Source organism: Photobacterium sp. SKA34 (genome assembly GCF_000153325.1).
Classification (GTDB): Bacteria; Pseudomonadota; Gammaproteobacteria; order Enterobacterales; family Vibrionaceae; genus Photobacterium.
Window position 1 is genome coordinate 126,979 of record NZ_CH724143.1, and the last position, 115,343, is coordinate 242,321.

The window sequence follows — 115,343 nt, forward strand, 5'->3', positions numbered from 1 at the left end:
CCCAAAGAGTAACGGAGGAGCACGAAGGTGGGCTAATCACGGTCGGACATCGTGAGGTTAGTGCAATGGCATAAGCCCGCTTGACTGCGAGAATGACAATTCGAGCAGGTGCGAAAGCAGGTCATAGTGATCCGGTGGTTCTGAATGGAAGGGCCATCGCTCAACGGATAAAAGGTACTCCGGGGATAACAGGCTGATACCGCCCAAGAGTTCATATCGACGGCGGTGTTTGGCACCTCGATGTCGGCTCATCACATCCTGGGGCTGAAGTCGGTCCCAAGGGTATGGCTGTTCGCCATTTAAAGTGGTACGCGAGCTGGGTTTAGAACGTCGTGAGACAGTTCGGTCCCTATCTGCCGTGGGCGTTGGATGATTGAGAGGGGCTGCTCCTAGTACGAGAGGACCGGAGTGGACGAACCGCTGGTGTTCGGGTTGTGTCGCCAGACGCATTGCCCGGTAGCTAAGTTCGGAATCGATAACCGCTGAAAGCATCTAAGCGGGAAGCGAGCCTCAAGATGAGTCATCCCTAGACCTTTAAGGTCTCTAAAGGGTTGTTGAAGACTACAACGTTGATAGGTCAGGTGTGTAAGTGCTGCGAGGCATTGAGCTAACTGATACTAATTGCCCGTGAGGCTTAACCATACAACACCCAAGGGGTTTTTATACGGACTCCAAGTACACTTGAACGTGTAGAGAACAACTAGTTAGATTTTCCCAGATTGCTATTTATTGTCGATGACAATAAATAAACCCGAATTTGCTTGGCGACCATAGCGTTATGGACCCACCTGATCCCATGCCGAACTCAGTAGTGAAACGTAATAGCGCCGATGGTAGTGTGGGGTCTCCCCATGTGAGAGTAGGACATCGCCAGGCTTTAAATTTTAGTTTTTGTTGTTATAACAAGAACGGTAAAGAATTTACTTAGCAACCATAGCGCAGCAGTACCACCTGATCCCATGCCGAACTCAGAAGTGAAATGTTGTAGCGCCGATGGTAGTGTGGGGCCTCCCCATGTGAGAGTAGGACATTGCTAAGTTCTCAATTGCATTATGCTGAATAGACACGCTGCGGAGCGGTAGTTCAGTTGGTTAGAATACCGGCCTGTCACGCCGGGGGTCGCGGGTTCGAGTCCCGTCCGCTCCGCCAATTCTTAGAAGCCTCGCTAATCATAGCGGGGCTTTTTTTCGTCTATGGTAAATATTAATTGTCTATTAATGAAAAAGCCCTGCTTGAAGTCACAGGGCTTTGGTTCTGTTTTAGTTGTCATTGAAAATAGTTAAGATGATGTGTGATACCTCCTTTCCTACTTTATCTGAGCTTTAATAAGTAAAGCTCTGAGCTTTGGTAATGTTATCGTTGTTGGTTATGTTTACCTCCTTGCTCTTATTTCAATGTTATAACTTAAACTTGTTCATAGAGACCTGTATGTAATATCTCCTTTTGTTGACTATCACTACGATCACGACGATATGCACGGTAACGTGATGCTAGGTAGGTAATGAGAGCTGAAAAAACAGTATAAGCAACTAAGAAAGTGATTGGTGAATGAATAACGTTGTTAGAAAAGACCCAAATAACGCCACTGATAGTGATAGCTAATTTTGTGAATACAGCAAGTACAAGGTAACTCATGACATATTGAGGCTGGCGAATTGCTTGATAAGCAATGAAATAACTTATTCCAACCGCGATAATGGCAAGGCTAAAACCTACTGTAAATGAGTGGAAATGTTCGGTGAAAAATATGGCTAAAAGAATAGCTATGATACTAAAGATGATCTTTTTCATACCGATTTCCTTGAGTGCGATAAATTTAACGCCTATTAATAATGGACTAAAAATCGCTATTTTTGTGTGATTGAGCTATTTATATTTATTTCTAGATGGGCTTATTACTATAAATGGGCTGGATGTCAAATTTTCATATGGAGGGAAATGGAGTGAAAGAAGATAAAAGAAAAGGGTAACTGAATGGTTACCCTCTAGCAAAGATCAGCGGTGTGATCTGCTAAAACAACAGCTATGATTGTTTAAACAGCAAGGAATGCTTTAAATTGAGCAAGTACGGCCTCTGCTTGCGTTTGATCTTCCATTTCTATGAATAAGCGCAGTAACGGTTCTGTGCCTGAGAAGCGTGCAATCGCCCATCCGCCATTTTTAAAGTAGACTTTCGCACCATCAGCGTAACTGACTTTTTCAATCTCGTAGTTGAAATCAGGTAGTGATTTTTCAATGTAGATTTTGTTATATAGACGCTCACGATCAGCAGCTTTAAAGGTGCAGTCACCTTCTGCTGTGTAGGCATAGCCAAAGCGACCATAAATTTCATAAAGTAATTCAGATAACTTCTTACCTGTTGAGCTGATCATTTCGACCAGTAAGCTTGATGCGAAAACACCATCTTTACCTTTGATATGACCACGGATTGTTAGGCCACCAGAGCTTTCGCCACCAATAAGAGAATCATCTGCTTCCATTTGTGAGCTAATATGCTTAAAGCCTACAGGTACTTCAAATGATTTCTCGCCATAAGCTTCTGCAACTTTATCTAAAAGGTGGGTAGTTGCGATATTACGTACTACCGATCCTTTCCAGCCCTTATACTCAAGCATGTAGTAATACAGCAGTAGTAGTACTTCATTCGGGTGAATAAAGTTACCTTTCTCATCAATAATACCTAAACGATCGGCATCACCATCAGTACCAATACCGATGTCATAACCTTCGTGAGCGACAAGATGCTTTAAACGGTAAAGCGTTGCAGCACTCGGAGATGGCATTAAACCACCAAACCCTGGATTTTCACTATCGTTGATCACGTCAACATCACAGCGAGCACTGATCAGTACAGTTTGTAGTGCATTTTTTGCCACTCCAAACATAGGATCGATAAGAACGCGAAGGTTTGCTTTTTTTATCGCTTCCATGTCGATGAAATCGATAATTGAGTCAACGAACTCGTTCATTGGATTAATGATTTCAACTAACTTATCGTTTTGTGCTTGTTCAAAATCAACAAGTTTAACATCTGCATCGGTTAACACTGCGATTTGTTGTTCAATCTTTTGAGTAATGATTTCATCAGCATCACGACCGCCTTCAATGAAGACTTTGATGCCGTTGTAATCTGCGGGATTGTGAGACGCAGTAATACAAGCTGAATATGTCGCACCTGTTTGTTTGGCTTTAAACATCACCACAGGGGTTGGTACGAATTTATTGATAAAGCTACATTTAATGTTGTTACCCGCTAAAACTTCAGCAAACCAGATTGCGGCTTTATCGGATAGAAAACGACGGTCGTAACCAATAATGAAACCATTTTCAGTCACTGATTCTTTGATCATGATGTTAGCAAGGCCTTGAGCTACTAAGCGAACATTTGCTTGAGTAAACTCTTCACCAATGAAGGCACGCCATCCACCTGTTCCAAACTGAATCATGGAGGAACTCCTATTTCTCTCTCAAATAAAAAGAGGGAGGTGAATTCACCTCCCTAACCGTTTTAGCCCATTACTACTGTAACAGTATTGGTTGTGCCTTCAGCTTGCGGAGCAATTGCGCCTTCGACTGTTTCACCGTTTAGCGTAATAAATTTAACGCCTTTACTTACCCCATTTGGGTTTTCAACTTTAATGTTGTAAGTCGCGCCACGCCATTCACGAGTCACTTCAAAACCAGGCCAGCTTGTTGGAATACAAGGGTTAACAGTTAGACCTGCAAAGCCTGTTTGTACACCTAGGATAAAGTTAGTCACGGCAAAATATGCCCAACCAGATGTACCTGTTAACCATGGGTGGTTTGCACGACCGTGATCTTGGTGATCACGTCCCATGATGAACTGAACGTATGAGTAAGGTTCTGCAATACGTTTCTCAATGATGTCGTTTTGGTTGTACGGGTTAAGTGCATCGTAGAACTTCATTGCGCGATCACCACGACCTAGTTTCGCTTCAGCTACCCATGCCCATGGGTTTGGATGCGAGAAGATAGCACCGTTTTCTTTCACGCCTTGATATACGCGCGTAACGAAACCGATATCATCATTAGGGGTTGCGAATGATGGTGCATTTAGGTGTAGACCGTATTCAGAGAATAGGTTTTCATCAACAGCATCCATTGCTTTCTCACCACGATCTTGTGATGCCATACCTGAAAGCACTGCTAGAGTATTTGACTCTAAGTGAATACGACCTTCAGTTTGTTGCGCCGTACCGATCTTGTCACCGTCTTTAGTTAGACCACGGATGTACCAGCCACCTTCGTCATCCCAGAGGTGTTTTTCGCACGCTTCACGTACGTTTGCTGCCATTTCAGTGTATTTAGCAACATCTGCGTCTTTACCTTGATGCTTAGCAAGCTCGATGAATTCTTGTAGTGCCCAGAAGTGAAGGAATGACACCATTGCTGACTCACCGCCACCAAGGTTTAGACAGTCATTCCAGTCTGCACGAAGACCTTTACAGATACCGGTACGACCTACATATTCTGCTGAGAAATCGAGTGCGGCTTTCATGTGATCATAAACAGATGCATGACCACCATCAGCGTATGGGATCACTTCGTCAATGAAGCTCTCTTCACCTGTTTCTGTTACGTACTTACAGATTGTTGGTACTATCCATAGGTGGTCATCAGAACAGGTATCTTCGATACCGTGGATCTTATCTGCATCACTTGGGGTTGGAACAACTGTTGGTGATTTTGATGGCTCAACATCAGCCATGTCTGGATCAAACCAATCAGGATCAAATAGGTGTAGGCCGTAACCTGCTTTAACTTGGCCACGTAGTAAGTCAACAAGACGCTTACGTGTCATATCTGGATTTGAATGAGGAACCGAGATTGCATCTTGTGCAGTATCACGGTAACCAAGACCTGTACGGCCGCCAACTTCAATAAATGATGCGAAGCGTGACCAAACAACACATGTTTCAGCTTGGTATAGTGTCCATGCGTTGATCATCGCATCTAGACCTTCGTTCGGTGATGTCACCTTGAACTTGTTACAACGGCTGTTCCAGTGTTCTTTAATTTCAGCAAATGCAGCATCGACCGCAGCAGCATCTTGGTATTTTTGACGTAGGCGTTGACCTTCGTTTTTACCGACACCTAGGATGTAGCTAAAGCGAACTTCTTCACCCGGTTGGATAGTAAATTGCTTGTGTAGGGAACCACACTGGTTGTAACAGGTTTGTACGTGGTTAGAACAACGCCCTTTTTCAACTGCTATCGGGTTGGCTTCATCACGGTAAGCACCAAGGAAAGTGTCACGTTGACCATCATAGCTATCAGGATCAAAAGTAGAAGCGAGGTAGTAGAAACCTTCTTTCTCATTGGTGTTGTAGTAAAGGTCGTATTCAATCACACCGTCTTCATAAGATGTACCTGCTGAGTAAAGGCTCATCTGGTGGTTTTGGTTATCAGATTGAATGTGGCTGAAAGAGAACTCAACAAATGAGAAGGCACTAATAGTGCGTACTTCATCTGTGGTGTTTTTAATTACAACATCCCAAACTTCAGCATCTTCACCTTTTGGTACGAATAATGTCTTGGTTGCTTCAATGCCATTGTAGGCACACTTAAACTTAGAGTAAGAGAGGCCATGACGCACTTCATACGATGCTTCATCTAGGCTTTTTGCTACTGGCTGCCATGAGATTGACCAGTAATCACCCGTCGCATCATCACGAAGGTATACGTAGTGTCCTGGGCGATCAAATGTCGCATTTGGACGGAATTTAGTGACGCGATTATATTCTGGAGATTTGTAGAATGAGTAACCACCTGCGTTTTGTGAAATTACTGTACAGAATTTCTCTGTACCTAAGTAATTTGTCCATGGTGCTGGAACATCAGGACGAGTGATAACATATTCTCTGTTGTCGTTGTCAAAATAACCGTATTTCATTGCTTTTTAATCCTTAAAAAATTTCACTCTACTGTGCGTGGTTATTCACAGTGGCGGTAATTAATACCCGCCTTGTCCAGGTAGCTAAGTTGACCTTTTAAACGTGCTTTGAAGTCATCCCAGTTACGATGTTTTGGGTCGCTCCAGCAAATCTCCGAGACTGCCAGTAAGCGGGGGTAAATCATATATTCAAATCGGCTTTGGTTATTTACTAATTCTGACCAAAGGGCGGTTTGAATGCCTAAAATGTGCTGCCGCTCAGAATTTTCCTTGGATAGATCACTGAGTGGGTAATAATTGTAAACTTTATCGAGGGGTAACTTTCCAGCCCAGTCAAAACCTGCCTCATCAGCGGAATAGCCTTGAGCTAAATCTAAGTAAGTCGCTTGCGCTGGTTGCATCACAATGTCGTAGCCTTTTTGGATACATTCCAATCCAGCCTGTTCACTTTGCCATGAGAAGATGATGGTATTTTTACTGACCTTCTCACCATGGGTTGCTTCTTCCCAACCCATCATGCGCTTACCTTTACCTTCTAGTACTTCTTCGGCAAAACGTAATAGGTGTCCTTGTAGCTCTTTGGGATCGTGATAGTCATGCTCAGCCATGAATTTTTGGCAAGCGGGACTATCAGTCCAAACACCAACAGGGACTTCATCTGCACCAATATGAACGAAAGGTGCGGGGAATAGATAGCAAATCTCAGAAAGTACATTGCTAATAAAGCTGTAAGTGCCTTTTAGTGCAGGAGATAAGATGTTGTCGTTATAGTTTTGAATGCTGCGATAAACAGATTTATCATCTGGATCAATCAACAAATCAGGGAGTGATAAAATAGCAGCACGACAGTGGCCTGGGATATCAATCTCAGGAATAATCATGATCCCACGATCAGTGGCATATGCAATGACGTCACGAATTTCTTGTTTTGAATAAAATCCACCATAGCGCTGAGCAATATGGCTAAACTGAGGAGCGATCACTTCATTTGGACCACGCCAAGCACCGATACGAGTGAGTTCAGGGTATGCATCAATTTCAACGCGCCAGCCTTCATCATCGGTTAAATGCCAATGAAAAGTATTAAATTTGTAGCGCGCTAGTTGATCAATAAGGTGCTTTATACGCTCAACAGGGTGAAAGTGGCGACCACAATCGAGCATCATACCGCGATAGCCAAAATGCGGTTTATCATTAATATCTACCATTGGGAGCTGGTAGGTGCTATCAGCTTGATGCGAGGGTTTACTTGGTATTAATTGAAGTAAGCTTGAAGTCGCATAGACAAAACCAGATGCTGAATTGGCTTGGATCCAGACGTTATCGTTTTCAATTAGTAAGCGATAGCCTTCATCTACAAGGTCTTTATTTACAGCATAATGAATATTACCTTGCTGATTAATTGATACGTTTTCATTCAATAAGGTATTGAGCTCTGCTTGTAACCAATTTACTGCACCTTGCGCTAATGTGGGTGGTGTTGAAATTGCAGTATGTTGGTTTATATGAAAAGAGCCCTGTAATTGCGTTATTTTGTTAGGTTTAGGGATCAAAGCAATATCAGCCGCTTCGACTGGTAGCGGTGTGTTATAGCGTTCAACAGCAGGTTGATCGAGATTGATAGTACTGATGTCGACTTTTAATGGCTTAATGTATTCAGCGGTCGATGCTAATGAGATAAATGCATCTAAAATACCGTCGTCATAAAGTGTAAATGGTGCAGTACCGACCGTGAATTCGGTATAAAAAAGACCATTTGCAGGCAAATTGTCCGTTGCTGTTAATGTACAGTAACTCCCCGTTTGGCTGATAGTACCTTTGCTTAACGTCTCGGCTCTAACGAAACGATTAAACAAAAAGTGTAATGACCAATTTTGTAGTGGAGTATCGGTTAAATTATGTAAGCTTAATGCAAAACGAGATTCGTTTTCTTTTTTATCGATTACAGTTAAATCAAGGCGGTAACTCATTATTCCCCCTTAAAGCTTATATAAATCGTGATTACTACGTGCCATAGCAATCGCGCCATCCATAGCATCACCTTGCGGTGTTGCTATACGTTGCTGCATAGGTGGTACTAACCATGCGTGAATACGTTCTGCAATGCTGCCCATGAGGCAAATTTTGTCAGCGCCACGCATAACTAATGCATTCATCCACATTTCTATATCGCGCGCTGTTTGCGATAGCATATCTATCGCGAGTTTATCGCCTTGTGCAGCATGGGCAAAAATGCTCGGTGAAAATTGAGCATAATCACAAGGACGCGCTGCTTTTGACCACAATACGACATTGTCGATATCATGATTAAAATATTCGAGTACTGAACGAGCAAGTGGTGTTTGTTCAACAATACCATCAACACTTAATAGTACTTGTTGAATCAAGCGCAGCCCCATAACAGCACCGCCACCTTGATCTGAAATTGGGAATTCACGACCGCCAACCACATGCTGTTGACCATCTTTTAATAAGATCCCACAAGAGCCTGTACCGGCAATTAAAATTGCGCCATCTTTACCGCCCCAAGCTCCTAAACAAGCGCCATACGCATCGGTATTTAATGTCATAGCACCGTAAGGGTTGGGGTGATTCATGAAGTTATACCAAGCTTCTTGTTGTTCAGCGCCTGCGAGTGCTAGGCCTACTGACATATAACGAAAATCGCTATTATTAAGGTTTGCCTGGCTGGCCGCTGTTGCTATCGCATCATTGAGCGACGCCATAGCAACGCTACTGCCTAATAGAATATTCGCACTACCCGTTTTTGCTTCACCTAAAGTATTACCATCGAGATCACAGATGCGTGCACGGCAAGATGTACCGCCGCCGTCAACGCCAACTAAGTAACGAATATCAGCCATGGCAACGCTCCTTAAACTGCATCGTAATTGCAAGTAAGTACCAGCCACCATGTGGGATCCATTGTTCACCCCAGCGCCAGTTTTGGAGCATGTCATCCTTTTGGCCTTCTGGATTGAATGCGATGTCGTCTTCGTTTTCAAAGCCTGAAGTGATGCCGTTACAAACGCCGCCTTTTGCGTTACTGAACCCTAAGTGAGGTAAGTAATCTGGGTTGTTATGACCATGACCATCTAACATACACATGTCATACGGGTTTAAACCGACTATCCAGTCAAGAGAGCGTTGACCAAATTGCATTAATCCTTGGCGTAATGTTGGGTCTTGAACATAGTCTTGTGCCATAAAAGCCATGGTTGCTAATGACGCGAGACGTGCATTTTCACCTTGCCACCAGTAACCTGACTCATTGTTATGAGAAACAAAGAAAGCCGTTTTCTTTTCACCATCTATTGCTTTGGTGTATTGGCGAGGGTAGTGAAATGGGTTATTTACTTCTTTTGTAATCGCTAACTCAAAATTCAGTGCATTACATAGCACTTGTTCAATTGGCTGTTTGAAATTGGAGTCTGTTTCTGCACTTAAATATTGCATTAGAGCAATGGCTGGAAGACCTGCTTCAGCTGCATGGAAATAAGGACGTTCACCGTTTTCAGTCGCAGACCAGAAATATTTAATATTCTCATCTGACATTTGGCGCTTAGCCAAACGTGCAGCCCACTCTCGCATTTCTACTAAATAGCGATCTTGGTGAGTACTACGGAATAACTCAACGGCGGCTAATAAGGCACAATATTCATCAATAATATTTTCCGTACTATCGTTTAAGTATCCAATATTGTGTTGTTTTAAATGCCAATAGCCAAGTTCAGCCGCTTGAAGGTAACGCTCGGTATCGATGCCAGTGAAAGTGCCTAAGCGAGTGCTTGATTCTAGTTTAGCAATACGAGAGAGCGTAGCTAATGCTGCAATGGTAACCCCACCACCTTGACGGAAGCCGGCTTGATAATCGTCTGACTTGATGCCTTCTTGAGTTGAATAAGCACAGATATCACGCTGTTGTGGGGATTTGCTCCATTTGTCGAATACCGTCATATAGAAATAGCCCTGCGCGTGTTGCATGCGCAGTAAGAAATCGGCACCGAAAGTGGCTTCTTCAAGTAAACGTACACGAGTAAAGTCTGCAATATCGTCTTGATTATCTAACTCGTCATAGGCTTTTAGCATGTTCCACACAATCATTGGGGTTTGTTGTGGATTTAAAAAATTACTAAAAGATAAGTGGCTTAGATACTTACTCACATCGCCTGATGCATCGTACCAACCTCCGTGAACATCTACGGTTTCATCTGAATTGAGTACAACAGCATTTTTATCTGCTTGATTAAAAATACCGCTACAACGTTGAGATTTAAAGTAGTGCAGAACATCACTAAAGGTTTGTTGCATTAACACACCTTCAGCAATGGCAAAAACAGTTGATTCGCTGTTTGCGTAGCGAATACGGAACTCACCAAGTTGTTGGCAAGAAGAGAAGTCAATAAGGTAAATATTACCAGTATGCCATTGCGCTATGTTGTCATAGGCATGTAATGGCAGCTGCATGATAGTGGTGTTCGTCTGGTTACACACAAGCTCAGCAGTACCGGTTAAAGTCTGAGAGTTAGTTTGTAATAAAGCGTGTTTTACGTTGAAACGCTCATAGCCCAGATGGTTAGTTAACAGCTGCATGGATCCTCCTAATGTCGCCAAATAAAGGTGGTTTCAGCATTGTGAAACCACCATTTAACAGCTGAGGCGACCAATAACGCAGATAGTCGTTTTTAGTAACGAGCTATTATTAATTTTCGTATAAGTAACAACGTACAAAGTGGTTATCAGATAACTGAGTCACCCCCGGTAGTTTTTCACGGCACTTATCGGTAACGTGAGTACAGCGACCTGCAAATGGGCAACCAGCGCTTTCTGGTGTCCATAACGGGATTTCGCCTTTGTTACCTTTTAATTTTTCATGAATAGACTTACTTGGATCTGGCACTGCTGATACAAGTAACTGGGTATACGGGTGTTGTGGATCGTGAATGATCTCTTCCGTATCGCCCCATTCAACCATGTGCCCAACGTACATGACGGCGAGATCTTCAGCAATGTAACGTGCTGTTGCGATATCGTGGGTGATGTAGAGCAGTGCCATTTCACGCTCAAATTTCATTTCTTCCATCAGGTTTAGTACACCTGCACGGATAGAAACATCGAGCATTGATGTTGGTTCATCAGCAAGTACGACTTCAGCACCCACAGCAATGTTACGCGCTAAGTTAACACGTTGACGTTGACCGCCAGACAGCTGGTGGGGGAATTTCGCAGCGGTCTCTTTAGGCGGGATCAAGCCAACTTGTTCAAGTAAGTTGTAAACCGTCTCTTCTAACTCTTTTTTATTGCCTGACTTCACTTTGTTGTGGATCAGTAACGGACGAGCAATATGGTGGAAAATAGTATGAGTAGGGTTTAAAGAACCGAATGGGTCTTGCCATACCATTTGCACACCTTGGCGATACTTCATTAAGTCATCATGTTTAGTGATTGACTGGATATCACGACCAAAATATTCAATTGTGCCATCTGTTGGCGCGTACATTTTTGCAATCATTTTCGCAGTCGTTGATTTACCAGAACCTGATTCACCAACAACTGAAAGACCACGACTTTTGTACATTTTGAAAGACACGTCGTTGATTGCACGCATCTTTGATTTCTTTAATGAATTACTGTTAACGGAAAAATCTTTAATTAGATTTTTACCTTCAATAATTGGATTTCCGACAGGTTTGCTCATAATGCCTCCTAAATACTGCCTATTATTTTATTAACCACGTTTAGTGAATAGGTGGCAGTTTGATAAACGTCCTGGTTCAATTTGTGTCAATTGGGTTGGTGTTTTAAAACAAGCATCGGTTGTTTTGCTACAGCGTGCTTGGAAACGACAACCTTGTGGTACTTCTAGTAAGTTCAATGGGTTACCAGGAATACCTGTTAACTTTGTTTTTGGACCAGTTAGAGGAGGAAATGAGCTACCCAAGCCCTCTGTATATGGGTGAAACGGTGTTTCTAGAATTTGCTTAGAAGGGGCAACTTCAATTAATTCACCTGAATACATAATGCCGATACGGTCAGAGAACTCGACCATTAATGACAAGTCATGGGTGATGAATAGGATTGAGAAACCAAATTCTTCTTTTAATGCATAAATCTTTTGTAGAATTTCACGTTGAACCACAACATCAAGAGCTGTTGTTGGCTCATCCATGATGATCATCTTAGGGTTTAGCGCAAGAGCAATCGCGATAACCAAACGTTGACGCATACCACCAGAGAACTGATGAGGGTAATCGCGTAAACGGCTAGGGTGGATATCAACGATTTCTAATAGTCCTTCAGCACGGCGAACCGCTTGCTGACGAGACATATTGGTGTGGCGCATGATTACGTCACAAAATTGATCTTCCATGGTTAAAACAGGGTTCAAAGCATTCATTGCGCTTTGGAACACCATCGACATTTCGCTCCAACGGAAAGCGGACATTGCCGCATCCGATTTCTTTAAAATGTCACCGTGCCCTTCAAAAATCACTTCACCACCGGTAATAAATGCTGGCGGCTTATGCAGACGCATTAGTGAGAAGGCAACTGTGGACTTGCCACAGCCTGATTCTCCTGCAAGGCCGAAAATTTCACCTTTACCAATATCAAAGCTAACATTATTGACAGCGCGAACATCACCTGCATCTGTAATGTAATCAACACACAAGTTACGAATTGAGATTTGTGGATTGGTCATTATTTATCTCCCCCTTGTAGGGCTGGCTGAGGAGCGTCCACAGCGTTTTCTTCTTTGGCATTCTTAGCATTTTCTTTTGCTAAGTTTTTCCAGCGGCGCATGCCTTTGTGAGAACGTAACTGCGGGTTAGCAATTTCATCTACAGCAAAGTTAAGCATTGCAAGACCAACAGCAATCAGTGTTAGTGCAATACATGGTGCTAATAGCTCCCACCAAGCGCCAACTAGCATTGAAGATGATGTTTGTACGTTGTACAGCATCACACCCCAGCTTACTGAATTTGGATCGCCTAAGCCTAAGAATGACAGTGTTGCTTCAGTCATGATGGCAAGCATTACCGAGCCAATGAAACTTGCACCAACAATTGAGATTAGGTTTGGTAGAATTTCAACAAAGATAATACGCCATGATGATTCACCTAATACTTCTGCCGCTTTTACAAATTCTTTTTCACGTAGCGATAAGGTCTGCGCTCGAACAACACGTGCGCCCCATGCCCAGGAGGTCATGGCGATAACCACCGCAATCGTTAGCGGACCAGCTTGTCCAATAAAGGCCGCGATAACAAACAGTAAGGGTAGTTGTGGCATAACCAGCATGATATTCATTGCCGCGGTTAATATTTCATCAACTTTACCGCCAAAGTAACCTGCTGAGATACCGATGATGGTTGCTAAGAAACACACCATGAAACCTGCACCAAAACCTACTGCAAGTGAAGTACGCGCGCCATATACTAGTTGAGACCAGATATCACGACCCATACGTGATGTGCCTAATACGTGCTCTGCATCTTTTGACATCAACAGACGACGCTTGTTATCAGCTAAGTTTTCAGCTACCCAACCATCTGGATTATCCTGTGCCGCTTTTACTACAAACGAAGGGTACTCGTGAGGTTTACCTGTTCGTTTGTCTGGTGAGTACTGGGTAATAAGTGGAGCAAAAATAGCACCTAGAACAAATATAGTGATGATGCCTAGGCCAAACATTGCCTTAGGATTACCTGATAATAATTTAAATAAGGCTTTCATAATTATTTGCCTCCTTTACGTAGGCGAGGGTCTAGCACAACGATCAGGATGTCGGCCATGAAGTTAAAGAACAGCATGAACATAGTCATAATAAGTAACTGACCTTGCAGAACTTGGTAGTCACGAGAGTGAATAGCATTAAGCATTACCGTACCAAGACCCGGGTAGTTAAAGATGATTTCAACAATTAGCTGACCACCGATAGCCATACCCAGTGCCATAGAAAGTGCAGTCACACTTGGTAGCATTGCGTTACGTGCTGCATAGTTAAAGACAACACGGTTTTCGCTTAAGCCCTTACCTTTTGCCATTGTGATGTAATCTTCGTTTAGCAGGTTGATCATATTATTACGCATATTGATCAAGAAGCCGCCAATTTGGATTACTGTGGCACAAAATAGTGGCAGAGCTGCGTGATAAAGCACATCTTTATAGAATGCCCAGCTAGACCAGTCAGGTATAATACCTGGAGTGTATGCATTACCAGTTGGGAACCAACGCAAGCCGAGGGCAAAGGTAAACATCACAAGCATTGCGATTACAACCGGTGGAACCGCTTGAATAACCAACATACCGGGGGAAATGAATGCATCATAAGTACTGCCGCGTTTCCATGCCGCGAAAATACCTAAAACAGAACCAATACAGAAAGAAATGATTACTGCAGAGCCGGCTAAAAATAGCGACCAACCTACAGCGCCACCTAGCAATTCATTAACTGATAGAGGATAAAATTTGATTGATGTACCTAGATTCCACGTAAATACGTTAGCTAGGTAGGTAAAATATTGCTCATACCAAGGGCCATCAACAAAGCCTAATAGCTTTTGCATTGCAGCAATACGCTCAGGTGTTACCTGTGCAGTTGCGTTTGCGAACATCATGGTAACTGGGTCACCTGGCATCGCACGCGGAAGAATAAAGTTTAGCGTTGCCGCGAAAATCAGCGCGATAAAATAAAACGATAAACGACGTAGAAAAAATCCCATAACTCACACCTTACACATCCAGCTTGCCTTCCTGAGCTGAATTCAGGACGTAAAACCCCCTGACGCAAGGCGCCATACCTTCTATAGAAGAAAGGATTGAGGGGAAGAGGCGGTGCACAAGGCATGCACCGCAAATATTAAGCAGATATTATGCTTTTGGTTTTAGATCCAGTACTTGAAGTAGACGCTCAGGAACACCAGCCCATACCATTGGACGGCCTTGAGGGTTCTTCTCATTCCACCAACCAGTGAAGCGAGATTCGTTGTATTGGAAGTTGCTTGCACCAGACATTACTGGAATCGTAATTTGATTTTCAGCGATGATTTTCTGGATGCCGTGAGCGATCTTCAACTGCTCATCTTTGTTAGCTGTTTTGTAGAAGCTGTCTAGTAGCGTGTCTAGCTCTGCATTCTTGAAGTAGTGCATAGCAAAACGAGGCATACCTTCACCAGATTGTAGGCGTGAGTTGTACGCGCTATCCCAGTATAGGTGTGGATCAGCACCGTGGAAGTAGTTTGTGTAAGCTACATCGTAAGTACCGTTTAGCATCGCTTCGTTGTAAACAGCGAAGTCAGGTGTACTTGCTTTCGCGTTAATACCTGCTTCTTGAAGCTGCTCTACACCTAGCTGTACAGTGTTGTTGAAGTCAGTCCAACCGTTTGGAGATTGAACTGTAAGTTCGATCTTCTTACCTGTTGGTGATTCTACAAAACCGTCGCCATCAGTATCTTTAAAGCCCGCTTTCGCTAGAAGCTCTTTAGCACCTTTCACATTGTATGTGTTAAATGCTTTGTACTTGTTGTGTACAGCTTCATCTGACCAAGTTTTGAAACCATCACCTAGACCTGACGCATAATCGTTAGGACTACCCGCACCGTAGAATGCGATATCGATAATTGTTTGACGGTCGATAGCCATTGAGAACGCACGACGGAAATCAACATTGTTGATTGCTTCTTTGTTACCCTCTTTTGGCGACTTGAAGTTCAACATGAATGATTGAGTACCCGCTGCTGGGTACCAGTATTTGTGATTTGGGTTTGCTGCAGCGTAAGTGCTGTCGATGTCAGGAATGAACGATGAAGTCCAATCTAGCTCAGAGTTAATGATTTTTGTTAGCAACTGATCGTTGTTCGCGATCTGAGGAACTCGTAGACAGTCAACGTCTAGGTTGTCGTTATCCCAGTAGTTAGGGTTACGACATTGAACGTATAGCTGAGGAGTAAATGTATCAATCTCAGTAAACGGACCTGTACCTACTGGGTTTTCGTTTGTGAAAGTTGTTGGGTTTTCAACTTTGCTCCAGATGTGCTTAGGCACTACTGGTACGAAAGAAATTTCGAAAGGTACGTTTGAATTTGCTTCAGAAAGGTTGAAGATAACTTTGTTACCATCTTGCTTAACTGATTTAACCCACTTGTTGATACCACGTTGGTCTAGCTCTGGATTACTCTTAAGTAAATCAAAAGAATAAACTACATCATCAGCAGAGAACGCTTTACCATCAGACCACTTTACGCCGTCACGAATTTCGAACGTTACTTGCATTAGGTCATCAGACATGTAGTAGTCTTTCGCCAAACGCATTACTGGCTTGTTACCTTTCATTTGGTTGAAAACAACCAATGGCTCGTAAACGAATTCAGTCGTAGTACGAAGATTTGTAGCTAGGAATGGGTTAAAGTTACGTACCATTGTAGGGTAAAAATCTGGTACGACTGTTAGCTGGCTTTTTTCCGCTGCAGATACTACTGGTGCTGTAAAAGCGGTTGCTGCTGCAACAACGGCAAGTGCTAACTTAGTTTTGTTAATATTGGCAAGCATAGCTGTTCCTTACTCTTAGCTCTGTTTCACTTAATGGAAATTAAAATTGCTCCATCATTGGAGCCCTTGAACTTACTTCATCGGAACTGAGTAACGCTGAACCGGTGAATGGCCTTGTAAGCTCTCAGTGGGTTAAATATTCGCTGTAATGGATAAATCGTCAATCAAGCTTCCCGTCAAAAACGTTAAAATAAACAATAACAACGTCAAAAACGTTAATTTCAGGTTTTGTTGTTATCGATAGGTAGATGTTAACTGTGTATTACATCACATTTTTCTCTGTCATTAACGAAATCACACCATGAATTAGTATGCGGTTAAGTGCTTGTTTTTTTTATTTATTTTTATTTTTTATTTTTCTATGGGGGCGTGTTTTTATAGTCGTTATTTCTGTGTGTAAAATTTATCGTCAATGTTTGTTGTGATTCGCTTCTCATAAACAAAAACTTATTACCTCTTCTATCGTTATGAACCTAAATTAGCTGAAGTTGCTTTAAAAATAGTCAAAAAATAGAGTGTGACCCATGTCATTTTTATGGTTTTAAATGCGATATTTTCTTATTAAAAAAAACAATTTCATCAGGTGAATAATAATAAATGTTCGTACGAAAGGGCATATAACTATGGTGTTAAATGAAGACTCCTCTCACGTAATTATTCGCTTATGATGTAATGTTAAAGAGGTAGGGAGAGGTTTCATGTTTGTATATTACAGGCATAAAAAAGCTCCCGTAAGAGCCTTAATATATTTAGTATTCAACAATACCTAATCAGCTATGTAGTGGCATAGTGAATTTGGTCACTTAGTTAGAGGTGATATCATCACTTCATACGTTAACAGGTGACACTATGACAAATCGTACAAGACGACTATTCAGCGCAGAATTCAAGCTCGAGGCTTCACAGTTAGTGATTGATCAAAATTACTCAGTGGCAGAAGCCGCCCAAGCCATGAATGTGGGTAAATCCACGATGGATAAATGGGTTCGTCAGCTTAAACAAGAACGACAAGGCAAAACGCCAAAAGCTTCGCCTATGACCCCTGAGCAAATAGAAATTCGGGAATTAAAAAAGAAGTTAGCTCGTCTTGAAGAGCATAATGAAATATTAAAAAAAGCCACGGCTCTGTTGATGTCGGACTCACTGAACAATTCTTGATGATCAAGAAACTCAAGCAGAGCTATAGCGTAAAAACATTATGCGAAGTCTTCAATGTTCATCGAAGTAGTTATAACTATTGGCTAAAGCGTCCAACAGCGATTAGGGCGGAAACAGTCAAACTTCGCAGCTTAGTTAGTGAGGCCCACGCAGCAAGCAACGCCTCTGCGGGAGCGAGGACTATTGCAGATATAGTCACAAATCAGGGTTTAAAACTGAGCCGATACCGAGCAACAAAACTCATGAGAGAGCTTGGTTTAGTCAGTTGCCAACAGCCAAAGCATCGATACAGAAAGGCTTCTCAAGAACATGTTGAGGTTCCAAATCACTTGGGCCGACAGTTTGCTGTTACCGCCCCAAATGAAGTTTGGGTTGGTGATGTTACGTATATTTGGACAGGAAATCGCTGGATGTATTTAGCGGTTGTTATTGATCTTTTTGCCCGCAAAGTGATTGGTTGGTCGATGTCTTTATCACCTGATTCCAGTCTGACAGGCAAAGCTCTTTCAATGGCTTATGAGTCGCGTGGTAAGCCGAAAGGCGTCATGTTCCACAGCGATCAAGGTAGCCACTATACAAGTCGAAAGTACCGTCAATTACTGTGGCGTTTTAAGATAAAACAGAGTTTATCTCGCCGAGGAAATTGCTGGGATAATGCACCAATGGAGCGTTTCTTTAGAAGCTTAAAGACCGAATGGGTGCCAACAGTGGGTTATCGTAGTTTTGCTGAAGCTCAACAAGAGATCATCCGCTACATTATCGGGTATTACTGTCAACTCAGGCCGCATCAATATAATGGCGGCCTAACTCCCAACGAATCAGAACGATTATATTGGGAAAACTCTAAAACCGTGGCCAATTTTAGTTGACCACTACACTAGTACTTATTGTATGGTGTAGCTTGTCTCGCATTGCTACAACATGTTGACGCTCTACTGTTGTTTGAGTACATCGATCTAGGACGTAATCCATGGTGTTGATCACTGTTCGCCAGCGTGGTGTTTTGGGTAACGTATCGATATGTAGATATTTATCAAAGGTACGTGTTTGTAAGGTGCTGCGATCAAGATACACTCGCCATAACCCACTTTCCTCTGCTAATTCAAATTTGGTTTTCTTGGCGTCATTTTCCCATAATGAAAGAGTCATCGTCATTGACTCAACCATAAGTTGACGAATAAGATCCCCTTTATTTTGTCGACTACCATCAAGCTTATCAGCCAAGCGTGTGAATTCACCACCAAGCTCTCTGAGTTGCTGTAAGTTATTCTTGTCGCCGTTAAAAGCAAACTCTGACAACATATCAACAGCATTTTCTAGTAAGTTAATACGATGATCTGCCGAAGGACCTTGGTTATCAAAAACAAACATTTGTTTAAGTCCTGATTCTTCAGGAAGGTTAATAATATCGGTTGATAATGTCTGGATCTCATCATTAATAAGGAAGCTCAATTTTCCATTGTAATGGTGGCTATCGTTAGTACCTATCGGTAGCTCAGTGGCGATAATATCCGAAATGGTATGGCGCTCTAGTTGCTCTGGTGGACGTTTAAATAGCTTACCAGCGGCACTGTTAACATAGCGAATACGACCTTCATTTTGTATACAGATAATCGCTTCACTGGTGGAGTCAAGGAGTCCGAGTAAGCGGCTTTGTGCCTCTATCAAGCTGACTTCTACTTGCTCTCTACGATGAATCTCTTGTTGTAGAGTGACGTTTCTTTGCTTCTCTTGTTCGGTTTTACTGGCTTGTAAGTAAGCTTGTATACGGGCAATTAACTCTTCTTTATTAAAAGGTTTAGTTAAGTAGTCATTAGCCCCACACTCAAAGCCTTTAATGCGATCTTGAATTTGCCCTAATGCTGACAACATCATTATTGGTAATTCAAAAATCGAGTATTGCTTTCTTAATAGGGTACAGACTTCGTAGCCACTCATTTCGGGCATCATAATATCGAGTAAGATCAGATCTGGGCGTTGTTGCTGGACAATATCTATTGCTTGATGGCCACTCTCCGCTGTTTTTACTCGATAGCCAGCAAGTCGAAGAAAATTATTTAAAATTTGCAGGTTAACGGGCTCATCGTCAACCACGAGAATAAGATCACCTTCAGGATTTTCAGGTAAATTGGTGCTTTCACAACTTCTGGAATCTAATGCCGGTACTTTGAAGTGCTTAAGTATTGAGTCATTCGAGATCGCTTTGATTTGCTCATTGGTTGCAAGGTTTAAGGTAAAGCTAAAAGTTGTGCCAATCATAGGCTGACTGCTTACATATAAGCGTCCACCCATTAATTCAATAAGTTGACGACTAATCGATAAACCTAGACCTGCCCCTTGTCGGTAGTTTGCCGAATTTGAGTTTGCTTGGATGAGAGGCTCAAAAATATGCTCTAACTGCTCACTTGGAATACCTTGCCCCGTATCGACGACTTGTACACGTAATTGCTGCTCTAACACTGTGGCAGAAATAATTATTTTTCCTTCAGATGTGTATTTAATCGCGTTACCGACAAGGTTATAAAGTACTTGTTCTAAACGTTGCTCATCGGCATCAACGAGGGGCAAATTTGCAGGAATTTGATTAATGATCCTTACCGGTTTATTACCAAGCAAGTGACTAGAAAGCTCCAGTACTAATCTCACAGCTGCAGAGAGATCAATCGCATGGCGATGAATATCTAAATCCCCATAACGCATTTTGTGGTAATCCAGCAGATCATCGACAAGGTTAGTTAAACGCTGTCCACTATTAATGATCATTTCTAATTGACGACGTTGAGAATCTTTTACTGGTCCATTTGCTCCAGCAAGTAAAGATTCTGCAATACCTACCATGCCATGAAGTGGGGTGCGTAATTCATGGGATGTGGTTGCAAGGAATTCATCTTTAAGTTTATCAGCTGTTTGTAGCTCATTATTTTTTTGCTTGATAATCTTAAGGCTTTGCTCTAATTCGTCATTTTGAGTTTTTATTAAACCTATTTTTTCACGAATAGATCGCTGCATACGTGAAAAGCTTATCGCAAGACGACCAATTTCATCACTACGTTCAGTGCCTTCGATGACTTGGTCTAAATCGCCACCAGAAGCTTTTTCTGCCGCCCAAGTTAACCGTAATAATGGAGCTGTAATTGAATTAGATAATAAGTGAGAGGTAAAGATCACCAAAATAATAGCGGTGACCATTGCCACACCGAATATTTTTTCTAGTTCAGTAATACGAGCAAAGGCTTCTTTTTCTGGTAGTTCAACGATTAATGCCCATTTATTGTTAAGGATATCGAGTGGTGAAAAGGCACTAAGTACTGAGATGTTATCGTAGTTTTTAAAACTACCCACGCCGGATTTACCAGCAAGTGCTTCACTGATACTTTTACTTTTTAATGTTGTAGGCACCCCTGTTTCTGCAGAGAAGCGCAGTTTGTGATCTTGACCAATTAATAAGGTTTGGACGTAGTTCGCATTATTACCAACATCTTGAATAAGATCAGAAATAGCCTTGTTACTTAACTCCATAAATACATAACTGTGTAAATAGCCTTGCTGAATTATCGGTGCGGCGAACCATGCGGTTGTGTCGTCTGTGTTAGCAGGTTGACTAAAATCGGTAAAAGTAACCGGTACTTGATCAGGTTTAGTCTGACTTTGTTTGGTTTTTTCTTTAATCGTTTCAAAGGTCTGTTTTAATGCAGGCGATGCTTGTGTGTTCGTAAGTAAATTGACGCCAAATAATTGGTGATTGTGAACGGAGTAAACTACGTTCCCTGAACGATCAACTAACATGATATCTTTGAAGTCAGAGCGTTTTAAATACTCTTTATAAACCGCGTTGTAGCGCTTATACATTAAACGGTAACGTTCATGCCCTACATAAGTTGTCTTATTATGGGACTCATTTTTTTTTGTAAGAGTTTGCGAGAAATAATTAGCATGTCCTTGAGATGTCAGTTGCTGCTCTATGTCACCCAATTGATGGTAAGCACCTACTAAGCCATAAAAACGACCGCCACTGTTATTCGATAATTCAGAGCGAGCAAAACTCTTCACCTCGGATTCTTTCGCAGCGAAAAAACTATAAAGTTGCTTTTGCTTATTATCACGTAAAGAAGCTAAGTGATTGATGCTTTGTTCAGCAAGGTCTTTGGTATGAGAGTTAAGAAAATATAAGGCAGATAAAACCAAAGGGGTGATGCTAAGCACAATAAAGGCCAACATTAACGTATGTTGGAGACGTTTAAATCGTTTGGTATTCTGCATTCCGGTGCCTGAATAAAATGATTATCGTTTGGTTTAGATTGGTTCAGAGACTAATTTATAAATTATAAAATATTTTAAAAGTGACGTTTTTAACAATTTTTCCGTTCGTTAGAAATCACTAAGTCCATATATACTAATATAATACTGCTTATACTGACTTATTTAAAGTGATCAAGTACAGCGATAATGAAGCGTGTCATAAAACACAAAATTAACGTTTTTGACGGAGTTTTGATTATAAAAAAGGGACAATAATGTCCCTACTTTAGATAAATGTTCCGTTAAATAAATTAACGCTTATTTGGTTGCGGCGTAAATATTAAATTTGTTTGTTTTAGCCGTAATATTGCACTCACCAAGGCTTGCTTCAATTAATGGTGGATATTGTAAAAAACTGTTGGCTACAATGACAAGTTGACCGTTATGTCTAAGGTATCGTGGGGCATCATTGATAAATAGCTCTGTTGCGGCATAAAACGTTTTTAACCCAGCATGAAATGGTGGATTGCTGATCAAAAACTGGTATGGACCCGTTAATGTTTTATATACATCGGTTGCCGTGAATTTGCTTGCGTCAAGGTTATTAACCTTAAATGTTTCTTTTGCAGATTCAATGGCTAGCGCACTGATATCACATAGTTCTAAATCAATAGTGGGATATTTGGCTTTCATCACCGCGCCAATTACACCGGCACCACAGCCAAAATCTAATACTTTCCCGTGTAATTTAGGCAGATTGTTAAGCAGTAATTCTGAGCCTTTATCAAATTCACCGTGGCTAAATACGCCAGGTAATGAGCGAACAGTGAGTTGAACGCCTGCAATATCGATAGGATAACTACGGAACCAATCTGATAAATTAAAGGCTTTTGGCGTGTTATCACAACGCCCCCAGTAAAAACTGCAGCGACGTGCAGAATCATACTTAGTAATCGGGCCATATTCTGCAAATAGCTTTTCAGCACTACGCACGCCCGAGCGATTTTCACCGACGATACAAATTTCTACGCCAGTGCCAAATTTATTCAGTAGCATAGTTAACAAGTAATCTGCTTCTGCTTTTGCTTTAGGCCAGTATAGTAGGATTATATCGATATCTAATGTTTCTGTTAATTCAGCACCGAAGTAACTACTTACATTTTTAAAACGTTCGATATCTGAGTAGAAGCCATAGTTTGTGGTAAATACCGATACCGTTTTAGCAGTTTGACACAGCTCTGATGCGAAGGTATCACTTAATTCGCCAGCGATAAGGACTTTACGGTTTTCAAAAAACTCAGATTGACGAGCAACAACCTGGCTCGCGGCGCAATAAGACATGTAACTGGCCTCAATGTAGACATCATAAATTTGGGAGCGAATTGTTCCATAATTATGTGCAGTTGAAAAGAAATCAGCAGTAAAGAGGAAGATTGAATAGAAGAAAAATGCCGCTCTAGAATAGAGGCGGCATTGTAATGACGGATTAGTGAGAATCTTGTTGTTCTAAGAAGTCTTTAAATTCAACTTCATACATTTTAAATAACACGAGTGTTACGCCAAAAATGATTGGACCGTAAATCATACCTATCAAACCAAATAATTGGATACCTCCAATGATTGAGAAGAAGATCAGTAAGGTATTCATACTTGAACTGCCTTGCATTAGCAGTGGACGAACAACGTTATCGATTGAACCTACTACAATGATACCCCAACCGGCTAAGAATAATGCCCATTCCCATTGACCGACTAACAGTAAGTATAGAGATGCTGGTAGCCAAATAAGTGCGGTACCTACGACTGGGATTAATGAAGCAAAAGCCATCATTGATCCCCAGAATAGTCCTGGGAATCCGCATAGCCACATTGCAAAACCACCGGCTAAACCTTGCGCGACGGCGGTTAAAAAAGATCCAAGTACGGCAGATTTTGCGACTTGTTCAACTTCTTCCATGATCGCATCTTCTTGGCTACGAGATAGTGGGATCACATGACGGATCGCGGCAATCATCTTGTCGTTATCGCGTAGCAGGAAGAACAGGACAAAAAGCATCATCATAAAGTTAACCAATATGCTAGTGGCGTCGCCAAGAATACGTGCACTAATATTTATTGCTTGAGAGCCCACTTGAGATGCTGTGGTTGCAATTTTCTGAATGATGACTTGAGGATCAAAATCATGGAAAGGCGAGTATTTATCAATATAGAAGAGTGCTTTTTGAGCGTAAGGGTGAGCAAAGAGTTCTTTCGGCCCACCGGATGTGATCCATTGATAGCTTTCTTTAGAAACGGTTGTACCTTGATGAACAATGGATGAAAACACCACAAGCAGTGGGATCACAATAATGACGGTAAGTACAAAGCAAGATAGCATTGCAGCAGTATTTGCACGGGTTGGCATTAACGCTAATAAACGTTTATGTAACGGTGCAAAGAGTAATGAAATAATAAATGCGAGAACAATCGGCCCTAAATAAGGTTCGATGAGCTTGTAACTGGCAAATGCAGCAACAAATAAAGCAATAATAAGGAGCCAATGGCGTGGCTCTATTTTAAATGGCTGTAGCACTGTATGTATCCTTTAATTAATAAGCTTCTTCATTACTGCTGTTATTGATAAAGATTATCATTATAATCATTGTCGCTATAACTTATCGATTATACCCTTTATCGCGGAGATGGCTTATGGGATGTTGTAATTGTGGCTGTGATGACAAAAAAAAGCGCAGACCACCGATTGCACTAATTATTTTAGTCATTATGGTACTGCTTGCGTTATATTTTTGGCAATAACATAGCCTTGATCTGTGTCTGTAGTTAAATACAATTACTGTATTTTAGATACTAAAATAATGTCATAAAAAAAGGTCACTAATTGCGACCTTTTTTATTTTTATTTATTTTAGCTTTCTGAATTATTCAGGGCTGTTTTCATGTGCAAGCGTTGCAAAAGCAAAGTCAGCGGCTTCAAGTGTTGCATCAATGACTTGATCTGTGTGTGCTAGTGACGTAAAGCATGCTTCATATGCAGAAGGTGCAAGATATACACCTTTTTCTAGCATTAAATTAAAGAAACGCTTGAAACGTTCTACATCGCATTTTGTTACATTTTCGTAGCACGTTACAGTTTCTTGATCAGTAAAGAAAAAGCCAAACATCGCACCTACTTGATTAACAGCCAGTGGAACACCATGCTTATCTGCTAATGTTTTAAAGCCATCAGCAAGACGTTTAGTGGTATTCGCAAGGCGTTTTTCATTACCGTTTTCAGTTAACACACTTAAACACGCATGACCTGCCGCCATTGCAACAGGGTTGCCTGATAGCGTACCAGCTTGGTATACAGGACCTGTTGGTGCAACAAATTCCATCACTTCACGACGACCACCAAATGCACCGACTGGCATACCGCCGCCGATGATTTTACCTAGTGTTGTTAGGTCTGGTTTTATGTTGTAGTAGCCTTGAGCACCACCTTCTGACACGCGGAATCCTGTCATTACTTCATCAAGAATTAGTAGCGCGCCAAATTCATCACAGATGTCGCGTAGTCCTTCAAGGAAGCCCGGTACTGGTGGAATGCAGTTCATGTTACCCGCAACAGGCTCAACGATAATACAAGCAATCTCTTCTGGGTGAGCAGAAAACGCTTCACGGACAGAATCCAGATTGTTATAGGTTGCTGTTAGGGTATGTTTGGCAAAATCTGCAGGTACACCTGGCGAGCTTGGTTGGCCTAGGGTTAATGCGCCAGAACCGGCTTTAACGAGTAGGCAATCAGCATGGCCATGGTAACAACCTTCAAATTTTAAGATCTTATCACGACCAGTAAAACCGCGTGCTAGACGAATCGCGCTCATAGTTGCTTCAGTACCAGAGCTGACCATGCGAACCATTTCCATCGATGGCACTAGTTTTGATACAAGATCAGCCATGGTGATTTCCATAGCTGTTGGCGCACCAAAACTTAATCCTTGTTGCGCTGCATCGATCACTGCATCACGAATAGCGGCATGGTTATGACCTAAGATCATGGGACCCCAAGAGCCAACAAAATCGATGTATGCATTGCCATCAGCATCAAAAATATAAGCACCATCAGCTCGCTCAATAAAGAGTGGCGTACCACCAACACCCGCGAATGCTCTCACTGGAGAGTTAACACCACCTGGGATTTTTTGTTGTGCTTTGGCAAATAAATCAGCCGATTTGCTCGTTTTGCTCATTGTGAGATCCTATATAAAATAATCAGGTGTAGATCCAATCCACATAGTTATCTGTCCTAGGGATTGTAGGCTAGAGAAATATGTAGATTGTTATTAGTCTATTGTACCTAAAAGGATGCAATTTAGGGAGGACGATTTATTGTGGTTATTTGCGCGTATTGAACAATTAATTACAGCAATATTGTTATACAAGTCACAGTTGGAAAGCTATTTTTCAACATTAACAGTATAATAAACGCCCATCTTAGATTACTCTTTCAAATCCGATAGTTTCATTTATCCTTCCTGCATTCTAGATGCAATCTTTTACAATACGGCCGAAAAATGACTGATAAACCGCATGGAACATACATGCCTCTACATCTTCAACCGCGAGCATTGGTAAGGCAATTACTTACCCGAGACAAAACACCTGTCTCTGTTATCTTTTTATCAGCTATCGTCGGTATTCTTGCTGGGTTTGTTGGCACCATGTTTGAAATTGGTGTGGATTGGGTAACAGATCAACGGACAGAGTGGCTACGAGATGAAATAACCAGTGTTCTTCCTCTTTGGCTTGCCGCTTTTATTGTCAGTGCCTCGCTCGCTTTTGTTGGCTATTACCTTACAAGTCGTTTTGCTCCTGAAGCCGGAGGTTCTGGCATCCCTGAAATTGAAGGTGCAATGGAAGAGATGCGCCCTGTTCGCTGGTGGCGTGTGATCCCTGTTAAATTTTTCGGCGGTTTAGGTGCGCTAGGCTCAGGTATGGTACTTGGTCGAGAAGGGCCAACCGTTCAAATGGGCGGTAATATTGGTCGTATGATTTCCGATATTTTCCGATTAAAAGACAAAGAAGGTCGCCACTCTTTATTAGCCGCTGGTGCTGCAGGTGGTTTGGCCGCAGCCTTTAATGCTCCAATGGCTGGCATTATGTTTGTTTTTGAAGAGATGCGCCCGCAGTTTCGTTATAACTTAATTTCGATAAAATGTGTAATGATTTCAGCGGTGATGTCAAACATCGTATTTCGTCTTATTAGAGGACAAGAGGCGGTTATAAATATGCCGCAATATGATGCACCTGCATTGAAATCATTATGGTTATTTTTAGTCTTAGGAATGCTATTTGGTGGTTTTGGTGTCCTATTTAATCGCATGATTATTTTTGCGTTAGATGGCTTCATTAAAATCCATCGTAATGAGCGTAAGCGTTACTTAATCACAGGTGCTTTAATTGGTGGTTGTTTCGGTTTACTTCTGTTGTATTTCCCTGAATTAACCGGTGGCGGCATTTTCCTTATTCCTCACGCGACTAATGGTGATTACGGTTTAGGTATGTTAATGCTGTTGTTCTTTGCTCGTATTGCAACCACATTACTGTGTTTTGGCTCAGGTGCACCAGGCGGTATTTTTGCTCCAATGTTGGCGTTAGGGACATTGTTTGGCACTTTCTATGGCATGATCACACAAGGCATCTATCCTGATTTAGGCATTGATCCAGGACTATTTGCAATCGCGGGTATGGGGGCACTTTTTGCTGCGACAGTTCGCGCGCCTATTACGGGTATTTTGCTTGTTATTGAAATGACCAACAACTATCACCTGATATTACCATTGATTGTTACGACTCTCGGTGCGACTATGCTTGCTCAAATGTTAGGCGGCCAACCGATTTATTCGCAGTTGCTACACCGAACAATTAAAAAAGAGCGTTTACGCCATGATTCTCCAACAAGTGAGCCTAATACTTGAACAACATAGTCAGGTATTAGATAATCAGCGTAATTAACGGAAGTGTGTGAGAGGTTTGTAATGAGCGATGCTAATTTGCCGCTAACTTTTTCTGATGTTGCAGCGAATAAAGTAAAAACACTGATCGCTGAAGAAGAAAACCCGAATCTAAAGCTACGTGTTTATATCACTGGTGGTGGCTGTAGTGGCTTTCAATATGGCTTTACTTTTGATGAAAAAGTAAATGATGGTGATATGACCATTGAAAATAGCGGTGTAACGCTAGTGGTTGATCCTATGAGTCTCCAGTACCTAATGGGTGGTATAGTTGATTACACTGAAGGTCTAGAAGGTTCGCGTTTCTTTGTTAACAATCCAAATGCAACAACGACTTGTGGTTGTGGCGCATCATTTAGTGTTTAAATGTTGACTCAATAGTTATTGAGCTAAACAAAAGCCGACAATATTGATTGTCGGCTTTTTTGTATCTAAACAAAGGCTTAGTTTAATAATATGTCATTATTGGTAAGCAATGTGCTCAACTGCTGAATATACTCAAGTTGTTGTTTAGCTTGCTTTTTAAACGTTACTTGCTCGTTACCTGATAATGAGTTGGCTTGCGGTAAATCTACCGTACGAGGGTTTTTATGTTGGCCATTGACCAAGAATTCATAGTGTAGGTGAGGGCCTGTGACGCGACCTGTGCCTCCTAAAGTGCCGACAGTATCACCTTGTTTTACTCGTTGTCCTTTTTTGACCATACGCTTAGTTAAATGAAGGTATTTGGTTACATATTTAGCACTATGCTTGATAAAAACGTAGTTACCATTGTATTTGTTATAGGCCGATTCTAAGACTACGCCATCACCAGCAGCCCAAATCGGTGTGCCTACAGGAGCAACATAATCAGTGCCTCGGTGCGGCTTTACTCTTCCTGTAACGGGATGGAGACGACGTGGATTGAAGTTTGAACTTACATAGCGGAAATTGACAGGAGAGCGCAAGAATGCTTTACGCATGGCTCGCCCGTCTTTATCGTAATATTTGCCGTCGTTATTGCGAACAGCGGTAAAAGTTTTCCCCATATTGGTGAAGGTTGCGGCTAAAATCTCACCGCGATCGACTGGATTACCATCTAAATAATGCTGTTCAAATAACACTTCAAATTTATCACCTGCTCGAATGTCGAGTGCAAAATCAATATCCCAACCAAATAGGGCGGCGATTTCCATGATCTGATTGGCGGTTAATCCTGCTTTATCTGCTGCACTCCAAAAACTTGTTTCAATGGTGGCATGAGAGAAATTAGTATGAGTTTCAATTTCTTTTTTATCCATCTCACTGGTAAAGGTGTTGCCATCGTGGCGCACAATCAAGGTTTCTAAATGATTACGAGGTTGGTGAAGCTCAACTAACTTCCCTTCTTTACTAAAGCCAAATTGAAGGATGTTACCTGGACTAAGTCTTTCTAATTGTTTGGTATTGGCATCGGTATTGGCATCGGTATTGATAAGGGAATGTAGCGTTTTACCATCTAAGCCAATGTTATCAAACGCGATAGCTAAACTTTCACCACTTTCAATAACGTGCTTTTTCCACGTAAGATCTTCTGTTTTATCTTTACCTGAAAGAGGTGGAGTCGAAGCGGTTGCAATGACAATTGGGTAAGGTTTACCAATTTTAAATTTACGCTCAACATGAGATGTGGTTTCTTGCTGGGCACTCGGCAGAATTGCAAGCCCTAGCATTGCTATGCCGATCAATATGATAAAAAAGATGTTCTTCCGTGGAAAACAAGGTGATGAAGTTCCTTTCATACTAAATTTTTCACATATATTCCGAAAAAAATAAACGACCTTCAGTTTAACTGGTTTCAAAAAAGCCTGCTATTCAAGTAAGATGGACGGCTTATTATTTTTGCCAATTTTGTGGGAGCGAACAAGAATGGCCAGCATTGAACAAGCACTTGTTGAGATAAAACGTGGGGTAGAAGAACTTATCCCAGAAGCTGAGCTAATTGCAAAGCTAAAAGAAAACCGTCCATTACGTATTAAATTAGGTGCCGATCCAACGGCGCCAGATATCCACCTTGGACACACGGTTATTCTTAATAAGTTGCGTACTTTTCAGGAATTAGGCCACGAAGTCACTTTCTTGATTGGTGATTTTACTGGTATGGTCGGCGATCCTACGGGTAAGAACACGACACGTCCGCCACTAACGCGTGAAGATGTATTACGCAATGCGGAAACATACAAAGAGCAGGTATTTAAGATCCTTGATCCTGCCAAAACTACGATTGCGTTTAACTCGACATGGTTATCAGAGTTAGGTGCAGAAGGAATGATCCGTTTAGCGTCTAATCAAACCGTTGCACGTATGCTAGAACGTGACGATTTTAAAAAGCGTTACGGTGAGAATCGTCCAATTGCGATCCATGAATTTATGTATCCATTACTACAAGGTTACGATTCAGTCGCAATGGAGACAGATGTAGAGCTTGGCGGTACTGATCAGAAATTCAACTTGTTAATGGGGCGTGAATTACAAAAATCGCACGGTCAAAAACCACAGGTTGTATTGACTATGCCATTGCTTGTGGGATTAGACGGCGTGAAGAAAATGTCTAAATCTGCGCATAACTACATTGGTATTGCCGATGCGCCAAGCGATATGTTTGGTAAGATCATGTCTATTTCTGACGATCTGATGTGGAGCTACTTTGAATTACTTTCATTCCGTCCAATGGATGAAATAGCTCAGTTTAAAGCCGATGTCGATGCAGGTAAAAACCCACGTGATGTGAAGTTCTTACTAGCAAGAGAGATCATTGCACGTTTCCATTCAGAAGAAGCGGCAGAAGCGGCATTACAAGAGTTTATCAGTCGCTTCCAAAAAGGTAACCTACCTGATGAAATGCCTGAGTTTGAATTTGAAGCAGGCCTTCCAATTGCTAACTTATTAAAAGAAGTTGCACTCGTTAACTCAACCTCTGATGCAATGCGTATGATCCGCCAAGGCGCAGTGAAGCAAGATGGTGAGAAAGTAGAAGACACGAAACTGGTACCGACTGCTGGCAACTATGTTTTCCAAGTAGGTAAACGTAAGTTTGCTCGTGTGATGATTAAATAATCAAATTTATCTTGCAGAGTTATTCTAATAAAAAAGGGTGCATTTGCGCCCTTTTTTATTATCTATCAAATAGTCTTAATTAATAATAAGTTGGCTTTGAATCTTAATGTTTGATGGTTTATGAAAGCTTACTTTTTAGCTTTGATCATTATGTCGACTATAAGAGACAAGCTACTATAAAAAATTACTCTTCATTTTTATATCGACTGGCTATGGAATCGATTCAACATATTATTACTGATCTTACCCCGCTGCTGCAGCAATATGGGTATTATATTTTAGCATTGGCAATTGCTGTTGAAGGTATGGGGATCCCCGCGCCTGGCCAGTCGTTATTGATCGTTGCGAGTTTATTGGCATCGTCAGGTAAAATGTCGTTACCTATGGTGCTATCTGTTGCTTGGGCAAGTAGCTTTATTGGTAACAGTATTGGCTACTTTATTGGACGCCAATTTGGTCATATATTAACGAAGAAAGAATGGATTAAACCGCGAACGCTGGCCAAGTTACATCAGTTTATTGACCGCTATGGCATGCTAGGGCTTGTGATTAGTCGTTTTGTTGAAGGCATTAAACAGTTCATGTGTATTGGCTGTGGTATTGCGCAAATGCCAGTTCAACTTTTCTTATTAGGTAACTTCTTAGCGGTAACGATCTGGCTATTGGTATTTGGTGTTGCTCCTGCTTATTTACATGATGAATTGGGACCAATTTTAGCCTTCTATCATAAATATCAAATACAATGTTGGTCTGTTGTCGCTGTACTTGTTTGTATACTTGGATGGTGGCTTGTCCGTCGACTCAAACGCCGTAAAATCTCGATTGAAGAATAGTATAGCCTTGTTTGTATAGCATTAAAAAACCGCCAGTGTTGGCGGTTTTTTTGTTAATTGCGTAATGCAAAAATAGGCAGAGAAAGATTCCACTTAATGGCAGCGAGTCTTATTGTGAGTGTGGTAAAGATACCGATCACTGCTGCAATAGAAGGCAATACACCTAAAGATAAGCCTATGGTGTGTACCATACCACCAAGAATACAGGCCGTTGCATAAACCTCTGTACGTAACACCATTGGGATCTCACGTCCGAGTATATCTCGGATCACGCCGCCGCCACAGCCTGTTATAACCCCCATAATCACAGCAACTATTGGTGATGCGCCATAACGTAATGATTTTTCAACACCGATAGCGACAAAGACTGCTAATCCAATCGCATCAGCGACAGGAAGAAAATACCATGGCAGCCGTTTAGGGCGTTGGGTTGCGAGCATCGTGATAATGCATGTTATAAAAATCACCCATAAGTAATTGGTATCATTGATCCAAAACACAGGGGTAGCACCTAGTGCCATATCACGAATAGTGCCGCCACCAATCGCTGTTACGCTGGCTAGTACGACAACGCCAAAAGGATCCATGCGTAATCGCCCCGCCATGAGTACTCCCGAGGCTGCAAAGATTGCAGTACCAAACATATCGAGAATATAGATGAGCATGTTTATCCCTATTTTAATAGAAAGGGGGGAACGTAGGTAGGCGATTGTACTGTCTAAATGGCCGGGTACAACTATAAATTCCACCTTTAGTGAGGTTATTCACAGCAAAGGTGAGGTGTTTCTTGCATTATCCAGTAGCTGACACACCTGTTGCACGGCTTTGAGAGTACGAAGTGTCGGGCGGTTTAACCAGTCGCCATTGAGTTGATAAAGTTGATGATTATCTACCGCAGGAAGTTTACCTTGCCAATTTAACCATGGGCTATTTTCTTTTGACGTAGCATGGTTTGAACCAAAAATTACGCTGGGTTGGCGAACAACAACTTGCTCTTGATTGACTTGTGGGTATGCGGCGGTGCTGGTGGAAAAAATATTTTCTCCACCACATATATCAAAGACTGGACTCGGCCAATTGCCATCCGAGATCGTCAACATAGGGCTATCACTTAATTGATAAAAGTAACGTACCGGAATCTTGTTTTGATAGCGTGCTTTAATTTTAGTGAGTTGTGTTCTAAATGTTGTAGCAGCAGTAATCGATTGACTAGGATCATCAGCAAAGTTTCCTAGTTTGATAATCGTATCTGCAATATCGGTTAATTGCGTTGGATTTGAATAAAAGATCTTAATCCCAAGTTGCTGTAAACGCGCCATTTCACGACTAGGATTCCCTCCTTTCCATGCCAATATTAAATCAGGCTTTAAGGTAAGAATACGCTCCATTTTAATGCCACGATAATTTGCAACGCGTTCCAATTTTTTCGCCTGCTCAGGGTAATCACTGTAGTCACTAGCAGCGATGAGTTTGTCTCCTAAACCTGCGCTATAAGCAAGCTCTGTCATGTGTGGTGAGAGGCTAATAATACGCTGAAAAGCGTGTGATTGCGCAGCTATGGCGGTCGAAAATGGAAATAGAATAAACAGTGAAAGAAATAAAAATCGCATTAAGCTAGTCCGTGAAAAATAATAAGTAATCCACTTTCAATAACGATCCAACACCATAAACGACTAGTCATTAATTGCTGAATTTGTACAAGGTGCAATGATGCGGGTGCAATTCTCCCTCCAATACGAGGCCGCTCCACTTTCACTTGGTTGTACATCGCAGGACCACCAAGCGATAAAGAGAGTTTGTGTCCGGTTGCGGCTAATAACCAACCAGGTCCTGGTAGTTGCCAATTCTCGCCTTGCTGCATTAAACCATGAAAAGCATTCTTGGCATTTTGACCAAGCGTAATTAATAGAGCAAACAGGCGAAGCGGCACAATATCTAAAATAAGTGCGATGCGAATAGCGGGTAAACCAAAAAAGCGGAACTGTTCACGGCTTGGTGACCAAGAGCGAGCAAGGCTAATAGCTAAGCGATACATAATCGCGGCAATACCACCGCCGATGGCATACCAGAATAATACGCCAATGCCATTACGGCCGTAGCCAAGCAATAGGGTTTCAGCACCCGCTTTACCTAGTCCAAGCAGTGATAAGTTTTCAGTATTACGATTAACGTGATTGGCTAATAACTCACGGCATCTACCTTTGTGTTCAAGGTTATAGGCTTGGTTAAATTGTTTGCCTAATTTAGCTGATGTTTGCCAGTCTATTGCCATCCACAACAAGGTCATTTGGAAAATCGTTTGATACCAAACCAGTTGGCTAAAAGCGAACAATAAGATCAGTACCGTACCTGACATTAAAAACCAAGCGAGTGAGCCTGCAAGAATACGTTGAGAGGGATTTTCTTTCGGATGATTAACACGCTCTGCAATGAGCAGTGCGAGACGTTGCCAGATAACAATGGGATGAAGCGGGTAGGGAATGGGTAAAACCCAATGCAATAATAACGCTCCCCACAAAGCGAGTAGGGAGCTATTAGTTGTGAGTGACGCAACAAGTGATTCCATCATCCGTGACAGCTATTCTCGTTTTAGGCTAGATGCTAAGCAAGGCCACTTAAATTAGTTACTGCAATGAGGTTACTTAAGTAACTCAACCATTTTCTCAACCATGATTGATGAGCTTTTTGCTGCAAGTGGCAGGAACTCATCAAAGCTCATTGGTGATTCTTTATCTGCGACATCAGAAATGGCACGAACCACAACAAATGGTACTTTAAATTGGTGACAGGCTTGAGCAATAGCCGCTGCTTCCATTTCAACTGCAACTACTGATTGGAAGTTAGTGCGAATGAAGTTTTGTTTTTCAGCGCTACATACAAATGCATCGCCAGTACAAATCAGACCGCGAACTGCGTGTGGCTTTTCAGGTAAAGCTGTCAGTGCTTGCTCTGCTACATCCATCAGTTTTTCATCTGATAAGAAAGCTGCTGGCTGCTGTGCCATTTGACCGATTTCATAACCAAATGCCGTTACGTCTGCGTCGTGGTAGCGAACTTCCGTTGAGATCACAACATCACCAACGTTAAGGCTTGATTCAAAACCGCCAGCAGAGCCGGTATTGATCACAACATCAGGTTGGAACGTTTCAAGTAATACGGCTGTACCTACTGCTGCGGCAACTTTACCAATACCAGACTGCAACAAGACAACATCAGCACCATTTAGCGTACCAGTGTAGAGAGTACAACCTGCTTTGTTGTGTGTTTCGCAGTTTTCTAGTTGTGCTTTTAGGATAGCAACTTCTTGCTCCATTGCGCCAATAATGCCGATTTTCATTGATTCGTTCTCTTGTTGTTCAAGCGGTGCACCAAGGGTGCTGTCGTGTTAATTAGTGTACCATGAGCGATAGAATTTATACCAAAAGTTATCGAACGCTAATTTTTAATCAATAAAAAAGCGGAAGGTTGCCCATCCGCTTTAGTTTGTTTAATTAACGTATTTAGACGTTTAAATAATCGAGTATGCCATCAGCTGCTTTACGGCCTTCATCAATGGCTGTTACTACTAAATCTGAACCACGAACCGCATCACCGCCGGCAAAGATTTTCGGATTTGTGGTTTGATACGCACAGTGTGCATCGAATGAGGTTTTGATCCGTCCCCATTGATCCAGTTCTACATCATATGGTGTAAGCCATGGCATCGCGTGAGGTTGGAAACCAAACGCCATGATCACAGCATCTGCTCCTAATACGTGCTCACTTCCTGCGACAGGCTCTGGGCGACGACGTCCAGCGTTGTCAGGTTCACCTAACGCTGTTTTCACAACTTTGACGCCAGTTACTTTGCCTGAATTATCCACTTCTATACCTAATGGTTGAAGGTTAAACATAAAGTTTACGCCTTCCTCGCGGGCATTTTTTACCTCACGTTTTGAACCTGGCATATTGGCTTCATCACGACGATAAGCACACACCACATTTTTTGCACCTTGACGGATCGATGTGCGTACACAATCCATCGCGGTATCACCACCACCAAGCACGACTACGCGTTGATCTTTCATATCTAAGAATGTCGATGGACTCTCTAGTTCCATTACTTTATAGGTATTCGAAATCAAAAATGGCAATGCGTCATATACGCCTGTTGCTTCTTCATTTTCCAATCCTGCGCGCATGTTTTTATACGTGCCGACACCTAAGAACACCGCATCGTAGTCTGACAGTAGCGATTCCATCGTGACGTCTTTACCGATTTCAGTATTGAGCTGAAACTCAACCCCCATTTCAGTAAAGATTTTACGACGGTTAACCATTACATCTTTTTCAAGCTTGAATGATGGGATACCAAAGGTCAGCAAGCCACCAATTTCAGGGTAGCGGTCAAACACCACGGGTTTTACGCCGTTACGAACAAGAATATCAGCACAAGATAATCCGGCAGGGCCTGCACCGATGATCGCAACTTTTTTATCTGTCCACTCGACCCCTGACATGTCAGGTTTCCAGCCCATCTCAAAAGCTTTATCGGTAATGTATTTTTCAACATTACCAATCGTCACCGCACCAAAGTCTTCGTTTAAGGTACAAGAGCCTTCACATAGCCTGTCTTGAGGACAAACACGGCCACATACTTCCGGTAAGGTATTCGTCTGGTGAGAAAGCTCAACCGCTTCAATAATACGTCCCTCATTGGCCAGTTTTAGCCATTGAGGAATATAGTTATGAACTGGACATTTCCATTCACAATAAGGGTTACCACAATCTAAACAACGATCCGCCTGCGCACCTGCCTGCTGTTTGGTAAACGGTTCGTATATTTCAACGAACTCGATTTTACGTATATTTAGCGGTTTCTTTGGTGGGTCGATACGTTCGACGTCAATAAATTGGTAAACATTCTGGCTCATTCGGTTTCCCTCCCTTATTGCGCCTGAAGACGTAGTTCAGAAGCTGAACGACTTTGGTGACCCAGCAGCGTATTTATGTCTGCTGACTTCGGCTTCGCAAGATAAAATTTCGGGATCCATTGATCAAAGTTCGCCAAAATTTCTTGTGCTCGACTTGAACCTGTTTCTTGTAGGTGACGGTCGATTAAACCACGTAAATGCTCTTGGTGGATCTGTAGTTCGTTAAGAGGTAATGCTTCTACTAGCTCTGGGTTCACACGTCCTGTGAAATCGCCATCTTCATCAAGAATATAAGCAAAACCGCCGGTCATACCTGCGCCAAAGTTAACGCCTGTTTTACCTAAAATAGCAACGATACCGCCGGTCATATATTCACATGCATTATCACCAGCACCTTCTACAACGGTAATTGTGCCTGAGTTACGCACAGCAAAACGTTCACCCGCTTTACCTGCGGCAAATAACTTACCGCCAGTTGCGCCATACAAACAGGTGTTACCAATGATGGTCGCTTCACTTGATTTAAATGCAGAACCTTGTGGTGGACGAATGGTAATAATGCCGCCCGTCATGCCTTTACCTACATAGTCATTTGCATCACCTGTTAATTTCAGGTTTAGACCGCCGGCATTCCACACCCCGAAAGACTGACCCGCAGTACCAGTTAAGTGCAGTGTTACAGGACTTGCTGACATACCTTGGTTGCCATAACGCTGGGCGATTTCACCAGATAGACGTGCGCCAATAGAGCGGTCGGTGTTACAAGTATCAAAGTAGAAATCACCACCGCTACGACTTTCAATTGCAGGTAAGATTTGATCGACTAAAGTCTGGTTTAGCTCTGCGTTATCAAATGGCGTGTTAGGCTCGCTGCAGTACAGTGTTTTACCTTCTTTTGGTGTTGGAGCAACCAAAATTGGGCTTAAATCAAGTTTGGCTTGTTTAGCTGTAAAGCCTTCCAATGTATCAAGAAGATCGGTACGACCAATCAGGTCAGTGAGCTTCTCTACACCTAATTGCGCTAATAGTTCACGTACTTCTTGTCCAACACCGATGAAGTAATTCATGACTTGTTCAGGCAAGCCTTTAAAGAAATCACGACGCAGTTTTTCATCTTGGGTCGCGACACCTGTCGCACAGTTATTAAGGTGACAGATACGCAGGTACTTACAACCTAGAGCAACCATTGGTGCCGTACCAAAACCGAAGCTTTCCGCACCTAAAATCGCTGCTTTTATGACATCAAGGCCTGTTTTCAAACCACCATCGACTTGTAGACGGATCTTGTGACGCAAGCCATTACTCACTAGTGCCTGCTGAGTTTCAGCAAGGCCTAGCTCCCATGGGCTACCAGCATATTTCACCGATGTTAGTGGACTTGCGCCTGTACCGCCGTCGTAACCTGAAATGGTGATCAAATCAGCATAGGCTTTAGCAACACCAGTTGCGATGGTGCCAACTCCTGGTTCTGATACCAGTTTGACCGATACCATGGCACTTGGGTTAACTTGTTTTAAATCGAAGATCAGCTGAGCTAAATCTTCAATCGAATAAATATCGTGGTGAGGTGGTGGTGAGATAAGGGTAACACCTGGTACCGCATAACGCAGTTTCGCGATCTCGGTTGTCACTTTATGACCTGGTAGTTGACCACCTTCCCCGGGTTTAGCTCCTTGTGCTACTTTGATCTGAATAACATCAGCATTCACAAGGTAGTGTGGAGTCACGCCAAATCGACCTGAAGCCACCTGCTTAATCCGTGAGTTACGTTCGTTACCGAAGCGGCGAGGATCTTCACCGCCCTCACCGGAGTTTGAACAACCGCCTAAACGGTTCATTGCGATAGCTAATGCTTCGTGCGCTTCTGGACTTAATGCACCAATCGACATTGCGGCTGAGTCAAAACGCTTATAAAGTTCAGTCGCAGCTTCAACCTGTTCAACCGGAATCGATGTTGTGCCATCTTTTAGCTTAAATAAGTCACGAATAGCAGCTACAGGGCGCTCATTCACTTCTTTAGCAAAGGCTAAGTAATCTTGATAATTGCCTGATTTCACGGCTTTTTGTAGTGTGCCAACAACATCAGGATTATAAGCATGGAATTCACCACCGTGAACGTATTTCAGTAAACCACCATGTTCAATGGGTTTACGTTTTAACCATGCTTTACGCGATAAGTTAAATAGATCTTGTTGGAAGTCACTAAAGTCAGCGCCTGCAATACGGCTAGAAACACCTTTAAAGCAAAGCTCAACGACTTCATTACTTAAACCTATAGCTTCAAATAGCATTGAGCAGCGGTATGAAGCAATGGTCGAGATCCCCATCTTTGACATGATCTTAAATATACCTTTATTCATGCCGTTTTGGTAATTACTCATCACTTCACGGTAAGTCTTATTAATTGCCCCCGCATCGATCAACTTACCCAATGATTCATAAGCAAGGTAAGGGTAGATAGCGGTAGCACCAAAGCCTAGTAGTACGGCAAATTGGTGAGGATCGCGGGCGGTTGCTGTTTCAACCACAATGTTAGTATCACAACGTAGGTTATTATCAACCAAACGTTTTTGAACCGCACCTACAGCCATTGCAGCTGGAATCGGCAACTTATCTTTATTGATCCCGCGATCTGATAAAACAACTAGCACTGCGCCATCTCTTACGACACGTTCTGCTTCATCGCATAGATCTATGAGTGATTGCTTGAGATCTTTTTCATTTGGATTGTAGTTAATATCAATAATGCTGTTGGCATAATATTGATCATCTAATTCAAGTAGTTGAACAAGATCAGAATACACTAAAACTGGCGATCCAAATGCCACACGTTGTGCATGGCTATCGGTTTCACAGAACACGTTAATTTCGCGACCAATACAGGTTGCTAGCGACATGACATGCTTTTCGCGGAGTGGATCGATAGGTGGGTTAGTGACCTGTGCAAACATTTGACGGAAGTAATCGGTGATCGGTCGCTCTTTTGATGACAATACTGCCATTGGCGCATCATCACCCATAGAGCCGGTGGCTTCTTGGCCATTTTCACCGACAACTCGCAGTACTTGATCTAGCTCTTCACTGCTTACACCAAATTGCTTGTGATAAACCGATAGTTCGTTATCAGTTAGCGAGCGGCAACCTACTTGCTCATCACCCAATTGTTCAAAGGGTGTTAAGCGTTTAACGTGGCTGTCCATCCATGCTTTATAAGGATGGCGTCCCATTAGCTCGTTATCGATATCTGATGAATGCCAAATTTTACCAAACTTTGTATCAATAACTAATAATTCACCGGGACCAACACGGCCTTTTTCTGCCACTTCATCTGGGGTGTAATCCCAAATGCCGACTTCAGACGCGAGGGTGATCAATTTATCTTTGGTGATCACATAACGGGCTGGACGAAGGCCATTTCGGTCAAGGTTACATGCAGCATAACGTCCATCAGACATTACGATACCTGCTGGGCCATCCCATGGTTCCATGTGCATCGAGTTAAAATCGTAGAAAGCCCGCAGTGCTGGATCCATATCAGGGTGGTTTTGCCAAGCTGGCGGAACAAGCATGCGCATTGCACGGAATAGATCCATACCACCAGATAAAAATAGCTCTAGCATGTTATCAAGGCTAGAAGAATCAGAGCCTGTTTCGTTAACAAATGGCGCTGCTGTTTTTAAATCAGGCAGCAGTGGAGAGCTAAATTTATAGCCTCGTGCTCGTGCCCATTGGCGATTACCCGTAATGGTATTGATTTCACCATTATGGGCTAAATAACGGAAAGGCTGTGCTAACGGCCAGCGTGGCTGAGTATTGGTCGAGAAACGCTGGTGGAATAAACAAATCGAAGATTCTAATCGAATATCACCTAAATCTAAGTAGAATTTAGGTAGATCCGATGGCATGAATAAGCCTTTGTAGACAATAACTTGAGTTGAAAGGCTACAAATGTAGAAATCACTATCTTCGGTAATACGTTTTTCAATGCGACGACGAGCGATGTAGAGGCGGCGATCAATATCGCGAGGCTTCCAACCTGCAGGGGCATTGATAAAGACTTGCTCAATATTGGGTAGGGACTCTTGAGCAATCGGGCCGAGAACTGCGGGGTTAACAGGGACTTCACGCCAACCAGCTATCGATAATGTTTCTGTTGCCAGCTCTTCATTAATAATGGTGCGAGCTTGCTCGGCGAGTACCGGATCTTGGCTCAAGAAAATTTGTCCCACAGCAAATTCACGGGATAGGTTCCAGCCTTTTTCATCAGCAATAATACGGTAGAAATTATCTGGTTTTTTTATCAATAGACCACAGCCATCACCTGTTTTACCGTCAGCGGCGATACCACCACGGTGAGTCATGCGATCTAGTGCGGATATAGCGGTACGAACAAGTTTGTGGCTGGTTTGGCCTTCAATATGGGCAATCAGACCAAACCCACAGTTATCTTTTTCCAGTGATGGGTCATACAGTGACATTGCAACTCTCCCTTGCACCTGTTTGGCATAAACAGGTTTACTGCATCAATATGATAATCGTCCTGATCATCAGTATGCTTCCTGCGATTCATCAAAGTACCCATAATTTACAAAAAGGTCAAATAGACATAACAACTAGAGCTAAATATTATGATGCACATTAAAATAGTAATAACATCTTAAAGTTCAATGAAATATAGTGAATGGTAAGCGTTTATACTGATTCGAATGACGAGGTTAAAGTCTTATTGTTAATAATTAAGTGTAGGTTTTCAGGGATGTATGAGTAAATGTTGAGGCTAACATTGAATATTGAGAGTTATAACAGTAAAAAAGCCAGCTCATTTGAGCTGGCTTTAAATGAAAAATTAACTTTAAGGAGAAGTTAAGAAAGCATTAATGAATCAGCTTTTGCTTCAAGGTTTGTATTACCCATAAGGTAAGCATCAACTGCACGAGCAGACTCTCGACCTTCGTTAATACAACGTACAACCAATGACTGACCGGTACGCATATCACCTGCCGCAAATACACCAGCTTGGTTAGTCGCAAAATCTTCAGTTGCAACATTACCACGCTCATCTAATGCGATATCAAGTTGAGCTAACACACCCGTTGGCTCTGGGTGTAAGAAGCCCATAGCTAAGAAAGCAAGATCACAGGCAATGACACGCTCTGAACCTTCAACTTCATCAAACCCTGGGCGCTCGCTTGGTTTTGCTTCTTGCCAAACAATATCAGCAACACGTAAGCCTTTCACATTACCGTTATCATCAGAGATAAACTCTTTCGTCAAGATATTCCAGTAACGATCACAACCTTCTTCATGTGAAGTTGATGTTTTCATGATCATTGGGTATGACGGCCATGGCTGATTCGCTGGACGCTTTTCTGGTGGAACAGGCATGATCTCAACTTGAGTAATACTTGCTGCTCCATGGCGGTTAGAAGTACCCACACAGTCAGAGCCTGTATCACCGCCACCAATAACCACAACATGTTTACCTTGGGCGTGGATTTCTTCGGTTTTTAAATCCATATTGTTAGCACGACGGTTATTTTGACCAAGGAATTCCATCGCAAAATGCACGCCATGTAGTTCACGACCTGGGATTGGTAGGTTACGAGGGACGGTTGAACCGCCTGTAAGCAACACGACATCAAAGTCTTGGCGTAATTGCTTAGCATTGATATCGACACCAATATGCGCGTTAACTTCAAATTTAACGCCAGCTTCAGCCATTAGGTTAATTTTACGATCAATGATATCCATACCTAGCTTAAAGTCAGGAATACCAAAACGTAGTAAACCACCGACTTTTTCATCACGTTCGAACACAGTCACGGTGTGACCTGCGCTGTTTAGCTGCTCTGCGGCAGATAAACCAGCAGGACCTGAACCGATGATAGCAATGGTTTTACCTGTACGCGAACGTGGTGTTTTTGGTTTGGCATAACCTTCACGGTAAGCGGTTTCAACAATCGTTTTCTCGATATTACAAATCGTGATGGGATCTTGGTTGATACCTAATACACAGCCACTTTCACAAGGGGCTGGACACACACGCCCCGTAAATTCTGGGAAGTTATTGGTTGAACTTAGAATGTTCCACGCTTCCTCCCAGCTATCACGGTAAACCGCATCATTAAATTCAGGAATGATATTTCCAATAGGACAAGCGTTATGACAGAACGGTACACCACAATCCATACAGCGTGATGACTGTTCATTGATCTTGTCACCAAATTCGTCGTTTAAAACGAATTCTTTGTTGTCTTGGATACGAACACTCGGATCCATTTTATTTGGCAATTCACGGCCAAATTCTAAAAATCCAGTTGGCTTACCCATTGATTGCCTCCAACGCTTCCTTGTCTTGAGCTTGAGCTTGAGCTTGAGCTTTAGCTTCAGCTTTACGCTTTAGTAATACGGCTTTGTAATCCCTTGGCATAACTTTTACCATCTTCTTCAAGTTATCTTCGAAGTTAGATAGGAAAAGTTCTGCAACCGTACTACCTGTTAATGCAACATGTTTAGTTAGCATGTTCAGTAGCAATGCTTGATCTTCTTTTTCGATTGGATCTAAATCGACTAACTCAGAGTTTAATTTGGTTTCAAAGTCATCAAATTGATCCCAAACATAAGCAACACCACCGCTCATACCGGCAGCAAAGTTACGACCTGTTTGACCAAGAATAACGGCAACCCCCCCCGTCATGTACTCACAACCGTGGTCACCTACACCTTCAACCACAACTTGTGCGCCAGAGTTACGAACACAGAAACGCTCGCCAGCAAGACCGCGAATGTAAGATTCACCAGATGTTGCACCATAGAAGCAAACGTTACCCACAACGATGTTATCTTCAGCAACGATGTCAGATTTCGCATCAGGGTAGAGTACTAGCGTACCGCCTGATAGACCTTTACCCCAGTAGTCGTTTGCATCGCCTTCAACTTCAAATTTCACCCCTTTAGCAAGGAATGCACCGAAGCTTTGACCTGCTGAACCAAAGAACTTCACATTCATCGGCTGTGGTAATCCGTTATCTTTGTATACTTTCGAAATTTCATTCGACAGCATAGTGCCTGCACTTCGATCGGTATTGATGATAGGCAATTCAGCGTTGACTGCTTTACCTTCTGTTAGTGCTGGCTGTGCAAGTTCAATGAGTTGACGGTCAAGTACGTTGTCCAAACCGTGATCTTGAGGACGTTGGTTGTAAATACCATCTTCAGCACGTGGTTTTTCAACATAAAGCACTGGGCTAAGATCGAGGTTCTTGTATTTCCAATGACTGACATTATCACGAACTTTCAGTTTATGAGATTGTCCGACCATTTCTTCAATCGTGCGGAAGCCAAGTTCAGCCATTACTTCACGTAAACCTTCTGCCATGTATTGGAAGAAAGTCACAACGTCTTCTACACGGCCATCAAAGCGTTCACGTAATGTTTTGTTCTGTGTTGCGATACCAACAGGACAAGTATTCTTGTGACACTTACGCATCATTATACAGCCTTCAACAACCAGTGCAGCTGTTGCCACACCCCATTCTTCGGCACCCAGTAGAGTCGCTATAGCAAGGTCTCGAGGTGTTTTCATCTGACCATCAGACTGCACAACGATACGGTTACGTAAGCCGTTCTTCAGTAGCGTTTGATGCGTTTCTGCCAGACCTAATTCCCACGGTAAACCTGTGTGGCGAATCGATGACATTGGAGATGCACCTGTACCACCATCAAAACCTGCAATAAGTACCACGTCAGCCTTTGCTTTTGCTACACCTGATGCAATCGTACCTACTCCAGCTTCTGATACCAGTTTGACGTTCACACGACCTGCACGGTTAGCATTTTTCAAATCGTAGATCAGCTGGGCTAAGTCTTCGATTGAGTAAATATCATGGTGAGGCGGTGGAGAAATTAAGCCAACTCCTGGGGTGGAGTGACGGGTTGCACCGATCCAATCATCGACTTTATCACCTGGTAACTGACCACCTTCCCCCGGTTTCGCACCTTGAGCCATCTTGATTTGCAGCTCGTCAGCGTTAGTTAGGTAGTAAGAGGTTACACCGAAACGACCGGATGCGACCTGCTTGATTGCAGAACGTTCCCAATCACCGTTGCCTTTTTTCTCAAAGCGAATTGGATCTTCACCACCTTCGCCAGAGTTAGATTTCGCACCGATGCGGTTCATCGCAACAGCCAGTGTTGAGTGCGCTTCGTAAGAAATTGAACCAAAGCTCATTGCACCTGTTGCAAAGCGCTTAAGGATATTTTCGGTTGGTTCTACTTCTTCGAGTGGAATAGAGCCTGCAGGGTTTTTGATGAAATCAAGTTGGCTACGTAGTGTTGCAGCGTTATCACCTTGATCATCAACTGCTTTCGCATATTGCTTAAATTGCGCGTAATCTTTTTCACGCGTTGATTGTTGCAGCAGTGAAATGGTTTCAGGGTTAAACAAGTGTTTCTCACCACGTTGTTTCCACTGATATACACCACCGACATCAAGTACTTGTACTGGGATTTCACGAGTAGGGTAACCGACACGATGACGGACTAAGACTTCTTGAGCAATATCATCAATCGTTAAACCTTGAATACGCGTTACAGTACCAGTGAAGTACTTATCAACCACAGATCTACTAATACCTAGCGCTTCGAAAATTTGTGCACCGTGGTATGACTGTAGCGTTGAAATTCCCATCTTAGAGAAGATTTTAAGCAGACCACCGTTAACCCCTTTACGGTAGTTATCAAATAGAGTGTCTGTCGGTAATTCAGGGTCCAGTTTACGTTTGCGTTGTAAATCAACCAGTGTTTCAGTGACTAGATACGGGTTAATTGCGTTTGCGCCATAACCAACTAACGTTGCAAAGTGGTGGGTTTCACGTGCGTCGCCAGTTTCAACTACGATGTCACATTTAGCACGAAGACCTTTACGGATCAGATGGTGGTGAACTGCGCCAACAGCCAGCATTGCAGGAATCGCCGCATGGTTAGAGTTAACCGCACGGTCAGTTAGAATAATGATTGAATAACCATCAACTACAGCATCTTCTGAATACTGACAAATACGTTTAAGCGCACGCTCTAGTTTGCCTTCTTCGCCACTTGCATTAAATACAATATCCAATGTTTTCGATTGTAGATGTTCATTATCAATCTCACGGATTTTTTCAAGTTCTGCATTAGAAAGAACAGGAGACTCTAGTTCAACTTTTTGACAATGCGCTGGTGTTTCAGCTAGCAGGTTTTGATCTTTACCTAGGTAAGTATTCAATGACATTACCATACGCTCACGAATTGGATCGATTGGCGGGTTAGTCACCTGTGCAAATAGCTGTTTAAAGTAGTTTGATAAGTGCTGGGATTGATGAGAAAGCACGGCTAGCGGCCAGTCTGCACCCATCGCACTTAGTGGCTCATAAGCAGTTTTCGCTAAGGGAACGATAATATCGTTCACTTCTTCTGAACTCATACCAAACGCTTGTTGATGATGTAATAAACGTTCAGGTGTTGGCTGATGATGCATATTATCAGCTTCAGGAAGCGTCTTTAGGCTTAATAAATTATCTTTAACCCATTGCTCATATGGTTGTGCTGTAGCAATGCTGTCTTTTACTTCTTCATCAGAAATAATACGACCTTGCTCTAGATCAGCAACGAAGATACGACCTGGTTGTAGACGACCACGGAATTGGACATTTTCAGGTTCAATTTCAACAACGCCTGATTCTGATGCCATAACAAGGAAGTCATCTTTAGTCACGGTATAACGTGATGGACGTAGACCATTACGGTCAAGCGTTGCACCTACTTGAACACCATCGGTGAAACAAACAGAGGCTGGGCCATCCCATGGTTCCATAATATTGGCGTGGTACTGATAGAAAGCACGACGCTTAGGATCCATGTTTTTGTTTTCTTGCCATGCTTCAGGGATAAGCATCATTAAAGCGTGTGGCAAACTACGACCAGAAAGTACTAATAGCTCTAGTGCCATATCGAAGTTAGACGAATCCGAACTACCTTCCTGACAGATTGGCAATAGCATATTGATTTCTTGCTGACTAAACAAATCAGACTCAAGGATCGCTTCACGTGCTTTCATCCAGTTCAAGTTACCACGAACGGTATTGATTTCACCGTTGTGAGCTATGTAACGGAAAGGCTGTGCTAAGCGCCAACGTGGGAATGTATTGGTAGAGAAACGAGAGTGAACCAATGCAAGCGCAGTCACCATCGTTGGGTTTTGGAGATCAAGGAAGTACTGAGGTACTTGCTCTGTAGTTAACTGACCTTTGTAAACTAGAGTTTTGTATGACAGAGAGTTGATGTAGAAGTCATCGCCAATGTTCGATACGCTTTCCAGACAAACACGTACGGTATAGTTACGTAATACATAAAGTTTACGCTCTAATACGGCTGGATCTAAGCTGGCGCCACCAGTGATGAATACATGCTCAAATTGTGGCTCTGTGCTCAATGGATCTTCACCGATCATTGAGTTATCAACTGGAAGCACACGGTAGCCGATGACTTCAAGGTCAAGGCGTTCAGCGTTACGTTCTAAGATCTCACGACATTGCTGGCGTTTATGTTCATCTTTTGGAAATAGCACAACACCGACGCCATATTTGTCGAAGGCCGGTAATTTAATACCTAGAGTAAGTGCTTCTTCTAATAAGAATTCGTGGGGCTTTTGCAGTAAAATACCGGCCCCATCACCACTGCATGGATCACAACCCTGACCGCCACGGTGCTCCATACGCGCTAGCATATCGAGAGCCTGAGTAACAATCTGGTGAGACTTACGGTTTTTTAGGTGGGCGACAAAGCCGATACCACAGGCATCATGCTCCATTTCAGGCACATAAAGTCCCTGAACGTTCAGCTCTTGATCTGTCATAGATACATCCTTCCAGTTGCATCAAGCCATATTCCTAAGGCTTGGTTATCCCTAATTTATTGTCACAACCATGCGGTATTGAAATGAACTATCCTGTTCTACCTAACATGATTGAGTGTCTGCACAAAGATAAAATCGTCCGTATTGGCAAACTTAATTTTGCTGTTTCGCTTTGCTATGAACGAATACACTGTATTTATTGAGAATGGTCGACACAAATCACTTTAAAGTAGGGTGATGGTGTCGCTTTCATTGTTCATAAATTGCACACAAGTGTAACTATCCTACAATTTTGATACATTAATTACCAATAAAAATTAACACTTGAATATCATAATATTGCTATTTTTTTGCATTGTTAAACATAAAAAAGCCTTTTTAGCGATGATAATTATTCGCAGTTGAGTTTAATTGCAAAAAACGTTCGTTGAGTGATGATTTATAAGAAGACAACATTGCGTTGTAAGGGAATCTTTTTTGTATTTTATTTACGATTAAGTGTCTTTTTTGTTGAGGAAAGGAAAGGACTTTGTTTGTTTTAGCACAAATTTATTACTTGTAATTGATGCTATCTTGCGACTCTTTTTTAATATTGCTCGCTAGTCATCGCGGTCTTTACAGCTATTTATTTGCAATCAGGTAAATCAATGCAACTGCACGAACTCGTTAATACATTTGGTCAAGACCTACAGCGCCGTTATGGCGAAAAAGTCCACAAGTTAACTTTGCACGGTGGTTTTAGCTGTCCTAATCGCGATGGAACGATTGGTCGGGGTGGTTGTACATTTTGTAATGTGGCCTCTTTTGCGGATGAAAATACCCAGTTTTTACCCATTCAACAGCAATTAATAGAGCGTGCCGATGAAATTCATCGTGCAAAACGTTATTTAGCTTATTTTCAAGCTTACACAAGTACTTATGCTGAAGTTCAAACGCTAAAGAAAATGTATGAAGAGGCATTAAAAACGGCTGATATTGTAGGGTTATGTGTGGGAACTCGACCTGATTGTGTTCCTGATGCGGTATTACAATTACTGTCAGATTATGTACAGCAAGGCTATGAGATTTGGTTAGAATTAGGTTTACAAACAGCGAATGAAAAGACATTAAAGCGGATTAACCGAGGTCATGATTTTGCATTTTATGCCACGATTACTCAACGTGCACGGGCATTAGGAATTAAAGTTTGCACCCATTTAATTGTTGGGCTGCCAGGTGACACCAAACAAGATAACCTTGATACGATCAGTAAAGTGGTGTCGGTAGGTGTGGATGGGATAAAATTGCATCCACTACATATCGTTGAAGGCAGTAAAATGGGACAAGCATTTAAAGCAGAACGCTTAGATCCAATTAGCCTTGAAGAGTACACAAACATTGCAAGTGAAATGATCCGATTAACACCTGCTGATGTGATTTATCATCGCGTTTCAGCAGCTGCACGCAGGCCAACCTTGCTGGCGCCGATGTGGTGTGAAAATCGCTGGTTAGCGATGACTGAAATTGGACGTAACTTAGATACTTATGGTGGGCAAGGGAGTTTAATTAATGATGCTTTTGTATATCAACGACCACAATTAAAATAGAATATAAAACAAAGCCTACGTAATGTGGGCTTTTTTATATGTAAGGTTACAGTTTCAGCCTTTTATTTTGGCGCTATTAACATCAGCGCTTATGATTAACAGGCTTACTCGTCGCTTTGACGGCATCTTTCTTCTTTTGGTATTCAGTGATGAAACAAGTCAAAATATTAGCTCAGTTTTATGTCGATCTTATGGTTAAACTGGGGATCGTTCGTTTTAGTTTACTCCTTGCGTTAGCCTTGGTTGCATTAGCCGTTGTTGTTCAGGTTAGTGTGACGTTAGTGCTAAATGGCACCGTGAATGATATTGATATCGTACGTTCGGTGACATTTGGTTTATTAATAACGCCTTGGGCCGTTTACTTTCTATCTGTTGTGGTCGATCAGTTAGAAGACTCACGTCAACGCTTATCGAAGTTAGTCACTAAATTGGAAGAGATGCGCTCGCGAGACATGGAGTTAAACAAGCAACTTCAAGACAATGTTGCGCAGCTAAATCAAGAAATAGAAGAAAGAGAAAAAGCGGAAGAAGCACGAGAAGAAGCGATGCATGATCTCGAAAATGAGGTCTATCAGCGTGAGAATGCTCAACTTGCTGTGGCAGAGCAAAGTGCGTTATTAAAGTCTTTCTTAGATGCTTCACCTGATTTGATTTACTACCGCAATGAAAAAAATCAGTTCTCAGGGTGTAATCGAGCAATGTCAGAGTTGCTTGGTAAAACAGAAAAAGAGCTTGTTGGTTTAACACCTTGGGATGTTTATCCCGAAGAAGTTGCGAAGAAAATCATTAAAACAGATGAAGAAGTGTTTAATGAAAATAGTGCAATGACGGATGAGCAGTGGTTAGTTTATCCAAATGGTAAACGTGCGTTATTTGAACTTCGTAAAGTGCCATTTTATAACCGCAATGGACGTCGCCTTGGTCTAATGGGCTTTGGGCGTGATATTACTGAACGTAAAAAATATGAAGATGCGTTAGAAAAAGCCAGTAGCGATAAAACCTCATTTATTTCAACCATTAGCCATGAATTACGCACCCCACTCAATGGTATTGTGGGTTTAAGTCGTATGTTACTGGATACAGATCTTACTGATGAGCAACGTGGCTATTTACGTACCGTACATGTTAGTGCTATCACCTTAGGAAATATCTTTAACGATATTATTGATTTAGATAAATCAGATCGTCGTCGTTTAGAGTTGATGCCAAAACCATTGGATTTCAATGAGTTCATTGATGAAATGGGAAATATTTCTCAGTTAATGGCTGAGCAGAAAGGGTTGCGTTTTGACCTAGAGTGCCTAACTGAACTGCCAAAAAATATTGAAGTCGACAGTACGCGATTGCGTCAAGTATTGTGGAATCTAATCGGTAATGCTACCAAGTTTACTAAACAAGGTGGCGTGATTTTATCGGTTAGCAGTGAAATTCATGAGCATGATGCTGACATTATCTTTGAAGTAGAAGATAGTGGTGTTGGCATACCTAAGTCTGAAATCGATAATATTTTTGCAATGTATTATCAGGTGAAGCAAGGTGACGATAATATTCACGCTGTAGGTACAGGGATTGGTCTAGCCGTTTCTCGTCAGCTCGTTCAGCTTATGGGGGGAGACATAGCTGTTCATTCTGAAGTGGGTGAAGGTAGTACCTTTACGGTGAAAATTCGTGTTCCGTTAGTGGAAGACGTTATTGAAGAAGAAATCGTGACTGAAGTAAAACCAGAACTTACCGGTTTAAGTATCTTCATGGTGGAAGATATTGAGTTAAATATCACGGTCGCTAAATCCTTGCTTGAAAGTTTAGGTCATGAAGTGACGGTGGCAATGCGAGGTGATGAAGCCTTAGCCATGTTTAAACCAGAAGATTATGATTTGGTCCTGTTAGATATTCAATTACCAGATATGACTGGCTTTGATATTGCGCAGAAACTACGAGAAAGATACCAAGATTTGCCAGCATTAGTTGCGCTAACGGCAAATGTGATCAGTGATAAAACCGAATACCTTAATAAAGGTATGGATGAAGCACTGAGTAAGCCATTAAGTGTAAAAGCTATTACTAGTGTGATTGAAAATTTAGTATTAAGTTGTAGCTATGAAGAAGATGAAGTCACAACTCTGGTTGAAACAGAAACAAAGTCTTCTAAGCCGAGTGATACCATGGTTGATAAATTACTGGATTTGGAAATGCTAACATCATATGTCGAGATCGTTGGCACTAAACCTGTTTATGCAAGTATTGAAATGTTTGAAAAAATGATGCCTGATTATATTGCTATTTTAGATTCAAATATGGTTGCAAGAGATCAAGATGGGATCAAGTTTGAAGCACATAAAATTAAAGGCGCAGCAGGATCTATCGGTTTAAAGCACATTCAGCAAGTCGCACAAAAAGCACAGTCTCCTGAACTTCCTGCTTGGTGGGAAAACATTAATGACTGGGTTGATGAAATTAAAAATGGTTACCAAAACGATATTGATGTACTGAAATTATGGTTAAAGCAGTACGAAAAATAAGGTGATGGTAATGCATTAAATATAAAAAAGGCTCCTTAGGAGCCTTTTTTATGATGGTCTGAACTTAACGAATTACTCTTCGCCAAGATCGCCACAGAAACGGTAACCTTCACCGTGAATTGTTGCAATGATCTCTGGTGTATCAGCAACTGATTCGAAGTGTTTACGGATACGACGAATAGTTACATCAACCGTACGGTCATGTGGCTTAAGCTCACGACCAGTCATCTTCTTAAGAAGATCTGCACGAGTTTGGATCTTGCCTGGATTTTCACAGAAGTGAAGTAGTGCACGGAACTCAGAGCGTGGTAACTTGTATTGATCGCCATTTGGACTTACTAAAGAGCGGCTGTTGATTTCAAGAGACCAGTCGTTGAACTCGTAACGCTCAACCAATTTTTTATCTTCAGTCGGAAGACCTTGGTTCATAGCACGAGTCAGTAAGTTACGTGCGCGGATAGTTAATTCACGAGGGTTGAAAGGTTTCGTAATGTAATCATCAGCACCAATTTCAAGACCAAGAATCTTATCTACTTCGTTGTCACGACCTGTTAAGAACATTAGCGCCATATCGCCTTGTTCACGAAGCTCACGAGCAAGTAGAAGACCATTTTTACCTGGTAGATTAATATCCATGATCACAAGGTGAACAGGGTTCTCAGAAAGCATCTGGTGCATTTCTGCGCCATCGTTAGCTTCAAAAACTGTGTAACCTTCCGCTTCAAAAATACTTTTTAGGGTGTTACGTGTTACGTGCTCGTCTTCTACAATAAGAATGTGAGGGGATTGCATTGGCAGTACCTAATATCAAAAAACAAATCTGCATGAACAGAGTAAGTTAAATTCTATAAAAAAAATTCACATATAGGCAAAGTATTAACAAGAATACTTATTTGTTACGAAATCGCTGCCTATGTTGGTACACCATCCTTTTCCCGATAATAAAAACTATCGAAATACCTCATATATTGAGGTGTTGGCTACACTCTCCCTAATTGATGCAGCGATTGTATTCACTTAACAGCTCTCTAACAATGTTGTACGTTTGTTTAGTATAGCTATTTATATATTTGTTGATTTATATCAAACAGAATGAGCAAAGATAGATTATTCACTCTTATTTTTAACAATATCGAAAAAACTATAGTAAGTAGATTACTTCCAAGTTAAATGTTCATGAAAAACATACCGATTGTGTGTTTTTCGAGCTATAACTTACATTAACTACAACATGTTATTTACGTTATGTTTTTAATTGTAACATTGGCGTCGTTATGTTGCATGTTTTATGTGTGATGAATTTAAACCTGATTTTTTATTAGATTGGCGCAAAAAAGCTGTTGATACGTCTTCTACATAGCTATTTTGTTTATAACGCAGCTTTGTTTCGAGCAGTGTTGTTTTCTGCGTTTAACCACAAAGAGGTAGGTAAGATTGTTAATTTTCTTTTTGATGTTAGACAAGGTGAGTATTGATGAAATTAACTGATACTAAGGAGAGTGAGTGATGAAAGATTTACTACCGGATTTATGCGATCACTATGAACAAGATATCTACTTTTTGCCTATCGGGTGCCATGATTATGGTGGGAGAAACATTTTTTACGGGCAGTGTGTCACGCTCCGATGCTTTGAAGACAATAGCTTAGTTCGTGATATACTGTCTCAAGATGGCACAGGTAAAGTGTTATTTATTGATGGTCATGGTAGTTGTCGACGCGCGTTACTTGGTGATCAATTAGCCTTGTTGGCGATTAAGAATAATTGGCAAGGGATCATTGTTAATGGTGCCGTTCGTGATATAGCAACATTATCGACATTGGATTTAGGCGTAAAAGCATTAGGAGGGTGTCCGATTAAGACTGTGAAGCGTCAAATGGGAGAGCTTAATGTGACATTAAATATCAGTGAAAAATTAGTTTATCCTGGTGATTATATTTATGCAGATTTAAATGGAATTATCTTGTCTAAGCAAGCGTTAGATTTATCTGTCTTAAATGGCTAATATCTAACTTTTACTTAGAAGTTAAACCCTAACCCAAACTCTATGACTTGTTCGAGTTCTTCATAATCAACAGTAGCTCTAAGGTTTAGTTGGTCTGATACATCATATTGACTACTGACCTCTATCCCTAACTTTGTATTCTCGTTAGTAGATGCAGTATTTATTTCACTTTGTAGGCTGACTTTGGGCGTGAGATTATATTTAACACCTGATGCAATACCTCTAGACCCTCGCTGGATAACTGTACCTGATGTTAATTGGGTACTTAAATAAAGTTGAGTATTTTTTGTAATAGTATAAGCGTACCCGCTGTCAATTTGCCAAACGTCAAATGCTTGTTGATGGCGTGGTTGTGACGATAAAAACCATCCTGAGGATTGTTCTTTATTGCCATTATAAGTGAGTTCGAAGTCATCGTATTCAGAGGCAAATACAGGCTGAATCCCGAATAATAAAATCATCCATAATAATAATCTCACCATACCATTATCTCTAATTATAATTTTATATTATTAACCTTAGAGTATTCGTAGATAAAATGGCATTTCAGATTTGAGAAATAGACACCCTGTTTCACATTTGTATGAGCCAGTACGCTTATTTTATGTAAAAAGCGCTTTCATTATTACAATTTTCTGGTGATTTTTGTACGGTTCATTAATGCTGATGGAATCGATATTCAGATGGATAAGGGGTCACATCGGGATAATTTTCCTCAGTTATATTCTGTTGTAGCTTTTGCCAATAGCTTGCTTCAAATAGATCACTATGTAGTTCGTCAAATAATGTGCGTACTTTGGGGTTTATTAATAAAAAAGTACGAAACTCTTCGGGAAAGACATCATTGATTCCTACGCTATACCAAGGCTCTGCTGCCAGTTCATCTTCTGGGTATCTCGGTGGTGGAATTTTACGAAAATTCATCTCTGTCATGTAGGTGATTTCGTCATAATCATAAAACACCACACGTTTATGTCGAGTCACGCCAAAGTTTTTAAATAGCATATCACCAGGAAAAATATTAGCTGCCGCTAACTGCTTTATAGCTTCGCCATATTCATTAATGGCATAGCGTAGTTCATCATCGTCTGCTTTTTCGATATAGAGATTAAACGGCACCATGCGTCGCTCCATATATAAATGCTCAATCATAACCGTATCATCAGTCAGCGTAACGATTGAGGGAGCGATAGACTGTAGTTCTTTGATTAACTCTTCACTAAAACGCTCTCGAGGAAAACAGAAATTACGATACTCCTGCGTATCCGCCATACGACCAACACGATCATGCTCTTTTACTAACTGATACTTTTCTTTGACAGTGTTGTGGCTTATATCCTTTTGAGGGGCAAATTTATCTTTAATAATCTTAAAGACAAAATCATAAGATGGCAGAGTAAATACCGACATCACCATGCCTTTTATTCCAGGGGCTATGACAAACTGATCGTCAGTAGTCGCTAAATGGGCTAAGAATTCACGGTAAAACTCTGTTTTTCCGTGTTTTTGGCAGCCAATCGCTGTGTAAAGTTCAGCAAGGGTTTTATTGGGAATTAACTGTGAAAGGAAACGCACTAATGCGGCAGGTGCTGGTGCATAAACCATAAAATATGAGCGCGCAAAGCCAAAAATAATACTGACATCATTTACATCACAAATACACGCATCCAGATAAATTTCATGACTGCTATTGTTTAAAATCGGAACGACAAAGGGACAGAAATCGCCATTAGAGAATGTGAGTTTTCCGATCAAATAGGCGGCTTTATTACGATAAAAAGGCTCACGAATAAGCTCTAGCGTTGTATCTTGATCGAACTTATTACCCAGATCCCGTTGCAAGTGTTTGAGTAGTAGCTGGGTATCTCTCGATTTATCTTGCCAAGTTAACGTAAATGGCGTGTCATCAAGCATTCTTTCAAACATCGCACTCAGCGTCGTTTTAACACGATAGTGGCGAGTTAGTGATGTTGGGTAGGGGGGAACACGATCTTCTTGTGAAGTATGAACAAACAATTTATCGCGATTAATATTTCGGTGTTTGAATATACGGCAATATACGGAATTGAAGAAGCTCTCAGCGATGTCGTAACGAGGGTAGTCTAGCAGTAAATCTTGGTAGGCCATTTTCACAGCCATTAAAAAATCATGATTGGCGTAACGTTCACCTAGCATAATTTGAATTTGGTTTGTGACTAATTCAACATGATGGTCATAAAAGTTGATACGCTTCTTTAAAGCATTATGAACAAGCCCCCAATGTTGTTTTTCAAAACGTTCTTGAGCTTCAGCTGTTACATCGAGAAAGCGACCGTACATGGCATCAAAGCCTTGTAAGATGGTATGGGCAATTAATGATTCCATGGCAGCGCTCATTTGGTACTCCTCCCGATGCAATATATTCACGCCTAACTATGCAACGTAGTCCGCATGACTGCAAATAGAATAGCCACTTTTGTTAATAAAAGTGACTGATAATTGATTAATTTTGACGCCTATAGTGTTGTGCAATTGTAAAGATGTTATTGACTCTAATGTATGATTGCTGTAAACGTAAGTTATTATCAAAAAAGAATTTGTAGACCAATGAAGAATGTATTCAGCTCTCACGCCATTACACGCATTATTATTACCATTAACATCTTCGGTGTTGGTGCGGGCTGATATACGTAAAGATTAACAATAAGCCCGCAACTCATAATGAGCTGCGGGTTTTTTTTTAACAATTTTAAATTCACATATTTGAGTATATCTAGATGCGATAACTAGATAAATCAGGATAGTCACTCGGGAGTAGGGAATGCGAGTATTTAAATTTGGCGGTTCATCATTAGCCGATGCAGAGCGATTTTTAAGAGCAGCAGATATTATTGCGAGTAATGCTCAGCAAGGTGACGTTTCTGTGGTGCTATCAGCACCGGGGAAAGTAACAAATAAATTAGTTTCAGTGATTGATAACACTGTGAAAGCCGGTGAGTCATCGCTACAGTTGGCCGATCTAGAACAGGTATTTACTGAATTGTTCAGTGGCTTAAAAGCCTTAGAACCTCAGTTTGATAAAGCCGCTTTAGATGCAAAACTGGCGAGCTCTCTAGGACAATTAAAAGAGTATGTTCACGGAATTAAACTATTAGGTTTATGTCCTGATAACGTGTATGCGACGATCATCAGTAAAGGTGAACGTCTTTCTATTGCAGCGATGAAAGCTTTACTTGAAGCGAAAGGACAGCCTGCGAGCCTGATCGATCCGATTAAATATCTTTACGCTGAAGGTGATTACCTTGAGGCGCATGTCGATATTGAAATTTCAACGCAGAATTTCCGACGAGATCCATTACCTGCAGGGCATGTTTGTATTATGCCGGGCTTTACCGCAGGTAACAGCAAAGGTGAGCTAGTGACACTGGGGCGTAATGGCTCTGATTATTCTGCTGCGGTACTTGCAGCATGTCTACGCGCGGATTGTTGTGAAATTTGGACGGATGTTGATGGTGTCTATAGCTGTGATCCTCGCTTAGTCCCTGATGCGCGCTTGTTGAAATCTTTAAGCTATCAAGAAGCGATGGAACTGTCTTACTTTGGCGCTTCTGTACTTCACCCTAAAACTATCGCTCCTATCGCCCAATTTCAAATTCCATGTTTAATTAAAAATAGCTTTAGTCCACAAGCGCCTGGGACATTGATTGGTCAAGACACAGGTGAAGATCAATTAGCCATTAAAGGTATTACCACCTTAAAAGATCTTACGATGGTTAACGTATCAGGCCCTGGTATGAAGGGGATGGTAGGTATGGCTGCACGCGTATTTGGCGCAATGTCATCTGCGGGTGTATCTATTGTGTTGATCACCCAATCATCGTCTGAATACAGCATTAGTTTCTGTATTGAATCGGCTGATCATGTTCAAGCTGAAAAAGCGCTAAACGAAAGTTTTGAATTGGAATTAAAAGAAGGCCTGCTTGAGACCGTTGAGTTTTTAGATAACGTATCTATCGTTACTTTAGTTGGCGATGGTATGCGTACTTCTCACGGCGTTGCATCACGTTTCTTTACCTCTTTGGCTGAAGTGGATGTCAATATTGTTGCGATTGCACAAGGATCATCTGAGCGTGCTATTTCAGCGGTTATTCCACAAAATAAAGTGCCAGAAGCTGTCAAAGCGTGTCATGAGAACTTATTTAATAGCCAGCATTTCTTAGATGTTTTCGTGATTGGTGTCGGCGGTGTTGGTGGTGAGCTGATCGATCAGATCCAGCGTCAGCAAAGTAAACTTGCTGATGACGGCATTGTTATTCGAGTCTGCGGTATGGCGAACAGCAAAGGATTACTCCTTAGCTGTGAGGGCTTTGACTTAGATAACTGGCGCGATCAAATGGGGGCAGTGAATGAGCCACTCAATCTTGCTCGTATGATCCAGCTTGTTCAGCGTAATCACATTATCAATCCAGTGATCATTGATTGTACGTCGGATCAAACTATTGCTGAGCAATATGCCGATTACCTTGCTGCAGGCTTCCATGTTATTACACCGAATAAGAAAGCAAACACGGCTAGCATGGCTTATTACCAGCAATTACGCCAAGCGGCACGTTTAAGCCGTCGTAAATTTATGTATGACACTACGGTAGGTGCAGGTTTACCCGTTATTGAAAACTTGCAGAATCTATTGGCCGCAGGTGATGAATTACAGCGCTTCTCTGGCATTTTATCTGGCTCAATGTCATATATCTTCGGTAAATTGGATGAAGGCATGAGCTTTAGCGAAGCGACAACCGTTGCGCGTAATAATGGCTTTACTGAGCCCGATCCTCGTGATGATTTATCAGGTATGGATGTGGCACGTAAGCTACTTATTCTGGCACGTGAATCAGGGCTTGAATTAGAGCTTTCAGACGTTGATGTTGAACAAGCACTACCACCAGGTTTTGATGCTTCAGGCTCTGTTGATGACTTTATGGCGCGTTTATCACAAGCGGATGCATACTTTACTCAATTAGCTCAAGAAGCAGCAAAAGAAGATAAAGTGCTGCGTTATGTCGGTGAAATCGATAATGGTCATTGCTCGGTGAAAATTGTTGCGGTGAACCCTGATGATCCAATGTTTAAAATTAAAGATGGTGAGAATGCCTTAGCTTTCTACAGCCGTTACTACCAACCGATCCCGCTGGTATTACGTGGTTACGGTGCGGGTACGGAAGTAACTGCAGCGGGTGTCTTTGCCGATCTAATGCGTACATTAGGCTGGAAGCGAGGAGTATAAGATGAGTGTTGTTGTTTATGCTCCGGCATCGATTGGTAATGTGAGTGTTGGTTTTGATGTTTTAGGCGCGGCAGTATCGCCAATTGATGGCACCTTATTGGGCGATCGAGTAAAGGTGGCTGCGGGTCAAGCATCTTTTAGTTTGCAATGCGTTGGGGCGTTTGTTGATAAACTGCCGCAACAGGCTGAAGAGAATATTGTCTACCGTTGCTGGCAAGTGTTTGCACGAGAGCTGGATAAAAAAGGGGGCGCGTTGCTCCCTGTTGATGTGACATTAGAAAAAAATATGCCGATTGGATCTGGCTTAGGTTCGAGTGCTTGTTCGATTGTTGCAGCACTAGATGCACTTAACCGTTTCCATGATCAACCGCTGAATGAAACAGAGTTATTAGCGCTCATGGGGGAAATGGAAGGCGAGATCTCAGGTAGCCTTCACTATGATAATGTCGCACCGTGCTTTCTTGGTGGATTGCAGTTCATGGTGGAAGAGCTCGGGATCATAAGCCAGAAAGTCCCTTGTTTTGATGATTGGTATTGGGTGATGGCCTATCCTGGAATTAAAGTTCCAACCGCCGAAGCGCGTGCGATTTTACCTGCACAATACCGTCGCCAAGATGTGATCACACATGGTCGTCACTTAGGTGGTTTTATTCATGCTTGTCATTCAAACCAACCGTTATTAGCGGCGAAGATGATCAAAGATGTCGTGGCTGAACCTTACCGTGAAAAGCTGTTACCTGGCTTTGCGCAAGCACGTCAGCATGCGCTAGATGCAGGGGCGATTGCGAGTGGTATTTCAGGCTCTGGACCAACTATGTTTAGTGTTTGCACCGATTTAGAGGTCGCTAAACGACTTGCACGTTGGCTCGAAGAACATTATGTTCAGAATGATGAAGGATTTGTTCATGTTTGTCGATTAGACAGCTTGGGCGCAAAAGTAACAGGAAGTGAGCTATAACAATGAAATTGTATAATCTAAAAGAACATCAAGAACAGGTTTCATTTGGTCAGGCTGTACGTCAAGGATTAGGACGTAACCAAGGTCTATTCTTTCCATCAGAACTCCCTCAATTTAGCGATATTGATGCATTGCTAGAGATGGATTTTGTCACGCGTAGTAGCAAGATCCTTTCCGCGTTTATCGGTGATGAGCTAAGTGAAGAAACTGTTAGCCAAATGATTGATAGTGCATTCCAATTCCCAGCACCTATCAATAAAGTAAAAGACGGCGTGTATGCGTTAGAATTATTCCATGGTCCAACATTAGCATTCAAAGATTTTGGTGGCCGCTTTATGGCGCAATCACTAGCAGCAGTAACGTCTGATAGTGAGAGTGATATTACAATTTTAACGGCGACATCAGGCGATACAGGTGCCGCTGTTGCGCATGCTTTCTATGGTATGGATAACATCAAGGTGGTGATTTTGTACCCGAAGGGTAAGATCAGTCCATTACAAGAAAAGTTGTTTTGTACATTAGGTAAGAATATTACAACAGTTGCGGTGAATGGCACATTTGATGATTGCCAAGCGCTAGTGAAACAAGCATTTGATGATGCTGAGTTGCGCAAAGAAGTGGGTTTAAACTCTGCGAATTCGATCAATATTAGCCGGTTAATGGCGCAGATCTGTTACTACTTTGAAGCTGTTGCTCAACTGCCTAAAGCAGAACGTGAGCAATTAGTTATTTCAGTACCAAGTGGTAATTTTGGTAATTTAACGGCAGGCTTATTAGCTAAATCGCTAGGTTTACCCGTTAAACGCTTTATTGCGGCAACGAATGAAAATGATACGGTTCCACGTTATTTACAAACGGGTGAGTGGTCTCCAAAAGTAACCGTTCCAACTATTTCAAATGCGATGGATGTTAGCCAACCGAATAACTGGCCACGTATCGAAGAACTTTGTCAGCTTAAAGGTTGGGGTCTAAGTGAGCTAGGTCATGGTGCTGTAACAGATGAGCAAACGGCTGAGACCTTAAAGCAGATGGATGCAGAAGGCTATTTATGTGAGCCTCATGGCGCGATTGCTTATCGTATTCTTAACGAGCAATTAAAAGATGGCGAAACAGGTTTGTTCCTTTGTACTGCGCATCCAGCGAAGTTTAAAGAAGTCGTGGATGAGATTTTAGACAAAGATATTCCATTACCTGCACCATTAGCGAAGCATAATGCGATGGAATTATTATCTTTAGAGCGTGATAATGATTTTGAAGCTGTGAAGGCGGTATTACGTTCAGTACAGTCATAACGAACAGTATACAGCGCTAATAAAAGGAGCCTCGGCTCCTTTTTTATTATTTAGTTATTACAGAAATAAAAAACGGCACATTAAAAGTGCCGTTTTTTTATTGCTACGTACCTAATAAGGCAAGCTAACAGGAAATTATAGGCTGCTAGTGAAAGTACGAGCGATAACGTCTTGTTGTTGTTCACGAGTTAGTGAGTTGAATCGTACAGCGTAACCAGAAACACGGATTGTTAGTTGTGGGTATTTTTCTGGGTGCTTAGCAGCATCTTCTAGTGTTTCACGCTTAAGAACGTTTACGTTTAGGTGCTGACCGCCTTCGATTTTTGCTGGTGCTTCGATAGCAAGCTCACGGTACTCGATGTCACCTAGATCTGCTTGAGCAACAACTTGGTCAGTTTCAAAACCAGATACTGCACATACACAACGAGCTTCGTTTGTTTCGCTGTCTAGGATCCAGATAGTGTTTAGTAGATCGTCGTTTGCAGCTTTAGTAATTTGAATACCAGTAATCATAACTTATCTCCGAGGAAGTGGTGTTAATTTAATCTGTTTTGCTGATTTATTTACTCTTAACTCAGTGCGCCTACTTGTGCATTGATGTAGATCAAATTACAACAAAAAACCTTAAATAAAGTAGGGCTGTTTTATTGAGCTAAGTCAATCTAACGCCATTTTAAGGGGGAATCAAGAATAAATTTTAAGCTATAAAAAATAGTTTAATATCAAAATGTTATTATTTTTCAACATTATTGATTGTTGGTTGTGATTGTAATGTTTGCTAAATGTTTCGTTTTGACCTGAAATGCCAAGTGATATAAATGAGGTGAAAATTGTTATGAAATTGATTGGTGCTCATGTTTCTGCAGCTGGTGGTGTATTTAATGCGCCAGTAAATGCTGAAAAAATTGGTGCAAATGCTTTTGCTCTATTTACTAAAAATCAGCGTCAGTGGGTGGCTAAGCCATTAGAGGGTGATGCTATTACTGCGTTTAAAGCTCGTTGCTCTCAATTAGAATTTAATGCCAATGCTATTTTGCCACATGACTCTTATTTGATTAATTTAGGTGCACCAGAGGCTGAAAAGTTAGAAAAATCACGTGTTGCTTTTATTGATGAAATGTCGCGTTGTAAACAGCTTGGATTGCACCTTTTAAACTTCCATCCGGGGAGTCATTTAAAAAAAATTTCTGAAAAAAAGTGTTTAAAGTTGATCGCTGAGTCAATAAATCTTGCGCATGAACAAGTAAGTGATGTGGTTGCAGTGATCGAAAATACTGCGGGACAAGGTTCAAATTTAGGTTGGCGGTTTGAACATTTAGCGGAAATCATCGATCAAGTTAAAGATAAAACGCGGGTAGGTGTCTGCATTGATACCTGTCATACCTTTGTGGCTGGATATGACTTACGCACTGAAGCTGCAACAGATCGAACTTTTGTTGAATTTAATGATGTTGTTGGAATGCAGTATCTCCGAGGTATGCACTTAAATGATTCCAAAGGTGATTTAGGTAGTCATTTAGATCGCCACCATAGTTTAGGTGAAGGAGCGATTGGCTGGGATTGTTTCCGCTATATCATGCAAGATGATCGTTTTAATCATATGCCTCTTATTTTAGAAACAATTAATCCTGATATTTGGCATCAAGAAATTGCCACTTTGCGTGCGTTTTCAGTAGAAAAGTAACTATATATAGAGCAAGTAAAGAGGAAGCAATGATCTTCCTCTTATGCTTTCCCTTTTTTTGATACCCTTATGCAGTACAGATTATAAATGAGGAACGATTTATGACCGCCAGTTGGTCTACTTTTATAGCGCAGCAACAAACGCAAGCGTATTTCACCGATATTGAGCAGGCTGTCGATGCTGCTCGTAATGCTGGTAAAGTGGTTTATCCTCCTCAAGAAGATGTCTTTAATGCGTTTACCAGTACGCCACTTGAGAAAACCAAGGTCGTGATCTTAGGTCAAGATCCATATCACGGACCTAAGCAAGCCCATGGTCTTAGCTTTTCGGTATTGTCAGGTGTGAAAACTCCACCGTCACTGGTAAATATGTATAAAGAGTTAGCCACTGATATCGACGGTTTTACTATTCCCGAACATGGTTATTTACAACCGTGGGCAGAGCAAGGTGTTTTATTACTAAATACCGTTCTAACAGTAGAGCAAGGTAACGCGCATTCTCACGCTAAGATTGGTTGGGAAACATTTACCGATCGTGCGATTGAATATATTAACGATAATACAGAGGGAGTGATCTTTTTACTGTGGGGTGCACATGCTCAGAAAAAAGGTAAAAAGATAGATACGGATCGTCATCATGTTTTACATTCTGCGCATCCATCACCGTTATCTGCATATCGTGGCTTTTTTGGTTGTCAGCACTTTTCTAAAACTAATCAGTTACTCGCTGAAATGGGAAAATCATCGATTAATTGGCAGTTATAAACGAATTTTTTCTGTAAACAAAACGCCAGCAAAATGCTGGCGTTTTATTTTTTTAGTCTGGAACGATGTATTAAAAGTCGAATTCATCGGCATTGTAACTGCCGCACATATCCATATCTTGAAGCTCACGGCGAAGTCGTTGACGATCTTTTAAGGCTTCAATTTCACGCCATTTACGTTTTTCAGGTTTTGCTCGAGAGCGACGAGAGACGGTTTCTGTTGTGAACATATCATCTAATGCAAAGCTATCCATAAAGCACCTCTTCCTATGATATAGCTAAATATAAGCTATAAGGTCATTAATTATCACACTATGGGGTAGAGTAAAATTGAAGTGTTTCTCATTTGTTGCTTAAAGATGAAATTTTTATGTGCTAAAAGTCAAAAATATCCTTTTTATGACCGAAAATAAAAGAAAAAAACTCGCGGTTAGACTTTATTTATGTTTGGATTTAGCTGGAAGATTTTAGGTATTTACTTAAAAAATATACCCTTATTGTATTTCATGTGATAATGAATAAAATTTTTTTGATATACCCACTCATAATAGAGCTACAAGAATAAGAGAGGGGATATCAATGTGTAATTGCTTTGTTTAGTTACTAAATTGTAATGATTTAGTTTGCGTTGCTGGGGTGGATACCACATCCATTGCCATTATTTATTCAATACGTACTGCGTTGTAGAAGGAACCCACTTGTCCAGCCAAATTACCTTTTTAAATGACTTACTTTGGGGCTCGGTATTAATTTATTTACTGATAGGAGTCGGTATTTACTTTACCTATCGTTTGAGCTTTATCCAGTTCCGTCATTTTGGACATATGTTTAAGGTGATGAAAAACAGTCGCAAATCAGACAGTGCAGGAATTTCTTCCTTCCAAGCATTATGTACGAGCTTAGCAGCTAGAGTCGGCACCGGTAACATGGCGGGAGTAGCTGTGGCCTTAACCTTGGGCGGCCCCGGCGCGATCTTTTGGATGTGGCTGATCGCTATGCTTGGGATGGCGACCGCTTTTGCTGAAAGTGCCTTAGCTCAGCTTTATAAAACCCGCGATGATGATGGTAATTATCGTGGTGGTCCTGCGTACTATATGGAAAAAGGGCTAGGCATGCGCTGGATGGGCGTTATGTTCTCGGTCTTTTTGATCATTGCTTTTGGTTTAGTGTTTAACTCGGTTCAAGCTAACTCGATAAGTCAGGCCGCTCTCGTCGCTTTTGGCTGGTCACCGATATATGTTGGGATTGGTCTTGTGATCATGACTGGAGTGATCATTTTTGGTGGTTTGCGTACTATCGCAAGAACGGCTGAAATTTTAGTTCCTGCAATGGCATTATGTTATCTGTTGCTTGCCCTTTATATTATGGCGATCAACATTGAAAAACTGCCTGACATTATCATGATGATTTTTCGTAGTGCTTTCGGTCTAGAAGAAGCGGCATCGGGTGCATTGGGTTATACCATCGCGCAAGGAATGATTAATGGATTAAAACGTGGATTATTTTCGAATGAAGCCGGCATGGGATCTGCACCGAATGCGGCAGCGTCTGCAACACCTTATCCGCCCCATCCTGCTTCGCAGGGATATGTGCAAATGCTCGGTGTGTTTATGGATACAATGGTGATCTGTTCATCCACTGTAGCAATTATTTTAATGTCAGGCGAATATGTTCCCCATAGTGAGGTGACAGGGATTGAGTTAACTCAGCGCGCCTTAAGCTCACAAGTCGGTGACTGGGGCTCTGTGTTTATTGCTGTTGCGATTTTCTTCTTTGCGTTTACATCACTCATTGCTAATTATTCTTATGCTGAAACCAACCTTATTTTTCTTGAGCATAACCATAAAATTGGATTGAATATTTTTCGTGTTGTAGTGCTATTTATGGTGATGTTTGGAGCGTTAGCTGATCTTCCAACGGTATGGGCAATGGCTGATGTATCAATGGGAATGATGGCACTGATTAACTTAGTCGCGATTGTTTTACTGTCAGGCACTGTGGTGAAGTTGGCCACTGATTATAATAAACAGTTATCTTTGGGTAAGGTGCCGACGTTTGATAGAAATGATTATCCAGAGCTACATGCGCAACTGGAAGAAGGGATCTGGGATAAGCAGAAATCATAATCATTGTTAAAGCCTATTATTGAAATAACTAAAGCCACCTAGTTTCTAAGTGGCTTTTTTATTGTTTAGTGTTAGTCTTTTTAAGTCAGACTTTAAAGGAAAAAGCCTTATGTTAATTGTGGTTTCCCCCGCTAAAACCCTTGATTATGAATCGCCATTGGCAACATCAACATTTACCTTACCAGAGCTTACGGATCATTCTGCTGAACTGATTGATGTATGTCGTGAACTTACGCCAATGGATATTGCAAGCTTGATGAAAGTCAGCGATAAAATTGCAGGTTTGAATGCTGCTCGTTTTGCCGACTGGCAGCCACAATTTACGCAAGACAATGCTCGTCAGGCAATATTGGCTTTTAAAGGTGATGTTTATACTGGTCTTGCAGCTGAAACGATGACAGAAGAACAGTTTGCTTATGCTCAACAGCATTTGCGTATACTTTCTGGTTTATATGGTTTATTGCGTCCATTAGATTTGATGCAACCTTACCGCTTAGAGATGGGAACGAAATTGGCGAACCTTCGCGGTACTAACTTGTATCAATTTTGGGGGGATATCATCACCGATAAATTGAACCAAGCATTAGCAGAGCAGGGCGATGATATTTTGATCAACCTTGCATCTAACGAATATTTTAAATCGGTGAAACCGAAGAAGTTGAATGCCCAACTGATCACGCCAGTTTTTAAAGATTGTAAGAACGGTAATTATAAAGTGATCAGCTTTTACGCTAAAAAAGCCCGTGGCATGATGGCACGTTACATTCTTGATAATCAAATCACATCGATTCAAGCATTAAAAGAATTTGATACCGCGGGTTACTATTTTGTAGAAGCGGAATCAACGGCGAAAGAATTAGTATTTAAGCGTGAAGAGCAATAGTAAAAAACAATTGTTTTGAAAGAAATAAGGCCAACTCATGAGAGTTGGCCTTATTGTTTTATCTCTGTTGTAAAAGAGACATTACGATTTAGCTTAGCCTTTTTTGGCCGCTTGTTTGATTTTCTTTTTCGCTTTCGCTTCTTTTACTTTTTTACTCACTTTTTTCTTTTTCTTCGCGGTGCTTGCTTTTTTGGTCTGTGGACGTAAGCCATGAATAAAGCGCTCTTGCACTTCTTCTTTCATGTAGCGGCTGATACGCTCGATCATGTTTTGATCATGTGCTTCAACCAAAGAAATTGCCGTTCCTTTCTTACCTGCTCGCGCAGTACGACCAATACGGTGTACATAAACTTCAGCTGTACGAGGTAGATCAAAGTTGATCACATGGCTTACATCAGGTAAATCAATACCACGTGCAGCCACGTCTGTCGCAATTAATACGTTCACAACACCATCACGAAAACGGGTGATCATGTTTGTACGTGCAGCCTGTGCCATTTCACCTTGGATCCAGTTACAAGGGATGCCCATGGCTTCTAGTTGACCACGAAGGATACCTAGACGCTCACGTGTTTTCACAAAGATAATTGTGCGTTCAGCTTGTTCTTTTATGATGTTTTCTAACAGAGCAAGCTTGTGATCCATGTTGTCACAACGAAGGTACATTTGGTGGATCTTTTTACGTTCGCGGCGAGAAGGATCTGCATTGACTTCAACAGGTTCATTCAAAATTGTTTCTGAAAACTCACGTACACCTTTACCTTCTAAGGTAGCGGAGAACAATAAGCTTTGACGACGCCAGCGACACTCATGGTTAAGACGTTCAACAATTTTACCAAAGCCCATATCTAACATGCGATCGGCTTCATCAAGGATCAAACACTCGACAGCGCGACAGTCAAACTTCTCAGCTTCAATGTACTCCATAAGACGCCCAGGTGTTGCTACGACGATATCCTGTGTTTTACCCAGCATTTCGGCATGTTCGTCATATGAGATACCACCTGTGATGGTAAATACTTTCAGTGTTGTATATTTTGCTAATGCTCTTGCTTGATCTGCAACTTGAATTGCAAGTTCACGCGTTGGCGTTAAGATCAGAATACGTGCAGGTCCTGGTCTTTTGCGTGGGAAATCTTGCAAGTGTTGGATCATCGGTAGAAGAAAGGCTGCTGTTTTTCCGGTCCCTGTTGGCGCAGAAGCCATTACATCTTTACCGTCAAGGGCATGAGGGATAGCCTGCGCTTGAACCACTGTTGGGCGGCTATAGCCGATTTCTTCAATTGCTCGTAACAGCTCGCTATCTAACTCTAATTCGGAAAAGTCTTTCACCAGTTATCTCTCCCAAGACAAATGCTAAGTGTCATTATCGTATGCCAATTGCAAAGAATAACAACAAGGGTATTAATATTTAAGGGGCGGCATTATAGCCACTCTTGGCGTAAGTGACACCGATTAAAACATAAAAACTTCAATCATTGATGATTATTACAACGTTTACAGGGCACATAAATGTCGTGTTAGGTTACATTTTCAGATAGAAATCTTTCGTTAATGCTTTGAATTTAATTGAATAATCACCATCTTTATGAATGCAAAGATGAGATGAATAACAGGTTTGTTTCTTTTTACTTAATTGCAGAAGCAATCGAATCGGTGCTTTTTTCTCGGTACTTTGGACATCGCAACGTTCGATACAATATAAATGATATTCAGCGGCGGCTTCAATTAAGCGCTGTCCTTCGTAACTTGGCAAGATAATGCTGGCGATCCCTTCTTCTGTGAGAAGCCACTGAAGCGTTTTAAGTAGCTGTTGATGGCTAAATGTATCGGTATGTCGAGCAGTGGCACGGTGTGATTGCTCTGCTTGTTGACCAAAGTTGAAATAGGGGGGATTACAAACAATTGCATTAACACTGTTAGGCTGCTGTGTATGTCGCCACGTAGTGACATCTTGTTCGATACAATGTAAGCGTTGATACCAGGGTGAATTTGTGAAATTTTGGCGTGCTGCCGCTGCGGCTTGTGGATCTATTTCGATAGCTTCTATAGTAATAGATGAAGCTAACGTGCTAGTTCTCTGTGCGGCCATAAGTGCTAATAAACCACTGCCAGTACCAATATCAACCACTTTACCTTGTTGAGGCATGGCAGCCCATGCTCCTAGCAATACCCCATCGGTACTGATAGGCATTCCGCAGTCTAAATCATTTACGTGAAATTGTTTAAAGCTAAAGCCGCGCGACATGGCTATTTCTTCCTGTGTTTTGAACTAAATAATGAAATAAAACGATTAATCGTAATCGTTATAACGACAACAATCACAGCTGTTTTTTGAGCTTTTTTGCTTCGATATAGTTAACTATTTTGTTTGATTTTTATTTATATTTTAATCTTTTACTATTATTTGGGTTTATACTCTGACTTTATGTCTTTACTTGGTTTTTTATTTTGGTTTCATTGCTGTGTTTATGGATTATGTAGTGTTTGTTTCGGTGCTATTGCCAAAAAAGCTGTTTTTATCCATTATGTTTTCGTTGGTTATATATGTTTAATTTTGCATCCAACGTAGATAATTATAAAAAACAACACATAACCCATAGAAGAGTGGAAGGTGCAGTTTGAAAAAGACACTCAAAGTAACAGATATTATAGCGTTAGGTTTTATGACTTTCGCTTTCTTTCTGGGGGCTGGGAATATTATTTTTCCACCATTAGCTGGTCAACTTGCCGGTGAAAATATGCTTTCGGCTATGTTTGGCTTTTTAGTCACAGCCGTTGGTCTACCTTTAATTGGCATTATCGCAGTTGCAATAGCGGGTGGTGGTTGGCAGGGGTTAACCCGTGATTTACCCTCAAAAATAGCAACATTAATGGCGGTGCTTATTTTTATTATTATTGGTCCTGCTTTTGCTGCGCCGCGAACAGGTTTAGTGGCTTATGAAATGGCAGTAAAACCATTTATGGCTGGAGACGCTGGTCAAGCAAGCTTAACGACTTTTTCTGTGATCTTTTTTGCAGTAGCCCTATTTTTTGCTTGGTCTCGTGGCAAGCTGATCGACATGATTGGTAAGTTCTTAACACCAGCGCTGTTTATCGTATTGGCTGCACTGGCCATTGCGGTATTTGTAAACCCACAAGGTTCGATTGTTGCAGCACAAGGTGAGTATGCAACATTGGCATTTACGAAAGGTTTCCTTGAAGGCTATAACACCATGGATACTTTCGCTGCCTTGATGTTTGGTATGCTGATTGTTGATGTGATCCGTAGTAAAGGTGTTAGTGATGAAAAAACAACCTGTACCTACCTGATCTACGCGGGTCTTATTGCTGCTGCAGGCTTAGCTTTTGTATATATCTCATTATTTTACTTAGGGGCAACAAGTACAGCGATAGCACCTAATGCGGGTAATGGTGGCACTATCTTAACTAGCTATGTGATGGCGTTATTTGGTGCACCGGGTCAGGTGATCCTTTCTGCAATTGTATTACTTGCCTGTTTAACGACAGCGATCGGTTTGATCAGTGCATGTGCTGATTACTTCAGTTCTTTAACCTCATTGTCTTACAAAAAGTGGGCAGTGATCTTGGCGGTAATATGTGCAGTAGTAGCTAATGTAGGTTTAAACCAGCTGATTGCGTTATCTGTACCTGTGTTATTTGCATTGTACCCAGTCGCTATTGCACTGGTAGCATTAACCTTAGTACGTAAATGGTTACCGAATCCACGTTTAGCATACCGTGCTGTGCTATTGGTTTCTTTTATCTTTAGCATGATTGATGTGGCGAAGTACTTGAAGTTTGATGTATCAATGTTCAGTGTTTTACCACTGTTTAATTATGGTATGGGTTGGGTATTACCTACTTTGATTGCGCTTGCGATTACACGTTTTTTCGGTGGCAACACGATGATATCAAAAGACAAGTTAGCGTAATTCACTGTAAAGGTAGACATAGAAAAGGGATGCAATGCGCATCCCTTTTTTTGACGGTATACTAAACGCCGTAGATCATAAGGTCTCGGCGTACTCAAGCATAATTTGCTCACACCATTGGGTGATTCGCTGGTCAGAAAGTTCATATTGACCATCTTCATCTAACGCTAAACCAACAAAAAATTGCTTATCGTCAGTGAGGGCTTTTGATGCTTCAAATTGGTAACTATCATCATTAGGCCAATAGCCAATAAATTGAACATTTGCTTCTAATAGTTTGTCATGCAGCATTCCCATCGCATCAAGGAACCACTCGGTGTAACCTTCTTGATCGCCCAAGCCAAACAATGCAATGGTTTTATTGGTTAGACGTAATCCATCAAGCTGCTGCCACACGGCTTCCCAATCTTCTTGCAGTTCACCAAAGTCCCAGGTTGAGATACCTAAAATAAGCATATCAAACTGGTTCATCTCATTGATATCTGATTCTTTAATATTATGCAGTTCAATCAGTTCAGTACCAATACAATCACGGATCTTTTCTGCTGCCATTTCGGTATAGCAGGTGGTTGAGCCATAAAACAAACCGATTTTCATGCTGAGTATCCTAGTATTTTTATTTATTGTTTGAGTGTACCTGTAATGACCTTAAAAGCTCAATAACGTGAATAAAAGCATCCGACATTTTTTCTATTATTATCTGTTGTTATAAGCCTCGTTACTTTTGCTTTAAAATATCCTATGATGGATGAAAGTACTGTGTTTTTATCCATGTGTTAAAGCTTTGCTAACACAGGTTTTGGAGTGATAAATGGAAAACGATGACGTTATTATCGAACGTTTTCTGGATGCGATGTGGATGGAGCGAGGATTATCTGAAAATACCTTGTCGTCTTACCGCAATGATTTAACCAAGCTATTACGCTGGTTAAAACAAGAGTCGCGTAATGTCATCAGTGTTTCAGTTGATGATTTACAGCGTTATCAACAATGGCTATTTGATAAAGATTATAAGCAAACCTCACGTGCTCGTATGGTTTCTGCTATTCGTCGTTTATTTCAATATTTACATCGTGAAAAGATGCGCGACGACGATCCGAGTGTGATGCTAGTGACACCTAAACTACCTAAACGCTTACCCAAAGATTTAAGTGAAGCGCAAGTTGATGCGTTATTAGAAGCGCCTGATGTTAATGATCCGATTGAGCTACGTGATAAAGCGATGCTTGAATTATTGTATGCAACAGGCTTACGTGTAACCGAGCTTGTGACATTAACAATGGAAAATATTAGCTTGCGCCAAGGTGTTGTGCGGATCACTGGTAAAGGTGATAAAGAGCGATTAGTCCCGATGGGAGAAAATGCCGTCGATTGGATTGAACAATTTATTGAAACAGGGCGTCCGCAACTACTGGGAGAAAAAAGCTCTGATGTGTTATTTCCTAGTCGCCGAGCAAGACAAATGACCCGTCAAACCTTTTGGCATCGGATTAAACACTATGCGGTTTTAGCGGGAATTGACGCAGATACATTATCACCTCACGTGATGCGTCACGCCTTTGCAACGCACTTATTAAATTACGGTGCCGATCTTCGTGTGGTACAAATGTTGCTTGGACATAGTGACCTATCAACCACACAAATTTATACCCATGTTGCAACGGAAAGGTTAAAACAATTACACCAAACTCACCATCCTCGCGCATAATTGTGAGAGAGTGTTAGGTAAATTAGTGAATACTATTTGCGTTCCGTTAGAGTTAACTTATTCTTGCCTAACAAATGATAGTAGAAAATTTGAAACTATTTTACGATGGATTAGGTCTCATAAAGATTGAGAATATCATCATTAATTAAGGATAAATTAAATGCACTTTATCAGCCGAACAATTGTGGCAACAGCGGTTGCTTTAACGGCTTTTTCAGCGGCAGCAAAGCCAGATGAAGCGGCGATTAGTCAGCAACTTGCTAAAATAGGCTTAACCCCTTCATCGATTGAAGCGTCTCCGATTTCAGGATTAAATGAAATCATGACAGAGCGTGGCATTGTTTATGCTTCTGATGATGGTAAGTATTTTGTCGTTGGCCACTTATACGAAAATAATGGTGTGCAGCCTGTTAACTTAACAGAGCAAAAAATGGCAAAAATGAACAAGGATAAAATTGCAGCGATGGGAAAAGACATGATTGTCTATCCTGCAAAGAACGAAAAATATGTCGTTACCGTGTTCACCGATACAAGCTGTGGTTACTGCCGTAAATTACATAATGAGATCAAAGGATATAATGACGAAGGTATTACTGTTCGTTATTTAGCTTTCCCTCGTGGTGGTGAGCGTTCTAGCAACTTTAATCAAATGAGTGCGATCTGGGGGGCTAAAGATCGTGCAAAAGCGATGGATGATGCGAAGAGTGGCAATTTTGATACAAGTAAGATCACACCTCGTCCAGATTTAGTGCGTGCACAATACGAGCTTGGTGTCGCAATGGGTGTGAACGGTACGCCTGCTATTGTTCTTGCTGATGGTACGATGATCCCTGGTTATCAGCCGCCTGCAGCATTACGTCAGCTACTTGATAGCCAACCAAAAAGCTAATTTATCGTAGCCGATGATGGAATAATAGAAAGCCTGAGCATTATGTTCAGGCTTTTTTGTTATAGGCTATTTCGTTACTATGAAAAGATAATAATACTGATAAGAAGCCTGATTATGATTGAAATTAAACGTCGCCCTTTAGCAGATACTGAGGGGTTCTCAGATCAAGTTCCTCCGATCTTACAACGTATTTATGCTAGCCGTGGGATCAAAAATGATGCTGAGTTAGAGCGTAGTGCCAAGGGGCTACTTAATTACAATCAGCTTCATGGTATGACTAGTGCAGTTCAGTTGTTAGTGGATGCACTTTCGCAAAATACACGAATTATCATTGTTGGTGATTTTGATGCTGATGGCGCAACAAGTTCAGCATTATCTGTGCTAGCGCTTCGTATGCTCGGCTGCAAAAATGTTGATTATTTAGTGCCTAACCGTTTCGATGATGGATATGGCCTGAGTCCTGAAGTGGTAGAGCAAGCCATTGAACGTGGCGCAGAGCTGATTATGACCGTGGATAACGGGGTCTCATCGATTGCTGGCGTTGCGGTAGCGAAAGAAAAAGGATTGACCGTATTAGTTACCGATCACCACTTGCCAGGCGACTGTTTACCGATCGCTGATGCGATTGTTAATCCCAATTTGAATGAGTGTGGATTTCCATCTAAAGCGCTATGTGGTGTCGGGGTTGCTTTCTACCTCATGTTGGCACTGCGCGCTGAATTGCGTCAGAGAGGCTGGTTTGAACAGCAAGGTATCGCCATGCCTAATCTGGCTGAATTACTCGATTTAGTTGCACTGGGAACCGTAGCAGATGTCGTCGCACTCGATGGCAATAATCGTATTTTAGTTCATCAAGGCTTACAACGTATTCGTGCGGGTAAGTGTCGTCCTGGTATTCAAGCGCTAATTGAAGTTGCCAATCGCGATTCGGCGCGTTTAGTGACCAGTGACTTAGGGTTTGCCTTAGGGCCTCGTATTAATGCCGCAGGACGATTAGATGATATGTCGTTTGGGGTTGAACTTCTGTTGTGTGACAACATTCAATCAGCGCGTCGTATGGCATCAGAGCTAGATGGCTTAAATCAGACTCGAAAAGAAATAGAGCAGGGCATGAAAGATGAGGCCTTAGCGATTTGTGAGCGTTTGAAGTTTAATCAGCAAGATATGCCTTATGGTTTAGTGCTATTCCAGCGTGATTGGCACCAAGGTGTGATTGGTATTTTAGCCTCACGCATTAAAGATAAATATCATCGTCCAGTGATCGCATTTGCCGATGCGGGTAACGGTGAAATTAAAGGCTCATGTCGCTCAATTACAGGGTTACATATGCGCGATGCGTTAGATCTTGTCGATACTCAAAATCCTGGGATGATTTTGAAATTTGGTGGTCACGCGATGGCGGCAGGGCTCACTATCCCTGAAGATAAATTAGAAGCTTTTAGTAAAGCTTTTGATGCGGTGGTTCGCAATGCGCTTGATGAAGATGCACTGAAAGGGGTATTGATGACAGATGGTGAGTTAGGTGGTCATGAATTAAACCTAGATGTAGCTGAAATTCTTCGTGCTGGTGGTCCTTGGGGACAACAATTTCCAGAGCCAACCTTTGATGGCACTTTCCGATTATTACACCAAAAGTTAGTAGGCGGGAAACACCTTAAGATTATGGTCGAGCCCTTAAGTGGCGGTAGTGTGATTGATGCTATCGCTTTTAATGTGGATGTGAAACGTTGGCCTGATGCATCGGTCCAGCAAGTTGGGTTGGTTTATCGGTTAGATGTAAACGAGTACCGAGGAAATCGCAGTGTGCAATTGATGGTTGAAGAGTTAATCGCGAAATAAGTATTATTTTCAACTTTTGACTATGAATATCTTAGTGGTGAGGTTTTCAAGGCTGATTAAGCCAAGAATCTCGCCATTTTCTTAATAATTTTCTTATAACCTTTCTCTCCCTCTGTATATTCTATCTACAATTCGATAGAATCTTGCGGTTATGTCCATTTCGACAATGAAGAGTGGCAATGTTCGAGATTAATCCTATTAAAAACCGACTTGAGGATGTGTCAGCACGTACTGATACCCTTAGGGGGTACCTTTGACTACGATGCCAAGAAAGAGCGTCTAGAAGAGGTAAACGCAGAATTAGAGCAACCAGATGTATGGAATGAACCTGATCGCGCACAAGCGTTAGGTAAAGAGCGTTCATCACTGGAAGCTGTAGTTGAAACCATTGACCTACTAGATCAAGGCGTTGAAGACGTTGAAGGTTTATTAGAGCTGGCGGTAGAAGAAAACGATCAAGAAACATTTGATGAGATTGAACCGGAGTTAGCAGAGCTTGAAGCTAAGTTAGCTAAGTTAGAGTTTCGTCGTATGTTTGCAGGCGATCACGATGCCTCTGATTGTTACCTTGACCTTCAAGCAGGTTCTGGTGGTACAGAAGCACAAGATTGGACTTCAATGATGCTACGCATGTATTTGCGTTGGGCTGATGCCAAAGGTTTTAAAACCGAAATCATTGAAATCTCTGATGGTGATGTTGCCGGTCTGAAATCGGTTACCGTTAGAATCAGTGGAGAGTATGCTTATGGCTGGTTACGAACTGAAACAGGCGTTCATCGTTTAGTGCGTAAGTCGCCGTTTGATTCAGGTGGTCGTCGTCATACTTCTTTTGCTTCAGCATTCGTTTATCCTGAAATTGATGACAATATCGTGATTGATATTAACCCATCAGATTTACGTATTGACGTATACCGTGCATCAGGCGCGGGTGGTCAGCACGTTAACACCACGGAATCTGCGGTACGTATTACCCACCTTCCAACGAACATTGTGGTGCAGTGTCAGAACGATCGCTCTCAGCATAAAAACAAAGATCAGGCAATGAAGCAGTTAAAAGCGAAATTGTTTGAATATGAGATGCAAAAGCAAAATGCTGAAAAGCAAGCCAGTGAAGATACCAAATCCGACATTGGTTGGGGTAGTCAAATTCGTTCATACGTCTTAGATGACTCTCGCATTAAAGATTTACGTACTGGGGTGGAAAATCGTAACACCCAAGCAGTATTGGACGGTGATTTAGACCGTTTTATAGAAGCAAGCCTGAAATCAGGTCTTTAACCGAATTTCGGTAAAAATTTAAGGGTTACCCCATGACTGATCAATTACAAGATGAGAATAAGCTGATTGCCGAGCGTCGCGCTAAATTAGATATGATCCGCGAAAACTGCAAAGCAAATGGCCACCCAAATGATTTCCGTCGCGATAGCTTAGCGGCAGATCTAAATGCAAAATACGGCGAAATGACCAAAGAAGAGCTTGAAGAAGCGGGTCATGTATTTGCAATCGCGGGCCGTATTATGGCTAAGCGTGGTCCTTTCTTAGCTATTCAAGATGTATCTGGTCGTATTCAGGCTTACGCATCAAAAGATGTGCAGAAAGAGCTAAAAGAGAAGTATTCAGGCTTAGATATCGGTGACATTATCGGTATCAAAGGTACGCTTCATAAGTCAGGTAAAGGTGATCTTTACGTGAATATGGATGAGTACGAGCTGCTAACTAAAGCACTGCGTCCTTTACCTGAAAAATTTCATGGCTTAACTGATCAAGAAATGCGTTACCGTCAGCGTTACGTTGATCTTATCGTTAACGACGACTCACGTCATGCATTTGTGGTTCGTTCAAAAGTGGTATCTGCGATCCGTAGCTTCATGGTAACGAAAGGCTTCATGGAAGTTGAAACACCAATGATGCATGTGATCCCTGGTGGTGCAACAGCACGTCCATTTATCACACACCATAACGCACTAGATATCGATATGTACCTACGCGTTGCACCAGAGCTTTACCTTAAGCGTCTAGTAGTTGGTGGTTTTGAGCGTGTATTCGAAATTAACCGTAACTTCCGTAACGAAGGTCTATCTCCTCGTCATAACCCTGAATTCACAATGATGGAATTCTACATGGCGTACGCAGATTACAACGATCTGATGGATCTGACCGAAGAAATGCTTAGCAGCATCGCGATTGATGTTCTTGGGTCTTCTAAAATGCCATACGGTGAGTTTGAAGTTGAATTTGCAGGCCCATACACACGTATGAGCATGCTAGATGCAATCAAGCAGTACAACCCAGAGCACGAAGAAATCCAAGCATTAACTTACGAAGGCGTTGCTGATCGTGAGCTAATGGTGAAGATTGCTAAATCTGTACACGTTGATGTTGAAGATTTCTGGACTTGTGGTCAGCTGTTAGAAGAGATCTTCGGTGAAACCGCTGAACCTCAATTAATGCAACCAACCTTCATTACTGAGTACCCAGCAGATATTTCTCCACTTGCTCGTCGTAACGATGAAAACCCATTCATTACAGACCGTTTTGAATTCTTCATCGGCGGTCGTGAAGTTGCGAATGGTTTCTCTGAGCTTAATGATGCACAAGATCAAGACCAACGCTTTAAAGCACAGGTTGATGCTAAAGATGCGGGTGATGATGAAGCAATGTACTACGATGCAGATTACATTACTGCACTAGAGCATGGCTTACCACCAACAGCGGGTCAAGGTATTGGTATCGATCGCCTAGTGATGTTATTTACCAATACACATACTATTCGTGACGTGATTCTATTCCCAGCGATGCGCCCTCAAAGCAACTAATTCTAAGCCCTGATATAAAAAGCCACCGTTTAACGGTGGTTTTTTTTGCTAAAAACAAACTTGTATAATATTTTACCTTACATTTCGTAGTGCTATTTTTAATTTATTGCATTAAAAATAAATGTGATATTTACAATCATTCATTAAGATTGTGACGTATTTCGACAATATATAACTTTTAAGATGAAAATTAGATGCATAGTTTGAATTTTATAGTAAACATGTTGCGCACTGGTGTGGCGTACATATAGTATTGTTAAGTATTTGGTTCGGTGACGATTAATACACATTACAACAACAGTCGTGCTACGTAATAACGTTATCAAGGGCGATTAGGGATGGATAAACGAAATAAGATCGGGGCAGCGAATTCAATTGTTGTCTTTGGCGGAGTGAATCAAAAGTGGCTTCCATCAATGGAGGCGGCTGGATGGTCATGTCACCGTTGCTATGATTTACGCGCAGCAGAATCTTTATTGTTAGAAATGGGCCCCTGTGTAGGTGTTGTTGATCTAAGTAATGATGATTTCAGTTTGCATAGTTTAGCCGCACTAGTGAATCGTAATAAGCAAGTGCGCTGGATAGCGATTGTGCGTGATGAACAATTAAATAATGAAGCTATAAGCCAATTTATTGTGAATTTTTGCTTAGATTATTTTTCTACTCCTGTTCCTTGTGAGCGACTAAAACAAACCATTGGTCACCAAAGTGGAATGTTAGCGTTAGAACGTCAAGTTTGGCCTCAACTAGGTCAGTTCGGACAACAAGGCTTGCAAGGTAATACGCCGGTGATGAAGAAACTTCGTGATCAAGTTAAGCGTGTTGCATTAAGTGATGTACCTGTTTTGATCAATGGTGAAATCGGTACCGGAAAATTGGTAGTAGCAGATGCATTACATCAAGCTTCGGTTCGAGTCAAAAAGCCGTTAGTACGTGTTAATTGTGAAAGTTTACAAGCCGGATGGATAAATGAGGTTGGAAAAAATTCTTATCTCGATTACGCCAATAACGGTGTGTTAGTGCTTAATGAGTTTACTTTACTTGCAGATGATCGAAAAAAAGAAGTACTGAAAATACTCAGTGATGGTGTCTATTATCATCCTGATGGCGGTATTTTAACATTAGATATCCGTTTTATAGCCACCAGTAGCCACAATTTTGAAGATCTATCAGAGTTAGATACTTTAACCCGAGATCTCTATTTTAGATTAAATGTGGTGTCACTAACAGTACCTGCTTTACGTGAAAGAGGCAGTGATATTGTACTATTAGCAGAGTTTCTATTATTAAAATATGCAAGGCAATATAATAGTGTTGCTAAAACGTTTTCTGAACAGGCTAAAGCGATGTTGCTTCAATATCAATGGCCCGGCAATGTCCGTGAATTAATTAGTCAAATTAAGCGTTCAGTATTACTGGTTGAAACTAAGTGTATTGAAGCGGAGCATTTAGATATTCCCCGTGTTACTGAAGATAAGCAAAGTTTAAAGAAAATTCGTGAAGAATCGGAACGAACGGCGTTATTAACAGTATTAGAAAATAACAAAGGGCAAATCTCAGCAGCAGCGAGAGAGCTAGGTGTATCTCGCGCCACTATGTATCGATTGCTGAATAAGCATGACTTGATCCCACCTCCTCGTTGTTTCCGACAAGGTTAATCTCATTTAGCTTTTATTGATTAATTAATACAACAGCGACCGCAAGGTGGCTGTTTTTGTTTTAGAGCTAAATATCATTCTCTCTACCAATATTACATAAACGTTTATGCTGATATTTCATGAAAATATTGGTTTTAAATTAGTCTATAGCGAATAAAAGTAGAATCTTATAGCATAAAAACATGTAGTTACACTAGCGGCGTAAATTTACTTGTTATGTGTTAATGATTAGTTAATATTGGTTTTAAGCATATCTCACCAATTTGAAAATGTCGGATTCTTTAGTAAAAGAAGAATGACATGGTTAGAGTGCGAATCTCAATTTAAAACCAAGGAGAATGTCATTATGCGCCAGTCTGTGTATATCCGATTTGCTATTTTTTTAATCCAACAAGATGTTAAACGAGAAGAGGCGGTATGGCGACATCAGCAACGTCGAGTCAGTGTATATTTACCTGTTCCTTCTCCTCACTTACTGCGGGATGTGGGTGTTGAGAATGATGGACGTATTGCATTGAGTCATCTTGTTCATGCTGAGCGTAAAGTTCGTCATCTCAGACGAACATTAAGATTTAGACACAACACGTAAGGAGTAAGGCCAGTAAGTATTTTTATTTGCTGGCCAAACTTTACGTGATATTCAAACCCTAAGGGCAAGGGTTTGAGTATTGAATACCAACTTGCTCTAAATCTGTCATAACTTCTTCAGAAAGCATGAGATCAATACTGTTTATATTGTTTTCTAGCTGTTCCAGCGTAGTTGCACCGATGATATTTGCCGCAACAAAAGGACGTTGATTAACAAACGCGAGTGCCATTTGGGCAGGATCGAGCCCGTGCTTATTAGCCACATCAATATAAGCTTGTGTAGCTTGAATACCTTGATGATTAAAATAGCGCGAAAAGCGAGGAAACTCAGTGCATCGCGCCCCTTTTGGCTTGGCATTATTTAAGTATTTACCACTTAATGCACCAAAAGCTAATGGAGAATAGGCGAGTAGCTCGACACCTTCATGATGGCTAATTTCAGAAAGACCGACTTCAAAACTACGGTTAAGTAAATTGTAGGGATTTTGAATGGATACGATTCTTGGTAAATTGTGTTTTTCTGCGAGTTGTAGGTAAGACATTACTCCCCAAGGAGTTTCATTAGAAACACCGATATATCTTATTTTTCCTGCTGTGACTAACTCACTTAATGCCTCTAGTGTTTCAATTAACGTAACACCAGAATGATCTTCTTCATAATGGTAGTTTAATTTACCAAAACAATTGGTTTGCCGTTGAGGCCAGTGCAATTGGTAGAGATCGATATAATCGGTTTTTAACCGTATTAAACTATCATTCACTGCATCATGAATATGACGTCGATTAAGTGACATATTGTCACGAATATAAGGCACATTGCGTGGGCCTGCCACTTTGGTTGCAATAACAACTCTATCTCGTAATTGTGTTTTTTCTAGCCAATTACCAATATAACTTTCTGTTAAACCTTGTGTATTAGCATTTGGTGGTACGGGATACATTTCAGCAGTATCAATAAAATTAATACCGTGTTCGACGGCCAGATCTAATTGGCTATGGGCTTCATCCTCATTATTTTGTTCACCAAATGTCATGGTACCGAGGCAAATCTTACTGATCTCTAAACTAGAATGCGGGATCTTATGGTATTTCATTCGCTGTCCTTGCCATTAATGTATTTGATTTGACTATAGCTTGAAGCGTTTGGAGTGAGAAGTGTAATTAAAGATGAAATGAATATTATATTACGAACTTGATAGGGGGAGAAAACTGACACATAGTTAATGTTAGATCTTTTATTTTTTAGTGTGGATAAACAATGAAGCTATCTCAATTAAAGCCATGGATTAAAGCATCACCGAATAAGATCCCACATTGTGTATTAACATGTTACGCGGGGTATTCTGAATACCTGATGGAAATTGAATATAAGCATCAGTTACAGCCACTTAAAGATGAGCAAGATAACTTACTGCATTTTAAGACAATTGAGCAGGCACAGACGCTATTAAAGTCAGTTGGGATCAGTAATATGACGTTACGTTTAACTGATCCCTATGATGAATTCTTACCTGAAGGGATCACTGCTGCTTGTGAAGAAGATATGGTGCTGTATTTTTAGTCCAGCGGTGTAACGCAGCATACTTTTTAAATAAAGTATCGGGCTAAAATTTCTGCGGTAAAGTGTGTTTTTAAATAAAAACCACGAGGTAAGGTTTTGATAGGCTGTCCATTTGCGCCATAGGCTTCCGTTAGTACTTTACTATTTGCCGCTTTTGGTCGTAATTGCAGTACCTCGCCATGGCGTGCTGTGATGTGCTCGACTTGGCCGAGTACAATCATATCCATTAACTCTTCCCAGTCTTGTTTTAACTGAGCATCTTCCTCTATCGATGGACTCCAAATTAATGGCGATCCAACATGGCGATTTGCTAAGGGAATATCTCGCTCACCTTCGACTGGGATCCATAAGACCCGTGAGAGCTTATGACGAATATGGCTCATTTCCCAACGTAATCCTTGTACCCCAATTAAAGGAGCGACACAAACAAAAGTTGTTTCTAATGGTTTACCATTATAGCCAATAGGGATCGTTTTAAGCTCAATACCAAGATCGATAAAGTCAGGAACGGGTTTACTTCCAGCTGTTGCACCTAAATGCCATTCTAACAGTTGCCCAACCCACCCTTTATCTCTTTTCAGATCAGCTGGTGGAATAATACCTGCAAGATCGGCTAATTCTCCAAGCGTTAACCCTGCTAGTTGTTGGGCACGATTGAGTAGTTCTTGTTCAGTGAGGGGGGCCGATGGTTGCTCAGGTTTTGGCATAGTGCTACGCGTTGATCATGATCTAGATAAGAAGATTAAAGATCATAACATAGCTTTTTCCTGTTTGAGTGGGTAAATCTAGAGAAAAGGATCATTTTAAAAGATATCCACAGAATATTTTTATGAAATATTTTTTTTGATGTTAACTGTTTAAATAGACAGGCTAAAGTTGGTGTTTTATGCATCTTGGCTATCTTATGTTCGAACGTTTTTTTTGTGTGGTGTGGATAAAACTAGAATTGATTGATCTTTGACCGATCGTTTTTTTGAGATATTAATATTCTATTTATTTAAATTTATTATGTACTTTGTGATAATTTAAGATGATGATTATTAAGGATTATATTTTTTTATTGTTGGTTTTTTATTACTGTGTATCAAGCGATAATTATATATAAATTCGAGGTTTTTTTATCTTCTGCACAAATCTATCCACAGAAAGAGTGAATAAATGTGGGGGATGTCTCATTTAGATGTTTATAACCTCTAGCAGGGAGAGAAGTTATCCCAAATTTGATGTTTCGTTAGGAAAATATCACGATCTGATCGAATCTTTGTTTACCGATCACCTCTACTATGAAAAAATCACTATTAATAGATATTTATACTTGAGGTCGTCCAGTGATTGATGGCGATGGATACCGCCCTAATGTAGGGATCGTTATCTGCAATAGCCATGGCCAGGTATTTTGGGCTCGACGATATGGACAACATTCTTGGCAGTTTCCGCAAGGTGGTATTGATGATGGTGAAACACCTGAGCAAGCCATGTTCCGTGAATTGTACGAAGAAGTAGGATTAACCAAAAAAGATGTCAGGATAATTGCGTCAAGCCGTCATTGGCTACGTTATAAATTACCTAAACGTTTAGTGCGGTGGGATTCGAAACCTGTTTGTATCGGGCAGAAACAGAAATGGTTTTTGTTGAGCTTGGAGTGCGATGAGTCCAAGGTCAATATGCAGCGAGGTGCTACTCCTGAATTTGATGGATGGCGATGGGTAAGTTATTGGTATCCAGTTCGACAGGTCGTTTCGTTTAAGCGTGATGTTTACCGTCGCGCACTTAAAGAATTTGCACCTGTAGCCATGCCTTTTAAAGAATGGAAAGAGCGAAAATTCAAGCGTAATAATAAAAAGTAAATAAGGTAATACGATAATATAGAGATTATTGGCAATATAGAAGGATAATAAGGCTCGTTATGCTGACACAGCTTAGAGAGATAGTTGACAAGGTCGTCAGCGCCCAGACCTTGATTGAAGCACTAGATCAATTAGTGATGAGCACTTGTCAGGCCATGAAAACAGACTGTTGTTCGGTCTATATTGCTAATCATGAGCGTCAACTTTACACATTGATGGCAACGCAAGGGCTGCATAAATCTCAGCGGCGTGTAAGTTTACGCTTTAATCAAGGTCTAGTTGGCCTTGTTGGGCGTAAAGCTGAGCTCGTTAATGTTGCTGATGCTCGTTTACACCCCCATTTCAAACATCTCCCAGGGATCGGAGAAGAATCCTTTCGATCGTTTTTTGGCACGCCAATCATTCATCAGCGCCAAGTACTTGGTGTCCTTGTTGTACAGCAACGAGAAAAGCGGGAATTTAACGAAAGTGAAGAGTCTTTCTTAGTTACCCTTGCAGCTCAATTATCAGGTATTTTAGCCCACGCGAAAGCACAAGGAATGTGGTTTGAGCAAGGTAATAAATTACACCTTACTGGATCAGCGGCTTCTGCTGGTGTTGCTGTTGCTAAAGCATGGTGGGACGATACCCAACCACTATTAGAACATGTTGCTCCCACATCTTGTCTTGATGTGAATGTTGAGCAAGAACGTTTAACTATCGCGATAGAAGCGGCCAGTACAGAGTTTCGACGTTTACGTAAACGTTTTGATAGTGAACTACAAAAAGAAACCCTCGCCATTTTTGATTTATTCAGCCATTTACTCAATGATCCTATGTTGCGTAAAGATCTGAAAGCCCGTATTGCTTGTGGAGATCAGGCGGAGTGGGCCGTACGTCAAGTGGTTGAATCTTATTCCGCTCGTTTTGCGAATATGAAAGATCAATATCTCAAAGAGCGTGCACAAGATATTCGCGAGTTGGGTCAGCGCTTATTGTTCTTTTTACGTGATGAAGAAGTTGATGAGTTGCAGTGGGATGAACCTGTGGTGTTATTAACCCGAGAGTTAACAGCAGCGATGCTTGCGACAGTCCCTTTAGGGAAGTTAGCTGCGGTTGTTGCTCAAGAAGGTGCAGCTAATTCACATGCAGCTATTTTGTCTAGAGCACTAGGTATCCCTGCAATTATGGGGGTCGACTTTGTTCCTCATATGGTACACAACAATTTAGTTGTTGTTGATGGCTATCGTGGTGACTTTCTTGTTAACCCTAATCGTCATGTATTAATTGAATATCGCCGTTTATTACGTGAAGAGCATGAACTAGCCAAAACGGTTGAAGGTGATCTGGATAAAGAAGCCTATACCAAAGATAATCAACGGATCATGGTTCACTTAAATGCGGGTTTAAGTGCTGATACCAATATCGCGGTTAATAAAGGGGTCGACGGGGTTGGCTTATATCGTACCGAAGTGCCTTTTTTACTGCAACGTAGCTTCCCTTCAGAAGATGAACAAATTAATCAATATCGTTCTATTTTGCAGACTTATCCCGAGCAAACCGTTGTGATGCGAACGCTCGATATTGGAGGCGATAAGCCGCTACCGTATTTAACTATAGAGGAAGATAATCCCTTTTTAGGTTGGCGTGGGATCCGTTTTACCCTAGATCATCCCGAGATTTTTTTAATTCAAGTTAGAGCGATGTTACGTGCCAGTATTGGCTTGAATAATATGGATATATTGCTTCCGATGATCTCAGGGATAGCTGAACTTGATGAAGCCAAAATATTAATTGAGCGCGCCTATCAGGAAGTGGCAGGTCAATATGATGGCGAGTTAAGAAAACCCCGCTTGGGTATTATGATTGAAGTACCTTCAATGCTTTATCAGCTCCATGCGTTAGCCGATAAAGTTGATTTTATTTCAGTTGGCAGTAATGATTTAACTCAATATTTGCTTGCCGTTGATCGTAATAACTCTCGTGTCGCCAGTGTTTATGATGCGCTTCATCCTGCTGTTTTAAATGCCTTAAAACATATTATCGATAGTGCTAAGCGTTACCAACTCCCCGTTTGCGTTTGTGGTGAATTATCAGGTGATCCGATTGGTGCAATTTTATTAGTCGGAATGGGGTATCGATCATTGAGTATGAATACCCGTAATGTAGCCAAAATAAAATATATATTACGTCATGTGTCAGCACTTGATATGGCGCAATTGGCGGATGATGTTCTCGCGGTACATTTATCTTGTGAAGTAAGAGATAGAACAACGTTATTTGTCGAACAGCATGGTTTAGGTGGGTTTATCCGCGCGGGTAAGTAGAACACTTTTTTATATTGGTTACGTATTATGTATGAAACAACACTTTGGCTATTTAGCATGTGTTTGCTCTTGGGAGCTGTCGTCGGACTATTGGCTGGTTTATTAGGCATTGGCGGAGGCTTATTGGTTGTACCGGCTCTGGTTTGGTTATTACCGAAAGCCGGAATTGTATCGCATCTTGTGATGCATATTGCGTTAGCGACCTCACTTGCCAGTATTGTTATGACTTCAATGGCCTCAGCACGTAATCACTTTAAGCTTGGAAATATTGATTTTTCAGTGGTGAAAATATTAGCCCCAGGGATCATTGTTGGCGGGTTGGGGGGGAGTATTGTTGCAGAGATCATCCCTTCAGATTATTTACCTAAAATTTTTGCTGTTATCGTATTGTGTCTAGCAATTCAGATGTTGTTATCGATGAAGGTGATAAACAGTAAGCCTCTGCCAAACCCATTAGCATGTGTATCAAGTGGTGGCATCATTGGTTTGATCTCAAGTCTCGCTGGCATTGGTGGAGGATCATTAACAGTACCGTATTTAAGTTATTATGGTATTGAGATGCGACGTGCCATCGGTACCTCTTCGCTCGTTGGTTTCTTAATTGCTGTTTCTGGGATGATTGGTTTTATTTACGCAGGAGCAGGCAGTGAAGCGTTACCAGCGTTTAGTGTGGGTTATGTGTATTTACCAGCCTTGTTCGGTATTGCTGCAACATCGATGATTGCAACTCGTTATGGCGCGGCTTTAGTGAGTCGACTACCGACCCCGACACTGAAAAAGTTATTTGCGGTGTTATTGCTAGTGATCAGTATAAAAATGTTTTTAAGTTAACAGCAGGGCCAACAGGCTTCTGATAGAATAATGGTTAATAATTTTCGCGCCTAGCTTTTGCTGGGCGTATTCAGTTTACGAGTAGGACTATGAAACAATATTTAGCCTTATGCCAACGCATCGTTGATGAAGGTGTGTGGATTGAAAACGAACGTACAGGTAAGCGTTGTTTAACGGTTATCAATGCTGATCTGACTTATGATGTTGCTAATAATCAGTTTCCGTTGATTACTACTCGTAAAAGTTTCTGGAAAGCTGCAATCGCAGAGCTTCTCGGTTACTTACGTGGCTATGATAATGCAGCGCAATTTCGTGCGATTGGCTGTAACACATGGAATGCTAACGCCAATGATAACCCAGCATGGCTGAACAACCCTCATCGTAAAGGTGAAGATGACATGGGACGTGTTTATGGTGTTCAAGGTCGTCGCTGGCAAAAAACAGACGGTACGCCAATTGATCAATTAAAAAAGATTGTTGATGATTTAACCAAAGGTATTGATGATCGTGGTGAAATATTAACGTTTTACAACCCTGGTGAGTTTGATATGGGCTGCTTGCGTCCTTGCATGCATACACATACATTTTCACTACTGGGTGATACGTTATATTTAACAAGCTATCAACGCTCATGTGATGTACCGCTAGGGTTAAACTTCAACCAAGTACAAGTGTTTACTTTACTCGCGTTAATGGCGCAAATAACAGGTCATAAAGCGGGTCAGGCTTACCACAAAATTATCAACGCACATATCTATGAAGATCAGTTAGAGCTTATGCGGGATGTGCAATTAAAGCGTACTCCATTTGCCTCACCACAACTTAAAATCAACCCGAAGATCAAGTCATTAGAAGATTTAGAAACATGGGTAACGTTAGATGATTTTGAAGTAGTGGGTTACGAGCATCACGATCCGATTCAATACCCATTTTCTGTTTAAATTAATCAACAACATATACTAAAAAGTAAATGTAATCAGAATGGTAAGAAATAAAAAAGCCCAGCATAAGCTGGGCTTTTTCGTAGCGCGATATTAATTAAGCAGTTAATGCTAAAATTGCACCTGGGATAGCGATGAATACTAAGCCAAGATAACCTGCGACCGCTACTTTGTTCTTGGTTGCTAAGTCGCTTAAGAAGAATGCGCACTTCAACGGGATTTCACGTAAGAATGGAATGCCGTAAATCAGTACCGTTGCCATTACATTGAAACATAAGTGTACCAGTGCAATCTGTAATGCAAATACTGCATTATCGCCTGATACTGCAGTTGCTGCTAATAATGCAGTAATACATGTACCGATGTTTGCACCAAGCGTGAATGGGTATACATCACGTACTTTTAGTACACCTGTACCTACTAGCGGTACCATCAAGCTTGTTGTTGTTGATGATGATTGTACTAAAATCGTTACTGCTGTACCTGACGCAATACCATGCAGTGGACCACGACCAATTGCACTTTTTAGAATATCACGAGCACGACCAACCATTAGGCTACGCATTAGCTTACCCATAACCGTAATCGCGAAGAAGATTAATGCGATACCGATGAAGCTAAGCGCGACACCACCCATAGAACCAAATACTTCGAGAGGACTTTTTACTAGCTCTACTGCAGGTTTAGTTAACGGCTTCATAAAGTCCATTCCCTTCATGCTCATATCACCAGCACTTAAGAATGGAGACACTAACCAACTAGACATTTTATCTAGCAAACCAAACATCATCTCTAGTGGCAAGAAAATTGCTACAGCCAGTAGGTTGAAGAAATCATGGACGGTTGCACTGGCAAAAGCACGACGGAATTCATGCTTACAACGCGCATGCCCTAAACTCACTATCGTATTGGTTAGTGTAGTACCAATATTTGCCCCCATTACCATTGGGATTGCTGTTTCAACAGGCAAGCCACCGGCAACAAGACCCACAATGATTGATGTTACCGTACTTGATGACTGAATTAACGCTGTTGCGATTAAACCAATCATGAGCCCCGCTACAGGGTGAGAAGCAAATTCGAATAAGGTTTTAGCTTGTTCGCCAACAGACCATTTAAAGCCGCTGCTGATCATAGATACAGCAACAAGTAAAAGATAAAGCATGAACGCTAGATTGGCCCAGCGGACCCAACGCATAGAGCTGAACTTAGATACAGCAGTAGTGGCTTGGGTAGTCATAATCATTTCTCCATGACAATAGTATGTCGTTTTGGTGTCATTTTGTTGAAATCTTCGTGGATGGTAGATGGCTTTTATTTCAGAAATATTACACTGATTGTCACAAATATGATTTGTTACTTTTTTGTGATGGCGAGCGATTAATTGGCACTAATTTATTTTTGTTTTTATATTCTTAACTATCTGTTATATATGCTTTATTAAGAGGTTTTTAGTTAAAAAGGAAATTTGAGTTTTTTTTAATGTGGTATACGGAAAGGTTGTCTTTTTTTACGATAAGACGTAAAAATCGGTCAATTATGACAGTTTACCTATATTTAATAGGGAAGCACATGACAGGGAAATGCGCGCTAATGTCAAAGGTTCGTTAGTAAAGCACGGTTATTATATTGTTATGGCTCTAATTATTCGGTATTTCCGAGTTATTGCATCTAAACAAACGATTTCACAAGTGCTGAGAATGACGTTTACACTGCATTTAATTGATTAATTCATATTGTTTTATAGGAGTGACGGTCGATGACCGATGCTATTCGTAAGTTTCTTAAATTAGAATCAGCTGGTGGTATTGTGCTGATTATTGCTGCGCTTATTGCGATGATCATTGCTAATTCACCGCTAGCATCAGTGTATACCGATACATTGCACAGTTATGTTGCTGGCTTATCAGTTTCCCATTGGATCAATGATGGTTTAATGGCTGTTTTCTTTTTGCTTATTGGCTTAGAAGTAAAGCGGGAGCTAATTGAGGGGGCGCTAAATACTAAAGAAAAAGCAATTTTCCCTGCTATTGCGGCTGTGGGCGGTATGGTTGCACCAGCATTAATTTATGTTGCGTTTAATTATAACGATCCGATGGCTATTAAAGGCTGGGCAATTCCTGCTGCTACAGATATCGCATTTGCATTAGGTGTGATGGCACTACTAGGTAATCGTGTACCGGTAAGCTTAAAAGTGTTCTTACTTGCACTTGCGATTATTGATGATTTAGGTGTGATTGTCATTATCGCGCTGTTCTATAGTTCTGATCTTTCGACAATTTCACTAGCTGTTGCTTCGGTAGCTACAGTGACCTTGTTTATTATGAATGCGAAGAATGTTACTAAGCTTTCTTGGTACTTAATTGTCGGTGCAGTACTATGGATTAGTGTATTGCAATCAGGTGTTCATGCAACGCTAGCCGGTGTTATCCTTGGTTTTACGATACCACTAACGGGTAAAGATGGTCGTTCAGATAAACACTCACCATTAAAGCACTTAGAACATGCTTTACATCCGTATGTTGCTTTCTTGATTTTACCTACTTTTGCTTTTGCTAATGCAGGTATTTCGTTAGATGGCGTATCGTTAGAAAGCTTATCGTCAATGCTACCTGTTGGTATTGCTGCAGGTCTTTTCATTGGTAAGCCTTTGGGAATATTTGTCGCGTGTATCATTGCTGTGAAATGTGGTTTTGCCAAACTACCTGATGATATTAACTTCAAACATGTCTTTGCCGTATCTGTTCTGTGTGGTATCGGTTTTACGATGTCGATTTTCATCTCTTCACTCGCATTCATTGGAGCAGATGAAAGCTTTGCAACGTATTCCCGACTAGGGATATTACTAGGTTCAACAGTAGCGGCAGTTGTGGGTTACGTATTACTGAGTCGATCTCTTCCAAAGGAAGCGCAAAAGGTAGAGGCGTAATATAAATACCTATTAGCTATACTGTTTTCAACTTTCGCAGCTTCAAGTGTTGCAGCAATGAACTATAAACATTGTACAACAGCTGATAGGTCTGAGGTTTGTCAGGCTCAGGCTTATCTACAAGGTCTAAATGATGGGAAAAAGAGGTAAAAAAGCAATTACCTCTAAATCATCTTTTCAAGATCGTGTACTTGAGCGGCGATGCGGTGAGCTTTATTGCAATCTGAACGTTTAAATCGTCAACCTGCGTGTTAATAGGTTTCTAATACGCGTTTATTAGAAATAATAAGATAAAGATTGAAGACCCCAGTGGCACTGCGTAAGCTTTGTTGTTGGGGTTTTTTTATGGGTTGATAAAGGTATGTCTCACTTAAATTATAATCACTTATATTATTTCTGGATGGTATGTAAACAAGGCTCTGTAACCAAAGCTGCAGATGCTTTATTCCTAGCGCCACAAACGGTAACTGGGCAGATCCGTGCTTTAGAAGATCGTTTAAAAGGGCGATTAACTAAACGTGTAGGACGCCAGATAGAACCAACTGAATTAGGACAAATGGTGTTTAAGTATGCCGATAAAATGTTTGATTTAAGTTATCAAATGTTGGATCGGATCAACTATACCCAGCGAGATAATCAGCTTTTTGAAGTGGGGGTTGCTGATGCTTTGTCTAAACGGTTAGTCAGCCAAGTGTTACTAGAAGGCATGCCTGATGATCAGAGAATTCATTTTAGCTGTTTTGAATCAACCCATGAAATGCTATTAGAACAATTATCCCAGCATAAGCTCGATATGATCCTTTCTGATTGCCCCGTTGATTCAACCCAAAGCCCTGGTTTATACAGTAAGAAATTAGGGGAATCTGGAATGAGCTTTTTCTGCTCAGATAAACTACCAGAATCGACGTTTCCTGCGTGTATTGAAGAGTATAAATTGTTAGTACCAAGCCGACGGTCTGCGATGGGGAGAAAACTGCACCAATGGTTTGATCAGCAAGGGATCACGCCTAATATTTTAGGTGAGTTTGATGATTCAGCTCTGATGAAAGCATTTTCGTCTTATCAACAATGTATGTTTATTGCTCCCTCTAACTATGCTGATGAGTTAAAGGAATCATGCCAAGTGCATGAGGTAAAACGAGTGAGCGATATTTCAGAAGAGTATTATGTTATTTTTGCTGAACGGATGATAATGCACCCATCGGTCACGCGTATCTGTGAGGCGGACTTTAGTCGGTTATTTGTTTAACTAGCCTCATACCCATTTATGAGGCTAAAGTTGCAGGCTGATGGATAGAGCGCTTATTTATCAGCTATCAGAAAGCGTGTCTATTTCTTCTTTTGTGTCTTTATCGTTATTTCCTTTGGGCGTAGAGATCCCTGCTGTTAGGTTGTAGCGCATTGCCTCTTCGAATGACCAATCAACAAGTGTTAAGTCTTCACGCTTAACCAAGGTTGTCACTCCAGCTATTTGATAGCTAAGTGGGAACAATACAGGAACCCAATCCCCCTCAGGGAGCGCATTAGCGAGCGGTTCTGGCATGTCATCAGACATAATAAAGCCGATTACATAACTATCATTGGCCTGATGCACTAAAACCGTTTGTTGTCCTTTATTTTTATTATCGCTGCTCATGAGTGAGGCAATGTCATTGATGCTGCTGTATACCGTTTTAAAGAACGGAAAACGCATTAATTGTCGAATAATGAAATCATACAGCCAAGCAATAGGGCTAACAGAGAAAAGAAGGCCAGCAATAAACAATAGAGTCAGGATCAATAAAAAACCAGCACCTTTGAATAACTCGGTTAAATGGAATAAACCAAATAAAAAGTTACCGACTTTGTCTAATGACTCAAATAATGACCAAAATAGCCATATGCTCAAGACTAAAGGCAGGACGTTGAGCAAACCTCGTAACAACGTTTTTTTCATGTTTTGCTCTTAATGAAGATAATAATGAGAAGATAGTGTGCCATAAAGATGGCAGCAGAGAGTCAGAGAAATATAAATTTCAGGTATAAAAAAACCGACTCAAGGTCGGTTTTTTTAAATCTAAACTCAAAAATTAAAAATTAAAGAGCTTTGATTTTAGCCGTTAGACGAGCTTTATGACGTGCAGCTTTGTTTTTGTGAATCAGGCCTTTAGTAGCCATACGATCCATAACAGGTTGCATTTCAGCGAAAGCTTGTGTTGCAGCTTCTTTATTACCAGCTTCAATAGCGGTAATTACTTTCTTGAAGAAAGTGCGCATCATAGAACGACGGCTAGCGTTGTGCTGGCGACGTTTTTCTGAAGTTAGTGCACGTTTCTTAGCAGATTTGATATTTGCCAAGGGTGTAACTCCCAAATCTTGGTACGGTGACAATTTAAGGCCGAGGACTATGCCTTGGTTCTTTGTATTTGTCAAATGATTTGTGCGAATAACCGCCAGACCAATCAAGTTGGCACTTGCGGATTAACACGGTTAATATGGCGGCAGATTTTACCAGCATTTGGAATCAGAAGTCACCTTTCTGAGCCATCTTTTATGAGGTTTTTTTGTGAGTAAGCGTCTTTTACGCTCTGGAATGATAGTTAGCGCCATGACTTTGGTCTCTCGCGTACTCGGTTTAGTCCGAGATGTGGTGGTTGCTAACCTTATGGGAGCAGGGGCTGCGGCCGATGTTTTTTTCTTTGCAAATAAAATTCCCAACTTTTTACGTCGCCTTTTTGCCGAAGGGGCTTTTTCGCAAGCATTTGTACCTGTATTGACGGAGTACCATGCGGCTGGCGATGTTGATCGAACACGAGATTTGATTGCAAAAGCGGCAGGTACGCTAGGCGGCATTGTAACGATAGTGACATTGTTTGGGGTGTTAGGCTCTGGCGCTGTGACAGCTTTATTCGGTTTTGGTTGGTTCTGGGATTGGATGCATGGCGGGGCTGATGCGGAAAAATTTGAACTTGCAAGCTTGTTGCTAAAAATTACTTTCCCATATTTGTGGTTTATTACCTTTGTTGCATTATCTGGCGCGATATTAAATACGTTAGGTAAATTTGCGATATCGTCGTTTACCCCCGTTTTTTTAAACATATCGATTATTGGTTGTGCATGGTTTGTTTCTCCACATCTGGCTCAACCTGAGATAGGTTTAGCTATTGGTGTTTTCGTTGGTGGCTTAGTGCAGTTTTGCTTCCAATTGCCATTTTTGTATCGCGAAGGATATTTAGTTCGCCCTAAATGGGGCTGGAATGATCCGGGTGTAACAAAAATTCTCAAACTGATGTTGCCTGCGCTGTTTGGTGTTTCTGTTACCCAAATTAACTTATTACTTGATACCTTCATTGCCAGTTTCTTAATGACAGGCTCAATTAGCTGGCTGTATTACTCTGATCGTTTATTAGAGTTTCCTCTTGGTTTATTTGGTATCGCTATTGCAACGGTGATACTACCCGCACTTTCACGTAAACACGTTGATAAATCGCCAGAGCAATTTGCCCAAACGATGGACTGGGGCGTAAGAATGGTGCTGCTGCTTGGCATTCCAGCTATGCTTGGCATGATCACACTGGCTAAACCAATGTTGATGGTAATGTTTATGCGCGGCGAATTTAGCGTTTACGATGTTAATCAAACTGCAGCATCATTATGGGTAGTATCTGCTGGTTTATTAAATTACATGTTAATTAAGATTTTTGCGCCGGGCTATTACGCACGTCAAGATACTAAAACACCAGTAAAAATTGGTATTATCGCGATGATCAGTAACATGGTGTTTAACGGTATTTTTGCTCCGTTTTATGGTTATGTTGGTTTGTCTATTGCCAGTGTTTTATCGGCATTGTTAAACGCTGCGCTATTGTACCGAGGCTTGCATGTAGGCAATATTTATCGCATTAGCCGTCAAACGTTATTTTTTGTTTTGCGACTTGCTATAGCTGGCATTTTAATGGTGGCAAGCTTGTTATGGTTAAGCCCAACAATGGAACAGTGGTTAGGTTTTCATTTACTTGAACGTGTAGGCTGGTTGTTTGGCTTAATTGCAATAGGCAGTGGTGTTTATCTAATAATTGCGATGATTTTAGGCATTCGCCCACGACATCTGCGTACAGATAGCTGATTACAAGCGTTGAGTAGTATATAATCCGCCAGCTTTATTGTAGAAAGACAACATTTTTCGCAATAATAGCGGCGGAGTTTTTAGCTTAAAGGCGGATTTTGATTGTTTGCATCTTTTAGTGTGTGAATATTGATGAGTGGTAAGTAACTGAGCGCATGGAATTAATTCGAGGTATACATAATATTCAACCCCAGCATCATGGCTGTGTGTTGACTATAGGCAACTTTGACGGTGTTCATTTAGGGCACCAAGCATTGCTACGTCAAGTGGTAGCTAAAGCCCATGCGATGCAACTTTCCGCTACGGTAATGACATTTGAGCCTCAGCCGTTAGAATTGTTTGCAGGAGATAAAGCGCCAGCACGCTTAACCCGTTTTAGAGATAAATATTTACAGCTAAAAAAGGTCGGTATTGATCGTTTGTTATGCGTGAATTTTAATCATCATTTTGCCACCATGAGCGCTGAAGATTTCGTCGAGTGCTTGTTGGTTAAGCAATTGGGTGTTAAGTTTCTTGTTATTGGCGATGATTTTCGCTTTGGACAAGGCCGTAATGGTGATTTTTCCATGCTAGTGGAAGCGGGACGAAAACATGGCTTTGAGGTAGTAAGTACCCAAAGTTTTTGTGTTTCAGAGCAGCGAGTAAGCAGCACTGCCATTCGTCAAGCACTAGCAAAGAATGAACTTGAACAAGCTGAAATGATGCTTGGTCGACCTTACAGTATTCGCGGACGTGTCTCTCACGGACGAAAGTTAGGTCGAACGATTGGTTTTCCTACTGCCAATATACCTTTAAAACGACGTGTAACGCCGGTAGCTGGTGTTTATGCTGTTGAAGTGTATGGTGCAGATAGTCGCCCTGTTATGGGGGTGGCTAATGTTGGTCATCGGCCAACCGTAAAAGGTGTACGCCAACAACTTGAAGTGCACTTATTTGATTTTCAAGCTGATCTCTACGGACATCAGCTTGAAGTCGTGTTACGCCATAAATTGCGTGACGAAAAGAAATTTGAATCCTTCGATGCGCTTAAACGCCAAATCGAGCGAGATGCTCAAGCAGCACGGGTGTGGCTGTCTGAGCGTAATAATGTCCAACTTCGCCCAAGTAACGGAATCTAGAATCAATGAGCGACTATAAAGATACCCTGAACCTGCCTGAAACAGGGTTTCCGATGCGAGGCAACCTAGCTCAGCGTGAGCCTGCAATGCTTAAGCGTTGGTATGATGAAGATCTTTACGGTGAAATCCGTAAAGCAAAGAAAGGTAAAAAATCTTTCGTATTACACGATGGCCCTCCATACGCTAACGGTGATATTCACATTGGTCACGCACTAAACAAGATTCTTAAAGACATTATTATTAAGTCAAAGACTCTGTCTGGTTTTGACTCACCGTATATGCCTGGTTGGGACTGCCACGGTCTACCGATCGAATTAATGGTAGAGAAAAAAGTCGGTAAGCCAGGTCAAAAAGTGACGGCTGCTGAATTCCGTGAAAAGTGCCGTGAATATGCCGCAGGCCAAGTTAACGGTCAAAAAGAAAGTTTCATGCGCCTAGGTGTACTGGGTGAGTGGGATAAGCCTTACCGCACAATGGACTTCGATACTGAAGCCAACATTATTCGTGCATTAGGTAAAATTGCTGATAAAGATCACCTATTGAAAGGTTTCAAACCTGTTCACTGGTGTACTGATTGTGGTTCAGCACTGGCTGAAGCTGAAGTTGAATACCAAGATAAAGTATCGTTATCTATCGATGTGAAATTTAAAGCGGTAGATGAAGCGACAGTATTAGCTAAATTTGGTTGTGTGGATGATCAAGGCCAAGGCGACGTGTCTATTGTTATTTGGACAACAACACCTTGGACTATGCCTGCTAACCGCGCAGTCGCTGTGAGTGCCGATCTTGAATACGCATTAGTACAAACACCAGTTACAGAAGCACATCCTCAGCCTCAACGTTTAATCGTAGCGGCAGAGCTTGTAAAAGATGTAATGGGACGTGTTGGTTTTGAAGAATCAGAAATCCTTGGTTTCTGTAAAGGTGAAGAGCTTGAACTACTTCGCTTTAACCACCCATTCTACAGCTTTGATGTGCCTATTATTTTAGGTGATCACGTAACGACTGAATCGGGTACAGGTTGTGTACATACAGCACCTGGTCACGGTCAAGAAGACTTCGTGGTTGGTCAAAAATACAATCTTGAAATTGCTAATCCTGTAGGTAGTAACGGTGTTTACTTACCAGATACTGAGATCTTTGCCGGTCAACATGTATTTAAAGCAAACGAAGCGGTTGTTGATGTACTACGTGAGCATGGTTCACTACTACATTTCTCAAAAATTACGCACAGCTACCCACATTGCTGGCGCCACAAAACGCCAATTATCTTCCGTGCTACGCCGCAATGGTTCATCTCTATGGACAAAGCAGGTCTACGTACGAAAGCATTGGACGAAATCAAAAATGTTCAATGGATGCCTGAGTGGGGTCAAAGTCGTATTGAAGGCATGATCGAAGGTCGTCCTGAGTGGTGTATCTCGCGTCAGCGTACGTGGGGTGTGCCAATTGCACTATTCATCCATAAAGAGACGCAAGAGCTTCACCCTCAAACGTCTGAGCTGATTGAAAAAGTAGCACAGCTTGTTGAGATAAAAGGCATTCAAGCGTGGTGGGATCTAGAACTTACTGATGTAATGACCGCAGAAGATGCCGCACATTACGAAAAAGTACTAGATACACTAGACGTATGGTTTGACTCTGGTGTTACGCACTTCTCTGTGGTTGATAGTCGTCCAGAATTTAACGGTCACTCAGCGGATCTTTACCTTGAAGGTTCAGACCAACACCGCGGTTGGTTCCAGTCTTCATTGATTTCATCGGTAGCGATGAAAGATAAAGCACCATACAAACAAGTGTTAACCCACGGCTTTGTCGTTGATGGCCAAGGCCGTAAGATGTCTAAATCTATCGGTAACGTAGTTGCACCAAAAGATGTAACGAATAAGCTTGGTGCTGATATTTTACGTCTTTGGGTAGCTTCTACCGATTACACTGGCGAAGTGGCTGTGTCTGACGAGATCTTAAAGCGTTCAGCCGATGCTTACCGTCGTATTCGTAATACTGCACGTTTCTTCTTAGCTAACTTAAGTGGTTTCAACCCTGAAACTGACTGTGTTCCTGCTGAAGAAATGGTCGCACTTGATCGTTGGGCTGTTGGTCGTGCAATGGCGGCTCAAGAAGAAATCATCAAAGATTACGAAGATTACAACTTGCACGCAGTAACACAGCGCTTAATGCAGTTCTGTTCTATTGAAATGGGATCATTTTACTTAGATGTAATCAAAGACCGTCAGTACACAGCAAAACGCGGTAGCCATGCTCAACGTAGCTGTCAGACTGCGCTTTACTACATCGTTGAAGCATTAGTTCGTTGGATGGCACCTATTATGTCATTCACCGCTGATGAAATTTGGAACGAAATGCCGGGTCAACGTGACAAGTTCGTGTTTACTGGTGAGTGGTTCGATGGTCTATTTGGCCTTGCTGATAACGAAGAGCTAAGCAACGAATTTTGGGCTGAAATCCAACAAGTTCGTGGTGCGGTGAACAAGTTACTTGAAACGGCACGTAGCGAAAAAGTGATCGGTGGCTCACTACAAGCTGAGGTTATTCTTTCTGCTAATGCTGAATTGGCTGAGAAGCTAAATAAGTTAGAAGACGAACTACGTTTTGTTCTATTAACATCAAAAGCTCAAGTTGTTGTTGCTGATAGCAAGCCTGAAAATGCACAAGAAACCGATATCGAAGGTTTATTCGTAACGGTTAAAGCATCTGAAGCGGCGAAATGTGAGCGTTGTTGGCACCATGTTGCTGATGTTGGCACGATTGCAGGCCATGAAGAAATTTGTGGTCGCTGTGCAACTAACATCGATGGCGAAGGCGAAAAGAGAAAATTTGCATAATGACAAGTACAGCATTGAAGCAATCGCTTACAGTTAAACAATCTGGCATCCGTTGGTTATGGCTAGCGGTTCTGGTATTTATCATCGATAACGGTACTAAGCTGTTAGTGATGGACACGATGGGCTATGGTTGGCCAAACCGGATCGAAGTACTGCCGTTTTTTAATTTACTTTATGTACACAATACCGGTGCTGCGTTTAGTTTTTTAAGTGACGCAAGTGGTTGGCAGCGTTGGTTATTTGCAGCTATTGCCTTTGGTGTTTGTGGCTTATTAATGTATTGGATGCGTCGTACACCAGCGACAAATAAAATCGCGAATATTGCTTATGCATTAATTATTGGTGGCGCATTAGGTAACTTATTTGATCGTATGTACCATGGTTTTGTGGTTGATTTTCTAGACTTTTACTATGGTAACTACCATTGGCCTGCATTTAATATTGCTGATAGTGCAATATGTGTCGGTGCGGTTTTTTTGATACTTGATGGTTTAAAATCAGACAAGCAAGCGAAGTCGTAATTAGTTACCTTTATCGGTATTAATAACACGTCAATATTAAACGCAGTTCATTTTATGAGCTGCGTTTTTTTATCTATGCGTGTTGACGTATTATTCTTGATTTAACAAATTGAGTGGTACAAATGTAAAACCTTAGTGCCTGTCCGTTGATACGCACGATGGTTTATTGTTAAATGGGAACATTAAAATAAAAGTGAGCGGCTTGTTGTTAGATCAAAAAGACGATCACACAAAAGGATGTGCTATGTCGGTGATTAAAGATAACAGTGAAGTGCTGATGCATTTTTCCATTAAACTTGATGATGGATCGGTTGCAGAATCTACTTATGCCGCAGGTAAGCCTGCAATGTTTCGCATGGGAGATGGCAGTTTAACTGACAATTTTGAAAAGTGTTTATTAGGGTTGACGATAGGTGAAAAAGGTACATTTGAATTATCACCAGAAGATGCGTTTGGTTTACCTAACCCCGATAATATCCATCATCTTGATTTAGCTAAATTTGGTGCTGATGCTCCCGCCGAAGTGGGCAATATTATCGCTTTTGCTGGTCCCGATGGGCATGATATTCCCGGATTAATTACAGCCGTTGTGGGTGATTCTGTTACTGTTGATTTCAATCATCCACTTGCAGGGCAAGCTGTCACCTTTGAGGTGGAGGTTGTCTCCATTGAAAGTTAAGAGCAATTGTTGATGAAAATCTTACTCGCAAACCCACGTGGTTTTTGTGCTGGTGTTGATCGTGCGATCAGCATTGTAGAGCGTGCGTTGGAAATGTACCAACCGCCTATTTATGTTCGCCACGAAGTCGTACATAACCGTTTTGTTGTTGAAGGGCTAAAGCAGCGAGGCGCTATTTTTGTTGAGGAACTCAGTGAAGTACCTGACGATAATATCGTTATTTTTTCTGCTCATGGTGTTTCACAAGCGGTGCGTAATGAATCTAAACAACGCCAATTAACGGTGTTTGATGCAACGTGTCCCTTAGTGACAAAAGTACATATGGAAGTGGCTCGTGCCAGTCGAAAAGCGATGGAAGTGGTGCTGATTGGGCACGCAGGACATCCAGAAGTTGAAGGCACAATGGGGCAATATGCTAACCAAGACGGTGGTATGTACCTTGTTGAAACACCTAATGATGTTGATAAGTTAAAAACAATTGTTAGAGATCCAAGCAATTTACACTATGTCAGCCAAACAACCTTATCTGTTGATGAAACGGCAGATGTGATTGATCGCTTGCGTATAGTCTTCCCTGAGATCCAAGGGCCACGTAAAGATGATATTTGTTACGCAACTCAGAACCGCCAAGATGCTGTGCGTGAAATGGCTGAAACGGTTGATGTAATGATTGTTGTTGGCTCAAAAAATTCCTCCAACTCTAACCGTTTACGCGAGTTGTCGGAAAAGTTAGGAACACCAGGTTATCTGACCGATTGTGTTGAAGATATAGAACCAAGCTGGTTTGAAAATAAAACCAAGGTTGGAGTTACCGCTGGTGCATCTGCGCCTGAAGAGCTTGTGAACCAGATTATTCAACAAATTCAGACAATCACAGGCTCTGATGTTGAAGAATTATCAGGTCGTGAAGAAAACATGTTCTTTGAAGTACCCAAAGAGTTACAAGTTAAGAATATCTAATAGCGTATTGATTTGTGCAGAATAAGCCTCAGTGAAAGCTGGGGCTTTTTTATCGCCTGTAAAACCGCTACAGTATTGAGATAATTATATATTCATCAAGGGAGAAGCACGCAATGGTAAGAATTGCGATAGCCGGAGCTGCTGGCCGAATGGGGCGTCAGCTATTAAAAGCCACACAACTATCAGAAAAAGCAGAGCTAGGCGCAGCAACGGAACGTGCAGGCTCAACGTTAGTCGGCGTTGATGCGGGTGAATTAGCCGGAACGGGTATTGCGAATGTGATCATTGTAGATGATCTTAGCAAGGCTCTTGATGATTTTGATGTGTTAATTGATTTTACCGCGCCTGTAGCAACATTGGCGAATATTAAGTTTTGTCAGCAACATAATAAAAAAATTGTAATTGGTACAACCGGGTTTACAGAGCAAGAGCGAGAGTTAATTGATCTTGCTGCTCGTGATATTTCTATCGTGATGGCGCCTAACTATAGTGTTGGGGTTAACCTAGTTTTCAAATTGTTAGAGAAAGCTGCCAAAGTAATGGGCGATTACTGTGATATCGAAATTATCGAAGCACACCATCGTCATAAAGTGGATGCTCCTTCAGGAACAGCAATTGGTATGGGAGAAGCGATTGCTGGTGCGATGGGCAATAAATTAAGTGATGTTGCTGTCTATGCTCGAGAAGGGATCACGGGTGAGCGTACTCGGGATGAGATTGGTTTTGCTACAATTCGTGCTGGTGACATTGTGGGTGAGCACACAGCTATGTTTGCTGATATTGGTGAGCGAGTAGAGATCACTCATAAAGCGACAGATAGAATGACATTTGCCAACGGCGCGGTTAGAGCTGCGGTATGGCTTAATGATAAATCGCCAGGTTTTTATACCATGGAAGATGTCTTAGGGCTTGATTCATTATAATCGAGACAAAAACCTGCTAATAAGCAGGTTTTTTTATACCTGAATAAAGTGCGAATAAATATTGTAAATACAAATAGAGATGAATTTTTCCGTGTTATATGAGTATATCTAGATGGTGGTCAAATAACGCACTGAGTTGGATGTGTTTGTTGTGTTAAATAGAGGTTTGATGTCTATTTTTTTGTTAGATGGTCATTTGTATTGAAATAGTAGTCACATTTGTTTTTTTTTGTCGGTGTTTTTGTTTGTTAATGGTTTGGTTTTGATTGCAATCGGTTGCGTGCTTTTTTAATTTGATGTTGATACTAAAAAACATAGCTAAACATGTTGTTTTCGCTTTTAGGATACTTAATTGTGTTGAAATGGTTATTTTTTGAATTTATTTTTGGTCTTATATTGACAGCTTGCTAACAGATCAATAGAATTTGCGCAATTTGTCAAAAATCAGTAAGACGTGGTTTTTGATATGAAAAGGAATGGGTAATTGCAAGTTTATCTGTTTTAATTGCATTTTTATTTTATTGGAGGTTGTCTTGAGCAAATCTGCGCTATTAGTCCTTGAAGATGGGACTGTGTTCCGCGGCGTGTCCATTGGAGCAGATGGTTCGGCCGTTGGTGAAGTCGTTTTTAATACTTCGATGACGGGGTATCAGGAAATTCTCACTGACCCTTCCTACTCACAACAGATCGTTACCCTTACTTATCCCCACATTGGCAATACCGGTACTAATACCGAAGACGAAGAATCCACGGCAATTCATGCACAAGGTCTGGTTATTCGTGATCTCCCTCTTATCGCTTCAAACTTCCGCTCTGAACAATCTCTTTCTGATTACCTAAAATCACAAAATATCGTTGGTATCGCTGATATCGATACCCGTAAGCTAACCCGTATTCTTCGTGAAAAGGGTGCGCAAAACGGTTGTATCGTTGCAGGTAATAACATCGATGAAGGTTTTGCACTTGAGCAAGCAAAAGCATTTCCAGGCCTGAAAGGCATGGATTTAGCAAAAGAAGTGACAACAAGCGAAACATACAGTTGGAAGCAAGGTTCTTGGACATTAGAGAACGGCTTACCAGAAGCTCAAGAAGATAAAGAGCTGCCTTACCACGTAGTCGCTTATGACTTTGGTGCTAAACGTAACATCTTACGTATGCTGGTTGATCGTGGTTGTCGTTTAACGGTTGTTCCTGCACAAACATCAGCAGAAGACGTCCTTGCGCTAAATCCAGATGGCGTATTCCTATCAAATGGCCCTGGCGACCCAGAGCCATGTACTTACGCGATTGAAGCAACTAAAACATTCCTTGATAAAAACATTCCAATCTTTGGAATTTGTTTAGGTCACCAAATTCTTGCCTTAGCAAGTGGTGCAAAGACAGTGAAAATGAAGTTTGGTCACCACGGTGCTAACCATCCAGTTAAAGATTTAGATCGTGATGTTGTGATGATCACCAGCCAGAACCACGGTTTTGCTGCTGACGAAGCAACGTTACCTGAAAACTTACGTGCGACACACAAATCCCTGTTTGATGGCTCGCTACAAGGTATTCATCGTACCGACAAGCCTGCATTCAGTTTCCAAGGCCACCCAGAAGCGAGCCCTGGTCCACATGATGCAGCACCATTATTTGATCACTTTATCGAATTAATTAAGAAACACAGCGCCTAAGCCGGGAGTAGTAAGAAATGCCAAAACGTACTGACATAAAAAGTGTACTAATTCTAGGTGCTGGACCGATCGTTATCGGCCAGGCCTGTGAGTTCGATTACTCTGGTGCACAAGCTTGTAAAGCACTTCGTGAAGAGGGTTACCGTGTTATTCTGGTAAACTCTAACCCTGCCACTATCATGACTGATCCAGACATGGCTGATGCAACATACATCGAGCCAATTCACTGGGAAGTGGTACGTAATATCATTGCTAAAGAGCGCCCTGATGCAGTACTACCAACCATGGGCGGTCAAACAGCATTAAACTGTGCGCTAGATCTTGAAAAATATGGCGTATTAGAAGAATTCAATGTTGAGATGATCGGTGCAACAGCTGATGCAATTGATAAAGCTGAAAACCGTTCTCGTTTTGACAAAGCAATGAAAGCCATCGGCCTTGAGTGTCCTCGTGCTGATACTGCAACAACGATGGAAGAAGCTTACAAAGTTCTCGAAATGGTTGGCTTCCCTTGTATTATTCGCCCATCATTTACTATGGGTGGTACAGGTGGCGGTATTGCTTATAACAAAGAAGAATTTGAAGAAATTTGTTCGCGCGGTATCGACCTATCACCAACCAATGAATTATTGATTGATGAATCACTGATTGGTTGGAAAGAATATGAGATGGAAGTTGTTCGTGATAAGAACGACAACTGTACTATTGTGTGTGCGATTGAAAACTTCGACCCAATGGGTATTCACACCGGTGACTCAATCACGGTAGCACCTGCGCAAACGCTAACAGATAAAGAATACCAATTAATGCGTAATGCATCGCTTGCAGTACTGCGTGAAATTGGTGTTGAAACGGGTGGTTCAAACGTACAGTTTGGTATCAACCCGAAAGATGGCCGTATGGTTATCATCGAGATGAACCCACGTGTATCTCGTTCATCGGCATTAGCATCAAAAGCAACAGGTTTCCCGATTGCAAAAATTGCGGCAAAATTGGCGATTGGCTTCACCCTTGATGAACTAATGAATGACATAACTGGTGGCGCAACACCAGCATCATTCGAACCAACTATCGATTACGTAGTAACGAAAATCCCTCGTTTTAACTTCGAGAAATTTGCTGGCGCTAACGATCGTCTAACGACACAAATGAAGTCGGTAGGTGAGGTAATGGCGATTGGCCGTAACCAACAAGAATCATTACATAAAGCACTACGTGGCCTAGAAGTTGGCGCGAACGGCTTTGATGAAATGGTTGATCTTGATGATCCAAATGCGATGAGCAAGATCCGACATGAACTGAAAGAAGCGGGTGCTGAGCGTATTTGGTACATCGGTGATGCTTTCCGTGCCGGTATGTCGGTTGACGGTATCTTCAACCTAACTAACATTGACCGTTGGTTCTTGGTTCAAATTGAAGACATCATCAAGCTTGAAGAGCAAGTGAAAGCAGGTGGTTTTGCAGGTCTTAATGCTGACGTATTACGCAAGCTTAAGCGCAAAGGTTTTGCGGATGCACGTCTTGCTAAGTTACTGGGTGTTAGCGAAGGTGAAATTCGTAAACTCCGTGATCAGTTTGACATTCATCCTGTCTACAAACGTGTAGATACGTGTGCAGCTGAATTCTCTTCAGATACTGCTTACATGTACTCATCATACGATGAAGAGTGTGAAGCAAATCCAACGGACAAAGACAAGATAATGGTATTGGGCGGTGGTCCAAACCGTATCGGTCAAGGTATCGAGTTTGACTACTGTTGTGTTCATGCATCATTAGCACTGCGTGAAGATGGTTACGAAACTATCATGGTTAACTGTAATCCAGAGACAGTATCAACGGATTACGACACATCAGATCGCTTGTACTTCGAACCTGTAACACTTGAAGATGTATTAGCTATCGCACGTGTTGAAAAACCAAAAGGTGTGATTGTTCAGTATGGTGGTCAAACGCCACTGAAACTAGCACGTGCACTGGAAGCGGCAGGTGTGCCAATTATCGGTACTAGCCCTGATGCGATTGACCGTGCAGAGGATCGTGAGCGTTTCCAACAAGCTGTTGATCGTCTAGGTTTACTGCAACCTGAAAACGCAACAGTATCAACGATGGAACAAGCGATAGAGAAATCACGTGATATTGGTTTCCCACTTGTAGTTCGTCCATCGTACGTGCTTGGTGGTCGAGCAATGGAAATTGTATACGACGAGCAAGATCTGCGTCGCTACTTTAATGAAGCGGTAAGCGTTTCGAATGAATCTCCAGTATTGCTTGATCGCTTCTTAGATGATGCGGTAGAAGTCGACGTTGATGCTATTTGTGACGGTGAGCAAGTAGTGATTGGCGGTATCATGGAGCATATCGAACAAGCGGGTGTTCACTCAGGTGACTCTGCATGTTCATTACCTGCCTATACGTTAAGCCAAGAAATTCAAGATGTAATGCGTGAGCAAGTGAAAAACCTTGCGTTTGAATTGGGTGTTCGAGGTCTTATGAATACTCAGTTCGCCGTCAAAGATGGTGAAGTGTACCTAATCGAGGTTAACCCTCGTGCAGCACGTACAGTACCTTTTGTATCTAAAGCGACAGGTGCACCACTAGCTAAGATTGCAGCACGTGTTATGGCGGGTCAATCACTAGAATCACAAGGTTTTACCAAGGAGATTATTCCACCGTATTACTCTGTGAAAGAAGTGGTATTACCGTTTAACAAGTTCCCAGGTGTGGATCCATTGTTAGGCCCTGAAATGCGCTCAACAGGTGAGGTAATGGGTATTGGTAATACGTTTGCAGAGGCATTCGCTAAAGCTGAGTTAGGTTGTAGTAAAGAGTATCCAGAAGGTGGTCGTGCGCTACTATCTGTTCGTGAAGAAGATAAGCAACGTGTGGTTGATCTAGCCTCTAAGCTTACTAAGCTAGGTTACCAATTAGATGCGACTCACGGTACAGCTGTGATTCTAGGTGAAGCGGGTATTAACCCTCGTCTAGTTAACAAAGTACATGAAGGTCGTCCGCATATTCTTGACCGTATCAAGAACAATGAATACACCTACATTGTTAACACTGCTGCTGGTCGTCAAGCGATTGAAGATTCAAAAGTTCTTCGTCGTGGTGCATTAGCAGAGAAGGTGAACTACACTACAACGCTAAATGCTGCATTTGCAACTTGTATGGCGCATACTGCAGATGACCGTAATACAGTTACTTCAATTCAAGAGCTACACGCACGTATTAAGTAAGTGTAACGCGAATTGAAACAGAAAAAGCCGAGCCATGTTGCTCGGCTTTTTTATTGCCATCATTTGTTGAAATTAAGTGCTTTGTTAAATCAGGTTCTATACAGGTTTGTTTGCGTAGAATGCAGGCGTCGCACAAAGCGATATATATTTTTTGGATATAATAATGAACGATACCGACCATCCTCCGAGTATGAAGCAGGAAAGCCTCGCTTAGCTTACGGTATCGAATTTTTACTCCGTGCGACTAAGTGCGGATCAGTATGTCTCACCTGCTTTTAACTCAACTCACGACATCTTTTCTTAGGTTTTCCGTTACATTTCTCATTTCATAACATTTAATAAATAATGATGACATTAGCCGTTGGTGGCTCCACTGTTATCTTTTGTTAAGGTTATCACGGTGGTCGTTACCTTCTCTTTTAAAGAGTCAGCCAATCGGGAGATTCGCCATGGCGGTAATGAACTATGCAGCTTATGCAGCAACAACACAATTAGCACAGCAAGATGCACGTGCGGTAAGAAATGCTTTTTTAAAATATGAGCTAGATGAACAAGCACAGTTGTTGGTAAAAATGCCAGTATCCAATGCTTTAGCTATACTTCATGAGTGTTCACTACGGCATGTACAAATTTTATTAGATCGTCTAGATGAATTGAAAGAAGATGTACGTGCTCGACAACTAGCTAGTGGGTTAGGTTTAATTTGTTCAGAAGCAGAACCCCCCGGGCATTATTTAGAAAATAGTGTCTTAAATCATGTCAAGGAACGCATTGGTTGGATTGTAGGGCTCGCTTTAATGGGAATTGTCTCAGGCTTAATTATCTCTCACTATGAAGATACGTTGAGTCAATTAGTCCTGCTCGCGATTTATATGCCGGTGATTGCAGCTGCCGGCGGAAATACTGGCTCGCAAGCAGCAACCTTAGTTGTACGAGCATTGGCGATGGAAGAGATAAAGTCACGGGATTGGTTAGCTGTATTGTGGAAAGAGTTTCGTGTTGCGATAGTTATTGCTTTAAGCCTTGCTATTGTGATTGTTGGTCGAGTCATCTTTTTTAGTGGTGATGTTGTTCTTCCTAATGGTATGCATCTAGAGCAAGTTGCATTAGCCATTGGTATTGCTATCTCTATTCAAGTTGTAATTTCAACGAGCGTAGGCGGAGTATTACCTATGCTTGCGAGGACATTAAATCTCGATCCAGCGGTATTAGTCAGTCCTGTATTAGCTTCAATGGTCGATATTACGGGGATGGTGGTTTACTTCAAAACAGTAAATTGGATGCTAGGTTTCGGTTCGTAAAATTGTTTGCATTAAATAGCCGCTATTGCTCGAATCTTTCTCGTTGAAAGTATTTGATAGCGGCTTTTATCTATCTAGTCTCTTATTTAGTAGCTTTTATACAGTGAGTTATAAAGCTGCTTTTCAAATTGGTAAATAGGCGGTAATACTGCTTTTTCACCATCATGCATGTGTGGATAGTAATTAGTCACTAACTGTACAAAGAGAAGTGGTTTACCGTTGTGGGTCTTAATCACACCTGCAAGGTTATAGGTTCCGAATAAAGAGCCACTTTTAGCAATAATCTTACCTTTTAACGGAACATCACGAATACTGCGACGATACTGTAACGTGCCACTTTTACCTGAGACTGGTAGATCGTTCATTAAACCTAATTGAGGGTGGTTATAAATGTAAGTCACTACTTTTATTAAATCACTTGCAGTTAAACGGTTATTACGCGATAAGCCTGAACCATCCACCATCACAGTATCAGAAAGATCGATACCGGCTTTATCTTTTAGTATCGCTTTGATCGCTTCAATGCCATTGGTGTAACTACCTGCTTGGTTGTAATACTTTGCACCAATGGTTTTGGCAATGTTATCGGCAAATAAGTTATCAGAGCGCTTCAGTATAATATCTAGCAGAGTTGATAATGGAGCTGAGCGATGCGTTGCAATGATTTTACCGCTGATTTTATCGTTACGAAGTACCTTACCGTTTAATTTTATCCCTGCGCGCTTAAGCTCTTGTTGAATAACTGCGGTCGAATATAAGGTTGTATTTTGAACTGCAAACTTTAGTGGTAGAGGCTCTTTTCGAGGTTGGATACAGCCACTAATTTGGTACATGTTACGATCATTGGAGTTCATTGAAAGCTGACAGTGCTGTTCTTTCTGCTGTGCTTTAGATACCACAATCGCAGAGGTTTCAGCTTGGATTGGTTGGTGGCTAGGTACATTTACGCGAGTGACTTCCCCAAAAGGCTTATTACTATACAGTGCTCCTTGAACACAGTTATGCTCCAAGCTGATACTACTTGATGGTGCACTGTAACAAGAGCCTAAAATATCCCACGGCCAACCAATAGCACGTTCATAGCCAGTAAAGTGTCCACCATTTAAGTACAAATTACCTTTAATCGTCGTTATGCCTTGCTGTTTTAACTGGCGAAGTAAATTTGCAATATCACTGCGTTTAAGTGTTGGGTCGCCATTAAAGTTCATGATGACATCATTGCCTTTAGTCTCAAGGTAAGTATCAAAGCGAAAGTTATTACCGAGATATAGCTTTGCAGCAAGGGCGGTGATCATTTTTTGAGTACTTGCGGGGGCTTGCAATTCATCAGCACGTTTACTGTAAATAATTTTATTTGTTGCAGGGTTTACAACTAGAAAAGCAACATCACTCCCTTTGGGGAGGTGTTCGATAGCTTGCTGAGGTGAGAATGCAGCGAAAGAAGAAAAGCTCGTTGCAATTAATGCAGAGCAAAACAGTTTTTTAAACATAACAAGGCATAGTCTTGGTTAAGAAATAGACCTTAATCTGTCAGCCCTACTTTAAAATGTCACATTCCTCCAACTTAGAAATGTCACATTAGGTGTATGATTCTTCCTATGGAAGAATCAGCCTACGGTGCTGGAATGTTACTCACGATGAGCACAAAAGAGCTTCAGAAACTCGAAACAATACAAAACGTTTGTGATAAGCGTATTAGACAAATTGATGCTTCTAAAATCCTGAACTTAAGCCGTAGGCATATTCAAAGATTGGTTAATCAATACCGACAGTTCGGGGCTAATGGTTTAATTTCAAAAAAGCGAACTAAGCCAAGTAATCGTCAATTCAATGCATCATTGAAAAAACAAGTTATTGATTTAATTCAGACTCATTACTTCGATTTTGGTCCTACGCTAGCCGCAGAAAAATTAGCTGAAATTCATGATATTAGACTCTCTACTGAAACCATCAGAAAATGGATGGTTTCGGTAAAACTTTGGAAACCAAAGGTTAAGAAAAGACGTAAGATTTATCAACCGAGAGCGAGAAGAGATTGTATAGGCGAACTTATTCAGCTTGATGGTTCCCCCCACGACTGGTTCGAAGGCCGAGCCGATAAATGTACATTGCTTGTTTTTATTGATGACGCAACAAGCGCCATCATGCATTTATATTTTTGTGATTCTGAGTCGACGTTTTCATATATGGCTGCGACTAAGCAGTATATACAACAGCATGGTAAGCCTGTCGCGCTCTACACGGATAAACACGGTGTTTTCCGTGTTAACCATGCTAGCAACGAAGACCGCAATAAACTGACTCAATATGGTCGCGCACTAAAAGAATTAAACATTGAGCTAATTTGTGCCAATACTCCACAAGCTAAAGGGCGCGTAGAACGCGCTAATTTAACGCTTCAAGACCGTCTAGTTAAAGAGATGAGGCTAGCAGGGATTAATGGGATAGAAGAAGCAAACGAGTGGTTATCAGGTTTTATAGATAACTATAACAGGCGCTTTGCTAAACCAGCTAAACGTCAATTGAATGTGCACAGACCTATCTACGAAACCCCGAAAGAGTTATACGATATTTTCTCCTGGCAAACTTCGCGAAAAGTAACTAAATCACTAACGCTACAGTATGACAAAGTCATGTATTTACTTGAAAAAAATTCAGAAAATGAAAACCTTGTGGGTAGAAATATCATGATACATGATTACCCTGACGGTCAAATAGATATTAAGCATTTAGGTCAATCATTAGGTTACAGTATTTTTGATAAATTGGAGCGAATAAATCAGGGAGAGATAGTTGAAAATAAGCGTTTAGACGCTGTTTTGAGATTAGCGATGGTAGAGCAAGAACGATTGGAATCAGAAGGTTTAAGAGAGCGTAGTCGTTCAGATACACCAAGACGACAAGAACAACGTAGACAGTCGCGAATAAATCCCGTGATGTATGACCAAGCGAAATAACAAATTTCTGTCACTTAGAAAAAGTGACATTTCTAACTTGGAGAACCGTGTGACATTTCTAAATGGTTGCAACAAAATAGACCTTAATCTGTCAGCCCTACTTTAAAATGTCACATTCCTCCAACTTAGAAATGTCACATTAGGTGTATGATTCTTCCTATGGAAGAATCAGCCTACGGTGCTGGAATGTTACTCACGATGAGCACAAAAGAGCTTCAGAAACTCGAAACAATACAAAACGTTTGTGATAAGCGTATTAGACAAATTGATGCTTCTAAAATCCTGAACTTAAGCCGTAGGCATATTCAAAGATTGGTTAATCAATACCGACAGTTCGGGGCTAATGGTTTAATTTCAAAAAAGCGAACTAAGCCAAGTAATCGTCAATTCAATGCATCATTGAAAAAACAAGTTATTGATTTAATTCAGACTCATTACTTCGATTTTGGTCCTACGCTAGCCGCAGAAAAATTAGCTGAAATTCATGATATTAGACTCTCTACTGAAACCATCAGAAAATGGATGGTTTCGGTAAAACTTTGGAAACCAAAGGTTAAGAAAAGACGTAAGATTTATCAACCGAGAGCGAGAAGAGATTGTATAGGCGAACTTATTCAGCTTGATGGTTCCCCCCACGACTGGTTCGAAGGCCGAGCCGATAAATGTACATTGCTTGTTTTTATTGATGACGCAACAAGCGCCATCATGCATTTATATTTTTGTGATTCTGAGTCGACGTTTTCATATATGGCTGCGACTAAGCAGTATATACAACAGCATGGTAAGCCTGTCGCGCTCTACACGGATAAACACGGTGTTTTCCGTGTTAACCATGCTAGCAACGAAGACCGCAATAAACTGACTCAATATGGTCGCGCACTAAAAGAATTAAACATTGAGCTAATTTGTGCCAATACTCCACAAGCTAAAGGGCGCGTAGAACGCGCTAATTTAACGCTTCAAGACCGTCTAGTTAAAGAGATGAGGCTAGCAGGGATTAATGGGATAGAAGAAGCAAACGAGTGGTTATCAGGTTTTATAGATAACTATAACAGGCGCTTTGCTAAACCAGCTAAACGTCAATTGAATGTGCACAGACCTATCTACGAAACCCCGAAAGAGTTATACGATATTTTCTCCTGGCAAACTTCGCGAAAAGTAACTAAATCACTAACGCTACAGTATGACAAAGTCATGTATTTACTTGAAAAAAATTCAGAAAATGAAAACCTTGTGGGTAGAAATATCATGATACATGATTACCCTGACGGTCAAATAGATATTAAGCATTTAGGTCAATCATTAGGTTACAGTATTTTTGATAAATTGGAGCGAATAAATCAGGGAGAGATAGTTGAAAATAAGCGTTTAGACGCTGTTTTGAGATTAGCGATGGTAGAGCAAGAACGATTGGAATCAGAAGGTTTAAGAGAGCGTAGTCGTTCAGATACACCAAGACGACAAGAACAACGTAGACAGTCGCGAATAAATCCCGTGATGTATGACCAAGCGAAATAACAAATTTCTGTCACTTAGAAAAAGTGACATTTCTAACTTGGAGAACCGTGTGACATTTCTAAATGGTTGCAACAAAATAGACCTTAATCATAACGTTTATCTTGCGTTACGTTAAATTAAATACTGATAGGACTAAAACAAAAAACTGACACAAGAGTAATAAAAAACGCCGGCCTAGGCCGACGTTTTATTATATTTTGCTTTTAATCACAAGGATTAGAAGTCGTAACGAGCACCAATAACGAATTCATCAGACGCTTTAGCTTTAGTTACATTTTGCTTCTTATCGTCAAGCATGTTGAACTTGTAAGAAGCGTAAGTGCGGAAGTTGCTGTTGAAGTAGTAAGTACCATCGATCATAACTGCATCTTGAAGATCTTTGTACTCACCGTTTTTCGCATTAGTATCTTCTAGGTAGTTGTAAGTAGTAGTAAATACTGCTTTACCCATAGTGTAAGCTACTGCTGCTTCGTAACCTGTAGTATCTGTTACATCACCAGCCCAGTTTTTAGTGTCACGACGACCGTCTTTGTAAAGACCACCGAAGTATAGGTCACCTACAGTGTAAGATGCTACTGCGAAAGTTTGCTCAGAACGTGCTTTGTGAGTGTCTTGTTGACCTAAAGCAGCTTTTTGTTCGCCGTAACCAGCACCCAGCGCAAGACCAGTATCACCTACGTTGTATACTGCACCTGTTGAGAAACCGTGCACATCATCAACTTTTTGGTCGTTAACACCAACAGCACCACCAAATACGTAGTTAGCTTTGAATGTTAGATCACCAAACGTACCAGCGTATGCTAGGTTATTTGATGTACGATCTGCTGCTGCAATCTTGTTACCTGCAAGGTTACCGTGGTATGCCATGATATCAGTGAAATCAGTTAGCATGCCTAGAGAGCCGTCAGCTTTACCGTAAACGATTTGGCCGTACTGATCGCTGCTTACACCAGCGTAAACGTAGCGAGTTTCGTTGCTTTGAGAATCAGCTGACTTAGTGCTTTTGATTTCTTCTTCTAGAAAACCAATACCTTGTACGCCATCTGCGATTTGTGTTTTCGCATCAATGTTTACACGTGCACGTGATTGATCAGTAACTTCGTCAGAGTATTTACCGTTTGAGTCTGCTTGATCAGAAAGAAGAGCTCGCGCTTCTACACGACCACCGACAGCAAGAGAAGATGTGTCATCTGAGTAAACTTGTGCTGCTGATGCTGCGCCAGATAGAGTTGCTGCTGTTACTGCTAGAGCAATAAGATGCTTGTTCATTACCGAATCCTTTTAATTTTTTTATGTGTTGCATTTCTATGCCAAATGCATGCTGTTCTTTTTACTTGTGTCTACTAATTTATGTTAGTAAAAAAAACTGAAAAATACCTCACGAGTATTCATTTTTTGTTTTTTTAGCTTTTATTTGTATTTAAATCAGTGTGTTATGTTAATCAATAAAAGTTCTAAATTAATTTGTTTTTTTAGTTGCCTTTAGTTTTTTTATGAAAAACATATGAGTGAATATTTGTATAAATATTGTTTAAGTGTGAGGTTGTAACTTTTCTCAATGAAAAAAAGATGGTAGGCAAGATGTTTATTCTTGTGGTGAATATTTTAACTATTGATTTGTTGCTATGAATTATTGATATAGTATTTTTAGCATATTCATTGTTTTGGGCTTTTATTAAAACGAAAAACAGATTAATGACGTAACGAGGATGATCTCTTGTTCATCTTTGTTTAAAATGATAGATATCGTTTTATATACCCTGTTAGCCCAATCACTATTGGGCTAGCTTTTTTATTACCTGAAATTGGCGTGCGCTATCAGGTTATTGAGGTAATTTATTTATGGAAAAAGTGCCAATGACTGTGCGTGGCGAACAAAAGCTACGTAGTGAACTTGAAGTATTGTTGAAGCGTCGCCCCCTTATTTCTCAGGCGATCGCAGAAGCACGTGAGCTTGGCGACTTAAAAGAAAATGCGGAATACCATGCTGCTCGTGAAGAGCAAGGTATTTGTGAAGCGCAAATTCGTGATATTGAATATAAGCTATCCGTTGCTCAAATTATTGATGTAAAAACAATGCCAAATACAGGCAAAGTGATTTTTGGTACAACAATAACGTTATTAGATTTAGATACTGATAATGAAGTGACTTATTGTATTGTTGGTGATGATGAAGCGAATATTAAGGAAAACTTAATTTCAGTGAATTCGCCTATTGCACGTGGTTTGATTGGTAAGATGGAAGGTGACGAAGTTGCGATTACCACACCTGGCGGCCAAAAAGAGTTTGAAATTGTAGAAGTGAAATATATCTAGTATTTTCAACGATAATTTTATTCATCAGAAAATGTAATTATTTAAATAGGCGATATCGATTAGCTGTTAATGCGGGAATGTGTATTAATAGTTGATATAAAAAAGGCCGCTAGGCGGCCTTTTTTATTTGCGAGGGAGCTCGATTTTACGATCTTCACTCTGGCGGTATAAAACCAATGTTTTACCGATAACCTGTACTTTTTCAGCTTTAGTTTCGCGAACGATAGCGTCGACGATTAAAACTTTAGTTTCACGATCTTCAGTAGCAACTTTAACTTTGATCAATTCATGATGGTTAAGTGCAATTTCAATTTCAGCCAATACAGCTTCTGTTAGGCCGTTTGCACCCATAAGTACAACTGGTTTTAGATTGTGAGCAATACCTTTTAGGAATTGCTTTTGTTTGGTGCTTAGATTCATGATGACTCTATTTTTTTGGTTATTAGGGTTGAAAACGTGACATTCTACCGCCATCTAGTCTAGAAGACTAATTTGTTTGCATTATGGCAGCATGAAAATTTGTAGTGTTTGAGTTGTACTGCACATTTTGATTGTACATTTTAATGAATTAGGTGCGATAAAGCCTTTGGCAGACGTATACTTAACAAGTATCTCAACTCATTAGGTTAGACATGAGTAGAAAAAAACAATCCGGCAGTTCTGGCCGTTGGCTAAAAGAGCATTTCGACGATAAATATGT

Annotated in this window: 84 protein-coding genes, 1 tRNA gene, 2 rRNA genes and 3 other annotated features (1 of these 90 running past the window's edge); of the genes, 47 read left to right on the top strand and 40 right to left on the bottom strand. The window is 41.3% G+C overall.

Annotated elements, in window-relative coordinates; all coding sequences use genetic code 11:
* Positions 1-165, top strand: a sequence feature (23S ribosomal RNA rRNA prediction is too short).
* 19 nt (positions 166-184) lie between these two features.
* Positions 185-344 (top strand) — a sequence feature (23S ribosomal RNA rRNA prediction is too short).
* A gap of 19 nt (positions 345-363) precedes the next feature.
* Positions 364-629: a sequence feature (23S ribosomal RNA rRNA prediction is too short), on the top strand.
* Positions 630-760: 131 nt separating this feature from the next.
* The 3 genes from rrf (SKA34_RS13645) to SKA34_RS13655 all read left to right on the top strand — a co-directional run bounded on the left by rrf (SKA34_RS13645) (position 761) and on the right by SKA34_RS13655 (position 1,149).
* Positions 761-876, top strand: a 5S ribosomal RNA gene (gene rrf / locus SKA34_RS13645).
* A gap of 47 nt (positions 877-923) precedes the next feature.
* Positions 924-1,039 (top strand): 5S ribosomal RNA (rrf, locus tag SKA34_RS13650).
* A gap of 33 nt (positions 1,040-1,072) precedes the next feature.
* Positions 1,073-1,149, top strand: a tRNA-Asp gene (locus SKA34_RS13655).
* 255 nt (positions 1,150-1,404) lie between these two features.
* On the opposite strand, the gene SKA34_RS13660 is transcribed toward SKA34_RS13655, so the two are convergent.
* The 11 genes from SKA34_RS13660 to SKA34_RS13710 form a co-directional block, all read right to left on the bottom strand.
* Positions 1,405-1,791: a hypothetical protein gene (locus SKA34_RS13660; protein ID WP_006646119.1), complete on the bottom strand. Its 387-nt coding sequence runs from the start codon at positions 1,789-1,791 to the stop codon at positions 1,405-1,407.
* Positions 1,792-2,033: 242 nt separating this feature from the next.
* A complete protein-coding gene (locus tag SKA34_RS13665; protein ID WP_006646120.1) occupies positions 2,034-3,446 on the bottom strand; it encodes a phosphoglucomutase/phosphomannomutase family protein in 1,413 nt (470 codons plus the stop codon).
* Positions 3,447-3,508: 62 nt separating this feature from the next.
* Positions 3,509-5,914 (bottom strand): GH36-type glycosyl hydrolase domain-containing protein, encoded by a 2,406-nt coding sequence (locus SKA34_RS13670; protein ID WP_006646121.1) that lies wholly within the window; start codon positions 5,912-5,914, stop codon positions 3,509-3,511.
* 41 nt (positions 5,915-5,955) lie between these two features.
* Complete coding sequence (locus SKA34_RS13675; RefSeq protein ID WP_006646122.1) at positions 5,956-7,884, bottom strand: beta-N-acetylhexosaminidase; 1,929 nt, start codon at positions 7,882-7,884, stop codon at positions 5,956-5,958.
* A gap of 9 nt (positions 7,885-7,893) precedes the next feature.
* Entirely contained in the window at positions 7,894-8,778 is an 885-nt protein-coding gene (locus SKA34_RS13680; RefSeq protein WP_006646123.1) for a BadF/BadG/BcrA/BcrD ATPase family protein, read from the bottom strand.
* Entirely contained in the window at positions 8,771-10,507 is a 1,737-nt protein-coding gene (locus tag SKA34_RS13685; RefSeq protein WP_006646125.1) for a glycoside hydrolase family 9 protein, read from the bottom strand. Before SKA34_RS13685 ends, SKA34_RS13680 begins: the two co-directional genes overlap by 8 nt.
* 109 nt (positions 10,508-10,616) lie before the next feature.
* A complete protein-coding gene (locus tag SKA34_RS13690; protein ID WP_006646126.1) occupies positions 10,617-11,612 on the bottom strand; it encodes an ABC transporter ATP-binding protein in 996 nt (331 codons plus the stop codon).
* Positions 11,613-11,642: 30 nt separating this feature from the next.
* Entirely contained in the window at positions 11,643-12,614 is a 972-nt protein-coding gene (locus tag SKA34_RS13695; RefSeq protein ID WP_006646127.1) for an ABC transporter ATP-binding protein, read from the bottom strand.
* The gene (locus SKA34_RS13700) at positions 12,614-13,648 is read right to left on the bottom strand and encodes an ABC transporter permease (RefSeq protein WP_006646128.1); all 1,035 of its coding nucleotides are present in this window, start codon (positions 13,646-13,648) and stop codon (positions 12,614-12,616) included. Before SKA34_RS13700 ends, SKA34_RS13695 begins: the two co-directional genes overlap by 1 nt.
* A gap of 2 nt (positions 13,649-13,650) precedes the next feature.
* Positions 13,651-14,637, bottom strand: a complete 987-nt coding sequence (locus SKA34_RS13705) for an ABC transporter permease (protein WP_006646129.1) — start codon at positions 14,635-14,637, stop codon at positions 13,651-13,653.
* Positions 14,638-14,785: 148 nt separating this feature from the next.
* Positions 14,786-16,462, bottom strand: a complete 1,677-nt coding sequence (locus SKA34_RS13710; RefSeq protein WP_006646130.1) for an ABC transporter substrate-binding protein — start codon at positions 16,460-16,462, stop codon at positions 14,786-14,788.
* 849 nt (positions 16,463-17,311) lie between these two features.
* Between SKA34_RS13710 and SKA34_RS13720 the strand changes: the two genes are divergently transcribed.
* A protein-coding gene (locus SKA34_RS13720) for an IS3 family transposase (protein WP_086004105.1) occupies positions 17,312-18,489 on the top strand; the annotation gives its coding sequence in 2 pieces (ribosomal slippage) (positions 17,312-17,570 and positions 17,570-18,489; 1,179 coding nt in all).
* Here SKA34_RS13720 and SKA34_RS13725 read toward each other — a convergent pair.
* The 4 genes from SKA34_RS13725 to hemL all read right to left on the bottom strand — a co-directional run bounded on the left by SKA34_RS13725 (position 18,482) and on the right by hemL (position 26,088).
* Complete coding sequence (locus SKA34_RS13725) at positions 18,482-21,880, bottom strand: response regulator (RefSeq protein ID WP_006646131.1); 3,399 nt, start codon at positions 21,878-21,880, stop codon at positions 18,482-18,484. The genes SKA34_RS13720 and SKA34_RS13725 overlap by 8 nt on opposite strands.
* A gap of 297 nt (positions 21,881-22,177) precedes the next feature.
* Entirely contained in the window at positions 22,178-23,200 is a 1,023-nt protein-coding gene (gene rsmC / locus SKA34_RS13730; protein WP_006646132.1) for a 16S rRNA (guanine(1207)-N(2))-methyltransferase RsmC, read from the bottom strand.
* 145 nt (positions 23,201-23,345) lie between these two features.
* The gene (locus SKA34_RS13735; protein ID WP_006646133.1) at positions 23,346-24,431 is read right to left on the bottom strand and encodes an AI-2E family transporter; all 1,086 of its coding nucleotides are present in this window, start codon (positions 24,429-24,431) and stop codon (positions 23,346-23,348) included.
* A 346-nt stretch (positions 24,432-24,777) separates the two neighbouring features.
* Positions 24,778-26,088, bottom strand: a complete 1,311-nt coding sequence (gene hemL / locus SKA34_RS13740; RefSeq protein ID WP_006646134.1) for a glutamate-1-semialdehyde 2,1-aminomutase — start codon at positions 26,086-26,088, stop codon at positions 24,778-24,780.
* Between the two features lie 324 nt (positions 26,089-26,412).
* On the opposite strand from hemL, the gene clcA reads away from it, so the two are divergent.
* Both clcA and erpA read left to right on the top strand, forming a co-directional pair.
* Positions 26,413-27,816 carry a H(+)/Cl(-) exchange transporter ClcA gene (gene clcA, locus SKA34_RS13745; RefSeq protein WP_039860540.1) on the top strand — a complete coding sequence of 468 codons (1,404 nt, stop codon included), beginning with the start codon at positions 26,413-26,415 and terminating at the stop codon, positions 27,814-27,816.
* Between the two features lie 60 nt (positions 27,817-27,876).
* A complete protein-coding gene (gene erpA / locus SKA34_RS13750) occupies positions 27,877-28,218 on the top strand; it encodes an iron-sulfur cluster insertion protein ErpA (RefSeq protein WP_006646136.1) in 342 nt (113 codons plus the stop codon).
* A 77-nt stretch (positions 28,219-28,295) separates the two neighbouring features.
* Here the strand turns inward: erpA and SKA34_RS13755 are convergent, their stop codons facing one another.
* Positions 28,296-29,543, bottom strand: coding sequence for a peptidoglycan DD-metalloendopeptidase family protein (locus SKA34_RS13755; RefSeq protein WP_006646137.1), 1,248 nt, complete (start codon positions 29,541-29,543; stop codon positions 28,296-28,298).
* 196 nt (positions 29,544-29,739) lie between these two features.
* On the opposite strand from SKA34_RS13755, the gene tyrS reads away from it, so the two are divergent.
* Together tyrS and SKA34_RS13765 are read left to right on the top strand one after the other, a co-directional pair.
* Positions 29,740-30,927 carry a tyrosine--tRNA ligase gene (gene tyrS / locus SKA34_RS13760; RefSeq protein WP_006646138.1) on the top strand — a complete coding sequence of 396 codons (1,188 nt, stop codon included), beginning with the start codon at positions 29,740-29,742 and terminating at the stop codon, positions 30,925-30,927.
* A gap of 212 nt (positions 30,928-31,139) precedes the next feature.
* Entirely contained in the window at positions 31,140-31,760 is a 621-nt protein-coding gene (locus SKA34_RS13765; protein ID WP_039860680.1) for a DedA family protein, read from the top strand.
* 53 nt (positions 31,761-31,813) lie between these two features.
* Here the strand turns inward: SKA34_RS13765 and SKA34_RS13770 are convergent, their stop codons facing one another.
* The 8 genes from SKA34_RS13770 to gltB (SKA34_RS13805) form a co-directional block, all read right to left on the bottom strand.
* Complete coding sequence (locus SKA34_RS13770; RefSeq protein ID WP_006646140.1) at positions 31,814-32,425, bottom strand: trimeric intracellular cation channel family protein; 612 nt, start codon at positions 32,423-32,425, stop codon at positions 31,814-31,816.
* Between the two features lie 99 nt (positions 32,426-32,524).
* A complete protein-coding gene (gene btuF / locus SKA34_RS13775; protein ID WP_006646141.1) occupies positions 32,525-33,370 on the bottom strand; it encodes a vitamin B12 ABC transporter substrate-binding protein BtuF in 846 nt (281 codons plus the stop codon).
* Complete coding sequence (locus tag SKA34_RS13780; RefSeq protein ID WP_039860682.1) at positions 33,370-34,326, bottom strand: cobalamin biosynthesis family protein; 957 nt, start codon at positions 34,324-34,326, stop codon at positions 33,370-33,372. The genes btuF and SKA34_RS13780 overlap by 1 nt, the downstream gene beginning before the upstream one ends.
* A 72-nt stretch (positions 34,327-34,398) precedes the next feature.
* The gene (gene mtnN / locus SKA34_RS13785) at positions 34,399-35,097 is read right to left on the bottom strand and encodes a 5'-methylthioadenosine/S-adenosylhomocysteine nucleosidase (RefSeq protein WP_006646143.1); all 699 of its coding nucleotides are present in this window, start codon (positions 35,095-35,097) and stop codon (positions 34,399-34,401) included.
* Positions 35,098-35,260: 163 nt separating this feature from the next.
* The gene (locus SKA34_RS13790) at positions 35,261-36,673 is read right to left on the bottom strand and encodes an FAD-dependent oxidoreductase (RefSeq protein ID WP_006646144.1); all 1,413 of its coding nucleotides are present in this window, start codon (positions 36,671-36,673) and stop codon (positions 35,261-35,263) included.
* A gap of 14 nt (positions 36,674-36,687) precedes the next feature.
* Positions 36,688-41,151 carry a glutamate synthase large subunit gene (gene gltB, locus SKA34_RS13795; RefSeq protein ID WP_006646146.1) on the bottom strand — a complete coding sequence of 1,488 codons (4,464 nt, stop codon included), beginning with the start codon at positions 41,149-41,151 and terminating at the stop codon, positions 36,688-36,690.
* 385 nt (positions 41,152-41,536) lie between these two features.
* Positions 41,537-43,003 carry a glutamate synthase subunit beta gene (locus SKA34_RS13800; RefSeq protein ID WP_006646147.1) on the bottom strand — a complete coding sequence of 489 codons (1,467 nt, stop codon included), beginning with the start codon at positions 43,001-43,003 and terminating at the stop codon, positions 41,537-41,539.
* Entirely contained in the window at positions 42,996-47,567 is a 4,572-nt protein-coding gene (gltB, locus tag SKA34_RS13805; RefSeq protein ID WP_006646148.1) for a glutamate synthase large subunit, read from the bottom strand. Before gltB (SKA34_RS13805) ends, SKA34_RS13800 begins: the two co-directional genes overlap by 8 nt.
* Before the next feature lie 647 nt (positions 47,568-48,214).
* On the opposite strand from gltB (SKA34_RS13805), the gene SKA34_RS13810 reads away from it, so the two are divergent.
* A complete protein-coding gene (locus SKA34_RS13810; RefSeq protein ID WP_006646149.1) occupies positions 48,215-49,153 on the top strand; it encodes a TIGR01212 family radical SAM protein in 939 nt (312 codons plus the stop codon).
* Positions 49,154-49,302: 149 nt separating this feature from the next.
* Positions 49,303-51,672, top strand: coding sequence for an aerobic respiration two-component sensor histidine kinase ArcB (arcB, locus tag SKA34_RS13815; protein ID WP_006646150.1), 2,370 nt, complete (start codon positions 49,303-49,305; stop codon positions 51,670-51,672).
* A gap of 72 nt (positions 51,673-51,744) precedes the next feature.
* Here the strand turns inward: arcB and arcA are convergent, their stop codons facing one another.
* Positions 51,745-52,464, bottom strand: a complete 720-nt coding sequence (gene arcA / locus SKA34_RS13820; RefSeq protein WP_006646151.1) for a two-component system response regulator ArcA — start codon at positions 52,462-52,464, stop codon at positions 51,745-51,747.
* Positions 52,465-53,178: 714 nt separating this feature from the next.
* On the opposite strand from arcA, the gene SKA34_RS13825 reads away from it, so the two are divergent.
* A complete protein-coding gene (locus SKA34_RS13825; RefSeq protein ID WP_006646152.1) occupies positions 53,179-53,676 on the top strand; it encodes a putative 4-hydroxy-4-methyl-2-oxoglutarate aldolase in 498 nt (165 codons plus the stop codon).
* A 14-nt stretch (positions 53,677-53,690) separates the two neighbouring features.
* Here SKA34_RS13825 and SKA34_RS13830 read toward each other — a convergent pair whose 3' ends face one another.
* Together SKA34_RS13830 and aceK are read right to left on the bottom strand one after the other, a co-directional pair.
* Positions 53,691-54,158, bottom strand: a complete 468-nt coding sequence (locus SKA34_RS13830; RefSeq protein ID WP_006646153.1) for a hypothetical protein — start codon at positions 54,156-54,158, stop codon at positions 53,691-53,693.
* A 175-nt stretch (positions 54,159-54,333) separates the two neighbouring features.
* Entirely contained in the window at positions 54,334-56,052 is a 1,719-nt protein-coding gene (gene aceK, locus SKA34_RS13835) for a bifunctional isocitrate dehydrogenase kinase/phosphatase (RefSeq protein WP_006646154.1), read from the bottom strand.
* 424 nt (positions 56,053-56,476) lie between these two features.
* Here aceK and thrA point away from each other — a divergent pair, with 424 nt between their 5' ends.
* Genes thrA through thrC form a run of 3 tightly spaced genes read left to right on the top strand, consistent with a single transcriptional unit; the run spans position 56,477 to position 61,186 of the window.
* Complete coding sequence (gene thrA, locus SKA34_RS13840) at positions 56,477-58,936, top strand: bifunctional aspartate kinase/homoserine dehydrogenase I (RefSeq protein WP_006646155.1); 2,460 nt, start codon at positions 56,477-56,479, stop codon at positions 58,934-58,936.
* 1 nt (position 58,937) lies between these two features.
* Entirely contained in the window at positions 58,938-59,894 is a 957-nt protein-coding gene (thrB, locus tag SKA34_RS13845; protein ID WP_006646156.1) for a homoserine kinase, read from the top strand.
* A 2-nt stretch (positions 59,895-59,896) separates the two neighbouring features.
* The gene (thrC, locus tag SKA34_RS13850; protein ID WP_006646157.1) at positions 59,897-61,186 is read left to right on the top strand and encodes a threonine synthase; all 1,290 of its coding nucleotides are present in this window, start codon (positions 59,897-59,899) and stop codon (positions 61,184-61,186) included.
* A gap of 135 nt (positions 61,187-61,321) precedes the next feature.
* Here the strand turns inward: thrC and grcA are convergent, their stop codons facing one another.
* Complete coding sequence (gene grcA, locus SKA34_RS13855; RefSeq protein ID WP_006646158.1) at positions 61,322-61,699, bottom strand: autonomous glycyl radical cofactor GrcA; 378 nt, start codon at positions 61,697-61,699, stop codon at positions 61,322-61,324.
* Positions 61,700-62,015: 316 nt separating this feature from the next.
* Between grcA and nfo the strand changes: the two genes are divergently transcribed.
* Both nfo and ung read left to right on the top strand, forming a co-directional pair.
* Complete coding sequence (gene nfo, locus SKA34_RS13860; RefSeq protein WP_086004122.1) at positions 62,016-62,870, top strand: deoxyribonuclease IV; 855 nt, start codon at positions 62,016-62,018, stop codon at positions 62,868-62,870.
* Between the two features lie 101 nt (positions 62,871-62,971).
* Positions 62,972-63,634, top strand: a complete 663-nt coding sequence (gene ung / locus SKA34_RS13865; protein ID WP_006646160.1) for a uracil-DNA glycosylase — start codon at positions 62,972-62,974, stop codon at positions 63,632-63,634.
* A gap of 70 nt (positions 63,635-63,704) precedes the next feature.
* On the opposite strand, the gene SKA34_RS13870 is transcribed toward ung, so the two are convergent.
* On the bottom strand, positions 63,705-63,887 hold the full coding sequence (locus tag SKA34_RS13870) for a DUF3545 family protein (protein ID WP_006646161.1): 183 nt from the start codon (positions 63,885-63,887) through the stop codon (positions 63,705-63,707).
* Positions 63,888-64,331: 444 nt separating this feature from the next.
* Between SKA34_RS13870 and SKA34_RS13875 the strand changes: the two genes are divergently transcribed.
* Both SKA34_RS13875 and yaaA read left to right on the top strand, forming a co-directional pair.
* A complete protein-coding gene (locus SKA34_RS13875) occupies positions 64,332-65,759 on the top strand; it encodes a sodium:alanine symporter family protein (protein WP_006646162.1) in 1,428 nt (475 codons plus the stop codon).
* A gap of 109 nt (positions 65,760-65,868) precedes the next feature.
* Positions 65,869-66,642, top strand: coding sequence for a peroxide stress protein YaaA (gene yaaA, locus SKA34_RS13880; protein WP_006646163.1), 774 nt, complete (start codon positions 65,869-65,871; stop codon positions 66,640-66,642).
* Between the two features lie 93 nt (positions 66,643-66,735).
* Here the strand turns inward: yaaA and srmB are convergent, their stop codons facing one another.
* Together srmB and SKA34_RS13890 are read right to left on the bottom strand one after the other, a co-directional pair.
* On the bottom strand, positions 66,736-67,974 hold the full coding sequence (srmB, locus tag SKA34_RS13885) for an ATP-dependent RNA helicase SrmB (protein ID WP_006646164.1): 1,239 nt from the start codon (positions 67,972-67,974) through the stop codon (positions 66,736-66,738).
* Between the two features lie 193 nt (positions 67,975-68,167).
* A complete protein-coding gene (locus SKA34_RS13890) occupies positions 68,168-68,890 on the bottom strand; it encodes a tRNA1(Val) (adenine(37)-N6)-methyltransferase (protein ID WP_006646165.1) in 723 nt (240 codons plus the stop codon).
* A 373-nt stretch (positions 68,891-69,263) separates the two neighbouring features.
* Between SKA34_RS13890 and brnQ the strand changes: the two genes are divergently transcribed.
* Positions 69,264-70,577, top strand: a complete 1,314-nt coding sequence (gene brnQ, locus SKA34_RS13895; protein ID WP_006646166.1) for a branched-chain amino acid transport system II carrier protein — start codon at positions 69,264-69,266, stop codon at positions 70,575-70,577.
* A gap of 75 nt (positions 70,578-70,652) precedes the next feature.
* On the opposite strand, the gene fldB is transcribed toward brnQ, so the two are convergent.
* Positions 70,653-71,174 (bottom strand): flavodoxin FldB, encoded by a 522-nt coding sequence (gene fldB, locus SKA34_RS13900; RefSeq protein WP_006646167.1) that lies wholly within the window; start codon positions 71,172-71,174, stop codon positions 70,653-70,655.
* A 214-nt stretch (positions 71,175-71,388) separates the two neighbouring features.
* On the opposite strand from fldB, the gene xerD reads away from it, so the two are divergent.
* From xerD to SKA34_RS13935, 7 genes are all read left to right on the top strand, one after another.
* The gene (gene xerD / locus SKA34_RS13905; RefSeq protein ID WP_006646168.1) at positions 71,389-72,285 is read left to right on the top strand and encodes a site-specific tyrosine recombinase XerD; all 897 of its coding nucleotides are present in this window, start codon (positions 71,389-71,391) and stop codon (positions 72,283-72,285) included.
* Positions 72,286-72,445: 160 nt separating this feature from the next.
* Complete coding sequence (gene dsbC, locus SKA34_RS13910; RefSeq protein WP_006646169.1) at positions 72,446-73,174, top strand: bifunctional protein-disulfide isomerase/oxidoreductase DsbC; 729 nt, start codon at positions 72,446-72,448, stop codon at positions 73,172-73,174.
* 114 nt (positions 73,175-73,288) lie between these two features.
* Positions 73,289-75,013, top strand: a complete 1,725-nt coding sequence (gene recJ / locus SKA34_RS13915; protein WP_006646170.1) for a single-stranded-DNA-specific exonuclease RecJ — start codon at positions 73,289-73,291, stop codon at positions 75,011-75,013.
* A 179-nt stretch (positions 75,014-75,192) separates the two neighbouring features.
* Positions 75,193-76,291, top strand: a protein-coding gene (gene prfB / locus SKA34_RS13920; RefSeq protein WP_157044499.1) for a peptide chain release factor 2 whose coding sequence is annotated in 2 segments (ribosomal slippage) — positions 75,193-75,267 and positions 75,269-76,291 — 1,098 coding nt in all. Because the reading frame shifts where the segments join, the coding sequence is not laid out codon by codon here.
* Positions 76,292-76,323: 32 nt separating this feature from the next.
* Complete coding sequence (lysS, locus tag SKA34_RS13925; protein WP_006646174.1) at positions 76,324-77,829, top strand: lysine--tRNA ligase; 1,506 nt, start codon at positions 76,324-76,326, stop codon at positions 77,827-77,829.
* Positions 77,830-78,167: 338 nt separating this feature from the next.
* Positions 78,168-79,487, top strand: coding sequence for a sigma-54 dependent transcriptional regulator (locus tag SKA34_RS13930; RefSeq protein ID WP_006646175.1), 1,320 nt, complete (start codon positions 78,168-78,170; stop codon positions 79,485-79,487).
* A gap of 346 nt (positions 79,488-79,833) precedes the next feature.
* The gene (locus tag SKA34_RS13935) at positions 79,834-80,076 is read left to right on the top strand and encodes a hypothetical protein (RefSeq protein ID WP_006646176.1); all 243 of its coding nucleotides are present in this window, start codon (positions 79,834-79,836) and stop codon (positions 80,074-80,076) included.
* Between the two features lie 58 nt (positions 80,077-80,134).
* Here SKA34_RS13935 and SKA34_RS13940 read toward each other — a convergent pair whose 3' ends face one another.
* Positions 80,135-81,169, bottom strand: coding sequence for an NADP(H)-dependent aldo-keto reductase (locus SKA34_RS13940; protein WP_006646177.1), 1,035 nt, complete (start codon positions 81,167-81,169; stop codon positions 80,135-80,137).
* Positions 81,170-81,333: 164 nt separating this feature from the next.
* Between SKA34_RS13940 and SKA34_RS13945 the strand changes: the two genes are divergently transcribed.
* The gene (locus tag SKA34_RS13945; protein ID WP_006646178.1) at positions 81,334-81,636 is read left to right on the top strand and encodes a DUF6482 family protein; all 303 of its coding nucleotides are present in this window, start codon (positions 81,334-81,336) and stop codon (positions 81,634-81,636) included.
* 26 nt (positions 81,637-81,662) lie between these two features.
* Here the strand turns inward: SKA34_RS13945 and mutH are convergent, their stop codons facing one another.
* Positions 81,663-82,343 carry a DNA mismatch repair endonuclease MutH gene (mutH, locus tag SKA34_RS13950; RefSeq protein WP_006646179.1) on the bottom strand — a complete coding sequence of 227 codons (681 nt, stop codon included), beginning with the start codon at positions 82,341-82,343 and terminating at the stop codon, positions 81,663-81,665.
* Positions 82,344-82,964: 621 nt separating this feature from the next.
* Between mutH and rppH the strand changes: the two genes are divergently transcribed.
* The 4 genes from rppH (at position 82,965) to SKA34_RS13970 (ending at position 87,561) form a co-directional block, all read left to right on the top strand.
* Positions 82,965-83,483, top strand: coding sequence for an RNA pyrophosphohydrolase (gene rppH / locus SKA34_RS13955; protein WP_005369648.1), 519 nt, complete (start codon positions 82,965-82,967; stop codon positions 83,481-83,483).
* A gap of 59 nt (positions 83,484-83,542) precedes the next feature.
* A complete protein-coding gene (gene ptsP / locus SKA34_RS13960) occupies positions 83,543-85,789 on the top strand; it encodes a phosphoenolpyruvate--protein phosphotransferase (RefSeq protein ID WP_006646180.1) in 2,247 nt (748 codons plus the stop codon).
* Positions 85,790-85,816: 27 nt separating this feature from the next.
* Positions 85,817-86,620 (top strand): sulfite exporter TauE/SafE family protein, encoded by an 804-nt coding sequence (locus SKA34_RS13965; protein WP_006646181.1) that lies wholly within the window; start codon positions 85,817-85,819, stop codon positions 86,618-86,620.
* Positions 86,621-86,709: 89 nt separating this feature from the next.
* Positions 86,710-87,561, top strand: a complete 852-nt coding sequence (locus SKA34_RS13970; protein ID WP_006646182.1) for a thymidylate synthase — start codon at positions 86,710-86,712, stop codon at positions 87,559-87,561.
* A 97-nt stretch (positions 87,562-87,658) separates the two neighbouring features.
* Here SKA34_RS13970 and SKA34_RS13975 read toward each other — a convergent pair whose 3' ends face one another.
* Positions 87,659-88,801, bottom strand: coding sequence for a Na/Pi symporter (locus tag SKA34_RS13975; protein WP_006646183.1), 1,143 nt, complete (start codon positions 88,799-88,801; stop codon positions 87,659-87,661).
* 519 nt (positions 88,802-89,320) lie between these two features.
* Here SKA34_RS13975 and nhaA point away from each other — a divergent pair.
* Together nhaA and nhaR are read left to right on the top strand one after the other, a co-directional pair.
* The gene (gene nhaA, locus SKA34_RS13980) at positions 89,321-90,490 is read left to right on the top strand and encodes a Na+/H+ antiporter NhaA (protein WP_006646184.1); all 1,170 of its coding nucleotides are present in this window, start codon (positions 89,321-89,323) and stop codon (positions 90,488-90,490) included.
* 361 nt (positions 90,491-90,851) lie between these two features.
* Positions 90,852-91,739: a transcriptional activator NhaR gene (nhaR, locus tag SKA34_RS13985; protein ID WP_006646185.1), complete on the top strand. Its 888-nt coding sequence runs from the start codon at positions 90,852-90,854 to the stop codon at positions 91,737-91,739.
* A 60-nt stretch (positions 91,740-91,799) separates the two neighbouring features.
* On the opposite strand, the gene SKA34_RS13990 is transcribed toward nhaR, so the two are convergent.
* On the bottom strand, positions 91,800-92,426 hold the full coding sequence (locus tag SKA34_RS13990) for a DUF502 domain-containing protein (RefSeq protein ID WP_006646186.1): 627 nt from the start codon (positions 92,424-92,426) through the stop codon (positions 91,800-91,802).
* A gap of 140 nt (positions 92,427-92,566) precedes the next feature.
* Complete coding sequence (rpsT, locus tag SKA34_RS13995) at positions 92,567-92,827, bottom strand: 30S ribosomal protein S20 (RefSeq protein WP_006646187.1); 261 nt, start codon at positions 92,825-92,827, stop codon at positions 92,567-92,569.
* Between the two features lie 208 nt (positions 92,828-93,035).
* Between rpsT and murJ the strand changes: the two genes are divergently transcribed.
* From murJ to SKA34_RS14050, 10 genes are all read left to right on the top strand, one after another.
* On the top strand, positions 93,036-94,595 hold the full coding sequence (gene murJ / locus SKA34_RS14000; RefSeq protein WP_006646188.1) for a murein biosynthesis integral membrane protein MurJ: 1,560 nt from the start codon (positions 93,036-93,038) through the stop codon (positions 94,593-94,595).
* A gap of 155 nt (positions 94,596-94,750) precedes the next feature.
* Positions 94,751-95,713 (top strand): bifunctional riboflavin kinase/FAD synthetase, encoded by a 963-nt coding sequence (gene ribF / locus SKA34_RS14005; RefSeq protein ID WP_006646189.1) that lies wholly within the window; start codon positions 94,751-94,753, stop codon positions 95,711-95,713.
* 5 nt (positions 95,714-95,718) lie between these two features.
* Entirely contained in the window at positions 95,719-98,559 is a 2,841-nt protein-coding gene (gene ileS / locus SKA34_RS14010; protein ID WP_006646190.1) for an isoleucine--tRNA ligase, read from the top strand.
* A complete protein-coding gene (gene lspA, locus SKA34_RS14015) occupies positions 98,559-99,080 on the top strand; it encodes a signal peptidase II (protein ID WP_006646191.1) in 522 nt (173 codons plus the stop codon). Before ileS ends, lspA begins: the two co-directional genes overlap by 1 nt.
* Positions 99,081-99,324: 244 nt before the next feature.
* Positions 99,325-99,759 (top strand): FKBP-type peptidyl-prolyl cis-trans isomerase, encoded by a 435-nt coding sequence (fkpB, locus tag SKA34_RS14020; RefSeq protein WP_006646192.1) that lies wholly within the window; start codon positions 99,325-99,327, stop codon positions 99,757-99,759.
* A 12-nt stretch (positions 99,760-99,771) separates the two neighbouring features.
* Positions 99,772-100,719: a 4-hydroxy-3-methylbut-2-enyl diphosphate reductase gene (ispH, locus tag SKA34_RS14025; protein ID WP_006646193.1), complete on the top strand. Its 948-nt coding sequence runs from the start codon at positions 99,772-99,774 to the stop codon at positions 100,717-100,719.
* Between the two features lie 113 nt (positions 100,720-100,832).
* Positions 100,833-101,642 carry a 4-hydroxy-tetrahydrodipicolinate reductase gene (gene dapB / locus SKA34_RS14030; RefSeq protein ID WP_006646194.1) on the top strand — a complete coding sequence of 270 codons (810 nt, stop codon included), beginning with the start codon at positions 100,833-100,835 and terminating at the stop codon, positions 101,640-101,642.
* Between the two features lie 533 nt (positions 101,643-102,175).
* Positions 102,176-103,315: a glutamine-hydrolyzing carbamoyl-phosphate synthase small subunit gene (gene carA / locus SKA34_RS14035; protein WP_006646195.1), complete on the top strand. Its 1,140-nt coding sequence runs from the start codon at positions 102,176-102,178 to the stop codon at positions 103,313-103,315.
* A 17-nt stretch (positions 103,316-103,332) separates the two neighbouring features.
* The gene (gene carB / locus SKA34_RS14040; RefSeq protein WP_006646196.1) at positions 103,333-106,551 is read left to right on the top strand and encodes a carbamoyl-phosphate synthase large subunit; all 3,219 of its coding nucleotides are present in this window, start codon (positions 103,333-103,335) and stop codon (positions 106,549-106,551) included.
* Positions 106,552-107,000: 449 nt separating this feature from the next.
* Positions 107,001-107,852 carry a magnesium transporter gene (locus SKA34_RS14050; RefSeq protein ID WP_006646197.1) on the top strand — a complete coding sequence of 284 codons (852 nt, stop codon included), beginning with the start codon at positions 107,001-107,003 and terminating at the stop codon, positions 107,850-107,852.
* A gap of 86 nt (positions 107,853-107,938) precedes the next feature.
* Here SKA34_RS14050 and dacB read toward each other — a convergent pair whose 3' ends face one another.
* The gene (gene dacB / locus SKA34_RS14055) at positions 107,939-109,342 is read right to left on the bottom strand and encodes a serine-type D-Ala-D-Ala carboxypeptidase (RefSeq protein ID WP_006646198.1); all 1,404 of its coding nucleotides are present in this window, start codon (positions 109,340-109,342) and stop codon (positions 107,939-107,941) included.
* A gap of 147 nt (positions 109,343-109,489) precedes the next feature.
* On the opposite strand from dacB, the gene SKA34_RS14060 reads away from it, so the two are divergent.
* Positions 109,490-110,809, top strand: a complete 1,320-nt coding sequence (locus SKA34_RS14060) for an ISNCY family transposase (protein WP_083784328.1) — start codon at positions 109,490-109,492, stop codon at positions 110,807-110,809.
* A 198-nt stretch (positions 110,810-111,007) separates the two neighbouring features.
* Positions 111,008-112,327 (top strand): ISNCY family transposase, encoded by a 1,320-nt coding sequence (locus SKA34_RS14065; protein ID WP_083784328.1) that lies wholly within the window; start codon positions 111,008-111,010, stop codon positions 112,325-112,327.
* Between the two features lie 216 nt (positions 112,328-112,543).
* Here the strand turns inward: SKA34_RS14065 and SKA34_RS14070 are convergent, their stop codons facing one another.
* Entirely contained in the window at positions 112,544-113,596 is a 1,053-nt protein-coding gene (locus tag SKA34_RS14070; RefSeq protein WP_006646199.1) for a porin, read from the bottom strand.
* 573 nt (positions 113,597-114,169) lie between these two features.
* Between SKA34_RS14070 and greA the strand changes: the two genes are divergently transcribed.
* On the top strand, positions 114,170-114,643 hold the full coding sequence (greA, locus tag SKA34_RS14075; RefSeq protein ID WP_005369564.1) for a transcription elongation factor GreA: 474 nt from the start codon (positions 114,170-114,172) through the stop codon (positions 114,641-114,643).
* A 123-nt stretch (positions 114,644-114,766) separates the two neighbouring features.
* Here greA and yhbY read toward each other — a convergent pair whose 3' ends face one another.
* Positions 114,767-115,063, bottom strand: coding sequence for a ribosome assembly RNA-binding protein YhbY (yhbY, locus tag SKA34_RS14080; RefSeq protein WP_006646200.1), 297 nt, complete (start codon positions 115,061-115,063; stop codon positions 114,767-114,769).
* Positions 115,064-115,275: 212 nt separating this feature from the next.
* On the opposite strand from yhbY, the gene rlmE reads away from it, so the two are divergent.
* Positions 115,276-115,343 carry the start of a 23S rRNA (uridine(2552)-2'-O)-methyltransferase RlmE gene (rlmE, locus tag SKA34_RS14085; RefSeq protein WP_005369560.1) on the top strand. Its footprint extends 562 nt past the window's final position, so the window shows 68 of its 630 coding nt (coding positions 1-68); it begins with the start codon at positions 115,276-115,278; its stop codon lies off the right edge, out of view.

Coding starts and splice junctions, on each gene's coding strand:
- SKA34_RS13660 (WP_006646119.1), bottom strand. CDS start 1,791: ATGAAAAAGATCATCTTTAGTATCATAGCTATTCTTTTAGCCATATTT.
- SKA34_RS13665 (WP_006646120.1), bottom strand. CDS start 3,446: ATGATTCAGTTTGGAACAGGTGGATGGCGTGCCTTCATTGGTGAAGAG.
- SKA34_RS13670 (WP_006646121.1), bottom strand. CDS start 5,914: ATGAAATACGGTTATTTTGACAACGACAACAGAGAATATGTTATCACT.
- SKA34_RS13675 (WP_006646122.1), bottom strand. CDS start 7,884: ATGAGTTACCGCCTTGATTTAACTGTAATCGATAAAAAAGAAAACGAA.
- SKA34_RS13680 (WP_006646123.1), bottom strand. CDS start 8,778: ATGGCTGATATTCGTTACTTAGTTGGCGTTGACGGCGGCGGTACATCT.
- SKA34_RS13685 (WP_006646125.1), bottom strand. CDS start 10,507: ATGCAGCTGTTAACTAACCATCTGGGCTATGAGCGTTTCAACGTAAAA.
- SKA34_RS13690 (WP_006646126.1), bottom strand. CDS start 11,612: ATGAGCAAACCTGTCGGAAATCCAATTATTGAAGGTAAAAATCTAATT.
- SKA34_RS13695 (WP_006646127.1), bottom strand. CDS start 12,614: ATGACCAATCCACAAATCTCAATTCGTAACTTGTGTGTTGATTACATT.
- SKA34_RS13700 (WP_006646128.1), bottom strand. CDS start 13,648: ATGAAAGCCTTATTTAAATTATTATCAGGTAATCCTAAGGCAATGTTT.
- SKA34_RS13705 (WP_006646129.1), bottom strand. CDS start 14,637: ATGGGATTTTTTCTACGTCGTTTATCGTTTTATTTTATCGCGCTGATT.
- SKA34_RS13710 (WP_006646130.1), bottom strand. CDS start 16,462: ATGCTTGCCAATATTAACAAAACTAAGTTAGCACTTGCCGTTGTTGCA.
- SKA34_RS13725 (WP_006646131.1), bottom strand. CDS start 21,880: ATGCAGAATACCAAACGATTTAAACGTCTCCAACATACGTTAATGTTG.
- rsmC (WP_006646132.1), bottom strand. CDS start 23,200: ATGTCTTATTGCGCCGCGAGCCAGGTTGTTGCTCGTCAATCTGAGTTT.
- hemL (WP_006646134.1), bottom strand. CDS start 26,088: ATGAGCAAAACGAGCAAATCGGCTGATTTATTTGCCAAAGCACAACAA.
- clcA (WP_039860540.1), top strand. CDS start 26,413: ATGACTGATAAACCGCATGGAACATACATGCCTCTACATCTTCAACCG.
- erpA (WP_006646136.1), top strand. CDS start 27,877: ATGAGCGATGCTAATTTGCCGCTAACTTTTTCTGATGTTGCAGCGAAT.
- SKA34_RS13755 (WP_006646137.1), bottom strand. CDS start 29,543: ATGCTAGGGCTTGCAATTCTGCCGAGTGCCCAGCAAGAAACCACATCT.
- tyrS (WP_006646138.1), top strand. CDS start 29,740: ATGGCCAGCATTGAACAAGCACTTGTTGAGATAAAACGTGGGGTAGAA.
- SKA34_RS13765 (WP_039860680.1), top strand. CDS start 31,140: ATGGAATCGATTCAACATATTATTACTGATCTTACCCCGCTGCTGCAG.
- SKA34_RS13770 (WP_006646140.1), bottom strand. CDS start 32,425: ATGCTCATCTATATTCTCGATATGTTTGGTACTGCAATCTTTGCAGCC.
- btuF (WP_006646141.1), bottom strand. CDS start 33,370: ATGCGATTTTTATTTCTTTCACTGTTTATTCTATTTCCATTTTCGACC.
- SKA34_RS13780 (WP_039860682.1), bottom strand. CDS start 34,326: ATGGAATCACTTGTTGCGTCACTCACAACTAATAGCTCCCTACTCGCT.
- mtnN (WP_006646143.1), bottom strand. CDS start 35,097: ATGAAAATCGGCATTATTGGCGCAATGGAGCAAGAAGTTGCTATCCTA.
- SKA34_RS13790 (WP_006646144.1), bottom strand. CDS start 36,673: ATGAGCCAGAATGTTTACCAATTTATTGACGTCGAACGTATCGACCCA.
- gltB (WP_006646146.1), bottom strand. CDS start 41,151: ATGTCACTGTATGACCCATCACTGGAAAAAGATAACTGTGGGTTTGGT.
- SKA34_RS13800 (WP_006646147.1), bottom strand. CDS start 43,003: ATGGGTAAGCCAACTGGATTTTTAGAATTTGGCCGTGAATTGCCAAAT.
- gltB (WP_006646148.1), bottom strand. CDS start 47,567: ATGACAGATCAAGAGCTGAACGTTCAGGGACTTTATGTGCCTGAAATG.
- SKA34_RS13810 (WP_006646149.1), top strand. CDS start 48,215: ATGCAACTGCACGAACTCGTTAATACATTTGGTCAAGACCTACAGCGC.
- arcB (WP_006646150.1), top strand. CDS start 49,303: ATGAAACAAGTCAAAATATTAGCTCAGTTTTATGTCGATCTTATGGTT.
- arcA (WP_006646151.1), bottom strand. CDS start 52,464: ATGCAATCCCCTCACATTCTTATTGTAGAAGACGAGCACGTAACACGT.
- SKA34_RS13825 (WP_006646152.1), top strand. CDS start 53,179: ATGAAAGATTTACTACCGGATTTATGCGATCACTATGAACAAGATATC.
- SKA34_RS13830 (WP_006646153.1), bottom strand. CDS start 54,158: ATGGTGAGATTATTATTATGGATGATTTTATTATTCGGGATTCAGCCT.
- aceK (WP_006646154.1), bottom strand. CDS start 56,052: ATGAGCGCTGCCATGGAATCATTAATTGCCCATACCATCTTACAAGGC.
- thrA (WP_006646155.1), top strand. CDS start 56,477: ATGCGAGTATTTAAATTTGGCGGTTCATCATTAGCCGATGCAGAGCGA.
- thrB (WP_006646156.1), top strand. CDS start 58,938: ATGAGTGTTGTTGTTTATGCTCCGGCATCGATTGGTAATGTGAGTGTT.
- thrC (WP_006646157.1), top strand. CDS start 59,897: ATGAAATTGTATAATCTAAAAGAACATCAAGAACAGGTTTCATTTGGT.
- grcA (WP_006646158.1), bottom strand. CDS start 61,699: ATGATTACTGGTATTCAAATTACTAAAGCTGCAAACGACGATCTACTA.
- ung (WP_006646160.1), top strand. CDS start 62,972: ATGACCGCCAGTTGGTCTACTTTTATAGCGCAGCAACAAACGCAAGCG.
- SKA34_RS13870 (WP_006646161.1), bottom strand. CDS start 63,887: ATGGATAGCTTTGCATTAGATGATATGTTCACAACAGAAACCGTCTCT.
- yaaA (WP_006646163.1), top strand. CDS start 65,869: ATGTTAATTGTGGTTTCCCCCGCTAAAACCCTTGATTATGAATCGCCA.
- SKA34_RS13890 (WP_006646165.1), bottom strand. CDS start 68,890: ATGTCGCGCGGCTTTAGCTTTAAACAATTTCACGTAAATGATTTAGAC.
- fldB (WP_006646167.1), bottom strand. CDS start 71,174: ATGAAAATCGGTTTGTTTTATGGCTCAACCACCTGCTATACCGAAATG.
- xerD (WP_006646168.1), top strand. CDS start 71,389: ATGGAAAACGATGACGTTATTATCGAACGTTTTCTGGATGCGATGTGG.
- dsbC (WP_006646169.1), top strand. CDS start 72,446: ATGCACTTTATCAGCCGAACAATTGTGGCAACAGCGGTTGCTTTAACG.
- recJ (WP_006646170.1), top strand. CDS start 73,289: ATGATTGAAATTAAACGTCGCCCTTTAGCAGATACTGAGGGGTTCTCA.
- lysS (WP_006646174.1), top strand. CDS start 76,324: ATGACTGATCAATTACAAGATGAGAATAAGCTGATTGCCGAGCGTCGC.
- SKA34_RS13930 (WP_006646175.1), top strand. CDS start 78,168: ATGGATAAACGAAATAAGATCGGGGCAGCGAATTCAATTGTTGTCTTT.
- SKA34_RS13935 (WP_006646176.1), top strand. CDS start 79,834: ATGCGCCAGTCTGTGTATATCCGATTTGCTATTTTTTTAATCCAACAA.
- SKA34_RS13940 (WP_006646177.1), bottom strand. CDS start 81,169: ATGAAATACCATAAGATCCCGCATTCTAGTTTAGAGATCAGTAAGATT.
- SKA34_RS13945 (WP_006646178.1), top strand. CDS start 81,334: ATGAAGCTATCTCAATTAAAGCCATGGATTAAAGCATCACCGAATAAG.
- mutH (WP_006646179.1), bottom strand. CDS start 82,343: ATGCCAAAACCTGAGCAACCATCGGCCCCCCTCACTGAACAAGAACTA.
- ptsP (WP_006646180.1), top strand. CDS start 83,543: ATGCTGACACAGCTTAGAGAGATAGTTGACAAGGTCGTCAGCGCCCAG.
- SKA34_RS13965 (WP_006646181.1), top strand. CDS start 85,817: ATGTATGAAACAACACTTTGGCTATTTAGCATGTGTTTGCTCTTGGGA.
- SKA34_RS13970 (WP_006646182.1), top strand. CDS start 86,710: ATGAAACAATATTTAGCCTTATGCCAACGCATCGTTGATGAAGGTGTG.
- SKA34_RS13975 (WP_006646183.1), bottom strand. CDS start 88,801: ATGACTACCCAAGCCACTACTGCTGTATCTAAGTTCAGCTCTATGCGT.
- nhaA (WP_006646184.1), top strand. CDS start 89,321: ATGACCGATGCTATTCGTAAGTTTCTTAAATTAGAATCAGCTGGTGGT.
- nhaR (WP_006646185.1), top strand. CDS start 90,852: ATGTCTCACTTAAATTATAATCACTTATATTATTTCTGGATGGTATGT.
- SKA34_RS13990 (WP_006646186.1), bottom strand. CDS start 92,426: ATGAAAAAAACGTTGTTACGAGGTTTGCTCAACGTCCTGCCTTTAGTC.
- ribF (WP_006646189.1), top strand. CDS start 94,751: ATGGAATTAATTCGAGGTATACATAATATTCAACCCCAGCATCATGGC.
- ileS (WP_006646190.1), top strand. CDS start 95,719: ATGAGCGACTATAAAGATACCCTGAACCTGCCTGAAACAGGGTTTCCG.
- lspA (WP_006646191.1), top strand. CDS start 98,559: ATGACAAGTACAGCATTGAAGCAATCGCTTACAGTTAAACAATCTGGC.
- fkpB (WP_006646192.1), top strand. CDS start 99,325: ATGTCGGTGATTAAAGATAACAGTGAAGTGCTGATGCATTTTTCCATT.
- ispH (WP_006646193.1), top strand. CDS start 99,772: ATGAAAATCTTACTCGCAAACCCACGTGGTTTTTGTGCTGGTGTTGAT.
- dapB (WP_006646194.1), top strand. CDS start 100,833: ATGGTAAGAATTGCGATAGCCGGAGCTGCTGGCCGAATGGGGCGTCAG.
- carB (WP_006646196.1), top strand. CDS start 103,333: ATGCCAAAACGTACTGACATAAAAAGTGTACTAATTCTAGGTGCTGGA.
- SKA34_RS14050 (WP_006646197.1), top strand. CDS start 107,001: ATGGCGGTAATGAACTATGCAGCTTATGCAGCAACAACACAATTAGCA.
- dacB (WP_006646198.1), bottom strand. CDS start 109,342: ATGTTTAAAAAACTGTTTTGCTCTGCATTAATTGCAACGAGCTTTTCT.
- SKA34_RS14060 (WP_083784328.1), top strand. CDS start 109,490: ATGAGCACAAAAGAGCTTCAGAAACTCGAAACAATACAAAACGTTTGT.
- SKA34_RS14065 (WP_083784328.1), top strand. CDS start 111,008: ATGAGCACAAAAGAGCTTCAGAAACTCGAAACAATACAAAACGTTTGT.
- SKA34_RS14070 (WP_006646199.1), bottom strand. CDS start 113,596: ATGAACAAGCATCTTATTGCTCTAGCAGTAACAGCAGCAACTCTATCT.
- greA (WP_005369564.1), top strand. CDS start 114,170: ATGGAAAAAGTGCCAATGACTGTGCGTGGCGAACAAAAGCTACGTAGT.
- yhbY (WP_006646200.1), bottom strand. CDS start 115,063: ATGAATCTAAGCACCAAACAAAAGCAATTCCTAAAAGGTATTGCTCAC.